Origin of the sequence: Paenibacillus andongensis (assembly GCF_025369935.1) — a bacterium.
In the GTDB taxonomy this organism is placed as follows: Bacteria; Bacillota; Bacilli; order Paenibacillales; family NBRC-103111; genus Paenibacillus_E; species Paenibacillus_E andongensis.
In genome coordinates this window covers 7,200,934-7,316,276 of sequence record NZ_CP104467.1, presented here as the reverse complement: position 1 = coordinate 7,316,276, position 115,343 = coordinate 7,200,934, and the positions used below count along the sequence as shown (strand labels likewise).

The following is a 115,343-nucleotide window of genomic DNA, read 5'->3' as shown; positions in this document are numbered from 1 at the left end:
GATTGACGTTGAAAATGCGCATTTCTGCGGTGCAATATCATTTGCACACGATACATAGTTTCGAAGAGTTCGCCGCCCAAGTGGAGCATTATGTGAAGGTGGCTCAGGAGTTTGAGGCGGAATTTGTGCTGTTTCCTGAACTATTTACGACCCAGTTAATGTCTATAGGCGATGAAAACGGTAAGGCGCTTCCCATCGAAGCATTGCCATCATATACGGAGGCTTATCGAACGCTTTTTCAGGGGTTGGCGAAGCAAACGGGGATGCATTTGATCGGCGGCACACATATTACCTCGGAGGAGGGCAAGCTTTATAACACGGCTCATTTATTTTATCCGGACGGGCGGATTGGGGAGCAGAAGAAGCTGCATATCACCCCGACTGAAGTGAAGGAATGGAATATGGGTGCCGGAGATTCTTTGCAGGTTTTTGATACGGATAAAGGCCGTATTGCGATTCTGGTCTGTTATGATGTGGAGTTTCCGGAAATCGTCAGGATGGCGAGAGCTCGCGGAGCGGATGTGCTGTTCGCCCCATCGTGTACGGATGACCGGCATGGATTCCATCGGGTACGTTATACATGTCATGCTAGAACGATCGAAAATCAAATCTACGTGGTCACGACAGGGACAGTCGGGGCGCTGCCAACGGTTGATTTCATGAGGGCGAATTTCGGACAGGCAGCGGTGATCACGCCGAATGATGTGCCTTTTCCTCCAAAGGGAATACTCGTAGAAGGCGAGATCAACGGTGACATGGTCGTCACGGCCGATTTGGATCTGGAGCTGTTGAACCTCGTTCGGGAAAAAGGCTCCGTCACCACGTGGCGTGACCGCAGAACCGATATGTACACTGATTGGTCCTGATGAAGTGAGATCAAGGGGGCTTACAATGCAATGGAATTAGAAGCTGCCAAGAAAGTTACAGAGCCAGGGAAGTTGTACGTGAAAAAAATATACGTCTTCGACGGAGATAAACCGATTGAGGCTGCGATTCGCAATTATGGGAAAGCCGATTTCGACGCGCTCATCCGCGTTCAGCAGGAGAGCTTTCCACCGCCTTTTCCATCCGAGCTATGGTGGAATGAGGAGCAGCTCACAGAGCATATTACCCGATTTCCTGAAGGGGCGCTTTGTGTGGAGGTGGCTGGTCAGGTTGTAGGGTCCATAACAGGGCTTCGCGTAGAATATGAGGAGCAGCACGTAGCTGACCATAGTTGGTCATCTTTGACGGACGATGGGTACATCCGAACGCATCGTCCTGATGGCGACACCCTCTACATTGTAGACATTTGTATAAAGCCGGCTTACCGCAAATTTGGTCTCGGCAAGTGGATGATGCAGTCTATGTACGAAGTGGTCGTACATCTAGGTTTAAGAAGGTTGCTCGGAGGCGGGCGGATGCCAGGCTACCACAAGCATGCCGCCGCCATGAATGCGGATGACTACGTGAGGGCTGTCATGGCAGGCGCGTTGAAGGATCCGGTTATTACTTTCTTGCTGCGCTGCGGCCGGACGCCTGTGCAGGTTGTCCCGAACTATTTGCAGGATGAGGAGTCGCTTAACCATGCGCTTTTGATGGAGTGGCGGAATCCATTTCAAATCTGACGAAGGAGTGAAGTTTTTATTATGGAGTATATACGAATTACAAGCATAGATAATCCCTTGTTTCGGAGCATGCATGATCTGATGAAAGAGGTATTTCCGCCAGAAGAGGTACTTGAATACGCCTTGTGGAAAGAACCACTCGAGGATCCTGGTATCCGGGTTTTCGTAGCCGTTCATGAAGGGAAAGTCGTTGGTACAACGGAGTATCGCTACTATGACGACTTCCAAGTTGCGATGACGGACTTCACTATAATTGGTCAAGCAGGGCTTGGAATCGGTCGGTTTCTGGCGCGGAAACGCTGGAATGATCTAGAGGCGTTAGCAGCCGAATCTGGTAAGCCGATGCTGGGGATGTTCGCTGAGATTTACGATCCATATCGGATCGAAGGCCATGCTTTCGGCGGCGTGAAGCCGATGGATCCTTACGTACGGCGCGAAGTGTTGTCGCATCTGGGCTATAAGCGGATCGACTTCCCATACGTTCATCCGTCTTGGGAGAACAATGGAGAAGCGGTTGAGGAACTCGACCTTTGTTTCTTGCCGACAGATGAGGATCAAGTGGAGCTAGACGCAGGGATCGTGGTGAAGTTCTTGAAACGCTATTATTCCGTTTTGGCGAATAAGCCGAAGGCGTGGCATGACATGGTTGAGGGGCTTGAGGGGAAAGCGACGTTGGCGCTTAAACCTCTTTAGTAAGGGGCGGAGGAGACTCTAGAGCTTCTGCCATGGCAGCTTCCAATGAAGCGTACGTTATAATAACATTGCTAACAGAGGTGGGGAACGTAGAGACTCTATTTACGTGAATTATGCTCTAAATCAAGCAAAAGAGGAACGTAGAGACGCTAATCCGTTGTTTTTGGCTTTGAATCGCATAAATTTCATCGAATAGCGCTCTCTCGTTCCGCAAATTCAATTTTTGATCATTTCATGCACTTTAGCGGCATATCGTTCCGTTAAAAACAACCCTGCCCTAAAAGGATCTCCCTATTAGCGGAAGTCAAGGTCTATAACCCTTTTGGAACAGCTTGTCCCTACCAACCAAAATCCAACGTCTTTCCAGTCTCCGCAAGTGTCTTGATATTGCTCAGAATCATCCACCAACTAGCCTTGGTAGTTTCGAAGCTTGGGTGGTTAGGCGTCCAATTATCATTGACCAACGTTAGTTTTGTACAGCTCCCAACCGTCTCAAGGGACAGCGTCATTCTAGATTCAAAGTCCGCATGATTCGGGTTATATGATGGACCGGCATGTTCGGTGCAACTGATGAGCTTTTCCGGTTCGTAAGCTAAAATCTTACCGTATACATGAACGGTTTCCTCACCGTCATTACCAGGCCCCACGTATGCATAATCGGATCCAATCTCAAAAGTAGACTGGAGCACACTGCCAAAAAGAATCTTACGCGTCCCCTCCGGAGTCACGAGAATATCCCACACTTCCTTAAGTCCTGCTCCAATGTAAAATTCGTATTTGAGTTCCATATACTTCCACTCCTTTGGTATGTGTTATGATTAAATATAGATGATTGTACAACCTCTGTATTGTAAAAACGCGACAAGGAGTGAGCGCAGTGATTCCCAAAGCCTCCAAGCCCAGCCTAGGCATTATGAATCTGCAGCAAGGCGAGCAGAAATTCCAGCTTTCAAGGCTGGACCCCTCCGAAGATCTGGCCTATTTCATTCGACATTACTGGATAGTTAGGTGGGATTTAACGAACCAAGATCCTTATTTGCAGCATGTTATCCCGAATCCCTGTGTCAATCTTCTCGTTGAACCGGGTCGAACGGCCATATATGGTCCGGGGAAAGAGAAATATGGGCATTATCTGCAAGGCCAAGGATGCGTGTTCGGCGTCAAATTCAAACCTGGCGGTTTTTACCCTTTTTTGAAGCAGCCGATTTCCGGTTTGTTGAACAATCCAATGAGTGTCCAGAGCTTTTTTGACATAGATCCACGTCAACTTGAGACGACTATTTTTGGTCAGGAAGAAGATTGCCTTATGGTCAAGCATATTGAGCAGCTGATCCGGCCCAAGCTTCCCGAACAGGATGAACAGGTCGTTTTTATTAATCAGATCATCGATCATATCAATCAGAAGCCTGATCTCACCAAAGTCGATACCCTCTGCGATGACTTCAATGTGAATAAAAGAACGCTGCAGCGTCTGTTCGACCACTACGTCGGAGTTAGCCCCAAATGGGTGATCAAGCTGGCTCGAATCCAGAACGCAGCGGAGACGACGGATTTAAGCCGGAGGCATAATTGGTCCAAGCTTTCCATGGATCTCGGTTATCATGACCAGTCGCATTTTATCAAGGACTTCAAGTCCATTATCGGCCAAACTCCTGATGAATATGCTCGGCTGACGCTTTGAAGAAAAGGACCGGCACCTTGCTGCCGGTCCTTTCCATTTGAAGGGTTGAAACTTATCGTTGCGCCTTACAATTTAAATCGATGAGCCATGAACTGCATCTCTGAGGACATGATTTCCAACGATTCCGATGAAGATGTCAGCTCCTCCATCGATGCAAGCTGCTCTTCCGTAGCGGAGGAAATCAAATGCGCCAAATCATTGGTCTGGTTCGCCATTCGTTCGATTTCCTGCAAGGAAGCGGCGATTTCCTGCGAGCTGGCAGACATCTCTTCGGCTGCTGCCGAAGCTTCCTGTACTTGATTCACAACGCTCCGCGTTGCGTCGAGAATACGAACAAAAGCTTGACCCGTATGCTGGATTGCATTCACACCCGCAGAAACCTCTTGCTCGCCTTTTTCCATTGCCTCGCCAGCTTGCTTCATATCCAATTGGATGTCTTCAATCAACACGGCAATTTCAGCGGCAGATGCGGAAGAACGCTCAGCCAGTTTTTTCACCTCGCCGGCTACGACGGCAAATCCTTTACCTTCATCACCAGCGCGCGCAGCTTCAATGGATGCGTTCAAAGCGAGTAGATTGGTTTGAGTGGAAATATCCGTGATCACCTGGACGATGTCTCCGATATGCTGAGAACGTTCCGTAAGTTTCTCAACAATCTTCGCAAGATCGCCCACTGTAAGACTTACAGCATTCATCTGCAAGGTTGTCTCGTTAATCAGGTGGTTACCTTGCTCCGCTTCCTTCAGCGTCATCTCTGATGCTTCATAGGCGGCAGACGAGGTTGTCGCGATCCGCTGAATGCCAACAGCCATTTCTTCCATCGCTGTCGAGCTTTCATTGACACTGCGTGCCTGCGTTTCGTTGCTTATGACCATATCTTCGATAGAGGTCGAAATTTGATTACTCGCTGTTGTCGTTTCCCCAATGGACTGGTTTAGTTCATGAGTAGAGTCCGTTAACTTATCTGAATTGGATAAGAGCCCAGAAACAATTTGGCGTAAATGGTTGTGCATCAATTGAAAAGAAACCGCGAGTTCACCAATTTCGTCGTTATTGCTAATTTTTAACTGGGCTGAACGAAGATCTCCCATAGCAAACTGTTCTGCCTGAAGGGCAAGCTGCTTAATTGGTCTGGAAATATGGAAGGCAAACAACGTCATCACCACGCCTCCAATTACCCAGCAGCAAATTAATGTAATGAGGATCGTGTTCAAAATATGAACTTGTCCCGCATTGTAATCCTGCATATAGGAGCCTGCCGAAATAATCCAACCCCAATCCGAGTTCGTGGACTCAACATACGCAATTTTTTTTCCTTCTTTTGTAGAGTTGGGAAGCGGCCAGTTATAGATGGTGAAATCTCCGCCGCTCTTTCCTTTTTGAATCATATCCTTGATGTAATAAAAACCGTCTTTCGTCTGTTTATCTATGATGTTTTGACCTTCCAAAGATGGATGTGCCAGCAAGTCGCCGTTCGCATTCAGAATGAAGAAGTAACCGTTGGCACCGAGATTAATGTTAGCATTAATCGAACGCTTTCCATCCTTCTTTGCTCCAAGCAATATTTCCTTCACTCTTTCTTGAGCATCTTCTTTCGACATCGTTCCCTGCTTCGAAGCTTTTTCAAAAGCCGCCGTCAGCTCCAAAGCCATCTTGACCGAATTTTTCAAATTGCTTTGAATTAATTTGTCGGATTCCTTGGTTGAAACATTATAAGTAATGGCACCCAACACTAATATGGGCGTTAACAGTAGAAGCAGGGAAACCAACATTAGTTTTTTACGTATGGTTACTCGCCATATTTTTTTATTTTTCGACATCTTACCCCTCCTCAGGTCTATGACTATAGTCCTAATTGTAAGATAAGTGTGAATTTTTTGCCATCGGTTTCCTTGCCACTATGACGTCACTTCATGAACTTTTTGTGAAATTTTACCTGATAATGACGTCAGGAGGCCAGCTTGATCCATTTGACTCAAACCGCCCGACATCATGGACATCTGATGTACACATCCTCGCACGATTATTTTTTACGTGACCAGATACGGTGTATTTTACGAACAGCGAATAGGTAGACGATGAAGGGGAACGGTACTTGAATAATCCCCCAGATCCCCCAGAACCATGGGTATTTCGCGCTGCGTTTGCGTGCATCCATGAACAGCCATGTGCTTTGCGCGAGTAAAAGAAGTGGAATAGCGATCCATGCCCAGAGGGGCAGTTGATCCCATTTTGGATCATTCATAATGGTGTTCCTCCTGTTTGCGAACGAGTAGCCAGACCAGCGGCGCTACAACAGCGAGAACTTGAAAAGTGATGAAAACAACAGGCTGCGCATTCATCATTGCATATAAGAGCGAGAGCAGCAGCAGGGCGGCTATCCACAATAGGAGCAAGTCTCTCCAGAGCTTTGAACGCTGTTTGTTTTGCGTTTCAACGATTTGCTGATCGAACCAAGAGGGGCTTGGCGTGAAAGCCGGAAAGAGCTCTTCGAGCCGTTGAAGCCCCTCTTGCAGCTGTTGTTCCGTCATTTCATCCGTACCCTCTAGTCCTCGATAGACGTCACTGCATTTATAGCGTTGGTCATCATCCTGGTTCTTGTTCCCGTCTTCTCTTTTCTTCGGATCTTCCGATTCCATCTACGCCAGCTCCTTTCGTAATTGCTTTATTCCATGATGCACTCTCGATTTCGCAGTACCCTCCGCAATGGAGAGCATCTGCCCAATTTCCTCATACGTATAGCTATAGTAATGCTTGAGAATAACCGGGATGCGGCTCTCCTGGGGCAGCTCTGCCAGGGCATTCAGCACATCAGGCCAAGCCTCATGTTGATGCCCGGCCTGCCACTGCATCTGACGTAAGGATTGCTGCTGTTCTTGCTCCTGCCAATGCTGCTCGCGTTTGCGCCGTCTTCCTTGATCAATGAACAAGTGAGTGGCGATGGTTATGAGCCAAGATGAGAATTTGGACTTCCCGTTGTACAGCTTTATTTTTTCGATACATCGGATCATGGTTTCTTGCGTAATATCCTCAGCCAACGGTGGATTAAGCGTTATTTTCAGCAGATACTTGTAAACAAAAGCATAGTGCTGCTGCAGCAGCTGGGACAGAGCAGTTTTGTCTCCCTGTATAGCCTGACGAATTAATTCGTGCTCTTCCAAGTGAATGAACATCCTCTCTGCCTGAATTCATAGATAGTACGAACAACTCCACTGCATCGTTCAATGACCACGAAAATTTATGTAAAATTATTTATTAGCTTACCACGCCATTGTTGAGACATGTATAATTGACTTCAGGTAAGATTATTAGAATGATGGAGGATAACATTTTGAAACAAGGCATATTACCAAGAGCAGGGCTGTCACCGCAAGAGCTGGAGGAAGTTCGGAAGCTTTGGGAGGTTTGTAATAGCCATGATCATATTGAGATTAAACTGAATTGGAGCACACTATCGGACCGTCCGTCTGGCGTGACGAATGACTTTCTATTTTACCAAAATGACCGAATTGTCGGTTTTTTGGCCATATATTGCTTTATGTCTACGGAAGTAGAGATTAGCGGGATGGTGCATCCTGAGGCGCGGCGCCAAGGTATTTTTAATCAATTGGTTCAACATGCGATAGCCGAGTGTCGGCGAAGGGAAGTTCCGAAGCTGATTTTTATTAATGAGCGCGGGTCGGAGAGCGGCAAAGCTTTCCTAACGAATCTGGGTGCAACATACAGTTTTTCTGAATATGTCATGGAGCTACAAGAGCAAGCGGAATTGACTCCGCAAGCTTTAGATTTAGCTGATCGTATTGCCATTCGTTTGGCGGATGCACAGGATACGGAACTGCTGGTTAAGCTCAATATGACAGGGTTCGGCATGTCGGAGAGCGACACAAGAGAGTATGTTACCCAAACCATTACCGGCGATAAAGAGCGGACGTGGATAGCTGAGCTTGGCGAGCAGAGAGAGCCTATTGGGAAGATTGGGGCCATGGTTGAAGCGGATGCGAGTGGATTTATTTATGGCTTTTGTGTAGTGCCGGAGTTTCGGGCCAAAGGTTATGGGCGGCGAATTCTGAGCCAAACGATTACGGAATTAAAGCAACAGGATCGTGCTAGTTTCATTAAGCTTGAAGTCTCTGCCCAGAACGAGAAAGCGCTAGGCTTATACGAATCATGCGGCTTTAAAACGAAGAATGCGAATGACTATTACGTACTTTTACTTAGCTAAAACGTCCCCCAAACGGATAGAGCGGCAGCCATGTACTGTAGCCCGAAAAAAGGATCCGAGAGAGGGACCGAAAGAAGCACTCGAAAGAAGGACACTTTGAAAAAAGTGACCTCTCTCGGGTCTTTTTGCGTTTATATTCAATGAATAAATTACACATTTGAAATAGTGGAGTCGCGGGGGAATCCATTTTCTCAGCTGAATGATGTTGCAAAAATTACAACATTGCTACCCCCACGATAGCCGATCTACCTTTACTAAGCTGCTGAATGACTCTAAAATCGAATTCTGGAGTATAATGATCAATTTGTTTTCTAATGAAAAATGAGTTCGGATGAACCGCTGATGATCGTACCAGTATTCTGGCCTTCACAAATCTCTTTCATAGAGCCAGGCTTATCAAAGTTGAAAACGTGCATGGGGATTTGATAATCACGCGCTAGAATGAAGGCGGACTGATCCATGACCTTGAGATCATTTTGGATAACGTCGTTATAATGGAGTGATTTGTACTGAAGAGCTTCCTTATGGTGCTTCGGATCTTTATCGAAAACACCGTCAACCCCCTGCTTCGCGACGAGAATCGCCTCACAGTTGACTTCTATGGCTCTTTGGACCGATGGATAGTCGGTGGTGACGAAAGGCTGTCCATTGCCGCCTGCGAAGATAACGATGTACCCTTTTTCCAAGTGATGAATGGCTCTCAGCCGGATAAAAGGCTCCGCCACAGAAGAGAGCGGAATGGCTGTCATGACGCGCACTTCAGCTTCGCTCTTCGCTTTGAGAACACCGCGCAGCATCAAGCTGTTGATGACGGTAGCCAGCGTCCCGATATTATCAGCCTCTGCCTTCTCGATTCCCCAGCTCTCGCCCATATTCCCGCGAAAAATATTGCCTCCGCCTATCACGATGCACACTTCCACACCTAGATTAACAACGGTCATAATCTCATTGGCAATGTGATTAAGCTGCGTTGGATCGAAGCCAAACTCACTATCTCCAGCTACAGCCCCGCCACTAAGTTTAATTAGGACCCTCTTGTACCGCATATCCATCTCTCCTCCCAGATGAGAAAATCTGTATCATAGAGCTTTCGCAATAAGTACACCCTGTACCAAGTCGCTACTTTTCCCCATAAAAAAACACTAAAGCAATGAATGCTTTAGTGTTCCATGAATGAGAAATAGGAAAAGACCACGTTTCTAATATCAACTGGACCCTTCATACGCCTCACACACCTTTCGTCTATAATTAAAAGTTATTGTACACGAATCAAGAGGAGGAATGCAATTTCTGCGGCACACGCATATGAACCAGCAGACCAATCACGACAAGAATCAAGAGAGAGCCTAAGGCTACGCGGCTAGCTAGGTTGCCAGATGACGCTAGCGCCCAGGTAATTGATCCATAAAGAGCGGGACCGACGATTGAGGATACTTTTCCCGAGAAGGCGAACAATCCGAAGAATTGACCGCGTTTCTCTTCCGGCGTTAGCTCAACAATCAGTGTCCGGGATGTGACCCACATTGCGCCCATCGATACGCCATACAAGCTGCCGGCAACCCAGAATACGCTCTGACTAGTTGCAAATGCCGCTAAGGAGATCGCAATAATAAGGATGAAGGCGACGATGGTCACGGCTCTTTTGGGGCCGATACTTCTGGTCACATAGCCGAAAAGGAACGAACCGATGATGCTCGATACCGTTGAAACGAGGTAGAGCAGGATGAATTGCCCTGTGGTGAAACCCATAACGGTATTCGCATAAATGGCCATCACGGCAATGGCCGTGGCAATCGCATCGTTAAAGAAGAAGTAGGCGATCATGAACAAGAAGGCAGCTCGGTACTTTCTTGCTTCTTTGAACGTATCCCAAATCTCACGGTACCCGCTGAGGAGCGACTTTTTCTCACTGACGGGCTTCTGGGGCTTCTCTTTGTAAAAAAACATAATAGGTAAAGAGAAGATCAGGAACATAAGCGCACTAGGGATGAACGTATTTTCAAAATGATTGCCATTGATCAATGGGAACACGACAAGTCCAACTAATGTGCCGACATAACCAACCGCTACGCCAACGCCGGAAATGACGGGAATTTCACGAGCATTACCCAGATCCGAAATCATTGAATCGTAGAAGATTAAGCTTGAATTGTAAAAGAATTTGGCGACCATAAAAAAGAAAATTACGCCAAGTAAGGAGGTGTTGAGTCCCATCCACGACTGGTCTGTGTGCCAAAGGGCCGAAGCGCCCATGAGCAGAGTTGCCACGATAGCAATAAGTGTGAAGGGGACGAGGTAAGCCTTCTTTTTACCCGTCCGGTCAATCCATACCCCGAATAAGGGGGACAACAACACGAGGAAAAAGCTGGATATCGCATTGGAGTAAGTAATGAAAGTACTGGCAATCTGATTCAATTCCTCGCTTTTGCCTAACGTTTCTTTTAAATAAAATGGATAAAACACAGTCACGATATTGGAGGAAAAAATCGTATTCGCGAAATCGTACATCGCCCAAGCGAATATCGGTAAGGAGAAGAACAGGGTCCAGACTTTACGTGCTTGCACCTTGTTGGGAGCGGATTCAAGCTTTGCCAATAGGGTCACACCTTTCCTTCTCGTCAATTGGTATGTCTCTAGTATATTGGCTACAAGGCCGGGAAATCCCTCTGTCTTTACAAATAAAAAAACTCTCCCTCTAATTAAATTGGAAGGAGAGGGAGTAAGTTACTATGGTTGCATGGAATGCCTAATCGAGGGTTCTCTAAGATGCGTTATGCATCCGATTGCGGCTTTTTGATTTCGACCTCGATCATATCCATGCTCTCTTTCATTTCAAGCACGTCGATGCCGTTGCGTTGAAGGGTGGTCGAGAGCTTCTCTTTATTTTGGGCAGGGAAGACGTACGCATTACTTTGCTTATTATCGAGTAGACGCTTCGCCACTTGAACGAGACGTTCCATTGTGAACGGCTTTTTAAGATATTTCTCAATCTCTTTCTCATGATAGTCATGTGGCGGATCGAGTGCTGTTGAAACGATAACGGGCGTCTGATAGTGCACTGGATGACGGTATAATTCAGCGATGAAATCCCAACCGGTCTTGGCGCCCTCCAGATGAATATCGACGATGAACAGTACCGGTCCCTCGCCTTTACAGCGATTAAGCGCGATCATGCCCTCTTCGGCCGAACGAAGCTGCATGGAGGGGAGACCCAACTTGTTCAGCGCAACTTGAATTAATTTGGCTAGATTATCGTCATCTTCGAAAATAACAATTTGACCATCCATATTTGAAATCTCGTATAGATCGAACTCAATTCGGAATATCGTACCTTGCCCCATTTCGGATGTGTAGGAGATATGTCCGCCATGTCCTTCAACAATCTCTTTCACAATAGCGAGACCTAAGCCGGTACCGCCGATTTGACGTCTGTCCGAGTTATCGACACGAAAGAATTTGGAGAACATTTGGTCACGAGCTTCCTCTGGGATACCGAGACCGTAATCTTGAATCGCTATGGTGATTTTACCTTGATCGACAGTTAAGTGGATATCAATGTGATCGGCTTCTGGCGAGTACTTAATCGCATTGCTGATCAGGTTGTCGAAGACTTGACGAATACGATCTGCATCGGCTCTCACATATAGTTCTGGTTCTTGCTGATGAATGTGAATACGATGGCTATGTTTGTCCTGCCACTGCTCGGCGATCTCTTGCAAGGTAGGCAGCAGATTGACAGGAGAGAAATGATAAAGCTGTCGACCTGACTCCATCCGCTGCAAATCAAGGAAATCGTTAATTAAATTCGATAAGCGATGCGCTTCTTTATAAATAGTTTCCATGTATTTCTTTTGTTTCTCTTGTGAAAGATCCCGATGCAGCAAGATCTCTATAAAACCAAGCACGCTGGCAAGAGGAGTTCGCAACTCGTGAGAAACAATACTAATGAATTCATTCTTCATTTCATCAATACGTTCTTCTTCGGTGCGATCACGGAATACGAATAAGTAGCCTTGTTGTTCGGTATCTTCACTGACTACGGTCGCATACAGCTCCGCATGCTGGATCTGATCCTCGATTTCGAAGCTAAAACGTTGGGTTAGATTTGACAAAGAGCCATCAATCAACGCTTCAATGGAGGAAGCGACGCCTATAAAGCTCGGAGAATCGGCAGCTACTTCGTGACTGCTATCAACCAGGTTCTCACCTATACGTTCATTTAAACTGAAATACCGGTTCATTCGATGATTGGAGAAAAGGATGGTACCTTGCGAATCACACATCATCATGCCCTCATGTGCGGATTCCAAAATATTTTGAATCAGATCGCGCTGCGCTTCAATGAACTGCTTCTCTGTTACCAATTGATCATTCAGCTCTGCTAAGCTGGCCGCTTGCTTAAGCCTCTCGTCGTTCATAACCTGCGCGTAGAAGGCGAGTCCGAACTGACGAACTAATCCTTTGGTCAATCGTTGGTTATTTTCTTGAAAGAGGGAGCTTTGATAGCTTGTTAACAGCAAGAAGCCAATGACCTTCTGTTTATCGTCCATGAGAGGGACATATTGATCGACAGCTCGTGTCATTCCGCCGTGGACACCTTGTTCATGACCTAATACATCTCGAGTATGAACAATAGGTATCCCTTCATCGAAAACACGTCTAGCAGGTCCAAAAAGCTCTCTCTGATGCAAATTAATATGTTCTTTCGGATAACCAATGGAATGAATGACTTCATAAGAAGGAGAGTTCTCTGCGTGACGTTCCATGACGACCAAAGCGGCATCCTGAGACAACGAATTGAGCAGTGCAGGCAGCGTATGTTTCAAGAAATCTTTCAACTTCACATAACCTGTAAGCTTTTCCTGATAGGATGAGATGAGTTCCAAATCCCTTTCTCGTTCGGATAGCTTCGCGAGCGTAATCTGCTGCTCTTCCTGCTGGGCCATAATCTCTTCATTCTGGGTCTCCAAGCTTTCCGCCATGTAGCGGTACGTTTCCTCGCTTCTACGAATCTCTTCTTCAGCATGATAGGCTCGGTAAGAAATGAAAATAGACAGACCGCCTGCAATTAAGGCAATAATACTGCCGACCATTGTAATCGTACGGGAGGTTTTACCGGCATTGAGGGAAGCTGTATAGGCATCTGACGTGATTTGCTCTATGGTCTTCTCGATGCTCATATGAACAACTCGGTAGCGATCCATCATCGTTTTACCGGACGCTATACGAGCTTTCGATTCTTCCGTTTTACCAGCACGGACCAACTCCAATTGCGTGTCGAAGTACTTCTGCAAATTATTAATGGCTGGTATGGCTTGCGTGTCCATAATAAGCTGCAAAGTGGGGTACTTCTTATCGTACTTGCGGATCGTGTTCAGATCATCCTCCAGCTGCTTTTTACCCGACGTATAGGGCTCCAGATATTGTTCATTGCCCGATAATTCAAATCCGCGGATACCCGTTTCTTGATTAATTAAATCTTTAAGCAAGCTGTTCGTTGTGTTAGAAATGGGAATGGAATCGTGCACGATCGCATCGCTTTCATTATCCATATTACGAGAAGCGATAAAGTTGGATACACTCACAAATACGAGTAAAACGACGATTAAAATAACGTATAGCATGGAGATCCGAGATCTCGTGAATGACTTCATAGCAAACGGTCACCTAGATTCTAATAGGATGAAAGGATGTACTAAAAATTCGACATAACGCAACAGATTCCTTTTAAAAACGATCATGTTATGTTTTCTTCCATCAATGCATTGCAAGATAGGGGAATGTCGTTTAAAATATGATTCATTACACGATTGATGTTAAATGTTAAGATCATCGAAGTTTGCTTGAGGAGGGCGCACAGTGCAGGTAAAAGACAGCAGGATTCCGCCACTACACGAAGTACGTCCATTCTTCCAACCGATACTTTCACTTCAGAGCCAAGAAATCATCGGCTACGAAACACTGGGAAGACGAATTCGGGAGGGTAGTGTCGAAAGTTTGGGGTCTTTTTTCAAAAATCCTGACATTCCCGAAGACATGCAGCTTCATATTGATCGGCATTTGAGAGAGCGGGCGATCGAACAGCTAGTTTCGGCTCAAGATGAAAGTTCCTTATTCATCAACTTAAAACCTTCATGGATCTATCAAACCTATAAGCGCACAGGCGTGCTGCCAACAATCGAGCTATTAAGGAAATACCAAATAAATCCAGCACGTATCGTGATCGAAATAACCGAAGAGGAATTCACAGGGAAGCTTCATGAGCTGACACAAATTGTAGAATTATATCGAGAATTCGGCTGTACAATTGCCATTGACGATGTGGGCAGCGGATTTAGCAACTTCGACCGAATCGCCAGTCTGCAACCAAAGATATTGAAAATCGATCTTAATATTTTAAAAAAAAGCGCCACCCACGCCGGCTACAAGGCGCTGATGCAATCCTTTTCCATTCTAGCGGCTCAAATGGGTGCCTCCCTGCTCGTCGAAGGAATAGAAACGAAGCAAGAATTACGCAGTGCTCTTCAAATCGGAGCAAGGTATGTCCAAGGCTATCTCTTCTCTAAAGCTGAACCGCAGTTGCAGCGCAAGGATGCCTTCAAAACTATGCTAAAAGAAGAAATGAAACTCTTTGGTCAAGATGAACTTGGGCGCTATAGCCGCCTTTTGACCATTCATCAAAGCCTAGTTTTACTTATCCATTCTTCCGTCTGTATATCAACCGCTGAAGATGCAGATCGTGTCATCGAAAATATCATTAGCAACGTGTCAGAAAATTGTATACGTATGTACATATGTCGCGAGGACGGCTGCCAAATCTCGTCCAACTACAGCCGCAAAGACGAAGCATGGACCAAAGATGAGAGCTATCGCGGGGCAAACTGGACATGGAGACCCTATTTCATCTCCAACATCATGATGATGAACCTGCAAAAGCAAGGGATCCTATCCCAAGCATACACAGACTTAGACACCTCGCATGAGATTCAGACTTATTCCTGTGCATTGGGAGAGGGTTTTTATTTGTTTGGAGATTTGATGATTTGATTTGAGAGATTGCGAGAGAAATAGAGGGAAATAGAGAAGGAGATAGATAGATAGAAAGATAGATAGACAGATAGAGAGAGTGTGTGGCAGAGAGCGCGTATGAGATAGTGCGTGTAAGATAGTGAGTATGAATAAGTACGTGAAGCGAGTTCGTAAGAAGATAGTGTGAGAATGCGAGTGTTTGGTGAGAGGTTACCTCGGGTGGCCTTTTTTGCGTTTCGGGGAAGATCTGAACCATCAGCCAACTGAGAACAGACTCAGCGTCAGAGCCAGATGCTAGACTCGGATCTGGGTGTGGACCCGAACCCGAACCAAACTCAAACTCGAAGCTGAACCCAACCCAACCCAACCCAACCCAACCCAACCCAACCCAACCCAACCCAACCCAACCCGCAGACTCTAACCCAAAGAACTAGCTACTCCAAGTAATCTAAAACTCCGACAACTAGCTAATATCGCTGATTTGGCGGCAAAGGGATGCGAGTAGAAACAACTGGATGCAAAAAGTACATCAAATGAAGGGGGAATCTCCATTTTTGAATGAGAAGATGCATTTTGTGCATCAAATATCTGCGTTTTGACTCAAAATGGGCGGTATGAGTCGAATTTTCTGTAGTTTTGCAGCAAAACTCTTGAAGATGAGAGTTATCTGTTCAAAGAGATGCACAATTTGAATTAAAGTAGGCGGAGTAGCTTTGGTAATTGGTGGTTAAATTCATTCATTCGAGTCGAATAAATGCTAAAAAAGAAATCCTGCACAAAACTATGCAGGATTCTAATAAACGTATATGAGGAAGCAGTCGCATGACTAAACCTGAACTCAGGTCCAAGCTCGAAGCCAGAAGCTTAAGCCCAGGATTGAACTCCAAGCCTCAGAGCCCAAAACTCAAAACTCAAAACTCAAAACCCCTAAGCCTCCACCCACTCGCGGCGCAGCGAGAACAGATCGCGCAGCTCGTCGGTCGACAGCTCGGTGATCCAGTTCTCACCGGAGCCAACGATCTGTTGGCTGAGGCCGAGCTTGCGCTCGATCATCTCATCGATGCGCTCCTCAAGCGTGCCCAGCGTCACGAACTTGTGCACCTGCACATGGCGCGTCTGGCCGATACGGAAGGCGCGATCCGTCGCTTGATTCTCGACGGCGGGGTTCCACCAGCGATCGTAGTGGAACACATGATTCGCCGCCGTCAGGTTGAGCCCGATGCCGCCGGCCTTCAGCGAAAGAATGAACACATTTCGCTGCTCGCTAGCCGGCTGGCTAATGTCTTGGAAGTGCGCGATCATCTCATCGCGCCCATTTTTCGGTGTTCCGCCGTGCAGGAACAACACTTTCTCGCCAAGCTCCTGCTGCAGCACATGCTGGAGCAGGTTGCCTGTCTCCACAAACTGCGTAAAAATCAAGCATTTGTCGCCCTCTTGGCGCAGCTCCTGCACCATCTCGAGCAGGCGCTCCAGCTTGTTGGAGCGTCCGCTCCACGGCGCGTGGATGCCTTCTTTGAGCAGCAAAGCAGGGTGATTACACACCTGCTTCAGCTTCGTCAAAGCGGCGAGAATGAGACCACGCCGCTCCATGGCGGAGAGCTTATCCAGACGATCGAACATGTCTTGGATGTAGTTCTCATACAGCGAGCCTTGCTCGGCAGTAAGCGAAATGAACGTCTTCGACTCGTTCTTCTCCGGCAGATCCAGCTGAATCGCGGGATCTTTCTTCTCGCGGCGCAGCAGGAAAGGGCGGATCAGCTTCTGCACCTTGCCGATCGTCTCACTATCGCGCGTCTTCTCGATGGCATTCACATAGCGGTGTGTGAATTCACGCACCGTGCCGAGATAGCCTGGGTTCGCAAAATCAAAGATCGACCACAGCTCCGTAAGCCGATTCTCAATCGGTGTTCCCGTTAACGCAATGCGATGGTAACCATCGAGTCGGCGAATCGCGGAAGCTTGCTTCGTGTAAGCATTTTTTATATTTTGGGCTTCGTCCAAACAGATGGAGTTCCAAGCAATAGAGCCTAGCTCAACCTCATCCAGATGGGAAAGCGTATAAGATGTCAAAACTAAATCGACCTTGCCCACGACTTCTTCTTTAAAAGCAGGTCCCTTTAAACGTTGAGGACCATAGTGAAGATGAACCTTCAGTGACGGCGCAAAACGCTTAAGCTCCATCTGCCAGTTCCCAAGTACGGACGTCGGGCATACCAGGAGGGAAGGCGTTTCGGGCTGCTCGTTCTCTTTGACGGTGAGCAGATACGTGATCCACTGGATCGTTTTCCCGAGCCCCATGTCATCGGCCAAACAGCCGCCTAGGCCGAAACGGCGCAGGAACAACAGCCAAGAGATACCGTCGACTTGATAGTGGCGCAAAGATCCTTGAAAGCTGGGCGGAGGCTGTATCGTCGGAATCGACTCCGCCTGCGTGAGTTGATCGACCATGTGGCGTAGCTGTTCGTTCAGCTCTACCTCCATCTCGATGTAGCGCACGCTATCTGGGTCATCCTCAGCCGGCAATAGCCCGCCGGCATCGCCCGCGAAGTGAAGCTCCAGCACATCGCGGAAGGAGAGGCCCTGCTTCTTCTGCACCTGCTTCATAATCTGCTCGACCTGCGCCATGAACAGCGGGTCGAGCTGAATCCAGTTGCCGCGAATCTGGATCAGCTTGCGCTTCTCCTCCAGAAGCTGCCGGAATTCCTCTTCCGTCAGCTCCAGATCCCCAACAGCCAGCTTCCAGTCGAACTGCATCAGCTGGGTCAGCCCGAACATCGTCTCCCGCCCAGAACCGACGGAAGACTTGATCTTCGCGCGCAGCTTCGGCTTCATCTTGCGGATGCGCTCCCACCAGGCCGGCAGGAACACACTCGTTCCTGCCTCAACAAGCCGCACGCTTCCCTCTGCGAGGAAGCGCCAAGCCTCTTCCTCCGTCAACGTCTGACGGAGCCCAGCACCCTCACCCGCATCCAGCCACGGCAGGATGCGTACCCACTTCGCCGCGTCACGCTCTACGCGGCCAAGCTCTGGCAGCCACGCCTCCGGCAGCGGCAGCTCACCCACGACCGGCTCGCCGCTGGGCGTCACCGTGCGCAGCACCTCCGGCGCAAGCCGGTCCTGCAGCAGCACGCGCAGCTGCCAGCCCGCGCCATGCGCCAGGTCCGGCTCCACGAGCTGCAGACAGGTACGCATCGGCGACCGGTCTTGGCGCCAACCAATAGCGACGAGCCAATCTTCCTCGTCGAGCCATAGATCCGCGCCGATCTCACCGCGGCGCATCAACGGATGCGCCGCTTCGAGCTTGCGCAGATTGTCTTTCATGAGGCCGTCGGCGTCTACCCACTCGGGAATCAGCGCATGAATCCAGCGTGAAACGGCTGGGGATTCCAAGGCTTGCAGTTCTTCTGGAAGCTGCAGCTTCCAACCAATCTCGCCGGCTTTCCACTTTTCATAATCCGGCATGAAACGACCGGACGCCAAAGCCTCTCGAACAGCCGGAGCAAGACGCATCAAATCCGCACAGTCCTTGTGCCAGCTAAGCTGTAGATGCTGCACAGGCTGCGGATCGCTGAAATAATCGAGCGCATCGAGCGGCAGCAGCTCAATGCCCTCCCGATTTTGCCACTCGCTGGGCTCCATGAACGTGCCGAAAAAAGAGGCGCGATGCCAGGCAAACAGCATATTTTTCAAATCAAGAGCATCCCAAATGCCGCCGTTCTCGCGGGTCCCCCATAGAAACAAAGAACCATTAGGTATGGAGCTAACGTGAACTGTCAGCGCGCTGGTTTCGATCATCGAATCCATTTTCCTTTCTTGAGCTCTTCTTGGAAAGCACGCAAGCGTGAGAACTTATCCGCTAATCGATAGACATAGTGCTCCCAGCGGTCGTCCTGGCCTAATTGCTTATAGATGCCGTGCAGTTTCTTAAGCAGTCGAACAGCCGTCTTATAAGAAGCCCTATTTTTCTCCAGAACAGCCCGTTCGGCCGCTTGGTGATAGAGGGGGAGGAGTAAAGCCGAATCATGCTCTTCAATCGCTTTAAGCTCCATCCCATATAAGCTCAGCGGTGATATACGGTTCGCTAATTGCAAGTCTACCCACTGCCGATACCGTTTTGTTTGCAGCAAATAAGCCGTGTAATAGTAATAGGAACGAGGCAGCAGGGACTCCATCACCTGAACCCATTCGCTATCAGATTCAAGATACTTGGTTGTATCGAGCCAGTATTGGCAAAAGGTCCGGAAATCATCGTGATTGGCATTCGTAATCGATGCGAACAGCCAGCGAAGCCAAACAAGCATGTTGTTCCACTGTTTTTCATTGTAATAATAGTTCAGGTAAAGGAAGTAATCCTTCGCGCTCGGATGCGTGAGCTGCCCAAGACGCTCAAAAGCGCTTGCCGTATCCCCCTGCATAATATCAAAATGCGCTCTAGCCGCCAGAAGCGTATCCTTCTTCCGAGCTAAGAGGTCCTTTTTCGCGAGAAGGGTGTCGAGACGCTGAATTTCCTCTTTCTGTGCCGCAGATTGATTCGCCAGTTTCCACCAAATGAAGCGATAGACAAACAGCCAATCAATCGGACTATCCTTACCCTGCAGAGCGAATTCTCCGAGCATTTTCATGGTGGATTGCCAGTGTTTGGGCTCCGCCTCGAATGAGGTATTCACATCTGTTCGTTCCACGAATTCAACCAGCTTATCCTCACAATTTTTTGCGGCAATTTTGCAGCCGTTCTCGTGATAATAAGACAAGTAGGAGCTTTTCGTTTCTTGATAAAATTGTTCTATTTTCCGCATCATGAACAGCACGATATGGAACATATAGATCTCGCGTGTTGAATTTCTCCAATTGGCCGCATAGCCCGGCAAGGACTCTAGTGCTGAGTCGTAAAAGGTTTCGATCGAGTGCTGATGAGAAATGGAGAATCCATGGAATTTCCCTTCAAAAAAGCGATGCCAATCAACGGGCACAGCCTCTTCAAGAGGCACGTTGGCCTGTGCAGCTGCAGCAGCTTTCCGTTCTTGTATCAAAGTTGCCCCGCGTGCGGGTTTCTTCCTTGTGTGTATTTGTTGTTTTAACTGTTGAAGCAGCAGTTCCGGACGTCCATAGGGCGCATATAGGCTGAAGAAAGTGGCACCGATATGTTTACAAAAGCCTTCATAGGAGCAGCTGCACTCACTAGAGGCGAAATTTTCTAAATTCAGCATGGTGCTCAGTAATTTTTTGCCAGCGACGGTCGCCTGAACGTTCAAGCCTTTCAGATCGACTTCGGTCACACGACCTTTATGGTAATACTCCCAGCCCTGCTCCAGAACGACGGCGTCGAAATGAAGCGGGATTTGCTTGATTAGGTAGTTCATTCGATTTTTGGGAATCTGCAGTTTCAGCATGTGTGCTTTCCTACCCTCCGAGCGGTACATTCCTTCTTCCATAGTAACAGATTTTTTCCGAAATTGCCCATTTCCACAGTTTATGCCAAAGGGGTTTTTTTTACACATCAGAAAATAAGTTCTCATCGGGTTAATAGGTGTTAACCCTGCATTCCTGCCTATAATATGATAAAGTGAAGCTATACGAAATGCTTTAGAAGGGAGACTTCGCGGATGGGTATTAAATTTGGCAGAGAATACAAGGATATTGTCACTGATTTTGTACGTGGCATTGAGATGGTTGATGGATTTTATGAGTTGTTGGAAATGAATGCGGACGACTGGCAGGAGCTTGAAAAGGACGAACAGGAAGAATGCCTGCGAACGCTGGCTGACGATATTTTTTACGGATTAGGAAATGCGCCTGTGATGCACATAGGAGCGGGATCCGTTCGCCATGATCCGAATAATCACGTGCTGAAGGTCCATGACGGGGAGAAGCTGGTTTCCGTCATCTATTTGGTGTGAATCAGGCAGAAGTGTGATATAGAAAGGTGTATGGAAGTTATGTTGGATGGAGCAAGGAAGGTCTTACAACAAGTTTATGGATACCCGGAATTTCGCGAGGGTCAGAAGAATATCATTACGAATCTGCTTGAAGGTCGAGATACGCTAGGCATTATGCCGACGGGCGGAGGTAAATCGATCTGTTATCAAGTTCCTGCCATGCTCATGGAGGGTGTGACGCTGGTTATTTCACCGCTGATCTCCTTGATGAAGGACCAAGTGGATGCGCTCCAAGTGCTTGGTGTTCCGGCAACTTTCATTAACAGTACGCTGGAAGCTAAAGAAGTGGAACAGCGGATGCAAGGCGCCATGCAGGGCAAATATAAACTGCTGTATATCGCGCCAGAGCGGCTGGAGTCGGAACGGTTTCGTGCTCGCATGTCTGCGCTGAACCTTCCGCTAGTGGCCATTGATGAAGCGCACTGCGTGTCGCAATGGGGTCATGATTTTCGCCCGAGCTATGTGTCGATTGCTCCGTTCATTCGGGAGCTGCCCAATCGTCCGATTGTCGCAGCCTTCACAGCGACGGCTACCGCCGAAGTCACAGCAGATATTGCGAGACTGCTTGATTTGGATCAAGCGGGCATATTCGTCAACGGATTTTCACGGGATAATCTGGAATTGACGATTCTTCGCGGTGAGAATAAGCGGGATTACATTCAGAATTATGTGAAGGAACATACGCATCAGCCTGGTATTATTTATGCCGCTACGCGTAAGGATGTTGAAGAGCTATATGAAACGTTGCGCAAAAAAGGCTTCGCCGCAGGGAAGTACCATGCCGGTCTAACCGATGAGGAACGCTCCTACATGCAGGAGGCGTTTCTGTATGATGATATTCGCGTGATGATCGCGACGAACGCTTTTGGGATGGGCATCGATAAGTCTAACGTCCGTTATGTCATTCATTACAATATGCCGAAAAATATGGAGGCGTACTACCAAGAGGCCGGTCGTGCCGGTCGTGATGGAGAGCCGAGTGAGTGCATTCTGCTTTTTAGCGCGCAGGATATTATGACGCAGAAGTTTCTAATCGAGCAGAATCAGCTCTCACCGGAGCGTAAAGCGAATGAGTACAAGAAGCTGCAGACGATGATCGACTTTTGCTATTCACCACGATGCTTGCGCAACGTCATTCTGCACTATTTTGATGAAACCAATATTAAAGATACCTGCGGCAATTGCAGCTCTTGCAAAGATGATCGTGATACGGTGGATATCACCGTCGAAGCTCAGAAGATTTTCTCCTGCATCCGCAGGATGGGGGAACGCTTCGGCATCTCGATGGTCGCCTCCGTGCTCAAAGGCTCGAAAGCAAAGAAGATTGTCGACTATCGCTTCGATCGTCTGCCAACTCATGGCATTATGCGAGACCTGCCGGAGAAAGAAATTTCTGATCTAATCAACGTGCTGATTTCGGAAGGGTATTTGCAGCTGTCGGATGGTCAATATCCGGTTGTGAAGCTGCTGCAGCCTGCAGCAGAAGTGCTTCAAGGGAAGCTGCAAGTATACCAGAAGGTGCGCAAGCAGCAGGTTAAGGCTGCCGCTATCGATAACACCTTGTTCGAGCAGCTTCGTCTGCTTCGTCGGGAAATTGCCGCACGTGAGAAGGTGCCGCCGTATATTATTTTCGCGGACAGCACGCTGCGTGAAATGAGTGAGATTTGTCCGACATCGGAATCCGCCATGCTGCGAATCAAAGGTGTCGGCGAGGTGAAATACCGAAACTACGGGAAGCCGTTCCTGGACCTCCTTCGCACGTATGCGGGAGAAGGCGAATTGGGTGCGGTCGCCTATGATTTTGAATAAATCAGAGGAGTGGTGATAGGTGAAGCTTGAGAACACAGCCATTGATCAGAAACTTGCGGAGGTGACGGGCTGGTCGACAGACGATCACAAATGGATTGTGCGTAAATATCGATTTACGGCATTCATGCAAGGCATAGACTTCGTGAACGAAATCGCCCGTATTTCGGAAGCTCTTAACCATCACCCGATGATCGCCATCGATTATAAGATGGTCACGCTGCGACTTACGTCCTGGCATGCAGGCGGCTTAACCGATTTGGATTTCGAATCCGCTGCTAAATTTGATCAGGCTTTTGCTGACATTACTACTGGTAGTGGATCACCTGATTAAGCTTGGTCCGTTATATACCATGCAGTGAAAGTCAGCCATCCCAGTGGGGGTCCACTTTTCATACGTGTCTGTAATCGTAAAACCAGCTCTTTCGTACGTCCGTATCGCACGCTCGTTCCAGACGAGAACTTCTAGATCAATTTCCTGCTGGGGTGTCCGGCGCACAGCTTCTTGAACAATGATTTGGACGAATTGGGTACCGATTCCGTTCCCTTTCCCGCAAAGATCCGGTCGAAGTCCTAGCCCTAAGCGTGTCACCCCGACAATGGGGAAGAATTGAGCGAACCCAGATAATATGCCGTCTTCATCCACCACAGCTCGATACTGCTCAGCTCGAATTTGCGGGTCGGCGAATTCTGCTTGTTCTTGGAGCATAATCTCCCATGGAGACCAATTGTATAAATCGTATGGAGACGAATACCTCCAAGTGCAAAGTTCAATGCAATTCGCTTCTGTTAGGGGAACGATGCGCCATGGTAAGCTTGTATGTATCTTATCGTTCGTAGTTATCATCCTTTCATCTATTGGTTGGAGGTTCAAATGGATTGGTATAGTCATATTCCCATTAGCACAATAACTATATTTTCTATGCTCGTGTTGGGACTAACCCTATTCCGGATCTCGGTGAAAACAAAATGGCCGCTTGTGCTGCTTGCTTCCTTCGTTACTACTTGCTTATTTAGGTTGTTTTTAACCCAACAGTGGGCGGAGAGCTTGGAACCTATGCTCATTATTGTAACGGAAGCGGTTTTTATTCACTATATATTTCGCGTGCGAAAGCTGCATGCGCTCATGATAGCGTTTCTCGGCTCTCTAGGCTATACGATTTATTTGGCCGTTGTTCTATTCATGATGCCGCTCATTACCCATATTTCAATTGCTGCTTATTTTGAGGGGCTTGATTCCTCTTATCGTGCTTTGAAAATAGTGGCCGCATCGCTGGCATACCTAACCGCTTTGATTCTGGTTAAGAAACGTTTGGGTTTTACCGTTCGAATCGAGATAAGCTCCAAAAGTGCTTGGCTTCCACAGAAGAATATCCTACTGCATGTGTTTCTGTTTGCATTTGTACTGTTCTCATTGACTTATTATGGGGTTACATTGAAAATAACGTCCATATTCTACTTCGCAGCAGGGTTAAGCCTACTCTTAGGGTGGATTATTTATCTCCTGTATCGGAAGGAAATGGAAGATATTTAACCAAGGGTATCTTTCATCATAAAGGCAAGATTTGGGGTACAATGAGTGTATAGACTTAATTGGAATAGGAGGTCATCCTAAATGACCCAAGTTACGATTCGTGAAGCGGTAATGCAAGATATCCCGCAGTTGAAAACGTTAATGCTTGCTTATATTGTGGACTTCTATCAGTATCGACAACCCGAGGATGAGAAGCTGAACGGATTAATTCACCAACTGCTTGAGCAGAAGGAAGGTATTCAATTCGTAGCGGAGACGGAAGAGGGGACGTTAGTTGGCTTTGCGACCTTATATTTTACCTTCAGCACCTTGCGTGCTTCCAAAATAGCGATTATGAACGACCTATTCGTCATCGAGGCTGAACGTGGTCTAGGTGCGGCAGCGAAGCTATTTGCTGCTTGCAAAGGGTATGCGGCTAGAAATGGCTATGCGAATTTAACGTGGACTACGGCCAAAGATAACTTCCGCGCCCAAGCATTTTACGATAAAATGGGTGGAGATCGCAGTGATTGGCAGTCATATTCTGCTAATCCGACAAGTGGGATGGGCGATTAATTGATTGTTGAGGGGAAGGTGGCATGAACCTGTGGAAAATATCGTAAGTCAAACTTGGCTGCTTGGGCAGCTGGGCGATGCAAACATCGTGATCGCGGATTGCCGCTTTGCGCTAGGACAACCAGAATCAGGCAGACAGAATTATGAGAAAGACCATATAACAGGAGCCGTATACGTAGACTTGGAGAAAGACCTCTCCGGTGCCAAAATGGCGCACGGAGGCCGGCATCCGCTCCCTGATCTAGGAGCCTTCTCTATCCTCGTGGGCAACCTCGGGATCGATGGTACGAAGACCGTCGTGGCTTACGACGATCAAGGCGGGGCCATGGCTTCACGGCTATGGTGGATGTTGAAATTCCTCGGTCACTCCGAGGTATACGTTTTAGACCAAGGGTATTCAGCATGGAAAGCGGCTGGCTACCCGGTTACCGATGAAGTGTCCGCTGTGTTCCCGCGGACCTTCTCACCGAAGGTGCATCGCGCTATGTTGGCGAGCATGGACGAGGTCAAGGACAAACTCGGTCGTCCAGGCACCGTGCTCGTTGACTCGCGCGAGGAGCGCCGCTACCTCGGCTTGGAAGAGCCGATCGATGCGGTGGCCGGCCACATCCCGGGCGCTCGCAGCTTCTTCTGGAAAGGCGTTCTCGGTGAGAATGGCGCCTGGTTGTCAGCTGCGGAGCAGGAGCAGCACTTTGCCGCGCTGCGCGACGCTGATGAAATCATCGTCTATTGCGGCTCCGGCGTGACGGCTTGCCCGAACGTGCTGGGCCTTAGCGAAGCGGGCTTTGAGAACGTGAAGCTCTATAGTGGAAGCTGGAGCGACTGGATTTCGTATGAGGATAATCCGATTGCGAAGGGCGAGGAGTAAGAACTGGGAAGCCGCGTCGTACGCGGGTTTGAGGGCTGTGACAGGTTGCCGAAAGGTGGGCTGTTACGGCCTTTTTTCGGTTGTATAGGAAATTATGATTACCGCAGTCTGTGGATAAGATGTGCATAAAGTTGGGGATAAGTAGTTATGCTGCATGATTAAGCACGTTTTCAGCGCTTATTTGTTCGTGTGAAGATTAATGCTCTTCGTTTCCGAGATATCCCCCTGAACCTTTCAGGATGTAATATTACTTCTTGACGAAGAGCCCAATCGCATTCTATTATTCAATTAATAAATTGAATATGAAAGGACGGACGTTCATGGAATCTGTACCTGAGGCAATCCATTCCGCAAAAGAGTTTAAAAATGAACTGTTTCAGCAGTTAGCCCGGGTGGGGAAGTGCCTATCCAGCGACAAGCGGCTTGAAATCTTGAGTTTACTTGCTCAGGGGCCTAAGTCGGTAGAGAAGCTGGCCCAAGTCACGGAGATGAGCGTGGCTAACGTATCCCGACATCTTCAGGTTTTGCTCGATGCCAGATTAGTGAAGTTCAGCAAGAAAGGTACCTATGTCATCTATTCGTTGGCTGACCCTTCTATTGCCGCGTTTTTGTTTGCAATGTGGCGCATTGGCGAGAGTCAGCTTGCGGACGTCGCGCGGATTAAACAGGAATTTTTACACCACTATGAGGATGTGAGGACGTTATCTTTGGAGGAAGCGAAGGAGAAGATAGAGGCCGGAGCGATCATCCTGCTTGATGTACGACCGAGAGACGAATATGAGGCTGGCCATCTCGCTGGAGCCATCTCCGTACCGATGGAGGAATTGGAACCATACCTTCGAAATCTGCCTGGGCTCGTTGAAGTTGCAGTCTATTGCAGAGGCCCCTACTGCATCTGTTCGACACAGGCTGTAGCCAAGTTGCAGCAGGAGGGGATCATGGCATATCGGTTGGAGGGGGGAGAGTATGAATGGCTGAAGGAAACGAATTGATTAAAGAGTTCATTCATTCTCCAGAGAGACAGCAGCAGCTCTATCGGAGATCGCTAATGATCGTGATCATCGCCCAACTATTTGGCGGAGCGGGACTTGCGGCCGGCGTCACGGTCGGAGCGCTGCTTGCTCAGGATATGCTCGGGACGGATAGTTTAGCTGGGATTCCTTCGGCTCTATTGACGCTGGGCGCGGCTTCGTCGGCACTGCTTGTCGGACGGCTTTCTGGGCGTCTTGGCCGTCGGGTAGGCCTGACTGCAGGTTTTCTTGCAGGGGGGATCGGTGCGATCGGAGTCGTATTCGCAGCGATTGTTAATAACCTTCCGCTTTTGTTCGCTTCTATGCTGATCTATGGCGCCGGCACGTCGACTAATCTGCAGGCGCGGTATGCGGGAACTGACTTAGCTCAGCCTAAGCAGCGTGCAAGAGCCGTCAGCTTAGCTATGGTATTCACGACGTTTGGTGCGGTTGCGGGGCCGAACCTGGTGGGGGTCACAGGGCGATTCGCGACATCTGTCGGCGCCCCTGCTCTGGCGGGCCCGTTTATGCTGGGTGCAGTCGCTTTTATTCTTGCGGGTCTGGTGATCTGGACATTTCTCCGCCCAGATCCATATATCGTCTCTAAAGCTATTGCCGAAGCGCATCAAGCGAATCCATCCCAAACGGCGGTTGATGCGGATATCCTGGCGCCAGCAGTCCGTAATCGGGGGATCATCATCGGGACGACCGTGATGGTTTTAACGCAGATCGTGATGGTCGCCATCATGACGATGACGCCGGTCCATATGAAGCATCACGGACATGGATTGAGCGCGGTCGGCATGGTGATCGGCATTCATGTCGCGGCGATGTTTCTGCCTTCCTTGGTAACAGGAGTTCTTGTAGACAAGGTCGGGCGTATGTTCATGTCCTACGCATCGGGGATCACGCTGCTGCTAGCCGGACTGCTTGCCGCTTGGGCGCCGGCCGATTCGATGGTCTGGCTCATCGTTGCTCTGGCGCTGCTCGGACTCGGTTGGAACTTTGGTCTGATCAGCGGCACTGCGCAGATCATCGATGCGACATCCCCGGCCACGCGCGCCAAGACACAAGGAACGGTGGATGTCCTGGTATCATTGGCGGGGGCATCGGGCGGAGTGTTGTCGGGCATGGTCGTCGCCCATTCCAGCTTTGCTGTCCTCTCTCTAGCTGGCGGGTTCTTGTCTTTGCTGCTGATCCCGGTTATGATCTGGTCGCGCAGAGGGATCGGTCGATAGATCAGAACGAGAAGGGCGTTAGCAATGCTATAGCTTGGAAAAAAAGGGCAGGGAAACCACCGTCAAACGGTGTCCCCCAGCCTTTTTTCTATGCACGTTACTTGTTAGGTGTTATTATTTTTGTCCGAAAGTTATAACCACATTCCCCTTCTTGCGTCCCGTTTCAACATACCTATGAGCCTCGGCAATCTGTTCCAATGAATAGCGTCTATCGATGACTGATTTTAACTTCCCTGCCTCAACAAGCTCTTTGAGGAACACTAGATTTTCTTTATTCTGCTGTAAGCCCGAAGCCGTGAATTTAGCTTTTTTGCTGCCGATCTTTGAAGTCCATAACATTTGAAGCATAATTCCCAGTGTAGGGACCGTCGAGAGATAAACCCCTCGTTGCTTTAGCGAGCTTTTACATTGTGAAAACGAACGTTTGCCTACCGCATCGAAAATAATGTCATAGGTCTGACCATTTTTGGCGAAATCCTCCTTGGTATAGTCAATGACCTGATCAGCTCCAAGGGATTTTACTAGTGATGCATTCGTGGTACTGCATACCCCGGTAACTTCTGCTCCAAAGTATTTGGCAAGCTGTACCGCATAAGCGCCTACCGACCCAGAAGCGCCATGGATAAGGACTTTTTGTCCGCTCTGAATATGTGCTGTATCTCTGAGGAAAATCAATGATGTTAATGCCCCATCACAGACTCCGGCTGCTTCTTCATAGGTCATATTGACTGGCTTGGTTGACAAGGGGTTGCTTTCAGGCAGACACATGTACTCGGCATGAGCGCCAAAGCTATGTGGACTTATCCCATAGACGGGGTCACCTACCTCAAATGAAGCCGCAGCTTTGCCCACGGCATCAATTTCCCCTGCGAACTCAACCCCTAGTACCGCGTGTTTGGGTTTGCCCAGGCCATACATTAATCTGACAATGAAGGGGTCAGCCTTTCGAAAGGCGCAGTCCGATGGTGTTACGATTGCCGCATGTAGACGTATGCGTACTTCATTGTCCTTGGGAGTAGGTTTTTCTACCTCTTGGAGATGAAGAACATCCGGAGTTCCGTATTTTGTACATATAATCGCTCTCATATGAATCCCTCCTAAAGTTAACCTTTTACGCAAGTTAAGTATTATGTACATAATGTAATCTAAACTATACATAAAGTCTAGTCATCTTTACACTGCTTGGTGAAATAATTCCCTAACACCCTTGGTGAGCTTTTAAACACAGTGGGGCAATAATTGCCTATGGCTTGTTCGAATATTAGGAGTTTGATTCGGAAATTGGATTAGACTTTGCTATTCTGCATGTTGCCGTCAGTAAAGCAGAGAAAACCCACCCTCAGATGAAGGTGGGTTGGGTTTTGCTTATTTCTTTTTATGAGATTGGTTTCGTGAAAATAATTTCAAAATCCGGTACTGATGAACCATCGCTGGTGTAGGTTAACTTCTCATTTGTTTCGGTTATATACGTGAGGACGACTGGATATGTGGACGTATGTCCGAATGTGATGGCATATGTGTCTCTTTATCATGAGCCTACTCGATTAACGTGCATTGATCTATTCCCAAGCTAACGTACCAACGACCTTCCGTTTGTACGTTTATTTTCACCTATCATAAGCTCAGCTAGCAACAAATTGGGAATCCAAGCAATCCACGCGATGACGAAAAAAGTATCGTTCGTATCGGTCAATCCTAGGAATACCGCAGCCAGCGGGGTATATATCCGGAGAGTGATTGCTGCACAACTAAGCGCGTAATTACGTACCATCCAGCGGCCATGGTCGGCCTTGTCGCGATCGACGATAATGCTTTTTAGACTGCGGAAGAGTGTGTAAAGCCATAGGATTGATAGCGATCCGAAGCCAAGCTGCGCGAACCAACCGCCATTCGAATAGAAAGCTAAGTACAGGCCGGTTAAGCCCCCGATTGTAATCATTGTGGAATATATATAGCCGATCAAACGGTGAATGTTCGGTGCATGATGACGAAGCTTCTTGATAAACTGAAGCCAGCCTATAGCAAGTGCGACTCCAGCAGAGATGGCATGCGCCCAGAGGATGTTGTACCACAAATCGGGCAGATGGCCTTTTCCCGTTACGAACCCCTGCTTATGGAGGTGGTCAGGCGTTCCGTACATGACCAATGCATAAGCTCCAATTGCCAAAGCCAAAAAAGCCAATAGTCCAAATGCCCAAACGCGAATTGTACTTCGTCGTGCTCCCATTGTTCATCCCTCACATTCGGTCTTTTTTATTATTGAGTTGATTCTAACATCAGGGTGGCCACCTTCAAAAGCGACCTCAGACGGAGTGGAGACCCCAACCAAAGTCGAGGATGGAGCTGATGTGAGGCCTTTTCTTAGAGGGGAAATTGCTTTATCTTGACAAAATAACTTAACTAATGTTAATTTATTGACTAAAGTTAACTATTATTTCAGGAGATCACTCATGGATCGTTCATCCTTTTCCTTAAGGGAATTAAAAAAGGCTAGAACCAAAGTAGCATTGTATGAAGCCAGTTTGTCACTAATCGGAGACAAGATGTTTCGAGACATGATGCTCGACGATATTTGCCGGAAAGCAGAAATATCCCGGGTCACCTTCTTTAAATTTTTTCAAAAAAAGGAAGATTTGCTCGTTTATTTTATGCGTGTTTGGTTAACAGAACGTATCATTGAGATCGAAGCGGAGGGTAAACGTGGATTCTCGGTTATCCAGCATATACTCCATAAAGTGGCGGAAGAGGCTGAGGAAAGACCGGGATTGATGCCAAGCTTGATATCTTTTCTGGCAGAAATGAACATGCATCCTTGCATGCCGGAATTGAGTGAAGCAGAGGTTCATTTACTGTTCCCTGCTCATGAGGAAGTTGGCGCGCAGACACCTGACATGTACAAACTTTTTCATCGTTGCATGACTGAGGCGAATACAGATGGAAAGCTAAGAAAAGAATTCACGGTAGAAACAGCGGTAAAGGTTCTGTTTACGGTGTTTTACGGAGCATTTTTGACCGCTCAACTATATGGTTCCAAGGATATTAAGGGCTTTTATAACACCCATCTACAATTGCTTGAAAATAGGTAAGAGGAGCGATGAATGCATGAGTAAAGTAATTCCGGGCAGATTTACGGCGCAAATGGATGGTTCTTTCGTTGTCTTTATCATTGGGATGAGAGTGAATAAATTATGGGCGCTGCATAAGTGGCTGCCTGTGGCCAAGGCAATGAATCCGATGCTTCAAGAATTGTATCGCAACCCTGAATTAGGCTTTATTGATGCCAGTTTTCATCTTTCTTGGCGGGGTGTGACTCTTATCCAGTATTGGAAAACGTTCGAGCAATTAGAGCACTATGCAAGGCATGGTGCAACTCATTTAGAAGCGTGGCGTAATTTTAATAAAAAGGTTGGAACGAGCGGCGCTGTCGGGATCTACCATGAAACCTATTTGATTCCTGAAGGAAATTACGAGTGTGTCTATAACAACATGCCTGTCTCCGGTCTAGCAAAGGCTGGCAGTCACGTCCCCGCTGTCGGAAAACGAGAAACGGCAAGCAGGAGGCTTGGGCGGGATGGAGAGCCTGCCGTTCCGACACCTTCTAATCCGGCATAAGTAATTGCGGTGAAGGATGAATGGAGGTCGCGATTCTCCCAATTAACATTACGGACTGTAATAGGCTGCCTTCGGGTAGGCTGCTGCAGTCTTTTATTTTGCAAAAGTATTGAAATTTTTAAGACTTGCTGAATAGCAAAAGAACCCCATAGAAGGGGCTCGAAGAAGTTCTTTTGGAGTAGATGAATTGAGCATCGGTTAAGCTCTCTTTTTCGGATCAATGGGACGACCCTTCTGTAGCTCTAACTCCTCTTTATGGATCATACGATCTTGTTTGATGAACAGGAATGGGATGAAAATACAGCCGATAATTAGGAGTGCTCGGTTTAAGTTCCAACGTCTTTGAACAAAAGCGTGCACCGCCGTTATGATATAAAGCACGAACATCACACCGTGAAACATACCGCCGACAAACACGAGTTGAGGCTGGTCCAAGAAGTATTTAAACGGCATGGCTATAAACAGTAGAAAAAGATAAGAAATACCTTCAATATAGCTTGTTAGACGCAAACGCCCTAAGGATGTGGATAATATAATAATCGCTCCAATCTCGTTTTCAACGTTTGAATTTACTTTCATTAACTCCAATCGAGCTCCAATACGACAGGACAATGATCGCTGCCCAATATATCGCAGTCAATTTGAGCATCAATGATCTTAGGACCTAGTCTCGTAGATGCCAGGAAATAATCGATTCTCCATCCCACATTACGGGCTCTTACGCCTGGCATATTAGACCACCACGAATAGACATCAGTCCGATCAGGGTAGAGATGTCGGAACGTATCGATAAATCCTGCATCCAACAATTCCGTCATTTTGCCGCGTTCTTGTGGGGTAAAGCCTGAATTATTGAGATTTCCTTTGGCATTCTTGATGTCAATTTCATGGTGGGCAACATTCAAATCACCGCAAACGACAACAGGCTTTTGGGCGTCAAGTTGCAAGAGGTAGCTTCGAAAGCGATCCTCCCACTCCACACGGTAATCCAGCCTAGAGAGATCACGTTTCGCATTGGGTGTATAGACGGTCACGAGATAGAAATTGTCGAATTCCAACGTGAGGATCCGACCCTCCGGCTCTTCATTCTCCTCCATACCATATCTCACCGAGAGCGGTTGAATTCTTGTGAAAACGGCGGTGCCAGAATACCCTTTTTTAACCGCATAATTCCAATATTGTGTATAGGCTTCGCCTAGTTCTAGGTTGATCTGTCCTTCCTGCAGCTTCGTCTCTTGAAGACAGAAGATATCTGCCTCCTTTTGCTCGAAATAATCAATGAACCCTTTATTGACGCATGCTCTCAACCCATTAACGTTCCAGGATACAAGTTTCATCTTCATCATTTCCCCTTGCTGCTTACATATATAGTTCAGTGTATCATAAGTCCGTCCTCGTCGGCGATTTATGAGGATCAGGGAAGCTTGATCCATCTTTGCCTTTGTACAACCTTCTCCTGGGCAAACGCCACTTCTATTTCTCTCACTACTCTACTAACTAGACTTACTAACTACTCAAACTCTTATAAACTACAAACTACTCATAACTCAATTCACAATTCTTACTCACATTGGAAAATATCCAATGAGGCAGCCATTCCCACACTCAATCTTCGAAAACACTGTATCTAATCCAATGGGAATGAGGATTGTGGTGAAAAAGTACATGAAGAGTTGAGGAATGAGTCTGGGAATGAGGACTGTGTTGAAGATTTGCATGAAGAGTTGGGAATGTAGATGGGAATGAGGATCGGAATAAAGATGTGTATAAGGAATTTAGAGATGTATCAGTGTTCGAATAGGTGAGAGATGTAGATTATAGACTGCCCGAACGAAACTCAGACAATAAATCTTCTAACCGTTCATCAGTTCCAGTGTTTTCGATTGGTGTGAATACCCTCATCACGAAGTCACCGCTTTCAGAAACTGTGAAATTATTGTAACGAAATGTCAACAGGCCTGCTTCAGGATGTTGGATCAATTTTTCTCCTTCCGAATTTCCGGAAACCTCATGTCTCCCCCACCACTCCCTGAACTCCTCACTCCCGGCATATAACATGTTAACTAATTCCTGATACCACGAATCATTCATGTATAAGGCATATCGGCTTCTGAAATGAGCTAACAGCATGGTGGCAACGTTTTCCCAATTAACAATGCGAGCTTGCTTATCCTTCATCATGAACACGCGCCAAAGGATATTTCTCTCGATCTCTGTCGCTTGTTTAAAGTCCCCACATACCTTATTCGTCATTTGGTTCCATGCGGAAACGTTCCAGCGCTTATCGATGACATAGGCAGGGTAGGTCCCCATCCTGTCAAGAATCTGTTGAATGGCTGGAGAAATGGATTCATCCACTGTTTCGTGTGGAAGTACAGCATGGTTAGCCAACACAAGTAGATGATTACGTTCGTCGTTGCTAAGTTGAAGGGTACGAACCAAGCTTTCCAGTACTTGTTCCGATACTTGAATATCCCGTCCCTGCTCCAGTGCGGTGTACCACGGTAAGGAAATGCCTGATAGACTTGCCACTTCTTCCCGCCTCAGACCAGGCGTACGACGACGTGAGGTCTCAATCGGTAATCCCGCCTCATGCGGAGATAGACGCGAGCGACGGGTCCGGAGAAAATCAGCTAGTTCTTTTCGTCTTCTTTCAGAATTCATAACAAGGATTCACCCCAATATCCTGATATATTTTATATCAGTATCCGTACGATTAGTATTCGGAATAGTACTACAAACACAGACCTATTTGTGCGTTTATTAACTGATTATAATCGACTTGTCGCCTGTAGTGAAGGAGGAGTCGGCAGTAAAATTTGTTCAAAACCGATCATGAAAACGAGGGAGATTCTATGATAAAAACAGAACAGAGCGAACGAAGCAGTACATTAAGAGGCAAACGCGTTGTCCTCCTTGGAGGAACGTCAGGAGTTGGATTTGCTACAGCCGAAGCCGCTGCGCGGGAAGGGGCATCCGTAGTCATCGTCTCTAGTCGAAAAGAGAGAGTTGACAATGCAATCTCGCGTCTGCCCCAAGGTGCGGAAGGGCATGTGGTTGATCTATCGAATGAAGAGATGGTTTGTACATTCTTCAGCCAAATTGGTGAATTTGATCATTTGGTTTTCACGGCTGGCGAGTCCTTGCATATCGAAAATCTCAGCACAATTGACATGAAGACAGCACGTCGATTTTTTAACCTGCGTTACTGGGGGGCGTTTATGGCCGCTAAATACGGTAGCAAGAACCTCAGAGAGGGCGGGTCAATCATTTTAACTTCTGGCGTTGCCGGAGCTCGGCCGCAGAAGGGTTGGGCGGTCACAGCCAGCATATGCAGCGCTATTGAGGCACTGACCAGGGCATTGGCTGTCGAACTTAGCCCGCTTCGTGTCAACGCGATAAGCTTCGGGTTAATGCGTACCGAGATGTGGAACGACATGCCTGAGGAAAACAGGAACGCTATGTATGAGACTTTTGGAAAAACCCTCCCGGTAGGCCGAGTAGGAGAACCAGAAGATGCGGCCGAGGCCTTTCTTTATTTAATGCGTGAGAAATACTCCACCGGACAGACTATTGTCGTGGATGGCGGTTCTTCACTGGTATAACTAATTGACACGGTGTGTGAATATATGAATAAGGCATTAGCAGCCTCGGATGTGAAAGTCCCAGACTGCCGATGCCTTTATTTAATCTTGTTCTACTGGGTGAAATGATCAGTGTCAGAATCCACCTGTTTAGCACGCCCTTTGGCCACAAGGCTAAAGGGCGTTCTTCGTCTACGGTGATTATTCCAAAAAAGACTAATATAAGAAAATAGCGTACCAATCTATCAGCATTATTGATTTATTTTTTCACTCGCATGCGTGATATACTGTGATTATCCGATTAAGTCCATAGGTTTAATATATAAATGGAAGGCGAGGTTTTCTTATGACGAAAATTTATAGCAATTTGACAGAGTTAATCGGTAATACGCCGCTGCTCGAGCTCTGGAATTATAAAAATCGGCATGGACTTGATGCCAAAATCGTCGCGAAGCTGGAGTATTTTAACCCGGCTGGCAGTGTAAAAGACCGTATCGGTTTCGCGATGATTAAAGAAGCTGAAAAATCCGGCAAGATCAATAAAGAGACTGTCATTATTGAGCCTACTAGCGGAAATACAGGAATCGCTCTGGCTTTTGCAGCGGCTGCGCTAGGGTATCGGTTAATCATTATATTGCCTGATTCTTTTAGTATAGAACGCAGAAAACTATTAAAGGCTCTGGGTGCAGAACTTGTTCTCACTCCAGCCTCTGAAGGCATGTTAGGCGCAATTAAAAAAGCAGAGGAATTAGCTGCAAAGATGCCAAACTCATTTATACCACAGCAATTCAGTAATCCAGCCAATCCGGAGATTCACAGAAATACTACGGCCGAAGAAATATGGAAAGATACAGACGGTAAAGTTGATATTTTCATCGCGGGAGTTGGTACAGGAGGGACGATCACTGGTGTGGGCGAGATACTGAAACAGAGAAATCCATCGATCCAAGTGATAGCCGTCGAGCCAGCCGATTCGCCCGTCTTGTCAGGTGGCAGTCGTGGCGTGCATCATATTCAGGGCATCGGTGCCGGGTTTGTTCCAGATAATTTCAACAGTTCAGTTGTAGACGAAATATTTACTGTGAGCAATGAGGATGCCATAACGACGGCTCGTGAACTGGCCAAAACGGAAGGTTTGCTGGTCGGTATTTCATCCGGCGCGGCAGCTTTCGCAGCAAGTGAAATTGCTAAACGACCTGAGAATAAAGGGAAGACCATCGTCGTTATCCTGCCAGATACCGGTGAGCGGTATTTGTCTACGAATTTATTTGATGAGTAATAAATCGCAAAAGAAAGACCAGGAATCCGCGGTGGACCACTGGTCTTTCTGTGCGTTCTGTGCTTTCTATGCTACACGGTTTATACGAAGCTTGCCTCTTAATGCGATGCGGCTGCGAACGTTTCTTTATCCGCTTCAATCACGAGCTTCTCTTTGCTCATGGCAAAAGCGGCAGCTAAAGCGAGAACTGCAGGGATAAGTCCCCACGCAAATGTGGCCACGATGGAGGAGGAGAGTCCTTCGGATATTTTCCCAAGCACCTGCTCCGGAATTTGAGTACGAGTTGCAGGGTCAAGCAGAGCATGCGGGTCTTTAAAGTCTAGACCCTGAGGCATCGCGGATTGTCCGCTCCCTGTAAAGGCATCCGATAAATGCCGGGTTAACGAATGGCTTTGAATAATACCGAAGATGGTAATTCCGATCGTCATGCCGAGTGAGCGAAGGAAATTCAGCGTAGAGCTCGCTGCCCCTCGTTGACTGGCAGGTACGGAATGTATAGCAGCGTTGCTTAACACGGAAAATGAAGCGCCAATTCCCAAGCCGACTAGTATCATATAGATAGTGATAATCAAACGCGATGAATCTGGTGTCAACGTAATTAACAGTCCCATACCTGCCACAAGAAGGATGAGGGTGGAAATCAGGATGGCTCGATATGAAAATTTACTAATGAGGAAACCACCTGCGGTAGCGGTAACGACAGTGCCGAGCATCATAGGCAGAAGTACGAGCCCTGAGTTCGTTGCAGTTCCTCCGAGAACACCTTGAATGAAGATCGGAATATAAACGGATGCGGTAATGAAGGCTGCTCCACTTAACATCGCGATCGCATTACTTGCCGAATAGAGGCGATCCCGGAACATCCGGAAGGAGATAATCGGTTCCTCTGCCCGTGTCTCCACATAGAGGAATATAACCGCGAGAAGAGCAAATCCAGTGAATAAGCTAATGATCTGAGCGGAGTTCCACGCGAATTGTTTACCGCCAAGCTCCATGGCAAACATTAGGCAGACGATGGCGCCTACAAGCGAGAAAGCGCCGGCCCAGTCGATGCGCTGTTTAGCATGCTGGAGGGATTCCTTATAGAAAATGGCAATCATCAGGAAGGAGATCAGTCCTAGTGGTAAATTAATATAGAAAATCCATTCCCATTTGATATAGTCCGTCATATAAGCGCCAAGGAGCGGCCCGAAGATGCTGGACATACCGAACACGGCTCCGAACAATCCCATTAGCTTGCCTCTGCTTTCAGGTTTAACGGCATCGAACATGATTGTGAAAGCGATAGGAACCAAAGCACCGCCGCCAATGCCTTGTATGGCCCGATACAAGCTTAACTGAACGATCGAGGTGGCTGTTCCACAAAGCGCAGATCCAAGCATAAACACCAAGATACCAAAGATAAAAAACCGTTTGCGGCCATACATATCCGATAATTTACCGAAAATCGGCATCCCTGCCATTTCAGCTACCATATAAGCCGATGTTACCCATACGAACTTATCCAGTCCTCCGAGGTCTGCGATAATGGAGCCCATAGCCGTCGCTACGATGGTATTGTCCATCGAAGCCATTAGGATGGCTAGCAGTAATCCGGCTATGACAATGCCTGTTTGATTCGTTGATTTCGTCATGTGATCATTTCCCTTCTTCAATCCTTAATTTGTATAATTTGATTGTAAACAAACAACCCTGACAAGAGTCTGTCAGGGTTGAAACCATGTGTTGAAAGAATTTTATCTAAAGCGATCTATGAAATCGCCTTACGCTCCGGAAAGAATATTCGGTAAAGTAATAAATGAATAGATTGCAAAGATAAATAAATGGGTATCGAATAAACGAGCTGATACCCATGTTTGTAATGAAAAATACCAACGAGTACGCTAAGCCACTCGACACCTATGCCCATAGAGGTCCAGAGTAAGATGTAGGGTATCGTGTAAAATCCTCGAACACCCCATTTTTTGTAAAAGTAAATAAATATATAACCGAATGGTGCATACATCAAATAGGAGAAAATATCAAACAACTGGTACCGGGATTCGTCACCGACATCGTATAAATCAAAGGGCGGGACAGCAATGGTATGATCAAACATGAGACCAAAAACGATCCCAATCAATAAATTAAACAAGCTCTGTGTTAAGGTAAACATTTTTGGTAATATCCAAATCGCGAGGGTCACTACGACTATCATCGCAATGACAAACCATTCATTTCCGTTAAATCTATTATCGTAAATGGTTACGTCGTTCATAGAGACCTCTCCCTTTGCTCTAGATGAATGAATAAGCGGCCAAAACAATAAGTTAAAATCATTAGTGAAATGATTAATAGGCACTCATAGAAAATGTTCCATTTCTCATAGGTTATCGCACCACCTAATCTTAAGAATTGACTTGTACACAAGATAAAAGAAAATGTATATAGAGAAATGCCTATTTTTGTACTGCGTTTCAATGTGGTCAGGTAGACATTAGCAAATGTGAGAAGTGTTATTGAAAAGGTGAAGTCCCTATGTAAAATAACCGAAAGGAATTCAGGTACCTTTTTGCTAAGATGGAAAACCCCTAGAGTGTCACTTAAGATCGTTAATTTGTTAATGTCTACGATAGCTAAGAGCATGTACAGAAGCACGTTCGTAACGACAGACAACTTATTGGGCAGGAAGGCAAATAAATGGAGACTAAACCAAACAGAAATCAGGCAAATGACTAGAATCAAGGCAAGGCTCCTTTGCAATAAAATAATCGAATAGCTTAAAAAGATGCAAATAAGTATCGACTTCTATTTTTGCCTTTATTAAGTTGTTTAAACCTTCCTCTCAGGGGGAGAGCTGAAAGTAAACAAAATAAAGATTGCCTCCTACCCGGCCACTATAGTCAGGTGGTTGGCAATCTTTTTTAGTAGATAAGAAAGTATAAGTTTTATACTTTTGCTTCGCGTCTACCTTGACAAACGCGCTCGTCCTGAAGGACGACGGAGTCGTTTATCCTTGGCTCGGACAAAATCCCGGAGTCTTGGCGCATAACTGCTGCGTGAAGCGGGGATCCAGCTTGGCAAGTTCAGCAAAATAGTTGCTAATCGCGTGATTAGCGGAGAGGGAGCCCCCTTGATACGTTAATTCAACCCCCTTTTTCACATGCATATAGTGGTAAACCTGATCCGTTCGAGGAGATCGATAGATGAAGGGAGGAAGCAAAGGGACGAAGTCGTTGGTATTATAGATCCTATAGTGAGGCCCGGTCTTGCGGTTGAAAAGAATAGCGAATGCCTGATTTCCAACGCGCGGTGAAGCATAAGTATACACGGATGGATTTTTAAATTTCGTGTTTGTGGAAATATCGGCGGCGCATAAAGCAGCAAGAGCTCCTCCGAGACTGTGCCCTGTAATGTACAGCGTTTTCTCGGTGGAAAGTTTGTTTAGCGCGGTTACAATCGATTTGCGGGCTGAATGGTAGATGTCGAGAAATCCTTCGTGTACGAGGCATTGCTCTTTGGAATAAGGAAACTGGATTTGCCTGGCAATGGCATCAGAGATCCAATCGGATGTCGTATGCGTGCCTCGGAATACAATGACAATTTGACTATCGGATTCGGCAATAAAGCCGAAAAACTCTTTTTCACTCAGAACGGAAGTGGCTTTGAAGGAAGAAACCATCCGGTAATTACGAGGCATAATAACGCTTTCGGGACCATTTTCAAGTTGGATATAACTTTGACTGCACATAGCCGCAAGAAAGATTGCCGTCCGTGTATCTAATGAGTTGCTGAGCATAAGTCCATTCCTCCCATACACACAGGATGCCGTTCTCCTATATATATGAAAATAGTGGACAGCTGTCCTCCGACAATCGCCTATTTTCTAGGAGACTTTCAGCTGGCAGATCCTATCAGGTATAATAGGCGGAGGAAGGTGGGGATACACGTGTTAAAACGCTTTTTTTCGTATTATCGGCCCTATAAGCACTTATTTATTTTGGATTTTACCTGTGCGGTCGTGGCTGGGCTTCTAGAACTGGGTTTCCCGCTTGCTGTTAATCAGGTCGTCGATAAATTGCTTCCTGACGGGAATTGGATTTGGATTCTTTGGGCTTGCGCGGGTTTGCTTGCTGTCTACGGACTCAACACAGTGCTAAATTTCATTGTCACGTATTGGGGGCATAAGCTAGGGATTAATATCGAGACGGATATGCGGAAAAAGATGTTCGATCATCTGCAGAAGCTCTCATTTCGGTTCTATGACAATAACAAAACAGGTCAATTGATGTCGCGTATGGCAAACGACCTACTAGAGATTGGTGAGGTTGCGCATCACGGTCCAGAGGACTTGTTCATTGCGGTAATGACGCTGATCGGTGCACTCCTGCTCATGCTTCATATTAATATGAAGTTAGCGCTCTTAACCTTCGTAATCGTCCCATTCTTGCTATGGATCGCGGTTTATTTTAATCAAAAAATGACGAAGACGTTCCGTCGAATGATGGGGGACCTTGCCGATATTAACGCAAGAGTCGAAGACAATATCGGTGGGATTCGTGTTGTTCAAGCTTTCGCCAATGAGTCCTATGAGAAGAAGCTGTTTGAGGATAACAATGGACGGTTCCGGTTGACGAAGCTGCTTTCCTATAAAATTATGGCGTGGAATGTCTCGCTGAGTTACTTTTTGATGCGTCTCGTGACGGTATTCGTCCTTATTTGCGGCACTTGGTTCGTGATTGACAAGCAGATTAGCTATGGAGAATTTATTGCGTTCGTTCTCTTAACGAATGTTTTTCTGGGTCCCATTCAGAAAATTAATAATGTCATTGAAAGCTATCCCAAGGGAATTGCCGGGTTTAAACGATATGTCGAAGTGATCGATACGGAGCCTGAGGTAGCTGATCTGCCGAATGCCGTGAAAGTTAGTCATCTCGATGGTCAAATTACGTTCGACTCAGTGTCATTCGGCTATGGGGATGAAGCTCGGGTACTGAATGATATCAGCTTATCGATTCGAGCTGGGGAAACCGTTGCTTTCGTGGGTCCATCAGGCGCAGGGAAGACCACGATCTGCAGCTTGCTGCCCCGATTCTACGATGTGAGCGCGGGCAGCATTGCCATTGATGGCTGCGATATTCGCGGCATCCAGCTGGAGTCGCTGCGCCGTCAGATCGGCATCGTGCAGCAGGATGTGTTCCTGTTCTCCGGCACGTTGCGGGAGAACATCGCGTACGGCAAGCTTGGCGCGACGGATGAGGAGATCTGGGAAGCTGCACGGCGCGCGCAGCTGGCGGGTTATATCCAGACGCAGCCGAAGGGGCTGGATACGGTTGTAGGTGAGCGCGGCGTCAAGCTCTCGGGCGGCCAGAAGCAGCGCCTCGCGATCGCGCGGATGTTCTTGAAGAATCCGCCGATTCTCATCCTCGATGAGGCGACGTCGGCGCTCGACACGGAGACAGAGGCGGCGATTCAGCAGTCGCTAACCGAGCTGTCGCGTGGCCGCACGACGTTAGTCATTGCCCACCGTCTGGCGACAATCAAGAATGCCGATCGTATCGTCGTCGTGACGGAGCAAGGCATTACCGAGCAGGGCGGACATGAGGAACTTATCGCAGTAGGCGGTGTGTATAGCCGCCTGCACCATGCGCAGTTCAGCTCTTAAACAGGGTTGTGGCAAGTTAGCTTAGGCTAGATCGCCATAACCTCTTTTTATTCCCAAAGATAGGATAGAACTTCCAAATGAATCGTGATAAACTATGAAAATAGTTATCTACCAGCGGTGAATAATAGAACGAGGTGACGATAGTTGAAGTCGATATTTCGGTGGCTGTTGCTTGGGTTATTTACACTCATGTGCATCTTCTTTCTGAGCAATATCCGTAATGCCTTCTTATCTACGAAGCCGGATCAGATCAGTATCGCAATAGGTCCAGATACGAGCATCCAGAAAATAAGTGAGCAGCTGCCTGGCAGTCAAGTTCTAAATGAAAAAGCAGGCTTATTGTCTGTTCCTTATGGCAAATCGTGGGACTATATCGGAAAGACAACGTCGATTAAAGGCATATTTCGTGCGACCGCTGTTCCACTGGAGCATCCCATTATTTCTTGGCGTTATTACGGCTTTTCGATTAAAGAGCAAATCAAAGGTTTCGCGCATGGTGATTTTGGCAAATTCCGCAATCCTTTCAATAGGAAAGAGGTTGCTGTTCTGGGGGAGCTCCCCAACATGCTTCTTCGCACATGCACTTATTTCATTCCTGGTTTACTGCTCGCGATTGCGATTAGTGTGCTATTTGCGATGACAGCATCCATGTTCCGCCGATTAGGCGCCTTGATGGATGGTACGCATGCCTTTCTTGTTGGCATGCCTGATTTTTTCTTAATTGTTCTCATCCAATTGGGGGCGGTCTATGCGACGAAGTATGTGGGGCACTTTGTGCTGCTTATTGTTCAAGTCGGCGATAAGACGCCGTTCCTCATCCCGTTTCTCACGATCGCGTTGATTCCCTCGGTCACCATTTACAGCACCATCCGCATCGCGATCGCGCGTGAGCTCGGACAGGAATATGTCGTTACCGCACTAGCCAAAGGGTTAACCCGTAGAGAGGTGCTCGTCTCTCACGTAATGCGAAATGTCATGGCTGATTTGCTGGCGATCTTGCCCAAAGCGACCACATTAGCACTTGCCAGTATGGCTGTTGCGGAAGCTATCTGCGGAATCTCCGGTTTGGGAGGCTTTATCGTCTCCCCAGCTTTACAGAGTGTCTCCTCCATGTCGGCTATCTGTATGACACTTGCGCTAGTGGCGATGGCTTTTCATATGTTCTACGCATTGCTGCGTAAGAAGTTTATCGTTCGGACAGGGGAGGCGGTTGGACGATGATGAAACGCTCATCAACTGCTTACTACTGTTCGATTGTACTCATCGTGCTCATCCTGCTTGTGATGATATTCGGCAACTGGCTGATGCCCCATGGGATTACACCGGATGATAAGATTAATATGATCCAATATCAAGAAGACGGTAAAACGAGATACAGCATCCCGCCATATGCGCCGAACAGCACCTTCCTGCTGGGCACCGATCATAGAGGCTTTGATGTGCTGAGTTTATTGCTGAACGGGTTGAAATATACACTGGGCACGGCGCTGGCGTTAACTTTGTTTCGCTTTGTTTTTGCCCTCCCATGGGGATTGTGGAGCGGGACCACGGGCAAAGGATGGGGCATTCTTCGCTCTATGCAGTGGGTCGTTTCCTCAATGCCTGCCTTTGTATTCTTGTTCCCGCCTTTAGCGGGCATGTACTTTGGGCTGCGGCTTGATCAGGGGCTGAAGGCAGACCCGCATTACCAGCTGCTGTTCGCGATTACTTTTGTTAGCCTAGTTACAATCATTGGGATATTCCCATTAGCCCATCAAGTGGCAGATCGGACACGTTATTATAATGAACGATTATTTATTGAAGCCTCTCGTTTGATGGGCGGTTCTTTCTTCCATCGAACGATGCGACATTTGGTTCCCTGTATGAGAAATGAGATGTTGTTCATCTTCCTTAGCGAGTTCATGCAAGTGCTCTTCTTGTTAGGGCAGTTGGCGGTATTTAATATTGTGCTTGGCGGGATTGAGACCATTGGTGATAGCGATGCTGGCTATTCCATTACCATCACAACATCGGGGGAATGGTTATCGCTAATCGCCTATGGCTCCAGATACATTCGACTGCATCCATGGATTATTCTGAGTGCAGGTACCAGCTTCGCAGGACTCTTTCTGGCGCTGCAGTTTTTCTTGAATCAGCTCAAACGCCGTTACGGCAGTGAGCGTCAATTCATGTGAATTAGAAAAAGGTCGGGGTTCCATCTTAAGGATGGGTCCGACCTTTTTCTATGTGAATTATCGTAATGAGCTGAGTTGAATGTCCAATCTAGCTGCTACGCCTGCGGGATTGGCATCACTACGAGGTCCGCCAAAGTTAAAAGCGATGATGACGATGTCATTACGGCCCTGTCTCAAAAACCGGCGTATGTTGAAAGTACGACCTGTGTTATAGAACGAAGGGGTGTTCTGTGGTGCATCATAGACCACCGGCACACCGTTGATGATGACAACGGCATAATTGTCGACCGACAAGAAGAGGGATGCGGCGAGAATGGATCTCCGCTGCGAGAGGGAGAATCGCGTCGAAATGACGGCATTCTCAGCACTCAGATTGCCGGAAAACCACACATAGTTGGCGTTAGTAACCGGTACCCATACTGGATTACGGGGGATAATCTGGGCGTTGAACCAAGAGTTATCGGTACCGATCGAGATGATACGCTGGCTCAGAAAGCGGCCTGCACCTAGTCTATTGTGTTTCTTCAGTTGAGCGTGGTACATCAGCATGGCTTTCGCTCTCGGCATCCCTGCACATCTGGGGAGTCTGACAATCTTAGTTGGTTTACCTGCGATACGTTGCTTCTTAATCATCTCACCATCTCCTATCAAAATATGAATATACTTGCATAATATTCTATGTTTGATAGTGAGATTTGCGAGGGTGAAAGCTGATAGAGTTCTAGAGAAATAGTCCCAAATTTTCAATTTTGGAATAAAAACGTAAATTAAATGTTACTATGACACATAATATGTGTTAAAATAATAAAAAAACATGAGGTGGATACCTAACATGGATGACAAAAATGACAAAACCAAAAGACTCTCTGTCTACTTGCCGGAGAAAGTAAAGTCGGATCTGGAGCAAATGGCTGACGAAACGGGTTTGTCCATGACACAGCTCATTGTGATGGCGACGCATGGCTTGCTAGCCAACTATTCCGCACAGGGCGGCGCTATTTTCGCTGACTTATTGGCAGCCAGGCAACGGATTCTCCACGAAGTGAAGGATAAGCATCAGCTTTTCAACGAGGAAAAAGTGAAAATGCAAGAATACTACGGCGCCCGAGCGGAAGAGTATGAACGGATTTACCATCGGGAGGACGCTGAGTTCCAACAAGAGCTTACACTTTTGGCTGAAATGATTAAGAAGCAGGTGGAAGGCCGTAACGTTCTAGAGGTAGCCTGCGGTACTGGGTATTGGACCGAAATTGCTGCGAAAACTGCAAAGCATATCGTAGGTGTTGATATTCGTCCTGAAGTGCTGCAAATTGCTAAGTCGAAGCCTTGGCCAGCTTCCAATGCAGCATTTGTTCTGGGGGATGCGTACCAGCTCTCCGAAGTGGCAGGGACATTCGACTTTGGTCTTGCCAACTTCTGGTTTTCACATATTCCGAAGAATCGGATCGAGTCATTTCTGCAGAGTTTTCACCAACGTCTAGGCTCGGGTGCTCGCGTCATAATCGCCGATAATGTTTACGTACCCGGAAGAGGCGGAGAGCTGATAACGAATGAACATAGTGAGGACACCTACAAAAGACGCGAGCTAGCTGACGGATCCATGCATGAAATTATTAAAAACTACTACTCGTATGAAGAACTGAACGACATTTTTAAGCCATTATCTCAACATTTGCGGATTTTTGTGGGAAGCAGCTTCTGGTATGTCAGCTACACTGTTGCTTAATCAGGATAGTTAAAATATCTTTTGACCGAGTCGCGGTAAACATTAGAAAAGCTTAGTCAAAGCTCTGCGGCTGCATTCTGACTAAGCTTTTTCCATATGATTATTTATTTTCTTGATTTTCATTTTGTCGCTTTTTCATGACGTTATTCACTAAGTTTTGAGTTGCGTCTTGCGTGGATGCAGTTACGTTTTCAATGGCATTCTGTACATAATTCGTTGCGGATTGAACCCCGTTTTTAAAGATACTCGTTTTGTTTACGTCAACGTTATTCGTATTGTCAGACATCGTTTATACCTCCAATGATACCGAAAGGTTATTCTGCAACCTGAAGTTGCAGTTCGTGCAACATTATCTCCTAGATGCAATATTGGAACTCTCGTTTGAATTACTTATTGATCTTATCGTCTTTCGTAGTCTCGTTTTACTCTTGCTCAGCATCCATCTCAGCGGCGGCATCGAAGACATTCTCTTTTGGTACCTGCGTTATATTTTCCTTCTGCTGCACCCAGTAACCGACGTTTCGGTACCAGTACTGAAATGAATCGTCCAATTGCTGTTCTCGGTTGCGATCCTCATTAACATCGGAGTCAACTTCTAACCCCTCTCTGAGAAATTCGTCATTACGATTCAGTTTTTGATTGATATCATCCGATGTATACACGTTGAATCTCCCTCCTTGTATCGATTAATCTGCATAGATAAGGACCAATTTATTCAAAATCCCTAATGCCCAGATGTGAATTTAAGGCCGAGAACGCCGACTAAGATCAGAATCATGAACAAAATCCTTGTTAAACTAATGGGTTCATCGAGAAAAAGGGTGCCGACTATAATCGCACCGACAGCACCAATTCCGGTCCAAGCCGCGTATGCCGTGCCGATGGGAAGAGTTTTCGTGGCTATCGCTAGAAAATAGAAACTTACAACCATCCCTGCGATCGTTACGCTGGAAGGAACTAAACGTGTAAAACCATTAGAGAATTTCAATGAGATCGCCCATACTACCTCAAATACACCTGCAATGACGAGATATAACCATGCCATGATGAATCACTCCTCTTGATTTTGTTATACGTACCTATTTAGTCGCAAAAAAAGGAAAAAGCCTGGAAGTGATATCGCTAAGCGATATGACTCCCGGGCTTTTTCCCCTCCGTGACCACAGCGTATTCGCTGTGTGTTTCCCCTTGGACCAGTCTGGCGATGAACGCCACGGAACCCTAGAAAACGACATGCCGTTATTATAGAACGCCTAACATGCGATGTCAAGTTACAAGAATTGGCATGCTGGGATATAGGAAATGCCTCCGAAATGAATAAAAGCCCTGAAAGCTGCTCTTTCGAGCGGGCTTGTCTGGGCTTTATTCATGAAGCGTACAAGATTACTTGGATTCAGCAGTTAATTGGTTGTAGATATCATCCCACAGAACACGTCTGGCTGATACATACCGCTTCGCATAATAAGATTGGCTAAGTTTGCTTTTCACTATACCTTCATCGGATGCAGAGTGAATGAATTCACCGTCTCCAAGATAGATACCAACGTGAGAAATACCTTTGCCGCCGCTTGTGTCAAAGAACACAAGATCACCTTTACGAAGATCTTTTTTGTCAATCCAGTAGCCTTCGTTATTTTGAGATGATGAGCTATGAGGAAGATCAATGCCGAATTTGTTGAAAACGTATGCGGTGAAACCAGAGCAATCAAAGCCCTTTGTGGTCGTTCCCGCCGTTCTGTACGGAATTCCTAGCAATCCGTCAACCGTTTCATCCAAAGTGGATTGTGCCGCTGACACGCTTCCTAAACCTACACTCAAAAACAAAACAAGACTAAAAACAAGAGCAACAATCTTTCTCAACTGCTTGTCTCCTTCCGGTGCCTACGAGGTTAGCTGGAGGGTTCGGTTGAAGGTTCCCTATGATCCCTGTCTTGCAAGATCAATTCACCCGGGTAGTGGTTCCCCCGTTTCCCCAAGAAATGAGGAATTCGGCATGAAATATTTGGTTTTTTTGATGCTAGTCCTTGTAATTCGTCATAAACATCGAAATTCCTCCTTTTCTATGCACCTTTTAATTAAAATATGCTAGTTTGATAGGGAAAAAGACAAAAAAAAGCCCCTTTTGCAAGGGGAAGAAGAAAATGTGCTAATTTTAGCTTGTTAATAGGCTATTAGCCGTTCATTTTGGCAGATAGAAGCTGATATTGGGAAGTTATAGCCCACATTTGAAAGAAAATGTGGAATAGTGGGAAGAGCTGATAAATGATTAGCGCTACCAGACCTGCCCATATGTATGTTGCAGTGACAGTGACCCCTGCCAATAGTCCCGAGGCGAGCAGGAGGATAAGCGCAAGCCCGATAATAGGAAGCAAACTGCGAACGAATGTGATGACGGTGGACAAAATGCCAAGTTTGGCAGCAATCGCGAACTGCACGTACATAAAGAGAAGATGTAAGAGAAAGCCATAGACGAGCATGCCCAGAAACCAAGGCAGCAATTGGAGGGCTGCTTGCTCATAAGATGTCGTATGTGCGAATTGTTTTTGCGCTTTGGGAAACAGCCATATGAGCGGCAGCAAAGAGAGAGAAATTCGGACGACATATATGATTAGGAATGGGAGCATGAGCTCCTTGATGCCTCGGAAAAAGCGATAGCCGGCATTTTGCTGCGAATGGGTCAGCGAATAGTAGACGCCGCTATTCAACATTGGGGTGAGCACCATGCGAATAACAAGTAGAGCAGCCAGCCACCAGAGGTAGGAATGGCTAAGATCGGTTTTGACCAGTTGGAACTGTCCTTCAGCTAGAAATAGCTGCAGCGCTTGCTTCGGCTGCTCGCCACCCGGATAGCGGTGCATGAGAGGGACGAGAACACCCTGTACAAGCTTATACAGTAGGATGCCCCAGCCCATCTGATACAGGAACAAGACGATCGTGGCGAAAGGTTGCCGTAAAGCCGCCCTGAAGCCAGACTTGATATAAGTTGCCACAGTTGTCCCTCCTAAGAGTTTTGCTTTAGCAAAACTGGCATCGAAAGCATAATCTGAGTTTTCCGTATGGAAAACTTACTTCGTAAGCATGTACATTGAGTTTTGCTTTAGCCGCTTACCAGGCGACCCAGCCGAATATGGCTTGCAGGAATTGAATGAGACCGAGATTCCAGCGAATTTTCCACTTGGTATCCACTTGCGTTTGCATGAAATTATTAATGTGTTTATTTTCCAACACGAGCGAGTAATTAGGATCAATTCGAACCCAGTCTACTGGAGTCTTGTGGGTAAGTTTGAATTCGATGCTGCTTTCTTTGCCATCCCATGTTTTATCCAGTACGGTGCCATCAGAGAAATGGAACTGGATCGGCACCTCTGGCGAATTGCCGCCTTTTTTGGAGATGAGAACGGTACTTTCGTAGGACTCAGCCCCTTTGGTTCCCACGGATTTGACGCGAATGCTCTCAACGGTGTAATCCATCATCATGGCGCCATATACATATTGATTGAAGAAGTCATCCCACTTCGCTTTGGTCACTTCTTCCACAACGTTCTGGAAGTCCTTCGTAGAAGGGTGTTTAAATTCCCAACGCAGGAAATAAGTACGCATAATTTTGTCCATCGTTTTGGTGCCAACTTGCTTCTCAATGGCTTTAAGTACGAGCTTACCCCGTGTGTACACATTCTCTGCGTATTGATCATGCCCCGCATAGGCCCACGAATTCTGCTTCAGGGTGTGTGGAGATGTAATAAAGCTTGACTCGACAGGTAAATTAGGGGACACCCCATACTCTGCTTCCATGACTTTATCCTCTGCATAGGAGGTAAAGCCCTCATCCAGCCAAGCTTCTTCGAATTCATTGCTAGCTACGAGTCCATAGAAGAATTGATGTCCAATCTCATGAACAACGACGCGCTCTAACTCTAAATCAGGTTTCTTGTCGCTAGCATCCCACGACGTTACCAAAGTCGGATATTCCATACCGCCCACACCATTGCCTCCTGGGGGAGGTACGACAATCGAAAGGGTGGAATAAGGATACGGTCCGTACCATTGGCTGTAGCGGGAAAGCGCCTTTTTGGCAGCGTACATATAACGGTCCTTCAAGTCCTGATGATTGGGATCGAGGTAGAGCTTGATCTTGACCCCGGGTATTTGTGCGGTCGAGTAGGGTTCTTCCACATAAACGAAATGAGGCGATGCCGACCAAGCGAAATCATGCACGTCATCGGCATAAAATTGGTACGTCTTCATCCCGTTGTCGGTCACAGCAGGCTTAACCGGGAAACCAGTAGCCGCTACGATGTAGTTCGCTGGCACTTGGATTTTCACGTCATACATCCCGAAATCGGCATAAAATTCTGAATTTCCATGGTACTGGTGGAGATTCCACCCCGGCTCGGTACGTCCTCTTGTGCCAACACGCTCATAGGCAGCAACTTTAGGGAACCACTGTCCGGCCATGACGAAGTCATCCACATAGCCCATTCTTGCGAAGGCGGCAGGCAGCTTGACGAGGAATTCCGTCTTGATTGTGACTTGCTCCCCAGCCCCAACTGGTTTAGGCAGCGGGATTTTGAGCAGCGTATGATCGTCCTTGTTGCCGTCATCGGGCTGCACGAACGCCATGCGCATACTGAGATCCTCGCCGTCAACCGTTTTCACAGACAGCAACTGCATACTGCCGCTGCTGTCTGCCTTGGCTTCATCTTCACGCAGCTTACCGCCGGATTCACGCATAAACGTCGTTTTCTTTGATGCAAATGCATTGGGATAAAGATGAAGGTAAAGCTCTTGTACAGGAACGGTTCCCGGATTTTCCCAAGTCAACGTTTGCTGCCCATTGAGCTGCCTTGTTTCGGGCGTGTAAGAAACGTTCATGTGATACTCCGCAATTCGATAGCTAAGCGCAGTTGGTGCTTGCTTCTCTAATGGCTTGCCGCTATCTGCAGGCTGCATGTCCGGCGCAGGAGCAGACTTTTCATCCTTAGAGACAACTGGAACGGCCCATTTACTTGCAGATGGGAGCAAATTTTCAGACAGCAGGACAGCGCCTGCTGCAAGGAGCATGACAACGAACCATTGAACCTTGCGGTTTTTGAATAGAACACTCATGATATCCACCCCGCCTAAACAAGCATCTACAGCATGTATATGTAGACAACCTAGGGAATATTTCTGAGCTTGGAAAAGAATTGTTAGAAGGAGGGGAACGAAGTGGCTAAACAAGAAGTCGATAAGGTATTCTACTAGAGGGCAATAACTTGGTTGGGGAGATAAATTGGCCCGGAGGCGGACCGCAGAATGGGGCTGATTCGGCTTTTTCCACAATGATGAGGTTCGATGACTCGGGATTGTGGCGATTGGATGCTTTTATAGATGAAAGACCAGTAGGCAGTATCACGGTGGAAGCGAAGTAGTAAAAGACAGTTACGAGAACCGTCCCCACACTAACATCAACCAGCCCTTGTTCTAGAGGATGACTTTAGCTACAATGAGAGCAAAGCGTCATTTTAACATTACGAAGACTGGAAGGTGCCCTCATGGAAGCGGATAAAAAGAAGCTGGCCTTAAATATAGTAAGTTCCAAAGTGAACCATAAAGGATTCGGTGCCGGAGCGATCGACTTAAGCAACGTGTCTGGTATCATTATTGATGGAGATGAAGCTTACCTAGACGAAGGTACACTTCATGCCAAAAGTAAGATCGAAAAAGGCATCAAATTCTCAACGAACAAAGAAGACGTGCCAAACGGGCGTAAAGCTTGGATCGTTTGGGTAGCAGTAGACCGTACCGAAGAAGGAGCCTACTACGCTGGAATGACCGCTTGCGAAATGTTAATTGATACCGAAGCGCGCAAAGGGTGGAAAATTCTAGCTGAGCACGTGAACAAGATGGATGCTGCTATGAAGCGTAAATTCATCTTCGACGGCTTGGATGACAAGGAGCGGGCGCTGCTCAAAAATCAGCTGATCGGGCACAACGAGGAATGGTGGAATCGCTCGGATCAAGCATTGAAAGATGCACTTTCCTAAGCGACCAAACGCACAAATCGAGATTATGAACATTATGTGTCATCCATTGTTACGTTTGGGTGAACCGAGTATACTAGACCCTAGTGTATGTTACCTCATATACTAGGACAGCAAAAAGGCAGACTAAGACGCGCTTAGTTCTGCCTTTTTGTGTTGTCTGGAAACTGGCGGATCAGTCGTTCCACCAACGTTTGAGATCATTCCACCATGAGCCGTTTTGACCTTTTGGCGTGTCCTTTTTGTCATCGTTCGAAGCTGGCTTCGCGGGTTTGCCTGTGCAGTACGTTGTCGGCTCCGTGCCAACCAGGAAAGCCTCCATATGTGAGTTCGGACAGTCCTCATTGGACAGCTTGCCGCTCACCGGATCAATATAGACACTGGCTACCCCCTCAGGAATCGGGAACAGCTTAGGCGGTATCGCCTCTAACGTTTGTTCCGTGAACTCTGCGAAAATGGGAGAAGCTAAATGAGACTCCACCGTGGAAATATCTCTACTTTTGTCATAGCCGACCCATACGGCGGTTGCGAGCTCCGGTGTGAAGCCTACCAGCCACGCATCGGTGTCGGTCGTTCCCGTTTTGCCGGCGATTGGACGCTTAATCGTACTGGCTACGCGGTTGCCGGTTCCGCCTTCTTCGAACACGCTCTCCATCAGATTCGTCATCACATAGGCGACAGCCGGATCAAGTACAGGCTCCGCTTTCGGGGTCGCTTCATATAAAATTTGGCCGTTCGCATCCTCGATACGCACAATCGCTGTTGTCTCCTGATGAACGCCTTGATTCGCAATCGTACCGAACGCTGACGCCATTTCGAGAGGACTTACTGGGAAGGACCCCAGAGCCAGTGAGGGCAGCGGCTTCATCGGAGAGGCAATGCCCAGCTTGCGGGCCAGATCGATAACCTTTGCAGGACCGACATCCAGAATCGTATGCACTGCATAAATGTTGTCCGACTTGGAAATCGCCTGCCGCATATCAATATTCGCATTCGCATACTGATCGTTGAAGTTTCTGGGTGTGTACCTTTGACGGCCTTCATCGTAAGTGAACACCGTCGGCTCACTTTTTACCTGCGTGACAGGTGTATAGCCATTTTGCAGAGCGACCATATAAACAATTGGTTTAAAAGAGGACCCCGGCTGTCTTGTATTCGAGAGTGCACGATTGAACTGATTCTCCGAATAGTCGCGACCGCCGACCATCGCTTTAATTTCACCTGTTCTCGGGTCAATTGCAACAAGTGCGGCTTGCAGTTCCGCTTTACCCGTTAGCTGCTTGGTAATAACACTTTCAGCGATCTGCTGTGCATTTTTATCAAGAGTCGTGTAAATGCGAATGCCGCCTTCATCGAACTGCTCCTCTGGTATGCCCAACTTTTCCGTTGCCAGTGTTCGTACATAATCACGGAAGTAGGGGGCTGCGGCGGGCTTCTTCTTCGTAAGCGGCTGAATCGTCAGCTTCTCTTTGCCTGCGGCGTCAGCGGCGCTTTGTGTAATGAAGCCACCGCGCACCATCGTCTGGAGCACCACCTTTTGCCGATCCATCGCATTCTTCAGATCATAATACGGCGAGTAGTAGCGAGGCCCTTTAGGGACACCAGCGATCATCGCGCTTTCCGCCAACGTCAATTCACTGGCATGCTTGCCGAAGAAAAGCTCGGAAGCCGTTTCAATCCCATACGTCGAATGACCGTAATAGATCTGATTCAAATAGTTTGTCAGAATTTCATCCTTCGTCAACTGCATTTCCATTTGGATAGCAAACACGGTTTCCTTGATTTTACGCGACCAAGTCCGGTCATGATTTAAATATAAATTCCGAGCTAATTGCTGAGTGATCGTGCCTGCGCCTTGCACCTTAGCCATAGCTTGTACATTGACAACAGCTGCTCTGGCAACGGCCTTCACATCTACACCGAAATGATCATAGAAATGCTGATCCTCCACAGCGAGCGTTGCTTTAATGAGATAAGGCGATATTTCGCTTAGTGAGACGACTTGGCGATTTTGCCCGGAATAGAAGGTGTCGATCAGTTCGCCATGTGTATCGTACATTTGAGAGGTTTGCAGCATTTTGGTGACGGGCAATGTTTGAGCGCGTAAATAAACGAAAAAGCCGGCCGCAAGGATGAGCAAAACAATGCAGGAAGTGAATAGGAATGAGAACATTTTCTTGATACGACGCATCCAGCGCATAGACGCAGGTACCTCTTTATCCCTGGGTGCTTGTGGTGTGCCTGTGGATGGCTGACGTTGGTTCTCGTTCTCGGACATCTCTTCTACCTCCTTTCTCCATACCCTAAGGCATTACTATCCAGTATGGAAAAGCATGGCAGTCCGTATTCAACGAATTGTAAATATTTTTTGTTAAATGTTCAAAAACCCTAGGAAAATATTGCATTTTGGGGGTAATGAACTATAATACAATTTGTGCGTTTGATAAAAGTTGAGTGTGTAACTTAACTTACTTCGCATCAACCTTGATAAACGCACACGTCCAAATGGACGGTGTAATCCGTTATCCTTGGTATGAAGGGACTGGAAATTACAGTGCCGCTTCGCATGACTTTTCCAATTGGTGGAACACTGTTAGAGATAACGAATGTCAGGATTTATTCATCCAAATATAGCAGCGAAAGAAGGTATGAACATGGAACTGTGGTACACAGAGAAACAAACAGATAGCTTCGGAATTACAGCAAAAGTAAAAGAGACATACGTTAGAGAACAAACGGACTTCCAAGACCTTTCAATGATCGAAACCGAAGAGTGGGGAACCATGCTTACCCTGGACGGTATGGTTATGACAACGGTCAGAGACGAATTCGTCTATCATGAAATGGTTGCGCACCCTGCGCTTGTTACCCACCCGAACCCAGAGTACGTGCTTGTAGTAGGCGGCGGCGACGGCGGAGTAATCCGTGAAATCATGAAGCACCCAAAAGTGAAAAAGGCTGTTCTAGTTGATATCGACGGTAAAGTGATCGAGTACTCCAAAAAGTACCTGCCAACCATTGCTGGCGAACTGGACAACCCGCGTGTAGAAGTTATTGTTAACGATGGCTACATGCACATTCACGATCACAAAAACACCTATGACGTTATCATGGTCGATTCCACTGAACCAGTTGGTCCAGCTGTTGAGCTGTTCTCCAAGGGCTTCTACCAAGGTATCTTTGATGCGTTAAAAGAAGACGGAATCTTCGTTGCACAAACGGATAACCCTTGGTTCAAAGCAGACCTGATCCAAACGGTTAACCGTGATGTCAAAGAAATCTTCCCAATCGTACGTGTGTACAGCGCGAACATTCCTACGTACCCAAGCGGTCTCTGGACCTTCACAATGGGCAGCAAAAAGCACGATCCACTGCAAGTTGAAGAAGCAGCAATCCCAGAATTTCCGACCAAGTACTACACACCACGCCTGCATAGAGCGGCTTTCGTACTTCCTAAATTTGTTGAAGATTTGATTAAATAATGGATGGAACCGCCGGTTGTTTCTGTGCTTGTCATGGGAACTCTGGCGGTTTTTGTTTTGGCTACAGAGATAACAGTCTTCGTTTTCGTACCCGGCTTCCTGGTATTTCAAACTCTAAATGACACCGTCGCACGCATTTGGCAGTCTGGTATTTCAACTTACACTGTCACCGTCGCACGAACCTCGTCTGTCTAATATTCCCAACGTTCACTGTCAGTTGCGCACCCGTTATCTGTATTCCCAGCTCTACGCCCCTGGCTTGACCCCTTAGCCAATTTACCTGCATTTTGTGCATCAAATTCGTTCAGAAATCCTTTTTTCTGCCATTTAGCTGCAAAAAGTACATCAAATTTCAGTGAAACTGGCCCAAAACACAAAAATGGCCAAAATTTGATGTAGGAATGCATGTTCGCATATAAATTCCAATCTTTTTATCAGAAAAGCCTGCACAAACTACATCTAAATTCATTCACTCAGGACCTATGTGTGTCCTAATTCCCCAAACTTACACAGAAACCGACACGACGATAACCCGGCAATGCACGCTGATCTCCCGTAATACATTGAATTTAGCGAACCTTTCATATAAACTAATACCTAACTTGCCTTATCTGACATAAGGTGCAAACAGGTATTGCAGAATAGGAGAATGACGGACCATGACGGCTAAGCAGCGCGTGCGGATCCGAATTGAGAGTCGAAGCGGGAGTGAGACTACCGTGCAGAAGGCGCGGGGGGATCTTTATCGTAAAGGCAATCACACGTACATCCGCTATGAGGAAGAGCCGAACGAACTTGGACGTACGGTGACGCTGATCAAATTGGAAGACAATCAAATACGCATCGTCCGACAAGGAGATGTGCAAGCGGAGCAAACATTTCTGCCTGGCGAGAAGCGGATCGGCTTTTATCAAACGCCTCAAGGCAGATTGGAACTCGAAATCGAGACACATGAGCTGACTTCGGAGGCCGTGCATGGCATTGGTATCACAAGGTGGAGCTATGATTTATATGCATCAGGCACTCATGCGGGAACATACAGGATCAAGTTGTTAATTCAGGAGGAGTAAGACGAATGGATGTACTAAACGAAGTTAAAGCCATAGTTAAACAAGCCATAATAGAAGCAGTTACAGCTGCAGGTATCGTGGACGCGGCGCAAATACCGGAGATTATTCTTGAGGTTCCGAAAGAGAAGACGCACGGGGATTTCGCAACGAATATCGCGATGCAGCTAACCCGAATTGCTAAGCAGAACCCAAGACAAATTGCTGAGCAAATTATTGCTAACCTGCAAAAGGATAAAGCCAATATCGCAGAAGCGGAAATTGCGGGGCCTGGTTTTATTAATTTTAAGATGAACAAAGTGTACCTATACCCGGTTATTGAAAATGTTCAAAACATGGGTGATCGGTACGGTGCGACGAACGTCGGTCAAGGCCTTAAAGTGCAAGTGGAATTCGTAAGCGCCAATCCAACGGGTTCTTTGCACTTGGGACATGCTCGTGGAGCGGCAGTGGGCGATGTGCTGTGTAACGTACTCGATCTGGCTGGGTACGACGTATCCCGAGAGTACTACATCAATGATGCTGGGAATCAGGTAATTAATTTGGCCAAATCCATCGAAGCCCGCTATTTGCAGGCGCTCGGACAAGAAGCAGAGATGCCGGAAGACGGGTACTTCGGTGAGGATATCAAAGGCTTTGCAGCTGATCTTGCTGCGGAAGAAGGGGATCGCCTCCTCAGCTTGCCAGAAGATGAGCGTCGTGCTTATTTCCGTACCTATGGGCTCAAAAAAGAACTCGACAAAATCAAACGCGATTTGGGTCGCTTTGGTGTTCATTTCGATAATTGGTTCTCCGAGACGTCGATTTATGAAGATAACCTCATTCCACCCGTTCTCCAAGAGCTGCGGGATAATGGACACATATATGAAGAAGAAGGCGCAACTTGGTTAAACACGACACCACTGGGTGACGACAAGAATCGCGTTCTGATTAAGAATGACGGGTCCTTTACTTACCTTACTCCCGATATTGCCTACCATCGCAATAAATTTGGGCGCGGCTTTGAGCGTTTGATTAATATTTGGGGCGCGGATCACCATGGCTACATTCCACGGATGAAAGCAGCTATGACGGCGCTTGGTTTTGAATCGGATCGACTCGTTGTGTTAATTGCTCAAATGGTGAGCCTTTTCCAAAATGGGGAAAAGGTGAAAATGTCCAAACGGACTGGCAAAGCCGTCACGATGGAAGATCTCATGGACGAAGTCGGTGTTGACCCGATTCGTTATTTCTTTGCGATGCGCAGCATGGACTCGCATCTGGACTTTGACATGGACTTAGCGGTTTCTCAATCCAATGAGAACCCTGTATTCTATGTGCAGTACGCACATGCGCGGATTTGTAGCATCTTCCGTCAGGCGGAAGAGCAGAACATCCAGGTGCTGCCGCTGGAGCAGGTAGACCTTAGCCAACTTACGTCGGAAGCTGAGTTCGACTTGCTGCGCAAGATGGGCGAGCTTCCGGAGGAAATCGTCATTGCGGCCGACCAATATGCGCCGCATCGGCTTATCCGCTATGTCTATGAACTGGCAAGCCAGTTCCATAGCTATTACAGAGGCCACTATGTCATCACGGATGACGCGGCCTTGACCCAGGCACGCCTTGCCTTGCTCGGCGCGCTGCGCATTACCTTAGCCAACACGCTTCGCATGGTTGGCGTATCCGCCCCAGAGCGGATGTAGCATCCGCTCCACAAAACCGAAGGGACGATCCCCATGTCTACGCAGACATGGGAGATCGTCCCTTTTTTTGTTAATGCCAGACGTATAAGTTTGGTGAATGGCAACTTGTGTTTCAGCTACTTTAACGAACTTTCGCATAATGATGACGTTATCCTGCCATGTTAGAGTGTGATGACTTTACAGTGTAAGGAACCCTAGTGCATTTTTCCAATTTGTTGTTTTAAATCCTGGGATGCGAGAGGAGCTGTTGTAAAACGTACAACAATTTCCCTCTTATTTTCGCTCTAAGTAGAGAAATGTTGTATTTTGTGCAACAATCGCAGGAATTACGTAGATTGAGGTGACTAAAGTTGTACTATGTACAACTTTACATCATCTGAGTGAATTCGCCGGTGGGTTTACTTCACTCTCTGCGCTTCGCAGTTGCCCTGCAACAGTCTCAGCCCTGCCGCGCCGCTCGGATCGCACGCCGGGCGTTCAAATGCCCGGGCTTCCAGCGATTGCTCTCTCGCTTGTTAAGACCAATCGCGCAGCGCCGCAGCGCGCTTTTAATCTGCAGCGGCGACAGCGGCTTGATCGATAACATCAAGGCGATGACGCCGCTGACATGGGCAGTGGCCATCGAAGTGCCACTTAGTTCGTTATATTTGCCGTTAAGCCAGGACGAGTAGACCCGTTCGCCTGGTGCGTAGATATCAATTTGCTTCCCGCGGTTGCTGAAGGGAGCGATTTTGCCTAACCGGGTTGTGGCTCCAACGGAAACGACCTGGGGGAAGCGGGCGGGGTAATCGACCGATTTCTTTTTGCCGTCATTGCCGGATGAAGCCACGATAACTTTCCCTCGGTAATACGCGTTCAAGACAGCTTGCTCGAGTGAACGGTTGTATGACTTCATACCGAAGCTCATATTGATAATATCGAGGTCGTTATGAACACACCAATCGATGCCGGCAATAATGTCCGAGACATAGGCGCTTCCAGCGTGGTCAAATGCTTTTACCGGATGAACGATGGCTCGTGGAGCAACACCGACAATCCCTGAATTACGTCCAGCTGCCGCGATAGTACCGGCGATATGCGTGCCATGTCCATTATCATCATAGGGCAGCATACTGCGGTTTAACAAATTGATGCCCCGTGATATCGAATTGTGTAAGTCAGGATGATTGTAATCGATTCCGGTATCGATGACCCCGATCCGAATATTCTGACCTACCGATTTGTTCCAGACTTCAGGCGCGCCTACTTGATCGATTCCCCAAGGTATCGTGTGAGTGCCCGATAAGGCGCTTGATCGTCTGGAGGTGGTTTTGTTGCCCATCGCTTGGTGAACGGATATCTTGGTATCCTCTACGATGTTCAGTACACCGGAGATACCTCTGAGCTTAGTATCGGGACGAAGCGTGCAGGAGAAGGCGTGAATGATACTTAGATCGCGGACCTTCGAGAGGTTTGCGAACTGAGACTTCATTTGTTTCAGCGCTGATTTGCATGCGTAGTAGTCCCTAGTCGATGAGAAATGGATGATATGCTTCTTGTCAGAACGCTTGGTGAGACCGATTTCCTCATGAAGCAAATGAAGAAAGGTGGCTATATCCATCGTGCCATCCCCCCATGACAGCTTAGAATCGAATCTCCCCTATCTTATGTACAGGTCACCCCGTATGACCGTGTTCTCGCCTCTATAGAAATAAATGGGTGCGAAGCCGTGTCAGATGCGTAGGTTTTACATAGGATAAATAGAGAGGCGCGGGCAGGAGTGTCTCTTTCTCAGGTAGTGGAACGGCTGTGATTCATTCACACCGCTTCCTTAGGATACAGTCGCAAGCGGAGGGGGACCTTCGCTTGTATTCATTTCAGAGGGAACGCTTTCTTCCCTGTGAAGGGGTACATAAGGCATCTGGCACGAAAGGTTTGAAAGTATAAATTTTATACGCTTGCTCCGCATCAACCTTGACAAATATGCTCGTCCTCAGGACGACGAAAATAGTTTATCCATGGGATAGTTGCATTTTTAGAAAAAATAGGTTTTACTTAATGAAGATATTGGATAAGGTAGATAGAAGAACTGAAGATGACGATCACGATCGAAAAGGATGTGCCTTAGATGAGTAGCGAATACACACTCAAAATCACCACAGAGCAAGCACGCGAAATGCCCATGGTGGATTTGGCGTTTGAATTACTGAAGTCGGCGAATACGCCGTTTTATTATCGTGACCTGATGGCTGAAATTGCTAAAATAAAAGGGCTGTCCGAGCAGCATGTTATGCAAGTGATTGCCCAACTATATACGGAAATTAATATCGATGGACGTTTTGCTTGCGTGGGTACGAACCTATGGGGTTTGAAACGCTGGTATCCTGTCGAGAAATCAGACGATGCGGTTGGTAACGCGAAGCGTCCAAGAATCATTAACGACGAAGATGACGATCTGGATGAAGACATCTACGCGGAGGAAGAAGATACATACGCAGAAGAAGATGAGTACGATACATTTGGTACCGAAACCGAAGAGGAAGAGGCGGAAGAGGATACTGAATTCTTCGAAGATGAAGAGATCGAAGAGGATCTTGGCGAAGCGGGTATTGAAGAATCAGACGAAGATAGTGAAGACGATTTAGATGAGGATTCCGATGAGGATGACGAAGAAGACGATTTGGATGACGACGCTGACGACGACAAATAACTTGTCTTGACAGTCCCTATCTGTTCAGAGTAAACTATTGCATGGGCTTTAAAAGAATCTTAACAATTCGCTCAAGCGTTCAAAAGTGCCCCGTCACTACGGGTGTCACTTTTTTTGTTTTTTTTAGGTGTTTTTTTGTATTTTTTCACTTTATTTTCATGAAAACCCCTAATTAGCAGAAGCTAATGCTTACAAAGTCATTTTTCTGGCAAAAGATAAGCTTATGCCTTACGACGTAAGTTTCTTATATTTCAAACCATACTAAAACTCTAGGAGGCGTACATAGTGACAAAATACATTTTCGTTACGGGAGGCGTAGTTTCATCCCTTGGCAAAGGAATTACAGCAGCGTCCTTAGGGAGATTGCTCAAAAACAGAGGTTTGAAAGTGACTATTCAAAAGTTTGACCCTTACATTAACGTGGATCCGGGAACGATGAGTCCTTACCAGCACGGTGAAGTGTTCGTAACCGACGATGGGGCAGAAACGGATCTGGACTTAGGTCATTATGAGCGTTTTATTGATATTAATCTTTCCAAAAGTTCCAACGTAACCTCAGGTAAAGTATACTCCTCCGTCATTACCAAAGAGCGCAGAGGCGAATATCTGGGTGGTACAGTACAAGTGATCCCACACATTACGAACGAAATCAAAGAACGTGTGATTCGCGCTGGCCGTGAAGCTGGGTCTGATGTTGTCATTACCGAAATTGGTGGTACGGTAGGAGATATCGAAAGCTTGCCGTTCCTGGAAGCTATTCGTCAAATGAAAAATGATATCGGCCGCGAGAATGTCATGTATATTCACGTTACGCTGATTCCTTATATCAAAGCAGCTGGCGAAGTGAAGACGAAACCTACGCAGCACAGTGTAAAAGAACTGCGCGGGCTAGGGATTCAACCTCACGTTATCGTTTGCCGTACGGAACATTCCCTAACGGAAGATATGAAGCGTAAGTTAGCTTTATTCTGTGATATCGATCCTGCAGCTGTCATTGAGTGTAAGGATGCAGAGACCTTATACGAAGTTCCGATGATGCTTCGCGAGCAAGGGCTTGACGATTATGTTGTCAATCACCTGAAACTACGTACGAACGAGCCGGATATGAAGGAATGGGAAAGCCTTGTTCGTAAAGTGAAGTCATTGACGAAGAAGACGGAGATTGCGATCGTAGGGAAATACGTTGCGCTGCATGACGCTTACTTAAGTATTGTTGAAGCACTAGGCCATGCCGGCATCGATAATGACTCCGAAATTAATATTCGTTGGGTGAATGCAGAAGAAATTTTTGAGCATAACGTCCATCAGCTTCTTTCAGGTGTTCAAGGTATTCTTGTGCCTGGTGGATTCGGTGATCGTGGTATTGAAGGTAAGGTGGAAGCGATCCGCTATGCCCGTGAAAAAGAAATTCCATTCTTCGGTATTTGTTTGGGGATGCAAGTTGCTGTTATTGAATATGCGCGTTCCGTTACAGGCTTGGATGGTGCCAACAGCTCCGAGATTAATCCTACAACGGCTTACCCGGTCATCGATCTATTGCCAGAGCAGAAGGATATCGAGAATTTAGGCGGTACCATGCGTCTTGGTTTATATCCTTGTAAAGTTGCTCCAGGCTCACTTGCGGAGCAGTGCTACAATGATGAGCTCATCTATGAGAGACATCGTCACCGGTATGAATTTAACAATGAATACCGCGAGTTGATTGAATCTGCTGGTTTGCGCATTTCCGGTACATCACCGGACGGTCGATTGGTTGAGATGGTCGAGCTTCCTGGTCACCCTTGGTTCCTAGCTGTTCAATTCCATCCGGAATTTACTTCGCGTCCGAATCGTCCGCAGCCGCTTTTCCGTGAATTCGTGAAAGCCGCTCAGTTGATCGCTCGTTAATTCTTGCTATAACGGTTGTCCCTCCAGATAACCAACTTATTTGTAAAACTTTTCAATTAGTTTTGTCCCTCAGAAGGAAAACGAAAATGAATAGCGAATACCTTTAGAAACATAAACGTGGGAATTTGTTATTCGTTTTCGGGAGGGAAATAGACTGATGAAGAAAAAGGTATTGATTGTCGACGATCAAAATGGAATTCGCGTACTGCTCATGGAGGTATTCAGTAACGAAGGGTACGATACCTATCAAGCTTCAAATGGCAAGTTGGCCTTGGAGATCGTGAAAAATTCTTCGCCTGATCTTATACTACTGGATATGAAAATTCCTGGTATGGATGGTTTGGATATTTTGAAACATGTTAAAGCCATTGATGCATCGATCAAAGTCATTATGATGACAGCGTATGGCGAGCTCGATATGATTAAAGAAGCAACGGATTTGGGTGCGATTATGCACTTTACGAAGCCCTTTGATATTGATGAATTACGTATGGCGGTTAATATGCAGCTTAATAATGAATCAAGCAGCGGTTTTGCAGTGGGATCCTAGTCATAGGGTCTTTTTTGTTGCCGAAAAAACGAGGGCTTGGTTATCATTTGAAAAGTTATGTGCTATAATAACTCAGGTATGACAAAGAGCGGTATGCGCATCTACTATAGGTTCTAGGAGGAAGAGAAACATGGCATTGGTTTCAATGAATGAATTTTTACCTAAAGCAAAAGCGAACAAATTCGCGGTGGGTCAATTTAATATGAACAACCTTGAATTCGCTCAAGCGATTGTGGAAGCTGCAATCGAATTAAAATCCCCGTTCATTTATGGTGTTAGCGAAGGCGCACTGAAGTATATGGGTATTGAGTTTACAGTAGCAATTGCTGAAGCTGCAGCTAAAAAATCCGGTCTGCCGATTGCTCTACACTTAGATCATGGCAGTTCCTTTGAAGTAGCAATGAAATGTATCCGTGCAGGATTCAGCTCCGTTATGTTCGATGGTTCCCACTATTCTTTCGAAGAAAACATTCGTTTGACGAAAGAAGTCGTAAAAGCAGCTCGTGCAATGGGCGTATCCGTTGAGGGTGAGCTTGGAACAATTGGCGGGGTGGAGGATGACATCTCTGTTGATGAAGAGCACGCTAACCTTGCAAAACCAGAAGAAGCAATCCGTTTCTACGAAGAAACAGGTGTTGACTGTCTGGCTATCGCTGTAGGTACTGCACATGGTATGTACGCAGGCGAGCCTAACATTCACTTTGATATTATCGAAGCAGTTTCCAAAGCGATTCCAGTTCCTGTTGTTCTTCACGGTGGATCCGGCGTTCCTGACGAAATGATTCGTAAATCAATCGCAGCAGGCGTTGGCAAAATCAACGTTAACACAGAGAATCAAGTGGCATGCACAGAAAGCATCCGCGCGGCTCTGAATAAAGATGCTAAAATTTATGATCCTCGTAAATATCTCACCCCGGCTCGTAATGCTATGATCGAAGTAGTAAAATCCAAAATTCAATTGTTCGGAAGCAGCAACCAAGCTTAATTCCAATTGTATAGTCAGGGTAGGAAATGCAGTAAGGCACAGACGAAGGATAGACGAAAGAATGTCGTCCGTCTGTGTCATTACGTGCGTTTCCTTCTTCTATTTTTTTGCGCTTATGTTCTCAAGAGAACCTAGCTATTTTTGTTTATGAAGATTCGCTTTTTTTATATGGATTTATAAGGAATTATTAATTTTATACGCTCGTTCGCTTGATTTTTGACGATCGCTAGTCTTAAAGGACGCGGTGGAGTCGAATATCTTTGGGGTTGGGTAGGTTGTATTTGGTTGCTTCGATTTACTGCTTTGTAAGTAGGCACCTGGTTTAGGGGGAGAATCATGTTGGAGAAATTAATGGTGGTCGGGGGACGTCCACTACGGGGAACAGTTCAAATTAGCGGGGCTAAGAATAGTGCGGTTGCACTCATTCCGGCCGCAATACTTGCTGAAACATCGGTTACTTTGGATAATCTGCCTCATCTGAGTGATGTGGCTATATATACAGAAATTTTGACGGATTTAGGGGCTACCATAGACTGGAACGAAGATCGGATGACGATCGACCCAAGTCGAATGAAATCACTTCCTATGCCGAATGGCAAAGTAAAGAAGCTCAGAGCATCCTACTATTTAATGGGAGCGCTGCTCGGGAGATTTGGTGAGGCGACGATTGGTCTGCCGGGTGGTTGTAACTTCGAACCGCGTCCGATTGATTTGCATATTAAAGGTTTTGAAGCTTTGGGTGCCGAGGTTAGCAATGAGAATGGCGCATTAAAGATACGTGCCAAAGAACTGCGCGGTGCCAAAATTTACTTAGATATGGCGAGTGTTGGAGCAACGATCAACATCATGTTGGCTGCCTCTCGCGCTAAAGGCGTTACGATTATCGAAAATGCGGCCAAAGAGCCTGAAATTATAGATGTGGCAACACTTTTAAATTCAATGGGTGCCAAAATTAAGGGCGCTGGAACAGAGACCATTCGTATCGAAGGCGTAACGGAGATGCATGGTTGCCGTCATTCCATTATTCCTGACCGTATTCAAGCAGGTACGTACATGATTGCAGCAGCGGCTACACGCGGCGATGTGACTGTCGACAATGTTATTCCTAAACATATGGAAGCACTGACAGCAAAGCTTCAGGAAATGGGCGTACATATCTACGAAATGGATGAGTCCATTCGTGTTGTCGGTCAGCCTGAATACGAAAGTGTCGATGTGAAAGCATTAATTTACCCAGGGTTTGCGACGGATCTACAGTCTCCGATGGCGAGCTTACTTTGCCAAGCTAGAGGAGTTAGTATATTAACGGACCACGTTTATAGTAATCGATTCAAGCATATTCCTGAGCTAGTACGTATGGGAGCGAAGATGAAGGTCGAAGGACGTTCAGCCATAATTGAGGGCTCACAGCTCAGTTCTGCTAAAGTGAGAGCAACGGATTTGAGAGCAGGAGCTTCTCTTGTGCTTGCGGGCCTTAGTGTAAGAACAGGCGGCATCACAGAAGTATCCGGGGTTGAGTTTATTGATCGTGGTTATGAGAACTTGGTATTCAACTTATCTTCACTAGGTGCAGAGGTTTGGCGCGAGAACGAGGAATAAAGTACCAAACAACAGGCAATGCTAGAATCCAATTGAAAATTTAATAGTTTGGTGGTTGAAACATGAGCATGCAGCTTGCTGAGCTTGAAGTACTCAAGCTTACTGAATTATATAAACTAGCTAAGAAACATCAGATCCAATACTACGGCACGCTGAAGAAAAAAGAACTCATCTTTGCAATTTTACGTGCACAAGCTGCTGAGAGTGGTCTATTGTTCATGCAAGGTGTTCTCGAGATCCTTCAGGAAGGCTTTGGATTCTTACGTCCAATTAATTACCTTCCGAGCTCAGAGGACATTTATATTTCGGCTTCCCAGATTCGCAAATTTGATTTGCGGTCAGGGGACATTGTATCGGGCAAATGCCGTCCGCCCAAAGAGAATGAGCGCTATTTTGGGCTTCTTCAAGTTGAAGCAGTGAATGGAGAGAAACCAGAAACGGCAGCGGAACGACTTCATTTCCCTGCATTGACACCTCTATATCCAGACACCAGGATCACACTCGAAACTGAGCCTAATAAGATTTCCATGCGTATTATGGATTTGCTTGCCCCTGTTGGATTAGGCCAACGCGGCTTGATCGTTGCCCCTCCTAAAGCGGGAAAAACATTGCTGCTGAAAGAAATAGCGAACAGTATTTCCACGAATTATCCTGAAATCGAACTCTTCGTTCTGCTTATCGATGAGCGTCCCGAGGAAGTTACCGATATGCAGCGTTCTGTCAAAGGCGAAGTCGTTGCTTCTACCTTTGATGAGCTTCCTGAAAATCATATTAAAGTCGCAGAACTTGTGCTAGAACGCGCGATGCGTTTGGTTGAACATAAGAAAGACGTTGTCATTCTGATGGACAGTATTACTCGGTTGGCTAGAGCCTATAACCTTGTGGTTCCTGCTTCTGGCCGGACGTTAACGGGTGGTATAGACCCTGCAGCCTTTCATCGGCCAAAACGTTTCTTCGGGGCTGCCCGTAATATTGAAGAAGGCGGCAGCTTAACAATTCTTGCTACTGCACTCGTAGAAACAGGCTCACGTATGGATGACGTCATTTATGAAGAGTTTAAAGGTACAGGTAATTTAGAGCTTCATCTTGATCGGAAAATGGCTGAACGCCGTATCTTCCCTGCGATTGATATTCGCAAGTCAGGCACTCGCCGCGAAGAAGCACTTCTGGGTAAAGATGAACTCGAGAAGGTATGGGCGCTTCGCAGAGGGATGAACGATTCGCATGAATACACAGAATCCTTCATCAAGAAACTTGCCGATACGAAGACCAATCAAGAGTTCTTGGACTCTTTGGCTTCCCCTTCAGCAGGATCTACAGGGGTTAACAAAGGCAAGGTCAAGAACTCAGCATCTTAAGCTTCAAATAATCTGCTTCACATCTATCATGACAAACACGGTCGTCCTTTAGGACGACTTAAGTCGTTTATCCGTGACGAACAAAGAGGAGTACCGTTATGAACTTGGTTTATTCAGACTTACAAGGAAACGTTTTTGACCATCCTGATTTCTTGGCACTTGGTCGAAACGCTGAAATGATAACAGAAATTTTAGAAGAAGAGTTAATTCCACTGCCTGAGGGATCAACGCTAGTCAGTCTTCCGTTTACACGCCCAGTAGGCATTGATGCCGCAACAGGCGATATGAAGCTGGTTGAGGGGGATTATCATGCCGTTGGTGCTTTGCTGCCGCAGGGCTTCACAAGGCTTCTACTCCCTGGCTATGTGAAATCAGACAAGTCTAAGGCACTGCCTCTGTTCGGATATACAGCTGTCGTGTGGAAAGATGATGGTTTCTATGTAGCCGCTCGATTAACGGATAACCCTTATTACTGGAATCCGGTTCATTGTGACCCGACTGAGCTTGAGGTAGAGGTCAAACGGCTGGTTGCTAAGTATCCGGATAATCGGTTATATGCACACTTGTCCAACTGTGCACTTGGTTATGAATGTTTGACAGCCTCGAATACGTTCCTGCAACGTTGGGAGGGTGCCGTTCCGGTCTCCTATTCTTGCAACGCAGGATGCTTCGGCTGTATTTCGGAACAACCGGATGAGAGTGGCTTCGTAGCGCCTCAGACACGTATGAACTTCAAGCCTAAGGTCGAAGAGATCACTCAGATCATGCTCGAGCATCTGCGGACGCCTGAGAGTATCATCTCCTTTGGGCAGGGCTGTGAAGGGGAACCTAGCACGCAGGCCGTGATTATTATCGATGCCATCAAGCAAGTGCGTGAGCAAACAAAGATGGGCTATATTAACATCAACACCAATGCAGGTCTCACAGATCATATCCGCGGCATTGTTGATGCTGGACTAGATCTCATGCGGGTTAGTACGATAAGCGCGCTGGATGATCACTACAACGCATACTATAAGCCAAGAGCTTATACGCTCAAGAATGTAGAGAAGTCACTCCGTTATGCCACGGATAAAGGAGTCATAACTTCAATCAACTATCTTGTATTCCCTGGTGTAACTGATCGAGAAGAAGAGATCGAAGCGATGATCGAATTCGTGCGAAGAACGGGATTGAAATTGATTCAATTGCGCAATCTAAACATTGATCCCGAGAGTTACCTTGGCATTATCCCCAAAGCAAGAGGTGAACTGCTTGGGATGAAGCAAATGATTGAGATTTTCGAGCAAGAGCTTCCGGATGTTGTGCTCGGTTCCTACTCACATACACCAAAGTTTTATACGAGTGACCGAACAGTTACTACGGTGCTCTAAAAGGAAGCCATGTATAGTTTTTTTCGTTGATAAGAAATGTGAGTTTGCATCTTCACTTGCTTCGCACCAACCTTGACAAACGCGTTTGTCCCTAAGGACGACGTAATTCGTTTATCCTGGTTGCATCAAATCTCCCGAATATGATACAATGCATAAGTACGTCCATTAACTCTGTTTCAGCAAATGATTCAGGGCGGAAAGAGGTGAACCATCATGAAAGCAGGTATTCATCCTACTTATCATGCAACCACAGTGACTTGCGCTTGTGGTAACGTGTTCGAAACGGGTTCAATTAAGCAAAATCTACGTGTTGAGATTTGCTCTAATTGCCATCCTTTCTACACTGGTAAACAAAAGTTTATCGATGTAGGCGGCCGTGTCGACAAATTCAAAAAGAAATACGGAATCTAATTGGCATCAATTACTTTGCTGCCAATCAGCATAAGACAACCTCCCTTGGTCATCCTAAGCTTAGGCTTAGAGTCCAATGGGAGGTGTTTTTATGTTTAAGGGTATGCTTAAGTTTGCAGGAGCTATCATGCTCATCATGAGTTTAATCGGCTGTGGCATTAATTCTGGTAATAAGAACCCGCCTCAGACCAATGATGCAAATTATAAAGCCCAGCATTACAAGCAAGACGGTTACTTGGGGATTACCAGCGTGAATCCGAACGATCCGCTTAACCCTACGTATCATCACTACGAGGATGACTCGAATTTAATGAAAGCCGTGCTCTCACAGCTGCAAGGTATTGAGAAAACCAATATCTCCATTAACGGACCGACCGCTAAAGTAAAAATAAAACCAAAACCGTCTTTGACGGCTGCGCAAGTGGAGGAGCTTCGCTCCCAAGCTCAAATGGCTCTGAACACCAACATGCCGCGCTATAATGTGATCGTAAAAATGGTTCAATAACAGGTAGATTTTCCCCTCGGTTGCTATTTGTAATTGAATCAGCTATACTATTTTTACCGTGCTAGATGGGGAGGTAGCGGTGCCCTGTAACTCGCAATCCGCTGTAGCGAGGTTGAATTCCTGTTAGCGGTACTGTGATGTGAGGTCTGGCTTTTACACGTGGTGTTGAGAGTCGGGTCCTTCGCAATGAATGCTCATGAACCCGGTCAGGTCTGGAAGGAAGCAGCCGTAAGTGAGATGTTTCATGTGCCGAGGGGTTGCCTGATTTGAGCCAACGGTAAGAGTTCGCTTGTATCACTTTATCAATAACAGGTGCACGGTTTTAATGAATAAATGAACCATTTCATAATGACACCTAACAAAACGCCAGTAACTAGGGCGTTTTTTCTTTTTTTCAAGGGAAGGAAAATTCTTGCTCTAGAGAGAATGGTTATAACATGTAGATTCATGTGAATGTTTGCACATTGTGCGATTCAATAGAGAGAAAGTGAAGGTGTTGCTGAAATGTCCATTCATGACCCTCAAGATTACATGGTATCCATCGATGAAATGCGAAAGCTATTCAACCATAGCCTACAAACGGGTATGCTAGTTGTGGATGAGGACGGTAAGATCATTTTAGCAACAGATCAAGTATTGAAATACTCGGGTTACTCAGCTGAGGAAATAACACATATCTCATTCCCTCAGCTTTTTAAAGTGAGGGCATCTTTGCGTGAACTGTACGAATTTTACTTTAAGAACGATTCGAGTCCAGGGGAATGGCCGCATGGATTCTTAGTAGGCAAACATGGTGAAACGATGTTTTATCAATTCTCGATATTGAAGCTTATGCGCGGCGATAAGTTTATGTATCTCTTAACCATGAAGCATCAGGATAGCTCGCAATTAAGCTTACTGCAGCGGTTTTCAGATGCTTTTTTGAAAGATATAAATTTAGGTGTTTTATTGATAAGTGTGGATTTCACGCTTGTTGACGTCAGTGATCGAGCATGTCAGATTCTAGGAATGGATCGGGAGCATATTCTTAATAAGTCGTTAGAGGAGATCTTTGCTACGGTTCCGAGTCAGCATAAGCTTGTCCAACGAACAATTTTGAATGGTGCGGTAGTTCGCAATCATGCGGTTTCATGGACGAATAATGAAGAGCGGTTTGAGCTGCTGCTGGATTCGAATGTACTCAAAGATAATCAAGGAAATATTGTAGGGGCTTATGTCATCTTCAAGGATGTCACGAATATGCGCTCGCTGGAAGAAATGGTTCAAAGAAGTGACAGACTTGCTATGATTGGACAAATTGCTGCTGGGACAGCTCATGAAATTCGGAATCCGCTAACTTCAATCAAAGGGTTTCTCCAGGTGCTTCGGCGCACTTTTGAAGTGAAAGGAATGGAGAGAGAGATGAGCTTCACGGTAGTTATGCTGGAGGAAATCAATCGGATCAATGAGTTGGTAAACGAATTTCTGCTGCTGAGTAAGCCAAAGCATGTGTCTTATGAGAGAATCGATGTGACTGAAGTGCTGCGAGGGATTTTGCCTATTATCAATAATGAAGCTATTCTTTACAATGTAAATCTCCAATATGAGGCCTCGTACCACTTACCGGAAGTGATTGCTGATAAAGAGCTGCTCAAGCAGGTATTCTTAAATGTTTGTAAGAATGGCATCGAGGCTATGTCGGATGGAGGGGTTTTAACGATTTCAGAGAAAGTGGACACGGTGGAGCGCAATGTCTGCATTGACATTCATGACACTGGTTCGGGCATACCGATGTTCGTTATTGATAAAATCTTCGATCCCTTTTTTACAACCAAGGATACGGGTACCGGATTAGGACTTTCGGTGTGTCAACGAATTATCCACGATATGGGAGGGACGATACGTGTATCTTCCAAAGGGTTTGGAACAACATTTACGATATCGATTCCTTATACTTGATCCTCTATTTCATCCCTAGGTGCGTTATAGTATAATGGATTCAGTCATTCCATGCAGGGATCATTGGAGAGGAACACTATGGCACATATTGCTCTGTACCGAACGTGGAGGTCTCAGACGTTTCGTGAAGTTGTCGGTCAGAAACATATCACGCAGACGCTGCAGAATTCTTTGCGAGAAAATCGCCTTACTCACGCTTATTTGTTCAACGGACCTCGAGGAACAGGTAAGACCAGTACGGCCAAAATATTAGCCAAGGCAATCAACTGCTTAAACGGTCCGTCGGAAGAGCCGTGCAACGCATGTTCAGCATGTGAACGAATCACCGAAGGGGCTGTCATGGACGTTGTTGAAATCGATGCTGCCTCCAATCGTGGTGTAGAAGAAATTCGGGATATTCGTGATAAAGTGAAGTATGCCCCTACAGAAGTAAGGCAGAAAGTGTACATCATTGATGAAGTGCATATGCTCACGACCGAAGCTTTTAATGCCCTTTTGAAGACGCTTGAGGAGCCCCCGGCCCATGTCATGTTTATTTTGGCAACAACGGAACCGCATAAGATACCGGCTACGATTATTTCCCGCTGTCAACGTTTTGACTTTCGGAGAGTTTCGATGGAAGATCAGGTTCAGCGGCTGCAATATATTTGTGATCAGGAGCAGATCTCGGTTAGCGAGGAAGCTCTCCATTATATAGCGAGACTATCGGATGGCGGGATGCGTGATGCCCTCAGTCTGCTGGATCAGGCCGCGTCCTTTGCGACAGGTGAAGTTCAGCTCTCAGATATTTTGTCCATCACTGGTGGTGTTGCTTCCGATCAATTCAAGAAGCTCGTTCTTTACATCAAAGAGAAGAATCTTGGAGCCGCGCTTGAGCTCATCGATACTTTCATGCAGGAAGGCAAAAGCGCCGACAAATGTATTGAAAATTTGATTAATTACTTCCGCGATTTACTCATGGTTCGCATGGTGCCGAATTCACCTGTGATAACAGAACGTGTCTTTGATATGGGCGACCTAAGGGAAGTAGCGAATCACTTCTCACCGAGTGAAATGATGGCTATGATTGAGACGTTGAATCATTACCAAAGCGAAATGAAATATTCTGTACAACCTCAAACCCTGCTAGAAATATCGATTATGAAAATTAGCGGTGGTCACAGAGGAGCAGAGAGCAGTTCATCTGCCAGCGTCGCTACGGAAGCAGGAGGACGATTGCCTCAGGGCGATCTTTTTGCCCAAATGACTCAGAAACTTCAACAACTTGAAGAACAGATAGCTTCACTGGTAAAATCGGGAGTAACGGGTGCAGCACCTGATCCTAATGCGAGGCAAGCAGCCTCTGCTAAAGCACCGGTGGCCTCAGCCCCTTCGAAGAAATCAGGCATCAAGCTCGATGGTTACTTGAAAGCCGCGGAGAGTTCTGAAACCAAAGCTGCTCTCATGAAATGGAGTCAAGTGTTAGGCGATGTCAAAGAAAAGAAGATTACCGTACATGCTTGGTTCGTTAATGGTGATCTGGTGTCTATGCTAGATGATGTTGTACTCGTGGCTTTCAAGAATGAGATGCATCGCAATACAACGGAAAAGCCAGAAAACAAGGTCATTATCGAGCAAGTGCTTACTTCGGTGTTTGGCAAGCCGTTACGTTTACTTACGATTATGCGTAAGGAATGGGATGACGCCAAGAATGAAGCGGTTAGCAGTGCTCCAGAAGTGATGGAGCTAGTGGCTGATGGCGAAGGCAACGGTGCTGCTGTCAAAGAAGAATGGATTTCGGAAGCGATCCAATTATTTGGAGAAGAGCTAGTTACAATCAAAGAAGACTAAATATGAAGGAGCTACCTGATATGAATAACATGAACCAAATGATGAAACAAGTAAAGAAAATGCAAGAACAAATGATGAAAGCCCAAGAAGAACTGGGTACGAAAATGATCGAAGGCACAGCTGGCGGCGGTGTTGTCACCTGTATCATCAACGGACACAAAAAAGTTCAAAGTATTACAATTAAACCCGAAGCTGTTGATCCGGATGATGTCGAAATGCTGCAAGATCTCGTACTTACGGCAGTAAATGACGCTATGTCCAAAGCTGAGGAAATTGCTAACAAAGATATGGGCAAATTCACAGGCGGTATGAATATCCCTGGATTGTTCTAAGACAAGTAACGATTCTGAATGATGAAGGAGTCTTCCTTTGTATTACCCCGAACCGATAGCTAAGTTAATCGATGCTTTCTCCCGTCTACCGGGGGTAGGTCCCAAAACGGCAGGTCGCCTAGCTTTTCACGTCCTTCGCATGAAAGAAGAAGAAGTGATTGACTTCGCGAAGGCGCTTGTCAATGTGAAACGGAACCTTCACTATTGTTCCGTCTGTTGTAACATTACGGACGTTGATCCCTGCCGCATCTGTCAAGATAAGAGTAGGGACGGTTCCGTCATTTGTGTCGTACAAGAACCTAAGGATTTGGTTGCTTTGGAACGTACCAAAGAATTCGAAGGATACTACCACGTGCTGCATGGAGCGATTTCCCCGATGGAGGGGATTGGACCGGATCAAATTCATATCGCTGAATTACTCAAACGTTTGGGTGATGAAACGGTGCAGGAATTAATTCTGGCCACTAATCCCAATATCGAGGGAGAAGCTACTGCCATGTACTTATCCAGGCTAATCAAACCTTTCGGTCTCCGGGTTACGCGTATCGCGCACGGGCTGCCGGTGGGCGGAGATTTGGAATATGCCGATGAGGTGACTCTGACCAAAGCCATGGAAGGGCGCAGGGAATTATAAATAAGCTGCATCATAATCGGGGAGCTGCAAAGCTCTCTTTTTTGCTGCACAAAAAGTATGCATGAAGTTCTAAAAACACCTTTTTTCCCATATGGATAAATCAATCCGGTTATATGAGGAATGGAGGTTTGCTTGTGCGACCAGCTTTATTAGGAAAGTACGGGCTGAAGAGCCCAAAGACAAAAACCGCTCAAGAAGAACTGAAAAAGGACAAGCAGATGCTGATCCAAGAGATCCGTACAGCTCATGAGACATGGGTAGCGGCTCAAGCACACTTTGAGTTTGCTTTGGACAAGGATCAAATTGATTATGCTATCTATGCGATGGAAGCCGCAGAAAAAAGATTTGAAATGCTCATCAAACAAGCCAAAAAGCTAGGGGTAAGTCTAATTGACAGTGACCGGTTAATGGAGGTGAAGTAGGTGTATCTTAAATATGTCATTTGGGGGGTGCTCATACTCTCATCTCTCATGCTAGTGTTCCTGATATTTCGCAGTCGCGGCGGAGGGAGGGTGTTATCTGCACTAGGGCTGAATGTTGTTGTTGCAGCATTTCTCTTATATTCATTGAACTTATTGAGTACCTATACACAATTTGAACTCCCAATAAATACGGTCACTCTAGGGACGGTTACTATTCTAGGGATTCCTGGGGTCTTACTTCTTGTAGGTTTAAAATTGACTTTGCTCTAGATGGAAGATCATTCAAGTAAATCATGTATTGACTCGGCTGCAGCATCTGTGGTATCTTATAAAAGTTGCCGCTGAGACATGCGGGGATAAACAAGTAACTTGAGAAAAACAAGTTGCAAAAGAAATGTCAGTGTGTTATATTGGTCTTCCGGCTTTCGAAAGAGAGTAGGACGAACTGTATGATTGATCTTTGAAAACTGAACAACGAGTGAGTAAGCGCGAACGAGAAATCGTTCAAAAAAGAGATTGCAAAATCTCGCTAGCAACGCAAATGAGCAATTAAGCTTTCAAATAGTTTTAACTATTATGGAGAGTTTGATCCTGGCTCAGGACGAACGCTGGCGGCGTGCCTAATACATGCAAGTCGAGCGGATTTATCCTTCGGGATAAGTTAGCGGCGGACGGGTGAGTAACACGTAGGTAACCTGCCTATAAGATCGGGATAACTATCGGAAACGATAGCTAAGACCGGATAACTGGTTTTCTCGCATGAGAGAATTATGAAACACGGAGCAATCTGTGGCTTATAGATGGGCCTGCGGCGCATTAGCTAGTTGGTGAGGTAACGGCTCACCAAGGCGACGATGCGTAGCCGACCTGAGAGGGTGAACGGCCACACTGGGACTGAGACACGGCCCAGACTCCTACGGGAGGCAGCAGTAGGGAATCTTCCGCAATGGACGCAAGTCTGACGGAGCAACGCCGCGTGAGTGATGAAGGTTTTCGGATCGTAAAGCTCTGTTGCCCTAGACGAACAGCAAGAGGAGTAACTGCCTTTTGTGTGACGGTATAGGAGAAGAAAGCCCCGGCTAACTACGTGCCAGCAGCCGCGGTAATACGTAGGGGGCAAGCGTTGTCCGGAATTATTGGGCGTAAAGCGCGCGCAGGCGGTCAATTAAGTTGGGTGTTTAAGCCCGGGGCTCAACCCCGGTTCGCATCCAAAACTGGTTGACTTGAGTGTAGGAGAGGAAAGTGGAATTCCACGTGTAGCGGTGAAATGCGTAGAGATGTGGAGGAACACCAGTGGCGAAGGCGACTTTCTGGCCTATAACTGACGCTGAGGCGCGAAAGCGTGGGGAGCAAACAGGATTAGATACCCTGGTAGTCCACGCCGTAAACGATGCATACTAGGTGTTGGGGATTCGATTCCTCGGTGCCGAAGTTAACACAGTAAGTATGCCGCCTGGGGAGTACGCTCGCAAGAGTGAAACTCAAAGGAATTGACGGGGACCCGCACAAGCAGTGGAGTATGTGGTTTAATTCGAAGCAACGCGAAGAACCTTACCAGGTCTTGACATCCCTCTGAATACGGTAGAGATATCGTAGGCCTTCGGGACAGAGGAGACAGGTGGTGCATGGTTGTCGTCAGCTCGTGTCGTGAGATGTTGGGTTAAGTCCCGCAACGAGCGCAACCCTTGATCTTAGTTGCCAGCACTTTGGGTGGGCACTCTAAGATGACTGCCGGTGACAAACCGGAGGAAGGTGGGGATGACGTCAAATCATCATGCCCCTTATGACCTGGGCTACACACGTACTACAATGGTCGGTACAACGGGAAGCGAAGCCGCGAGGTGGAGCCAATCCTTATAAGCCGATCTCAGTTCGGATTGCAGGCTGCAACTCGCCTGCATGAAGTCGGAATTGCTAGTAATCGCGGATCAGCATGCCGCGGTGAATACGTTCCCGGGTCTTGTACACACCGCCCGTCACACCACGAGAGTTTACAACACCCGAAGTCGGTGGGGTAACCCGCAAGGGAGCCAGCCGCCGAAGGTGGGGTAGATGATTGGGGTGAAGTCGTAACAAGGTAGCCGTATCGGAAGGTGCGGCTGGATCACCTCCTTTCTATGGAGACTCGGATCTGATAGATCCAGTCAAGTATCTTCGGATACAACAAGCTTACTCACTCGTGTTCAGTTTTGAAAGAGCAAGCCTCTTTCTGCAGGATGGTTAACACCATGTTGCACTCGTTTGGTGATGATGGCGGAGGGGACCCACGCGTTCCCATCTCGAACACGACCGTTAAGCCCTCCAGCGTCGATGGTACTTGAACCGCAGGGTTCTGGGAGAGTAGAACGTTGCCAAGCGAGCCCACGTCAAGCTTTCGAAGAAAGCTTTCTTCGAAAGCTTGTAGGTGGGTTTTTATTTTGGGAAGTTTCTCATTAAGGGCCCTTAGCTCAGCTGGTTAGAGCGCACCCCTGATAAGGGTGAGGTCGGTGGTTCGAGTCCACTAGGGCCCACCATTTAACTTCATAAGTAAGTATCGGGGCCCCCGGAAAGTACTCGGAATAATCCTCGAAGCCATACTTCACTTTTTGGGGTAAAGTATGGGGCCATAGCTCAGCTGGGAGAGCGCCTGCCTTGCAAGCAGGAGGTCAGCGGTTCGATCCCGCTTGGCTCCACCATTCATCATTTTAAGATAGAAATTTCCAAGAAATTTCGACTTGAAATGAGGCAATAAGATGTGATAAGATAACTTTCGCCGCTGAAATAGGGCAAAGAAATGCGAATCACAGATTACAGTTGTTCCTTGAAAACTAGATAACGAAACAAAACGTAAAGTAAGAACTTAGGTAGCATGATCTTCGGATCTTGCGAAATTTTCAAATGTTTTTTTCTAGGTTAAGCTAGAAAGAGCACACGGAGGATGCCTAGGCACTAGGAGCCGAAGAAGGACGTGGCGAACGACGAAATGCCTCGGGGAGCCGTAAGCAGGCTTTGATCCGGGGATGTCCGAATGGGGGAACCCAGCTGTGGTAATGCGCAGTTACTCTATTGTGAATACATAGCAATAGTAGAGGCATACCCAGGGAACTGAAACATCTAAGTACCTGGAGGAAAAGAAAACAAAAGTGATTCCGTCAGTAGCGGCGAGCGAAAGCGGAATAGCCCAAACCAAGGAGCTTGCTCCTTGGGGTTGTAGGACCTCGATGTGGGGTTAGTTCGGTAGGCGAAGAGATCTGGAAAGGTCCGGCATAGAAGGTAAAAGCCCTGTAGCCAAAATCGAACGAAACCCCTAGAGGTATCCTGAGTACGGCGGGTCACGTGAAACCCCGTCGGAATCCGGCAGGACCATCTGCCAAGGCTAAATACTCCCTAGTGACCGATAGTGAAGCAGTACCGTGAGGGAAAGGTGAAAAGCACCGCGGAAGCGGAGTGAAAAAGAACCTGAAACCGTGTGCTTACAAGAAGTCAGAGCCCTCTATATGGGTGATGGCGTGCCTTTTGTAGAATGAACCGGCGAGTTACGTTCCCGTGCGAGGTTAAGCTGAAAAGGCGGAGCCGCAGCGAAAGCGAGTCTGAATAGGGCGCTTGAGTACGTGGACGTAGACCCGAAACCGTGTGATCTACCCCTGTCCAGGGTGAAGGTGAGGTAACACTCACTGGAGGCCCGAACCCACGCATTTTGAAAAATGCGGGGATGAGGTGGGGGTAGCGGAGAAATTCCAATCGTTCTCGGAGATAGCTGGTTCTCCCCGAAATAGCTTTAGGGCTAGCCTCGGATGTGGAGTTGTGGAGGTAAAGCACTGATTGGGTGCGGGGCCCGCCAAGGGTTACCAAGTCCAGTCAAACTCTGAATGCCACAAACTTAAATCCGGGAGTCAGACAGTGAGTGCTAAGATCCATTGTCAAAAGGGAAACAGCCCAGACCATCAGCTAAGGTCCCCAAGTGTGTGTTAAGTGGGAAAGGATGTGGAGTTGCACAGACAACCAGGATGTTGGCTTAGAAGCAGCCACCATTGAAAGAGTGCGTAATAGCTCACTGGTCGAGTGACTCTGCGCCGAAAATGTAACGGGGCTAAACACGCCACCGAAGCTATGGCTTGCACGTATGTGCATGGGTAGGGGAGCGTTGTATGTACGTTGAATTCTGACCGTAAGGACAGGTGGAGCGCATACAAGTGAGAATGCCGGTATAAGTAACGAAAAGATCAGTGAGAATCTGATCCGCCGAAAACCTAAGGGTTCCTGAGGAAGGCTCGTCCGCTCAGGGTAAGTCGGGACCTAAGGCGAGGCCGAAAGGCGTAGTCGATGGACAACAGGTGGAAATTCCTGTACCACCGTAGCCGTTATGAGCGATGGAGTGACGCAGAAGGATAGTGACGCGAGCTGATGGATGCTCGTCCAAGCAGTGAGGCTGGTTAGTAGGCAAATCCGCTAACCGTAAGGCTGGGCTGTGATGGGGAGGGAAACTTTAAGTACCGAAGGTCATGAGTTCACACTGCCAAGAAAAGCTTCTAGCCAGGCGAAGGTGCCCGTACCGCAAACCGACACAGGTGGGTGAGAAGAGAATTCTAAGGCGCGCGGAAGAACTCTCGTTAAGGAACTCGGCAAAATGACCCCGTAACTTCGGGAGAAGGGGTGCCTCGGTAGGGTGAATAGCCCGAGGGGGCCGCAGTGAAAAGGCCCAAGCGACTGTTTAGCAAAAACACAGGTCTGTGCGAAGCCGCAAGGCGAAGTATACGGGCTGACGCCTGCCCGGTGCTGGAAGGTTAAGAGGAGTGGTTAGGGGTTAAACCCGAAGCTATGAATTGAAGCCCCAGTAAACGGCGGCCGTAACTATAACGGTCCTAAGGTAGCGAAATTCCTTGTCAGGTAAATTCTGACCCGCACGAATGGCGTAACGACTTGGGCGCTGTCTCAACGAGAGATCCGGTGAAATTTTAATACCTGTGAAGATGCAGGTTACCCGCGACAAGACGGAAAGACCCCATGGAGCTTTACTGCAGCTTGATATTGGACTTTGGTACGATCTGTACAGGATAGGTGGGAGCCTTTGAAGCCTGAGCGCCAGCTTGGGTGGAGGCGCCGTTGGGATACCACCCTGATCGTATCGGAGTTCTAACCTGGTACCGTAATCCGGTATGGGGACAGTGTCAGGTGGGCAGTTTGACTGGGGCGGTCGCCTCCTAAAATGTAACGGAGGCGTTTAAAGGTTCCCTCAGAATGGTTGGAAATCATTCGCAGAGTGCAAAGGCATAAGGGAGCTTGACTGCGAGACCTACAAGTCGAGCAGGGACGAAAGTCGGACTTAGTGATCCGGTGGTACCGAATGGAAGGGCCATCGCTCAACGGATAAAAGCTACCCTGGGGATAACAGGCTTATCTCCCCCAAGAGTCCACATCGACGGGGAGGTTTGGCACCTCGATGTCGGCTCATCGCATCCTGGGGCTGAAGTAGGTCCCAAGGGTTGGGCTGTTCGCCCATTAAAGCGGTACGCGAGCTGGGTTCAGAACGTCGTGAGACAGTTCGGTCCCTATCTGTCGCGGGCGTAGGAAATTTGAGAGGAGCTGTCCTTAGTACGAGAGGACCGGGATGGACGTACCGCTGGTGTACCAGTTGTCTCGCCAGAGGCATCGCTGGGTAGCTATGTACGGAGGGGATAAGCGCTGAAAGCATCTAAGCGCGAAGCCCCCCTCAAGATGAGATTTCCCAGTATGTAAGACCCCTTGTAGACGACGAGGTTGATAGGTTCGAGGTGGAAGTGCAGCAATGCATGCAGCTGACGAATACTAATCGGTCGAGGGCTTAACCACAAACCCTAAATGTTCACTTTACGCACGTTTCGTATCTAGTTTTCAAGGCGCAAACCACGCTTTGACTGTTTGGTGATGATGGCGGAGGGGACCCACGCGTTCCCATCTCGAACACGACCGTTAAGCCCTCCAGCGTCGATGGTACTTGAACCGCAGGGTTCTGGGAGAGTAGAACGTTGCCAAGCACAAGATAAAGCCTTTTTGAGAGAAATCTCAAGAAGGCTTTTTTGTTGTGTTGAACTTAATACTGTTGGGGCGATCAAAAGTCAAATTTTTATTAGCGAGACCACTTGACAGATATAGGAAACCATCATAAACTAATAATGAATGAACCATTCATTTAACAATAAAAATAGTAAGGAGATATAAACATGGATAAAATGACAACGAACTCCAATTGGTCGGTAAAAGGTAAATATGTGCTAATCACAGGTGCAACTAGCGGTATTGGTTTTGCCGCGGCTAAAGAACTCGCGGCACGAGGTGCAAATTTGGGGATTCTTGCGCGTAACAACGCAAAGGCGAATGACGCGATTACTCAGATTCAAGCTTATGTTGGCGGAAGCACCAAAATTGATGTGTTTTTAGCTGACATGTCTTCTCAGCAATCGCTCCGTAAGGTGGTTGACGAGATTTTATCAAAATGCCCAAGAATCGATGTCCTTATCAATAATGCGGGCGCCCTTTTCGAAACACGGCAGCTGACTGGCGACGGAATAGAGATGACTTGGGCAGTAAATCACCTAGGGCCTTTCCTGTTAACGACATTACTTCTTGAACGATTGAAGGAATGCGGATCTGCCCGAATCATCACAACGGCATCTCATGGACACAAGATGGCCAAGAAGGGACTTGAGTTCGATGATATAAGTGCCGAACGTCTTTATAAGACGATGAAGAAGTTGATGGGGGGCCCCACTTTGCGATATGCTCAAACCAAGCTTGCTAATATCTTGTTCACCGCTGAGCTGGGGCGTCGTCTAGATGGCACAGGTGTCACTGCCCACTGCTACGATCCTGGATTAGTCGCTACAAATTTTAATCAGAACAATGGACTCATGGCTCGTATGACAATGGCAGTTATGAAGTTATTTTCCCGCACCCCGGAAAAAGGAGCTGAAACCTTAGTTTGGCTGGCAGATTCCTCTAGCATCACTGGCCCTAATGGAAGCTACTACGTAGATAAACAATTGAAGAATCCATCCGAGGCGGCACAGGACCTAAAAGCAGCAAAGCAACTGTGGAAAACTAGTGCAGAACAGATTCAATCCTAAGTGATCAACTCCGATCGCAAAAAAAGAATTAATTGGAACATGCCCTTACGTTAAGTAGGGGTATTTTTGTGAATACTGTGAGTAGGTCGAAAGTCGGTCAGTTCTCTGACGCGTAAAGCAAAAAGTCATATTTATGACGGTAGATTATTTTAAAAAGAGCAGTACTTGTCAAAAAGAAAGGAAATGATTATAATCTAGTTAAGGTCAAAGAAAGTCAAAGTCAATTTACTTCTGGCAATCTGGGAGGACGAATTGATGCGCAACGTATCAGAAATTATTGAACAGTATTTAAAACATGTTCTGCAGCAGAGTTCCGAAGGGGCTATCGAGATTCAACGTAATGATCTGGCTGACCAGTTCCAATGTGTGCCTTCCCAAATCAATTATGTGATAAGTACAAGGTTTACCTTGGAAAAAGGGTACATTGTGGAAAGCAAGCGCGGCGGCGGTGGATACATTCGTATCCAAAAAATCGAGCTTAAAAGTCACGGGTCCATTTTAGACCACATTTTTCGCACGATTCATACGCACATTGATCAAGTTACTTCAGAAGGACTCGTATACCAGCTGCAGGAAGGCCACTATATTTCAACACGAGAAGCTAACCTGATTCGGGCCGCAATTTCGAGAGATGTGTTGACCTTCAAGCTCCCGCTGCGCGATGAAATTCGGGCCAAGATTCTTAAAGCAATGCTGATATCCTTGCTTAGCAGATAAGGAGGCATATGAAATGATTTGTCAGGAATGCGGGAAACGACCGGCGACTCTTCATTTTACCAAGATTGTGAATGGAGACAAGAACGAGTTCCACATTTGTGAGAATTGCGCTCGTGAGAAGGGCGAAATGATTCCCGGAACATCCAACGGATTTTCGATTCACAATCTGTTATCAGGATTACTTGATTTCGAACCGTCATCTCTATCCGCTGCAAAGTCTCAGGCGATCCGTTGTGAGAGCTGTGGCCTTACGTATTCTCAGTTTAGTAAATTAGGACGGTTTGGTTGCGGATCCTGCTATCAAAGCTTTTCAGATAAGTTAGATCCTCTCTTTAAAAGGGTGCATGGCAATATCGTTCACGTTGGAAAAGTGCCCAAACGAAGTGGTGGCATCATCCAATGTAAGCGAGAAATTGATACGCTCAAGAAGGATATGATGACCTGTATCGAACAAGAAGAGTTCGAACAGGCAGCAAAGATTCGTGATCAAATTCGTGAAATTGAGAAGAAAATTGCGGGTATGTGAGTTTGTAAGGAGGTGTGAATCCAGTGACATCACAGCGGTTTACAGCAGATGCATTAAGCGAATGGATGAAAGGCGAAGGGCCTGAGTCGGATATCGTCATTAGTAGTCGGATCCGTATTGCTCGCAACCTTAGGGATTACCCTTATCCAATGCTAGCGACGAATCAACAATCTCAAGAAGTGCTGGATCATTTATCCGGTGTACTTGAAAATGATGAGTTGGAGACGATAAGCAATTTTTCGCTCATACCGCTATCGGATCTAAATGAGCTTGAACGAATGGTTCTGGTAGAAAAGCATTTAATTAGTCCCAATTTAGCTAACGAGTCCAGGAATGGCGCCGTTATTTTAAGCGAAAATGAGTCCATTAGTATTATGATCAACGAAGAGGATCATCTTCGCATACAATGTCTATGTCCAGGTTTTCAGATTAAAGAAGTATGGGATTTGGCGAACCAAATTGATGATATTTTTGAAACACAGCTGGATTACGGGTATGACGAAAAGAGAGGCTACTTAACAAGCTGCCCTACGAATGTCGGTACCGGTATCCGCGCTTCGGTGATGATGCATTTACCGGCGCTAGTGCTAAGCCAACAAATTAATCGGATTTTATCAGCGGTTACACAAGTTGGGTTGACAGTTAGAGGATTATACGGGGAAGGCAGCGAAGCTTTAGGAAATCTGTTTCAAATATCGAATCAAATTACACTTGGCCAGTCCGAAGATGAGATTATTGATAATTTGCACAGTGTAGCAAGGCAAATTATAGAGCATGAACGTGCTGCGAGACATAAGCTGATTCAAGAGTCTCGAATGCGGATAATAGATCGTGTGAACCGTTCATTAGGCATTCTGTCTTATGCGGGAATCATGGATTCGAAAGAGGCCGCGCAGCGTTTATCTGATGTAAGACTTGGCATTGACCTCGGGATTATCAACAACGTCTCATCGAATGTTTTGAATGAATTGTTGGTGATGACACAGCCTGGTTTTCTTCAGCAATATGCCGGGGAGAAATTAAATGCCGAAGAGCGAGACATACGCAGGGCAGAATTGATACGCGAAAGATTTGGTAGGGTTTAAGAAAGAGGAGAGACTTTAACTCCGTTAAAGATCCCTATATTAGATTCATCCTTTAGGATTTCTATAGATATACTAATTTTGGAGGTGTTCTCTATGATGTTTGGAAGATTTACGGAACGTGCGCAGAAGGTGCTTTCTCTTGCTCAAGAAGAAGCTGTTCGTTTAGGGCATAACAATATTGGCACAGAGCACATTTTACTTGGTCTTATTCGCGAAGGGGAAGGCATTGCCGCTAAAGCGCTCGTTGCTTTGGGCTTAGGTCTTGAGAAAATTCAAGACGAAGTTGAATCGCTGATTGGCAGAGGACAAGAACAGCCTACCAACATTGCTTATACACCTAGAGCGAAGAAGGTCATTGAACTTTCGATGGATGAAGCGAGAAAATTAGGTCACACGTATGTGGGGACTGAACATATTTTACTCGGACTTATTCGCGAAGGAGAAGGTGTTGCTGCAAGAGTCCTTAATAACTTAGGTGTCTCTTTGAATAAAGCACGTCAACAAGTCCTTCAATTGCTTGGAAGCAGCGAGACTGTGTCACCAAGTCATGGTAGTAATCCGAATGTAAACACACCTACACTAGATGGTTTAGCGAGAGATTTGACGGCGTATGCCAAAGAGGGTCATCTGGATCCTGTGATTGGACGCAGCAAAGAAATTGAGCGTGTTATTCAAGTGTTAAGCCGCAGAACGAAGAACAATCCGGTACTGATCGGTGAGCCAGGCGTTGGTAAAACAGCGATTGCTGAAGGCCTCGCTCAGAAAATTATTAACAATGAAATTCCGGAAACGTTGAAGGATAAAAGGGTAATGACCCTCGATATGGGCTCTGTTGTAGCAGGGACTAAGTATCGCGGCGAGTTCGAAGACCGTCTCAAAAAAATTATGGACGAAATTCGTCAAGCGGGCAATATCGTACTATTCATTGATGAGCTTCACACCTTGATTGGTGCTGGCGGAGCTGAAGGTGCAATTGATGCCTCCAACATCTTGAAACCGGCACTAGCTAGAGGCGAGCTGCAATGTATTGGTGCTACAACGTTGGATGAATATCGTAAGTATATTGAAAAAGATGCTGCTTTAGAGCGTCGTTTCCAACCTATTACGGTAGATCAACCATCTCCTGAGGAAGCTATTCAAATCCTTTATGGATTGCGTGATCGCTATGAAGCTCATCACCGTGTGAAAATTACGGATGCTGCGATTCAAGAGGCTGTAAAGCTTTCCGATCGTTACATTACGGACCGTTTCTTACCGGATAAAGCGATCGATTTGATCGATGAGGCGAGTTCCAAAGTAAGACTGCGCTCTTACACAACACCGCCTTCATTGAAACAACTTGAAAGCAAGCTGGATAACATTCGTAAGGAGAAAGATGCTGCGGTTCAAAGTCAAGAGTTCGAGAAAGCAGCTGGACTTCGTGATACGGAGCAGAAGCTTCGCGAAGAGCTGGATACAACGAAGAATGATTGGAAAGAGAAGCAAGGTCGCTTAGACACAGAAGTAACGCCAGATGATATCGCGCAAATTGTGGCGAGCTGGACAGGAATTCCGGTAAGTAAACTTGCTGAAGAAGAAACAGAGCGTTTGCTCAAAATGGAAGATATCCTTCATGAGCGTGTCATTGGCCAGGAAGAAGCTGTTAAAGCGGTAAGTCGTGCCATTCGCCGCGCTAGAGCAGGTCTGAAAGATCCGAAGCGTCCAATGGGCTCCTTCATATTCCTAGGACCAACGGGTGTTGGTAAAACCGAATTAGCACGAGCTTTAGCAGAATCTTTATTCGGTGATGATAACGCGGTAGTTCGAATTGATATGTCGGAATACATGGAAAAGCACTCGACTTCTAGATTAGTAGGGGCGCCTCCAGGTTACGTTGGGTACGAAGAAGGCGGTCAACTCACTGAGAAAGTACGCCGTAAGCCATACTCGGTCGTATTGCTCGATGAGATCGAGAAAGCACATCCAGAAGTGTTCAACATTCTATTGCAAGTGCTGGAAGATGGTCGCTTAACAGATTCCAAAGGACGCACGGTTGATTTCCGCAACACATTGATTATCATGACATCCAATGTTGGCGCGGAGATGATTAAGAAGAATTCTTCGCTTGGCTTTACGGCTGCTATCGATGCAGGTAAAGATTACAGCAATATGAAGGATAAAGTAATGGGCGAGCTCAAAAAAAGCTTCCGTCCTGAGTTTCTTAACCGTATCGATGAAATTATCGTGTTCCACTCCTTGGATGAAGCGCATATTGCGCAAATTGTCAGCCTGATGGCCGATGATCTACGCAAACGCCTGAAAGAGCAAGAAGTCGATTTCTTGCTAACAGACAAAGCGAAAACGTTCCTTGCCAAAGAAGGATTCGATCCGACATACGGAGCGAGACCACTGCGCAGAGCGATTCAGAAGCACATCGAAGATCGCTTGTCTGAGGAACTTCTCAGAGGCAATATTGCCAAAGGTGACTCCTTAACCATTGATGAAAAAGACGGCGAACTTGTCGTCTTGAGGGGCGAAGGCGTAGCTACGAAATAATGAAAGCAAAGAAGCATTTTGCTCCATCCTATCTAGGGTGCAGCAAAATGCTTTTTAATTTTGCGGAACCCTTTCATGGACTTCGTAAAAATGATAAAATTTAACGAATATGCAAGTAATGTATAAAAAAATGTATGATAGAACTGTAAATGCTAGGGGAAGTGAGCCGTCAACATGAAAAAGAAAACGATATATAAATGTACCAGTTGCGGTCAAGAGCATCCAAAATGGCAAGGTTCGTGCAGTAGTTGTCGTGAGTGGAATGTACTTGAAGAAGCAGAAGTTGGTGCGGGAAGTAATCAAAAGACGATAACGACAAAGAAAAATATAACCGTCAAACGGTTAACAGATACAGTTTCACAGAATAGTGACCGAATTGCGACAAAATACAATGAGTTTAATCGTGTGATGGGTGGAGGTATTGTGAAAGATTCCATTACCATCATTACAGCCGTTCCAGGTGCGGGGAAATCGACCTTACTTATGCAAATTAGTGATGATGTAGCTAGGCAAGGTCTAAAAGTGCTGTATGCTTCAGGTGAGGAAAGTGACTCTCAAATCAAACGAAGAGCAGAACGAATCTTACCAAGTATTCATGATAATGTTTGGGTATATTCTGATAATAGCTTAAATAATGTATTGGGTTGTATTGAACAAGTCGATCCCGACTTAATCATAATTGATAGTATTCAGACCTTTGTGCTGGACGAATACCCTTCTAGACCTGGTTCACCCACTCAAACGATGGAATGCGCCACAGCGCTATTAAAAATTGCGAAAAATGCAGATAGACCAAGAGCAGTTATCATGGTTGGGCAGATGACCAAAGATAATGAACTAGCTGGTTTGAGAGCATTGGAGCATTTGGTAGATACCGTTCTTATCCTTGAAGGGGAGGAAGGGGAAGAGTTAAAGCAACTATATTCCAGTAAGAACCGCTTTTCTGGTACTGGGGAGCTAGGGTTCTTCATTATGGAGGAGACAGGACTTATTCCTGTTGATAATCCATCTGAATTTTTCATGACACAGCGTGATGACAATGACATTGTTAGCGGTAGTGCTTTAACGGTTATTAAAGAAGGCACAAGAGCGATTATATTAGAAATAGAAAGTCTCGTTTCACAAACTTTTATGCCGTTTCCAAGCCGAATCGCAGAATGCATTAAGAAGGACCACGTAAATACCTTAATAAGCATTTTGGAACAAAGGGCGGGGATTCTCCTGCATGATAAAAATGTTGTTGTAAAAACCACTGGCGGAATACGACTAAAAGAGCAATCGTCCAACTTAGCTGCAATCATGAGCATTGTATCCTCTTTTAAAAATATGGGTATTGCGAACGATACTGTGTTTATTGCTGATATTGGTCTAACAGGGGAGTTGAAAAAAGTCCCTACATTGGAACTGCGGATTAGAGAGCTTGAACGAATGGGCTTTAAGAAGGTCTATGTAGCTCATAATGCTTTAAAAACAACAGCATCCTTCAAAACAATTAAGGTAATCCCATGCAAGACATTGAGCCAAGTCATATTCTCTGTATTTGGTTCTTCTTCCAAAGGTAAAGAGCAGAAAGCACCATGGGATGAGACATAAGACCTGAAATAGCGGGTCTTTTTTGTGTCTGTATAGCCAATTCTTAATAACTTTGTACAAAGTTGAGCAAATCATCTCTTCAGAATAACTATTTGAAAAAGCTGGAAGCATCTTCTTTAAAAGGAATGCATTTTCCGTTATAATTAGTTGTAAGGATTTAGCATCTGGACCTACCCTTAGTCCGGTTAGGATTGAGGGTATTTAAGTTGAAACAAAGCAGCATGAATTTTGAATTTAAAATGTATGATATATGTAGGGATTATTTTTGATGGAAGTAGGATAGAACAGGATTCCTTGGATAGGCTTCAAATGGTTTATATATTTTGGAAATGAAATAAATGTCCTCACCCCTATGATGTGGTGTTCGGTGAAATCGGGTTGACCGGAAAAGTCCGCGGTGTATCTCGGATTGATCAACGTGTGAAGGAAGCGGAAAAGTTTGGATTCCGTAGAGTGATTATGCCGGAGAAAAGTTTGAAGGGATGGACACATCCGTCCGGTATAGAGATTATCGGAGTGAACACGGTAGCAGAGGCATTGTAAAGCGGCACTGGGTTAACTCGTGGTCATTCAACCTGCAAGCCTTCAGGAGGAAAATGATGAGTAAAGAAGAGATGAAGCGAGACGTCATGAGCCAACTGCTGCAAATGGTAGCACCTGGTACACCGTTCCGTGATGGGTTAGAGAATGTCCTACGCGCCAAAACGGGTGGACTTATTGTAGTTGGATACAGTACAGAAGTAACGGAAATCGTGGATGGCGGTTTTTCCATAGATTGTGATTTTTCTCCCAATTATTTATATGAGCTTGCCAAAATGGATGGCGCGATTATCCTCAGTGAGGACATCAAACGCATTCTATATGCGAACACACAATTAATTCCTGATTCCTCTATCTCATCATCGGAGACGGGGATCAGACATCGAACAGCTGAACGTGTTGCGAAGCAAACAAACAAATTGGTTGTTTCAATTTCACAGCGGCGCAATGTCATAACGCTTTATCAAGGCAATTTGCGATACGCATTGAAAGATATTGGTGTCATCCTGACCAAAGCAAATCAAGCGATTCAGACCTTGGAACGCTACAAAGTCGTGCTGGATCAGTCGCTGACCAATTTAAGCGCATCCGAGTTTGAGGAATTGGTTACCCTGCACGATGTTACCAATGTCATTGCTCGGTTTGAGATGGTGCTGCGCATTAAGGCGGAGATTAATCGATATATTAATGAGTTAGGGAATGAAGGCCGCCTCATTAGCATGCAGCTGGAAGAACTTGTTGGGAATGCGGAACTTGAAGCGCGTTTGATCGTAAAAGATTATGTACGTGATTTATCAGAGGACCGCGTCAAAGAAATGCAAGCGGGCTTAAAGCGTTTATCCTCGGATGAACTGCTGGAGCCGCACCAAATTATCCGATTGCTTGGATATCCGCATACGAATTCTATTGCTGAAGAACCGGTTTCCCCTCGGGGGTTCCGAATTTTAGGGAAAATACCGCGGTTACCGTCTATCATTATTGCGAATCTGGTCGAAAAGTTTGGTTATCTGCCTCACATGATGATGGCGACAATTGAAGAATTGGATGAAGTTGACGGAATCGGAGAGGTGAGAGCCCGAGCCATTAAGGAAGGTCTCAAAAGAATTCAAGAACAAGTGTTCATTGACAGACATATTTAAACTAGATACAATCATAAAGTATCATTGTTGAGGTTTTATTAAGTCAAGGCAGTTTTATGTAGTCAAGGTTTTATTAAGTCGAGATTAGGGTATAGTAAATCCAGAGGTGGACAAAAACATATGTTAACGAAATCAATTCCCAGTCTTTTTACAGTAGGGAACTTATTCCTAGGTGTACTGTCAATTATTCTCGCTTTCAGTGGTGAACACGGAGTTGCAGCAGTACTCGTCATTGTCGCTATGTTGCTTGATGGACTTGACGGACGTGTAGCTAGAGCTTTGAACGCGCAGAGTGAGTTTGGTAAAGAGTTAGATTCGCTGTCCGATGTCATTTCATTCGGTGTAGCACCAGCCTTTATCATGTATGTTGTTGCATTTAATGATCCGAATGTGATTAGTCCGGCATTTGCTTGGATTGTAACAGCGATCTTCCCGATTTGTGGAGCGCTCCGTTTAGCTCGGTTCAATGTCGTTGCCGGTACGCCTGGCTATTTCATCGGTCTTCCGATTCCAGCCGCAGGCGGTGTTCTTTGTACACTAGCATTGTTTGTGAACGAAATTAATGTATATGTGTTGTTGGTAAGTACGATCCTGTTATCTTACTTAATGGTAAGTACAGTGAAGTACCCGAACTTCAAGAAAGCCGGTATTCCTAAAGCAGCTATTTGGATAACGCCAATTATTGTTGCCGTAGCTATTTTAATTGCTATTAAATGGCCGGAGTCGATTTCTAAAATGATTTTCGTCCCTCTATTAGCCTACGCGCTATATGGCCTAAAAAAAAACGTTGATGGGTTCTTCATCCGTCTCCGGAGAAAGAACAAAAGACGCGGTATGGACGATACGAATTCAGTGAAATCGGACGTTTAACACAGGTTTCGAAAATAAAAAGCATTTATTTTCTTCTGATGATTCAGAGAGAAAATAAATGCTTTTTTTCATCTTCAAGACATGTTGAAAAGTCCCAGTGTTGTGCATTTCTTCGATTCGTTCTCAACGACTTGCTCCAAATTAACGTCTAGGATGTTACTAAGTGCAGACATATAGAAGAGATTTCTACCCAGTTCCGTACTTACGACCTCGATGCATTGTTCACATAAGTGACCAGATACATGAGTGCCGAGCACATCCTTGGCCTCATCCAAAGTCATCTCAGGATGATACTCTTGCTTGGCTGCATGAACCTGAATACATCCACATTCCGTAATAGATTTCACCACGGAACGATTAGTAGCTGCGCCAGACTGCTGAAATTTGGATAAGACGTCAAGCAGACTTCGGTGACGGAGTAACAATTCGGATACTTGATCCTGAAACTGCTTTAAAGTCAAGGAGCTCATTCCATCCACCTCGGGTGTGTTGGTAACTTCCAATTTCATTATAAAGGAAGCCCTCTAATATTTCAATTTTCCATGTAAAGAAGTGATTAACGTTGGAGAAATTGGAACATAATTGTAATAAGGCTTAAAACAAGTTTGATTTAGGGGGTGAATCTGTGATGAGGAAATGGGTACAAATCATTTTGGCCATCATGGGTGGTAGTTTAGGTTATAGTTGGAGTGATTCGATCCTTCGAAAGACAGCGTTAATGAGTGATGCAGGACAAGTTATTTGGATTAATAGTTTATGCGCAGTAGGTATGTTCTTCCTTTCGTCATGGGTTGCTAGTCAGGGAATGAAGCTGCTTATGAGAGGCGAAAGGAATGTAGCGGATATCCCGGTATCCGATTTACTCTCAGGTACATTAGGTTTAGTCATTGGCCTGCTTATATCGGTATTGGTGTTCCCTGTATTAGAGCAGGCGAAGTGGGCTAGTCCCTTTTTACCGTTCATTGTATCTGCGGTATTAGCTGTAATGGGCTTCCGTATCGGTTACAGCAAGCGGGAAGAGTTGGTTCAGATCATTGCAAAGAGCCGCTCCGCAGGCCCTGAGAAGCAGACACACCGTCCTTATGAGGAGCATAAGATTCTTGATACGAGTGTCATTATTGATGGCAGGATTGCAGATATTTGCAAAACAGGCTTCATTGAGGGAACGCTCGTTATTCCTGAATTTGTCTTGGAAGAGCTGCAGCACATTGCCGATTCATCGGATTTACTCAAGCGGAATCGCGGTCGACGCGGTCTGGACATTTTGAACAAAATCCAAAAGGAACTTGAAGTGAAAGTGCTCATCTATGAAGGAGATTTCGAGGAAATATCTGAAGTTGATAGCAAGCTAGTCCGGCTCGCAAAAGTGCTTCAAGGCAAAGTAATTACGAATGATTTTAATCTAAACAAAGTATGTGAGCTGCAAGGTGTTTCGGTGCTCAATATCAACGACCTCGCGAATGCAGTGAAACCTGTTGTCCTACCGGGTGAAGAAATTATTGTTCAAGTCATTAAGGATGGCAAGGAGCATGGACAAGGTGTAGCTTATCTGGACGACGGTACGATGATCGTGGTGGAAGGTGGGCGCGAATTCATCGGGATGACACTCGAAGTGATGGTCACAAGTGTTCTGCAGACATCGGCGGGACGAATGATTTTCGCTAAACCGAAACTATTGGAAAAAGCACAGTAAAACCAGTATGATAAGGAGATGTAACATAGCTCTTATTAGTTGATAGGAAAGTATAAGTTTTATACTTTTGCTTTGCATCAACCTTGACAAACGTGCTCGTCCCAGTAGGACGACGGAGTCGTTTATCCTTGGGTCTATGCTTACGAAGAATGCTTTCTTCAGAAAGCACTTAGTTGGAGGACTTATGGAGAAGCTAGGAGTTATCATCGTGGCTGCGGGCAAGGGCTCGCGAATGGGTACGGCTGAAAGTAAACAATACTTACAACTGGGACACAAGCCAATTCTGGTACATACCTTGCAATTATTTCAAAACATACATGAAGTGGATGAAATCATTCTCGTTGTTGGGGGAATTGACGTAGATCGCTGTAGAGGCTATGTACAGGACTACGCTCTTTCCAAGGTCTCTCATGTGCTTGCAGGAGGCGCCGAACGTCAAGATTCCGTTAGACAGGGTCTGGGCTCCTTACAGAGGGATACAACGTGGGTACTCGTTCATGACGGTGTTAGGCCTTTTGTAAAAAAAGAACATGTGTTCGATTGCCTTGTGAAAGCGCAAGAACAGGATGCAGCTGTGCTGGCCGTTCCTGTTAAGGATACGATCAAAATCGTAGATACCGAGAAGCGAATTCAATCTACACCCGATAGACGAAGCTTGTGGGCGATCCAAACGCCGCAAGCTTTTCGGCTTTCTCTTCTACGGGAAGCGCACGAACGGGCTCTTCAGGATGATTTTATGGGGACGGACGATGCGATGTTGGTGGAACGGATAGGAACGACGGTGCATGTGGTCGAAGGGGACTATTATAATATTAAGATTACGACACCGGAAGATTTGCCTTGGGCAGAATGGATACTACACAACGTAAGGGGAGAGGGACAGCTATGATTCGCGTAGGACAAGGATTTGATGTTCATCAGTTGGTGGAAGGTCGCAAGTGTATTATTGGGGGCGTGACGATTCCTTATGAAAAAGGGCTGCTCGGTCATTCTGATGCCGATGTGCTGCTGCACGCTATTAGCGATGCTATTCTGGGTGCGCTAGGTTTAGGCGATATCGGGAAGCATTTCCCAGATACGGCTGCAGAGTTCAAGGATGCGGATAGTCTAGTACTGCTGAAGCAGGTTTGGCAGTTAGCTAAGGACAAAGGATATCATCTTGGGAATACGGACTCCACAATCATTGCACAGAAGCCCAAAATGGCGCCTTACATCCCGCAGATGGTAGAAATTATTGCCGAAGCGCTAGATGCTAAGCCAGATCAAGTCAATGTGAAAGCTACGACGACGGAACAGCTTGGTTTCACGGGGCGAGGCGAAGGAATTGCTGCGCAATCGGTTGTTTGTTTAATTCGAGATGTGCTAGAATAGCAGGTATTATTGGGGAGAAGAGGTACACTCATGAATCAGCCTTTACGTGTGCGTTATGCACCTAGTCCGACTGGACATTTACATATTGGCGGTGCTCGTACAGCACTGTTTGATTATTTATTGGCGCGTCGCCATGGCGGTGCGTTCGTTGTTCGTTTTGAAGATACGGATCAAACGCGTCACAAAGAGTCCGGAATTGAAGATCAGTTGAACGGTCTTAGATGGCTTGGTTTAGAGTGGGATGAGAGCGTAGATATCGGAGGTCCATATGGTCCTTATCGTCAGATGGAGCGATTGGATATTTATCAGACGTATCTCGATCAATTGGTTCAGAGCGGCCATGCGTACCATTGTTATTGCTCTGAAGCCGATTTGGAGCAGGAGCGGGCAGAGCAAGAAGCACGCGGCGAAATGGGCGGTTATTCAGGTAAATGCCGTAACTTAACACCGGAGCAGGTTGCTGCTTTTCAAGGTGAAGGCCGTAAGCCTTCCATTCGTTTCCGTGTTCCAGAAGACCGGATAATCGGCTTCGAAGACAAGGTGCGCGAGCATGTTGAATTTGAATCCAATGGGATTGGCGATTTCATCATTGCACGTACCGATGGCATTCCAACCTATAATTTCGCAGTCATTGTTGACGATCATTTGATGAAAATAAATCTGGTTATTCGCGGTGAGGAGCATCTGTCCAATACACCAAGACAAATCCTCATGTACGAAGCACTGGGACTTCCTGTACCTGATTTTGCTCATTTAGCGCTTATTTTGAATCCTGATCGTAAAAAAATGAGTAAACGGGATGAATCCATCATTCAGTTTATCGAACAGTACAAAGAGCTAGGCTACCTGCCTGAAGCTGTCGTTAACTTCATTGCCCTGCTTGGTTGGTCTCCTGGCGGCGAAGAAGAGATGTTCACGAAGGAAGAGCTTATTGCCCAGTTTGACCTGGATCGCGTATCCAAAAGTCCGGCTGTGTTTGATATGGATAAATTGAATTGGATGAACAATGCTTATTTGAAAAAGGCTCCGCTTTCCCGAGTGGTCGAGTTATGTGTGCCTCATCTGCAAAAGGCAGGATACATCCAAGGTGATTTGGATGCCGCAGCTCAAGAGTGGGTAACGGCTCTCGTAGGCCTCAATCAAGAGAGAATGCGCTTCGCAGCTGAGATCGTTGAATTATCAAGCATTTTCTTCAAAGAAGAGTTGGTTATCGATGAGGAAGCTTCGGCTGTTTTGAAAGAGGAGCATGTGCCTGTTGTGCTGTCTAGCTTCCTCATGCAAGTCGAGCAAGCGGAAGCTTTCACCGTAGAAGCCATCCCTGCTTTGCTGAAACAAGTGCAGAAGGATACGGGCTTCAAAGGGAAACAACTCTTCATGTCGATTCGATCTGCACTAACAGGTCAAGTACACGGACCGGACTTAAATGTGTCTCTTTACTTACTTGGCAAAGAAAAAGTCGCCTCACGTCTAAGGAACTTATTGTAATGCGGGTTTCTTTTCGCTATACTTAATTCAATATCGAATGCAATGATCAGGAGAGTACGTTTAATTAGGGATTTATCAGAGAGGATAATCGAAGCCGCGAGGCTTTGGCTGTGAGTTATCCAATTCCTGTAATCGGAAATGCACCTGGGAGCTGCCGCGCCGAATACTCCTAAGAGTAGGGTAGGCGCAGCCGGAATACCCACGTTACGGGAACCTAAGTTGGGAGACTTCCGAGTCACCAAGCAGAGTGGAACCGCGATAATACGCCTCTGCAGCCATATGGCTGCAGGGGCTTTTTTGTTTGAGAAGAATCCTTGTACGATTTCTACGAAGAAGGTGAGAACATGTGGGCAACGATCAAATCTGATATATCCGCCGTATTCGATAACGACCCGGCTGCACGCAGCTGGTTTGAGGTTGTCTTTACGTATTCTGGGCTTCATGCAATTTGGTCCCATCGAATCGGCCATTGGTTTTATAAGCGGGGGATGTATACGATCGCTCGTATTGTTTCGCAGTGGAGCCGGTTCATGACAGGGATTGAGATTCATCCGGGTGCAACGATAGGGAAAAGACTGTTTATTGATCATGGCATGGGTGTTGTTATCGGGGAAACCTGTGAGATCGGTGACGATGTCATCCTATACCAAGGCGTAACCTTAGGTGGGACGGGGAAAGAAAAAGGTAAGAGACATCCAACTATTGGTAATAATGTAGTTATTGGCTCAGGTGCCAAAATTCTCGGTTCTTTCCTTGTAGGCGAAAATTCACGTATTGGTTCTAATGCGGTAGTCATTCAGGAAGTTCCTTCTAATAGCACCGTCGTCACGATCCCTGCTAAACTTGTGAAGCGGGACGGGGTTCGTGTGAATCGCTTGGACCATGGGAACTTACCTGATCCCATTGTGGATATATTTCAAGAATTACAGAATCAGATTAACGATTTAAAACAGCAGCTTGAACAAGAACGCCTTAAGAATGGAGAAACGAGAGAACATGACACTCAGAGTGTATAATACGCTAACACGGAAAAAAGAAGAATTCGTTCCAATTGAACCAGGCAAAGTGAAGATGTACGTTTGTGGGCCAACTGTGTATAACTATATTCATATTGGTAACGGCAGACCGGTCATTTTCTTCGATGTCGTTCGCCGTTATTTAGAGTCTCAGAAGTATGAAGTGACTTATATTACGAATTTTACTGATGTGGATGATAAAATGATTCGTAAAGCCGAGGAACTGGCTGTTACCGTTCCAGAGCTTGCAGAAACATTCATTCAAGCATTTTTGGACGACGTCAAAACGCTTGGCGTTCACGATGCTACCTTGAATCCGCGTGTGACGGAGAACATCCAAGAAATTATCGATTTCATTGCGGCTCTCGTTGAGAAAGATTTCGCGTATGAAGCCCGCGGTGATGTTTATTACCGAACAAGCAAATTTGCGGAGTATGGCAAGTTATCCAATCAAAATCTGGAAGAGCTCCAATACGGCATCCGTATTGAAGTAGACGATCGCAAAGAGAGTCCTCAGGATTTTGTGCTGTGGAAAGCGGCCAAACCGGGAGAGATTTATTGGGATAGTCCATGGGGCCAAGGCCGTCCAGGCTGGCATATCGAATGCTCCGCTATGGTGCGTAAATATTTGGGTGAAACGATTGATATACACGGCGGCGGACAAGACTTGACCTTCCCGCATCATGAGTGTGAAATCGCTCAGACGGAAGCTGTAACGGGGCATCCAATGGCTAATTATTGGCTGCACAATGCTTTCCTTAACATTGACAATGAGAAGATGTCTAAGTCGCTTGGCAACGGAATATTGATTCGTGATCTCGTTAAACAAATCAAGCCGCAAGTATTCCGTTTCTTCATGTTGTCCGCGCATTATCGCAATCCGCTGAATTTCAGCGATGAGAGCTTGAAACAAGCTTCTAATGCGTTAGAACGTATCCAGAATGCTTATGATAACCTGAAGCACCGACTTACTACTGCTTCTGCGACTAGTGAAATAGAATCAGCATTAACAGATCGCTTGGCTGCGATTGCGAGCCAATTTGATGATAAGATGAACGATGATTTCAATACGCCGGATGCGATTACGGCGGTCTTCGACCTAGTTGCTGAAGCAAACCTATACCTGCAACAGGAGCGGGTAAATGCTGGTGCGCTGCAGCTTTTCTTGGATCAGCTGCAAGTATTCGATCAAACCTTAGGGATTCTTTCGCAGCAAACAGATGAGCTGCTGGATGAAGAGATTGAGCAGTTGATTATCGAAAGAACGGAATCGCGTAAGTCGAAGAACTGGGCCCGCGCGGATGAAATTCGCGACCTGCTCACAGAGAAAGGGATATTCCTTGAGGATACACCGCAGGGAATACGCTGGCGCCGTAAATGAGTGAGTCCATCCACGATGCTGCGAACCTTTTTATTTTCCCGCCGTCTAAAAGTCCTCATTTACTGAATCCGCTTGTACTCGCTTATATAGGGGATGCTGTATATGAAGTGTACATCAGGCAATATGTCATTTCTGGAGCTAACCACCGGCCGAACCATTTGCATAAAGCATCAACGGGATATGTCTCAGCCAAAGCGCAATCCAAATTGTTGGAAGCCTTGATGCCAATGCTATCGGAAGAAGAAGTAGACATGGTAAAGCGGGGACGCAATGCCAAATCAGGAACTACAGCCAAAAACGCGGAGGTGCTGGAATATCGGCACAGCACCGCGTTTGAGTGCTTAATCGGATATTTGTACTATAAACAATCTTTTGAGAGATTGAAGGAAATATTAGACTTTGCGATTGCTTACAAGCAGGGCAAGTAGCTTCAGCTAACGGTGATCGTATTGTTCAAGCAAAACTTTTAGGAGGAACAGGAATGGATGAAGAATATATCGGCGGGAAGCACTCCGTCCTGGAGGCGCTTCGTGCAGGTCGTACGATTAATAAAATTTGGATCGCAGAGAGTGCTCAGAAGCAATTCGCAGGTCCTATTGTAGCGGAAGCCAAAAATGTAGGCATTATCGTTCAGTTTACGGACAAGCGCAAGCTGGACCAAATGGCGGAAGGACTTCAACATCAAGGGGTTGTAGCGCAAGTTGCTGCCTATGAGTATGTTGAAGTAGAAGATATTTTAGACAAGGCTAAAGAGCTAGGGCAAGAACCATTTATCCTGATTCTTGATGAGATCGAGGATCCGCATAATCTCGGTTCGATCCTGCGAACAGCAGACTGTACAGGTGTCCATGGCGTCATTATTCCCAAACGGCGTTCCGTCGGACTCACGGCTACTGTTTCCAAGACTTCAGCTGGGGCTGTTGAATATGTTCCCGTTGCACGTGTGACGAATATCGCGCAGACGATAGAAAAATTGAAAGAACAGGGAGTTTGGGTCGCTGGAACGGATGTTTCCGCCGCTCAAGACGTGTATAAAGCCAACTTTAGTATTCCGATAGCGCTTGTTATTGGCAATGAAGGTAAAGGTGTTGGTCGATTAATCAAAGAGAAATGTGACTTCTTAGTTAAGCTTCCGATGGCGGGACATGTGAATTCTTTGAATGCGTCCGTTGCCGCGGGTGTATTGATGTATGAAGTGGTTAGACAGCGTAATAAGAGTTAAATGAAATGGAACAGTTTCTGATTGTTGATGGCTACAATATTATTGGCGCTTGGCCGGAGCTTAGTAAGCTGAAGGACACGGATCTGGAGGGCGCTCGTGATCAGTTGATCCATATGCTGGCGGAGTATCAATCCTACTCTGGTATGAAGGTATACCTTGTTTTTGATGCTTATATGGTACCTGGACTTGGTAAAAAATATGTGCAAAGTAAGCTTACAGTACTCTATACCAAAGAGAAGGAAACGGCAGATGAACGGATCGAACGTCTGGTCACGAATCTGATGGGAAGGCGTAAGCAGATCTATGTAGCCACCTCAGATATGATTGAGCAGCATGTCATTTTCGGTAAGGGAGCTCTTCGGATGCCCGCTGGTGAACTGCTAGTCAAAATCAAACAGAATCGCAAAGAAGTGCGAGAACGTATTCATCCTGAAACTTCATCCAAGCGTAATCCGTTCGAAAGTAAACTGAGCCATGAGCTCAAAGAGCAGTTCGAGCGGTGGCGAAGAGGAGAGTGAATCCTCCAAATGCTAGAAATGGTGCGGTTCCCCGTTGACGGTGTGAGTTTTCTTCATGTATACTTAACCTAAACTTTTATAGTGAATCTGGGTAGTCCTGCAGGCCGGAGGGATTGTTGGTGAGTGTCGACCTCAAAGAACTGAGAATGTATGATTATGACCTCAAGCCAGATGAAGACATCGTCGATGCAGTCCGTGATGGCAGTAGCGAAGCGTTGGAATACCTTATCAATAAATATAAGAATTTCGTACGTGCCAAAGCACGTTCTTATTTTTTGATAGGTGCAGACCGAGAAGACATTGTGCAGGAAGGTATGATAGGTTTATATAAATCTATTCGCGACTTCCGAGGAGACAAGCTTGCTTCATTCAAAGCCTTTGCTGAACTGTGCATCACGCGACAGATCATCACGGCGATTAAAACAGCAACGCGTCAGAAGCACATTCCTCTTAATTCCTACGTGTCACTGGACAAGCCTATTTATGATGAAGATTCTGATCGTACGCTGCTTGACGTTATTAGCGGTTCCCGGGTTACAGATCCTGAGGAGCTTGTAATCAATCAAGAAGAGTTTACGGGCCTTGAAGATAAAATGGGAGAAATATTAAGTGACTTAGAGCGCAGGGTGCTGATGCTCTATCTCGATGGCAGATCGTATCAAGAAATCGCCGTTGATCTCGATCGTCATGTGAAGTCTATTGATAATGCTCTTCAACGTGTTAAACGCAAACTTGAACGTTATTTGGAAGTCCGAGATTTGTAGAAAGTACCCGCGCGGCTTAAGCTGTGCGGGTGTTTTTCTTTGGGAGAATGTTTAACAATGGCTAAGAGAGTCTATACTGATGATACTCTCGCATTTATGAGACTTCTGCCTTGACACCCTATTACGGGTTGTGATAAAGTATTTCAGGTAGCCCTAAAAGTCGCTTTCTTTTTGACGCGCTTAGAAGGGCTTTAATTAGAAAGTGTCTGTAGGAGGTGTACATCATGCGGGTCATCATCACATTAGCGTGCACAAATTGCAAACAAAGAAACTATGCATCCACTAAAAATAAGCGCAACAATCCCGACCGTATTGAGTTGAAGAAATATTGCAAATTTTGCAATGAACATACTGCTCATCGCGAGACTAGGTAGTTCTTTGGAGGTGTAGTTTGTGGCGTTCTTGGCTAGAATGAGACAAAGCTTCGGATCCACTTTTTCCTTCTTCACCGACAGTTGGACAGAACTCAAAAAGGTCAAGTGGCCAAGTCGCAAAGAGATGATTACCTATACGCTAGTCGTAATTGGTACTGTAGCTTTTGTTGCTATTTATTTTTTTGTGCTGGATCTAGGAATTTCTGAGTTGCTGCGCCTTGTTTTTAAATAAACAGGACTATAGGTGAATTTATTCATGGAAAAAAGATGGTACGTCGTACATACCTATTCAGGGTATGAGAACAAAGTAAAAGCCAACCTAGAGAAACGTGTTGAGTCCATGGAAATGACGGACAAGATCTTCCGTGTGCTTGTGCCTATGGAAGAAGAATTGGTAAACAAAGACGGCAAGAAAAAAGTCGTCATGCGTAAAGTTTATCCAGGGTATGTCCTTGTAGAAATGATTCAAACGGATGACTCTTGGTACGTAGTACGTAATACGCCAGGAGTAACTGGATTCGTAGGTTCTACAGGATCCGGCTCTAAACCGACTGCATTATTACCTGAGGAAGTTGAATCTATCCTGAAGCATATGGGTATGGAAGAGCCGAAGGAGAAAATCGACTTCGAACTCAAAGAAACCGTACGCGTCAAGGTGGGACCTTTCGCAAACTTTGTCGGCTCTGTTGAAGAAATTGTTGCTGACAAGGGTAAACTTAAGGTGCATGTCAACATGTTTGGTAGAGAAACCCCGCTTGAGCTCGATTTCGACCAAGTGGAAAAGCTATAAAACAAGAAAACCAAGGGTTTCTACCAGGTCTATTCCTCGGGATAGACCTTCGTTAGTGGGATGGCAATGAGATCCCATATTAAAAGCAAGGAGGTGTCTATCATGGCAAAAAAGGTTATTAAAATCGTGAAGCTTCAAGTTCAAGCTGCGAAAGCAAATCCAGCACCACCGATCGGTCCAGCATTGGGTCAAGCAGGTGTGAACATCATGGCTTTCTGTAAAGAGTTTAACGCTCGTACTGCTGATCAAGTTGGTCTTATCATTCCGGTTGAAATCACAGTGTTCGAGGATCGTTCCTTTACATTCATCACTAAAACGCCTCCGGCTGCAGTTCTTCTTCGCGTCGTTGCTGGTATCGAAAAAGGATCCGGTGAACCAAACAAAAAGAAAGTTGCAACTGTGAAACGCGCTAAAGTTCGCGAAATCGCTGAACAAAAAATGCCTGACCTAAATGCTGCATCCGTTGAGGCTGCAATGCGTATGGTTGAAGGTACTGCTCGCAGCATGGGAATCACTATCGAAGATTAATTCCGCAAGGAATGCGGTTAAACGATAAGCGTATGCTGTCGAAGTGAGTTTTCTTCGCGAAGACTCTTCAGCCGCTCGGTGGGAGGATTATCCGCTAATACCACTAAGGAGGATATTTAAAATGCCTAAACACGGTAAAAAATACCGCGAAGTATCTCAGCTTGTAAATGCTGAAACTTTGTATGATCCGTCAGAAGCAATCGAGCTTGTTAAGAAAACAGCTCCTGCTAAATTTGATGAAACTGTAGATGTTGCAGTTCGTCTGGGTGTTGACCCAAGAAAACAAGATCAGGCTGTTCGTGGTGTCGTTGTACTTCCACACGGTACTGGTAAAACGAAACGTGTACTTGTATTTGCTAAAGGCGAGAAAGCGAAAGAAGCTGAAGCAGCTGGTGCAGATTTTGTTGGTGATGCTGACATGATCAACAAAATTCAACAAGGTTGGTTCGAATTTGACGTTTGCGTAGCTACTCCGGACATGATGAGCGAAGTTGGTAAACTGGGTCGTATCCTCGGGGGTAAAGGTTTAATGCCAAACCCTAAAGCAGGAACAGTTACTTTCGACGTTACCAAAGCTGTTCAAGAGATCAAAGCAGGTAAAATCGAGTACCGTCTTGATAAAGCAGGCCAAATCCATGCTCCACTTGGTAAAGTATCTTTCGATGCTGATAAGTTGAACGAAAACTTCAAAGCATTGGTTGATGCACTTGTAAGAGCGAAACCAGCAGCTGCTAAAGGTGTTTACCTGAAAAACATTGCTGTATCCTCCACAATGGGTCCAAGCGTTCGTGTGAACCTGCAATCCTTCAGATAAGTAAAAGCTACCAGTTGACTTCGGTTGCTGGGCGTGATACTCTATCAAAGGTCATAAAAATGAATATGCAAACCGTAGACAGTAGGTGCCAACGTGCTTAATTTCCTACCGAGGTGTTATGATATATATAGCGATTTCTTTGTACATCAGGGAAAAAGTGAACACATCATGCCTTCGTAGCGTCTACGAAGGCATTTCTTATTTTAGATAAGGAATGCTGATGCTCCTACTGTTTGCGATCTTGAAAGATAAATGCATAAGAAGTGAGGTGTACTATGGCAAACGCGAAAATTCTTGCAGCGAAAGAACAAGCAGTAGCTGAAGTAACTGAAAAGTTTAAAGCTAGTGCTTCTACAATCATAGCGGACTACCGCGGTTTGAACGTAGCTCAAGTAACTCAGCTGCGTAAAAGCTTGCGCGAAGCTGGTATTGAATTCGTAGTTCTCAAGAACTCGTTGGCTAGACGCGCATCGGCGAATGCTGAGCTAAGCGCATTGGATGAGTACCTAACAGGTCCAACTGCCATTGCTTTCAGCAAAGACGATCTAGTTGCTCCAGCGAAAATCTTGACTGAATTTGCGAAAAAGAATGATCAATTGAGCGTAAAAGGTGGCGTGGTCGAAGGCCGCGTAGTTGGATACGATCAAATCAAAGCACTTGCAGAACTTCCATCCAGAGATGGTCTTCTCTCCATGTTGCTTAGCGTTCTTCAAGCTCCAGTTCGTAACTTTGCACTTGCTGTTAAAGCAGTTGCTGAGAAAAAAGAAGCTGAAGGTCAAGCTTAATTTTGTTTTACAACAACAACCACAAAATATATGAATGATAATGGAGGTTTAACCATGAGCAACAATGCAACGATCCTAGAAGCAATCAAAGGCATGACAATCTTGGAATTGAACGACCTGGTTAAAGCAATTGAAGAAGAGTTTGGCGTAACAGCAGCAGCTCCAGTAGCAGCTGGCGGTGGCGCAGCAGTAGCAGTTGAAGAAGCTCAAACTGAGTTTGACGTTATCTTGACTAGCGCTGGCGCATCCAAAATCAACGTAATTAAAGTAGTTCGCGAAATCACAGGTCTTGGCCTGAAAGAAGCGAAAGACTTGGTTGATGGCGCTCCTAAAGCAGTTAAAGAAAAAGTTAGCTCCGAAGAAGCAGAAGCTGTTAAAGCTAAGCTTACAGAAGCTGGCGCTTCCGTAGAAGTTAAGTAATCTTTCAATAGGAAACCTCTTGAAGCTTGACTTCAAGAGGTTTTTTTAACCGTTATAAGATGAGGTTTTTACCCTTAGGAAAGCCTTAGGAACGCTCTCGTTATTTGATTTTCCTAGAGGTAAAAGTGGAGGAGGAATTCATAACGTGTCAGAGCATTACTATACTAAGCAACCGACGGTGAAACGGGATGTTCACACTATGCAAGAAGTGCTGCGTGGCAAAACATATACGTTCCTGACGGATGCCGGAGTCTTTTCGAAAAAAGGTGTCGATTATGGTAGTAAGCATTTAATTGAAACCATACAGCTGCGCGAGGATGCTAAGGTTCTTGATGTAGGTTGTGGGTACGGTCCTATTGGGCTAAGTGCTGCTGTGATGTGTCCGAAAGGACATGTGACAATGGTTGATATCAATGAGAGAGCGATTGAACTTTCTGTTGATAATGCGAAGCGTAATGGAATAACGAATGTGACTATCCTCCAAAGTGATCTCCTGGAACAAGTGAAGGAGCAACGCTTTGACGCGGTTTTAACCAATCCGCCCATTCGAGCTGGCAAGGAAGTTGTTCATCGTATTTTCACAGATGCTTACGATTGCTTAGTTGACGGCGGGTCTATCTGGGTTGTTATTCAAAAAAAACAGGGCGCTCCATCGGCCATGAAAAAACTCGAGTCTTTGTACAGTGAAGTTATTGAGGTATCCAAAGATAAAGGGTACAAAATTCTCAAAGCTACGAAGTAGTTGGAAGTAGATGAAATGTGGATTTCAACTCTTATCTGTCAATCGAGGGAAAATGTTTGACTTGACATTTCACATGTGGTATTATTAAAAAATGTCAGTATTAAGATGGGACACATGTCTTTAGTTAACAAAAATGTCAAGTGTTTTTTTCTTCCGGGATGAATAAAATTTGAATGTGTAACGTATAATGTTTGAATTTTAGGAAATTCTAACAGGATGGGAAGAAATATTTGGAAAAGAGTTATTGATTACAGGGAAAAACCTTCCTTCATACAGTCGCTTAATTCGGACGGGCTCCACTAATGGAGGCGTCCTGAGTGTACGTCGGTAGAAGTTTTTCTTCTTCTTTTTATTTATTGAGTAGAGTTGAGGGGTGAATGAAAGTTGGCGGGACATCTTGTTCAATTTGGACGACGTAAACGCAGGACTTATGCACGAATTAATGAGGTGCTGGGCATTCCAAACCTGATTGAAATCCAGCAAAAATCGTATGAGTGGTTTTTGGAAGAAGGACTTCGCGAGATGTTTCAGGATATCTCTCCGATCCAGGATTTTACAGGTAACCTAGTACTGGAGTTTATTGACTATAGCTTAGGCGATCCTAAGTATTCAGTTGATGAATCCAAAGAACGCGACGTAACCTATGCGGCGCCGTTAAGAGTCAAAGTCCGTTTGATTAATAAGGAAACCGGCGAGGTCAAAGAACAAGAAGTGTTCATGGGGGATTTCCCTATCATGACTGACACGGGAACGTTCATTATTAACGGTGCGGAGCGTGTAATCGTCTCCCAGCTCGTTCGTTCACCCAGTGTTTATTATAGCACGAAAGTGGATAAAAACGGCAAAAAAACATATACCGCAACCGTCATTCCGAACCGTGGAGCTTGGTTAGAGCTTGAGACTGATGCGAAAGATATCATCTATGTTCGTATCGATCGCACGCGCAAAATTCCAGTAACTGTGCTTCTTCGTTCCTTAGGATTTGGTACAGATGCTGAGATTTTGGATTTGCTCGGTGATAATGAATACATCCGTAATACGCTCGATAAAGATAACACGGATTCTACGGAAAAAGCGTTAATCGAAATCTATGAGCGTCTTCGTCCGGGTGAACCACCTACACTAGATAATGCTAGAAGCTTGATCGTTGCTCGTTTCTTTGATCCGAAGCGTTACGATTTGGCTAACGTAGGTCGCTACAAAATCAACAAAAAACTTCACATCAAAAACAGATTGTTCAATCAACGTTTGGCGGAAACACTGGTGGACTCCGAGACTGGAGAAATCATTGCAGAAGCTGGACAATTGCTTGATCGTCGTGTATTAGATGAAATCCTTCCTTTTATTGAAAAAGGTGCAGGATATAAAGAATTTACGATTCCAAAAGGTGTAACGGGCGCGGATACAATTCCAGTTCAGTGCATCAATGTTTATTCACCAACAGAAGAGGGCAAGGTCGTTAAAGTTATCTCTAACGGTGTTATTGATAAAACAGTCAAAAACATCACGCCTGCCGATATTATTTCATCCATTAACTATTTCATCAATTTGCTTCACGGCATCGGAAATACGGATGATATTGACCACTTGGGTAACCGTAGACTTCGTTCTGTAGGTGAATTGCTGCAAAATCAATTCCGTATTGGTCTTTCCCGTATGGAACGTGTTGTTCGTGAACGTATGTCGATTCAAGATGCGAATGTGATTACACCACAAGCGTTAATCAACATTCGACCTGTTATCGCATCGATCAAAGAGTTCTTCGGTAGCTCCCAACTTTCTCAGTTTATGGACCAAACGAATCCGCTTGCTGAATTGACGCACAAAAGACGTCTGTCTGCACTCGGACCCGGCGGTTTGACAAGAGAGCGCGCAGGTATGGAAGTTCGTGACGTGCATCACTCTCACTATGGCCGTATGTGTCCAATTGAGACGCCAGAGGGACCGAACATTGGTTTGATCAACTCCTTATCTACGTTTGCCCGTATTAATGAGTATGGCTTTATTGAGGCGCCATATCGTTGGGTGGATCCGAAGTCAGGACTTGTAACCGATCAAATCGCTTACCTGACAGCAGACGAAGAGGATAACTATGTTATCGCTCAAGCGAATGCACAATTGACCGAAGATAATAAATTCGTTGAAGATGCGATTATCGTTCGTTATAAGGATGACAACTTAACGCTTCCGGTTGAACGTGTCGATTACATGGACGTTTCTCCGAAGCAAGTTGTTTCCGTGGCAACGGCGTTAATTCCGTTCCTTGAAAACGATGACTCCAACCGTGCGCTTATGGGTTCAAACATGCAGCGTCAAGCGGTTCCGCTTTTGATCCCGAAAGCACCTCTTGTAGGTACAGGTATGGAGCATAAGGTGGCCAAAGACTCAGGAGTATGTATTGTCTCCAAATTCGATGGAATTATTGAGAAAGCTGCTGCGAATGAAATTTGGCTGCGTCGCCAAGAATTGGTCGATGGCAAGCTGGTTAGCGGCAACGTTGTGAAATATAAGCTCCACAAATTCATGCGTTCTAACCAAGGTACTTGCATTAACCAACGTCCGATTGTCAAAAAAGGCCAATTGGTTAAAGCGGGTGACATTCTTGCAGACGGACCATCAACAGAGCAAGGTGAATTGGCGCTTGGACGTAACGTGGTCGTTGCCTTCATGACTTGGGAAGGTTACAACTACGAGGATGCGATCTTGCTTAGCCAGAAACTTGTAAAAGAAGATGTGTACACATCGATTCACATTGAGGAGTACGAATCCGAAGCTCGTGATACGAAGCTTGGACCTGAAGAAATCACACGTGACATCCCGAACGTTGGGGAAGATGCATTGAAAAATCTTGACGAGCGCGGTATTATCCGTGTCGGTGCCGAAATCGGCGCAGGCGATATCCTAGTTGGTAAAGTAACACCTAAGGGCGTTACGGAGCTGACAGCGGAAGAAAGATTGCTGCATGCGATCTTCGGTGAGAAGGCTCGTGAGGTTCGTGATACATCCCTACGCGTACCGCATGGTACAGATGGTATCGTTGTTGATGTGAAAGTATTTACTCGTGAGAACGGCGATGAGCTGCCTCCTGGCGTTAACCAACTCGTACGTGTCTATATCGCTCAAAAACGGAAAATTTCCGAAGGCGACAAAATGGCGGGACGTCACGGTAACAAAGGGGTTGTAGCGCGTATTCTTCCGGAAGAAGATATGCCTTTCCTGCCTGATGGTACTCCGGTTGAAGTTGTATTGAATCCACTAGGGGTTCCTTCGCGGATGAACATCGGTCAAGTGCTTGAAGTTCACTTGGGTATGGCTTCCAAGTACCTGGGTATCCATGCTGCAACGCCAGTATTCGATGGAGCGCGTGAGTATGACGTGTTCGATGCGATGGAAGAAGCAGGTATGCAGCGCAGTGGTAAAACGATTCTGTACGATGGTCGTACAGGGGAATCGTTCGAACGCGAAGTAACCGTTGGCGTCATGTACATGATTAAGCTGGCGCACATGGTTGATGATAAAATCCATGCCCGTTCCACAGGACCTTATTCCCTTGTTACTCAGCAGCCGCTGGGTGGTAAAGCGCAGTTCGGTGGACAACGTTTCGGGGAGATGGAGGTATGGGCACTCGAGGCATATGGAGCTGCTTATACACTGCAAGAAATTCTTACTGTGAAATCTGATGACGTTGTAGGCCGTGTGAAAACATACGAGTCCATCGTTAAAGGCGAGAATGTTCCAGAACCGGGTGTTCCGGAATCCTTCAAAGTTTTGATCAAAGAGCTTCAAAGCTTAGGTATGGATGTTAAAATCCTTTCCGGCGACGAAGAAGAGATCGAAATGAGAGAAGCCGATGACGACGATGAAGTCACTAGCGATAAATTAAACCTAAACTTAGAGGGCTCTGAATTGGGAGTCAACGAATAAAGAACACCACAATAGATCGAGAACGATTCACTGCATAGTGGGTTTAAATTCTTAAAGGAGGGTTGCTCCTTGATGGACGTTAACAACTTCGAGTTTATGAAAATCGGCTTGGCATCACCCGATAAAATTCGCTCTTGGTCCCGTGGGGAAGTAAAGAAGCCGGAAACGATTAACTACAGAACCTTAAAGCCTGAGAAAGAAGGTCTTTTCTGTGAAAAGATCTTCGGGCCTACCAAAGATTGGGAATGTCACTGCGGTAAATACAAACGAGTTCGTTATAAAGGCGTGGTTTGTGACCGTTGTGGCGTTGAAGTAACACGTCAAAAGGTACGTCGTGAGCGCATGGGTCATATTGAACTTGCCGCTCCGGTATCTCATATTTGGTACTTCAAAGGCATTCCAAGCCGTATGGGGCTTGCGCTAGATATGTCTCCAAGATCGTTGGAGGAAATTATCTATTTCGCTTCCTATGTGGTGACAGATCCAGGGGATACACCTTTGGAGAAGAAACAACTTCTTTCCGAGAAAGAATACCGCAGCTATCGCGAGAAGTACGGTTATGCTTTCCAAGCGGGAATGGGTGCGGAAGCTGTTAAAAAGCTTCTAATCGACATTGATATCGAACGTGAAGTAGATACACTCAAAGAAGAACTCAAAACAGCGCAAGGTCAACGACGTAACCGCGCGATTAAGCGTCTTGAAGTTATGGAAGCTTTCCGTAACTCGAAGAACTTGCCTGGCTGGATGGTACTGGATGTACTTCCTGTCATCCCTCCGGAGCTTCGTCCGATGGTACAGCTCGATGGTGGCCGCTTTGCGACTTCTGATTTGAATGATCTGTATCGCCGCGTTATCAATCGCAACAACCGTTTGAAAAGATTGCTCGACCTAGGAGCACCGGATATCATTGTTCAAAATGAGAAACGTATGCTGCAAGAAGCGGTAGATGCTCTTATCGACAACGGTCGTCGCGGCCGTCCGGTAACAGGTCCTGGTAACCGTCCTTTGAAATCCCTCAGCCATATGCTGAAAGGTAAACAAGGTCGTTTCCGTCAAAACTTGCTCGGTAAACGTGTTGACTATTCTGGTCGTTCCGTTATCGTTGTAGGTCCTAACCTGAAGATGTACCAATGTGGTCTTCCGAAGGAAATGGCACTTGAGTTGTTCAAGCCTTTCGTGATGAAAGAGCTTGTGAATAAAGGTTTGGCCCATAACATCAAAAGTGCAAAACGTAAAGTTGAGCGCGTAAGTCCAGATGTTTGGGATGTTCTTGAAGAAGTGATTAAGGAGCATCCGGTTCTTCTGAACCGTGCCCCTACGCTGCATAGACTTGGTATTCAAGCTTTTGAACCGATTCTGGTAGAAGGCCGTGCTATTAAGCTTCATCCGCTCGTTTGTACAGCTTACAACGCTGACTTCGACGGTGACCAAATGGCTGTTCACGTACCATTATCTTCTGAAGCTCAAGCGGAAGCTCGCTTGCTCATGCTGGCGTCAGGCAACATCTTGAATCCGAAAGACGGTAAGCCTGTTGTTACGCCTTCACAGGATATGGTTCTGGGAAGCTTCTATTTAACAACAGACAACAAATTCGCTAAAGGCGCTGGTTCTATTATTAGAACAGTTCATGAAGCAGTTTCCTCTTATCAATCGGGCAAAATCGCCCTGCACGCACGGGTTGCAATCCCTGCAAGAGCATTGAACAAAGTTAGTTTCACTGAGAAACAGCAAAATGCAATCTTGATCACGACGATCGGTAAAATCATCATGAATGAGATTTTCCCTAGCGATTTCCCATTCATTAATGAGCCAACCAAAACGAACCTGTTGAGCGGGATTCCCGATTCTCACTTTGTTTTCGAAAAGGGTGCTGATCTTAGAGCTATTATGTTGGAACGTGATGAGAACAAAGCGGTAGGTAAAGAATATCTCGGTTCTATCATTGCTGAGTGTTTCCGTAAATACCACACAACTCAAACGTCCATGATTCTTGATAAAATTAAAGAGCTTGGATTCACGTATTCCACGAAAGCCGGTATTACCGTAGCTGTCTCTGACGTTGTTGTTCCTACTGAAAAAGTAGCCATTCTCAAAGAATGTGAAGAGAAAGTACGTGTAGTTACGAATCAATACCGTCGTGGTTTGATTACGGATGAAGAGCGTTATGACCGTGTTATTGCGATTTGGAGTAAGGCGAAGGACGAAATCACAGATATTTTGATGAAATCCCTTGATAAATACAACTCTATTAGCATGATGGTTGAATCCAAAGCTCGGGGTAATAAATCACAGATTACACAGCTTGGCGGCATGCGTGGTTTGATGGCGAATCCATCCGGTAAAATTATGGAGTTGCCAATTAAATCGAACTTCCGTGAAGGCTTGACTATCTTGGAGTATTTCATTTCCACGCACGGAGCGCGTAAAGGTCTTGCCGATACAGCACTTCGTACAGCGGATTCAGGGTACTTGACTCGTCGTCTCGTTGACGTTGCGCAAGATGTTATCGTACGCGAAGATGATTGTGGAACTGATAAAGGCTTCATGGTTAGCAAAATTCAAGACGGTAAAGAGGTTATTGAAGATCTCTATGACCGTATTGAGGGTCGCTATGCTTATGAAACTCTACGTCATCCGAAAACAGGTGAAGTCATTGTTCAACGCAATGAACTCATCGAATCGGGTATTGCAGATACAATCATTGAAGCAGGTATTGAGAAACTTCAAATTCGTTCCGTTCTTAGCTGCCGCACCAATCATGGCGTTTGTAAGAAATGTTACGGTCGTAACTTAGCTACTGGCCAATTTGTAGAGGTTGGTGAAGCGGTTGGTATTATCGCTGCTCAATCCATTGGTGAGCCAGGAACACAGCTGACGATGCGTACGTTCCATACCGGTGGTGTTGCCGGAGATGATATTACGCAAGGTTTGCCGCGTATTCAAGAGCTCTTTGAAGCTCGGAATCCGAAAGGCCAAGCGATTATTTCCGAAATTGATGGTATTGTCAAAGAAATCCGCGAAGCTAAGGACCGTCGTGAGATTGAAGTCCAAGGTGAAGCGGAATCTAAAGTATATGCGGTTCCTTACGGTTCACGTGTACGTGTTTCATTGAATCAACAAGTGGAAGCTGGAGACGAGTTGACTGACGGTTCTATCGATCCGAAGGAAATGCTCCGTATCAAAGGTATTCGTGGCGTGCAGAACTACATTCTGCAAGAGGTTCAACGCGTTTATCGTAACCAAGGGGTAGAAATTAACGATAAACATATCGAAGTTATGGTTCGCCAAATGTTGCGGAAAATCCGCATCGTTGACGCTGGAGATACAACGCTTCTTCCTGGTTCCTTCGTAGACATTCATGAATATGAAGCAGCCAACAAAGTAGCCTTATTTGCTGGTAGTGAGCCTGCTGTTGCAAGACCTATCTTGCTCGGTATTACTAAAGCGTCCCTAGAGACCGATTCCTTCCTATCTGCAGCGTCTTTCCAAGAAACGACACGTGTCTTGACGGATGCAGCAATTAAAGGTAAGGTTGACCAATTACTTGGTCTTAAGGAGAACGTTATTATCGGTAAACTAATTCCTGCAGGTACGGGTATGCCTCGTTACCGGAACATCCGAATTACAGATCCGAACGAAGTGCTTGTACAAGACGAGGACCTTGAAAAAGAGACTGTCACTGTTGAATAGATTTGTTATGTAATCATGAGGGATAGCCACTTTATAATGAAGTGGGCTGTCCCTTTTGATATACATTTATTAATCTAGCAAGATTAATAAAATATAAGAAGTTATTCCTTGACACCCGAAGTTCAAAATGCTAATATATCGTAGTGTGCCTAAGTCGATATTCTTTCCTTTTCTTTGAAGGGGGTGCCTTATGTCTTATGATAAAGTCAAACAGGCGAAGAATATAAGTGTAGGTACGAAGAAAGTTACAAAAATAGTCGAACAAGGCAAGGCAGTCGAAGTTTTTGTTTCCAAAGATGCAGATCCGCGATTGACGATAAATCTGGTAACTCTCTGTACGCAGAAGGGTGTACCTGTTACCTATGTAGATTCTATGAAGATGCTAGGTAAAGCATGTGGAATTGAAGTTGGAGCTGCGGTAGCAGCTGTTGTAAATGAATAAACGCTTAAGACGTTTTTGTTAGTGGCTATAGTCTACATAAGTTCCAGTAACTTTTTGCGGCTATCCATGGCAAGGACTTTCTCTTTGCTCATTTATGACTCGCCTGGATCTGTGGGCTTGCAAGAAGAACATCATGTTATGAATGTAGGGAGGAGGTGGCGATATGCCAACAATTAACCAACTAGTACGTAAAGGTCGTCAAGCAAAGGTGGATAAGTCTAAATCACCAGCTTTGCAAAAAGGTTTTAACGCTTTGAAAAGAGAAGCAACGGATTTGAGTGCGCCTCAAAAACGTGGTGTCTGCACACGTGTAGGTACTATGACTCCTAAGAAGCCTAACTCCGCACTTCGTAAATATGCACGTGTTCGTTTAACGAACCGCGTAGAGGTGACAGCTTACATTCCAGGTATCGGTCACAACCTGCAAGAGCACAGTGTTGTATTGATCCGTGGAGGTAGAATTAAAGATCTTCCAGGGGTACGTTATCACATCGTACGTGGCGCGTTGGATACTTCCGGTGTTAACAACCGTAAGCAATCCCGTTCCAAATACGGTACAAAACGTCCGAAAGTTAAAAAATAAGAGATAATAATCAGGGATGATTCTTATAAGAAAGGGGGATAACTATGCCTCGTAAAGGTCCAGTTACTCGCAGAGACGTATTGCCAGATCCGATTTATAATAGCAAACTTGTCACTCGTCTTATCAATCGCATCATGATTGATGGAAAAAGAGGGGTAGCACAGTCCATTTTATACAACGCTTTTAACCTCGTGAAAGATCGTACAGGTAAAGAGCCGATGGAAGTGTTCGAAGCAGCTATCAAAAACATTATGCCAGTACTAGAAGTTAAAGCTCGCCGTGTTGGTGGAGCGAACTATCAAGTACCTATCGAAGTAAGACCTGATCGTCGTTCGACATTAGGCTTGCGTTGGTTGGTAAACTACTCACGTCTACGTGGTGAGAAGACGATGGAAGAAAGATTGGCTAATGAAATCATCGATGCTAGCAACAGCACAGGATCTTCCGTTAAAAAACGTGAAGATACACACAAAATGGCTGAAGCTAATAAAGCATTCGCTCACTATCGTTGGTAGAATACTAAATTAATATCAGAAAGGAGACATAACGACCTATGGCTAGAGAGTTCTCCTTAAAAAACACACGTAATATCGGGATCATGGCTCATATCGATGCTGGTAAAACGACAACAACAGAGCGCATTTTGTACTATACTGGTAAAGTTCACAAAATCGGAGAAGTGCATGAAGGTGCAGCTACGATGGACTGGATGGAACAGGAGCAAGAGCGCGGAATCACGATTACTTCCGCCGCTACAACTGCGCAATGGGAAGGTCACCGCATCAATATTATTGATACCCCGGGGCACGTTGACTTTACCGTTGAGGTAGAGCGTTCCCTTCGTGTGTTGGATGGAGCAGTTGGTGTATTTAGTGCGAAAGAGGGCGTTGAGCCTCAATCGGAAACAGTTTGGAGACAAGCTGATAAATACAACGTTCCACGTATTGCTTACGTAAACAAAATGGATATCATCGGTGCAGACTTCTTGCAAGTTGTTGAATCCATGCGTCAAAAACTTGGTGCAAATGCAGTAGCTATTCAACTTCCAATTGGTGCTGAGAATGAATTCAAAGGCATCATCGACTTGGTAGATGAAGTTGCTTATATGTACAAAGACGATCTTGGTAAGGATATCGAGAAAATCGAAATTCCTGCTGAGTTCAAAGATCAAGTCGCAGAACTTCGTTTGGAACTGATCGAGAAAGTTGCTGAGCTTGATGAAGAGCTCACAATGAAATATCTTGAAGGTGAAGAACTTACTGTTGATGAAATCAAAGCAGCTCTGCGCAAAGGTGTCTGCGAAGTGAAAATCTTCCCAGTTATCGTAGGGTCTTCTTACAGAAACAAAGGTGTTCAATTGATGTTGGATGCAGTTATTAATTACCTGCCATCCCCTCTTGATGTACCTGACATTAAAGGTGTACTTGACGATGGTACTGAAGTGGTTCGTAAGTCCGCTGATGATCAACCTTTCTCAGCGCTTGCTTTCAAAATCATGACAGATCCTTTCGTTGGTCGTCTTACGTTCTTCCGTGTTTACTCTGGTACCTTGAACTCCGGTTCCTATGTCGTTAACGCGACTAAAGGTAAACGTGAGCGTGTTGGTCGTATCCTGCAAATGCATGCGAACAGCCGTCAAGAAATCAGCATTGTATACGCTGGTGACATCGCCGCGGCCGTTGGATTGAAAGATACAACGACAGGTGATACACTTTGTGATGAGAAAAATCCAGTTATCCTTGAGAAAAT

104 protein-coding genes, 2 tRNA genes, 4 rRNA genes, 1 other RNA gene, 1 pseudogene, 2 riboswitches and 1 other annotated feature (1 of these 115 running past the window's edge) are annotated in these 115,343 nt (G+C 46.1%); of the genes and pseudogenes, 82 read left to right on the top strand and 30 right to left on the bottom strand.

Annotated elements, in window-relative coordinates; all coding sequences use genetic code 11:
* The first annotated feature begins 8 nt into the window (after positions 1-8).
* From NYR53_RS32850 to NYR53_RS32840, 3 genes are read left to right on the top strand one after another with little or no spacing between them, the layout of a single operon-like run.
* A complete protein-coding gene (locus NYR53_RS32850) occupies positions 9-866 on the top strand; it encodes a carbon-nitrogen hydrolase family protein (protein ID WP_261303150.1) in 858 nt (285 codons plus the stop codon).
* 30 nt (positions 867-896) lie between these two features.
* Complete coding sequence (locus tag NYR53_RS32845; RefSeq protein WP_261303149.1) at positions 897-1,607, top strand: GNAT family N-acetyltransferase; 711 nt, start codon at positions 897-899, stop codon at positions 1,605-1,607.
* A gap of 21 nt (positions 1,608-1,628) precedes the next feature.
* Entirely contained in the window at positions 1,629-2,300 is a 672-nt protein-coding gene (locus NYR53_RS32840) for a GNAT family N-acetyltransferase (RefSeq protein ID WP_261303148.1), read from the top strand.
* Positions 2,301-2,638: 338 nt separating this feature from the next.
* On the opposite strand, the gene NYR53_RS32835 is transcribed toward NYR53_RS32840, so the two are convergent.
* Entirely contained in the window at positions 2,639-3,088 is a 450-nt protein-coding gene (locus NYR53_RS32835; protein ID WP_171649611.1) for an SRPBCC domain-containing protein, read from the bottom strand.
* Positions 3,089-3,177: 89 nt separating this feature from the next.
* Here NYR53_RS32835 and NYR53_RS32830 point away from each other — a divergent pair, with 89 nt between their 5' ends.
* Positions 3,178-3,981: a helix-turn-helix domain-containing protein gene (locus NYR53_RS32830; RefSeq protein ID WP_261303147.1), complete on the top strand. Its 804-nt coding sequence runs from the start codon at positions 3,178-3,180 to the stop codon at positions 3,979-3,981.
* A 65-nt stretch (positions 3,982-4,046) separates the two neighbouring features.
* On the opposite strand, the gene NYR53_RS32825 is transcribed toward NYR53_RS32830, so the two are convergent.
* From NYR53_RS32825 to sigY, 4 genes are all read right to left on the bottom strand, one after another.
* Positions 4,047-5,801 carry a methyl-accepting chemotaxis protein gene (locus tag NYR53_RS32825; RefSeq protein ID WP_261303146.1) on the bottom strand — a complete coding sequence of 585 codons (1,755 nt, stop codon included), beginning with the start codon at positions 5,799-5,801 and terminating at the stop codon, positions 4,047-4,049.
* A gap of 203 nt (positions 5,802-6,004) precedes the next feature.
* Entirely contained in the window at positions 6,005-6,226 is a 222-nt protein-coding gene (locus NYR53_RS32820; protein ID WP_261303145.1) for a sigmaY antisigma factor component, read from the bottom strand.
* A complete protein-coding gene (locus NYR53_RS32815) occupies positions 6,219-6,620 on the bottom strand; it encodes a DUF5345 family protein (RefSeq protein ID WP_261303144.1) in 402 nt (133 codons plus the stop codon). Before NYR53_RS32815 ends, NYR53_RS32820 begins: the two co-directional genes overlap by 8 nt.
* Positions 6,621-7,154 (bottom strand): RNA polymerase sigma factor SigY, encoded by a 534-nt coding sequence (sigY, locus tag NYR53_RS32810; protein WP_261303143.1) that lies wholly within the window; start codon positions 7,152-7,154, stop codon positions 6,621-6,623.
* A gap of 158 nt (positions 7,155-7,312) precedes the next feature.
* Between sigY and NYR53_RS32805 the strand changes: the two genes are divergently transcribed.
* Entirely contained in the window at positions 7,313-8,203 is an 891-nt protein-coding gene (locus tag NYR53_RS32805; protein WP_261303142.1) for a GNAT family N-acetyltransferase, read from the top strand.
* A 311-nt stretch (positions 8,204-8,514) separates the two neighbouring features.
* Here NYR53_RS32805 and pyrH read toward each other — a convergent pair whose 3' ends face one another.
* From pyrH to NYR53_RS32790, 3 genes are all read right to left on the bottom strand, one after another.
* The gene (gene pyrH, locus NYR53_RS32800; RefSeq protein ID WP_261303141.1) at positions 8,515-9,249 is read right to left on the bottom strand and encodes a UMP kinase; all 735 of its coding nucleotides are present in this window, start codon (positions 9,247-9,249) and stop codon (positions 8,515-8,517) included.
* A 223-nt stretch (positions 9,250-9,472) separates the two neighbouring features.
* Entirely contained in the window at positions 9,473-10,798 is a 1,326-nt protein-coding gene (locus NYR53_RS32795) for an MFS transporter (RefSeq protein ID WP_261303140.1), read from the bottom strand.
* 176 nt (positions 10,799-10,974) lie between these two features.
* The gene (locus NYR53_RS32790) at positions 10,975-13,827 is read right to left on the bottom strand and encodes an ATP-binding protein (protein ID WP_261303139.1); all 2,853 of its coding nucleotides are present in this window, start codon (positions 13,825-13,827) and stop codon (positions 10,975-10,977) included.
* A gap of 235 nt (positions 13,828-14,062) precedes the next feature.
* Here NYR53_RS32790 and NYR53_RS32785 point away from each other — a divergent pair, with 235 nt between their 5' ends.
* Positions 14,063-15,250: an EAL domain-containing protein gene (locus NYR53_RS32785; RefSeq protein ID WP_261303138.1), complete on the top strand. Its 1,188-nt coding sequence runs from the start codon at positions 14,063-14,065 to the stop codon at positions 15,248-15,250.
* A gap of 909 nt (positions 15,251-16,159) precedes the next feature.
* Here the strand turns inward: NYR53_RS32785 and NYR53_RS32780 are convergent.
* A complete protein-coding gene (locus NYR53_RS32780) occupies positions 16,160-19,036 on the bottom strand; it encodes a DEAD/DEAH box helicase (protein WP_261303137.1) in 2,877 nt (958 codons plus the stop codon).
* A complete protein-coding gene (locus tag NYR53_RS32775; RefSeq protein ID WP_261303136.1) occupies positions 19,024-20,622 on the bottom strand; it encodes an SWIM zinc finger family protein in 1,599 nt (532 codons plus the stop codon). The genes NYR53_RS32780 and NYR53_RS32775 overlap by 13 nt, the downstream gene beginning before the upstream one ends.
* Positions 20,623-20,835: 213 nt before the next feature.
* Between NYR53_RS32775 and NYR53_RS32770 the strand changes: the two genes are divergently transcribed.
* From NYR53_RS32770 to NYR53_RS32760, 3 genes are read left to right on the top strand one after another with little or no spacing between them, the layout of a single operon-like run.
* Positions 20,836-21,129: a hypothetical protein gene (locus tag NYR53_RS32770; protein WP_261303135.1), complete on the top strand. Its 294-nt coding sequence runs from the start codon at positions 20,836-20,838 to the stop codon at positions 21,127-21,129.
* Between the two features lie 39 nt (positions 21,130-21,168).
* On the top strand, positions 21,169-22,977 hold the full coding sequence (gene recQ, locus NYR53_RS32765; RefSeq protein WP_261306602.1) for a DNA helicase RecQ: 1,809 nt from the start codon (positions 21,169-21,171) through the stop codon (positions 22,975-22,977).
* A 19-nt stretch (positions 22,978-22,996) separates the two neighbouring features.
* Positions 22,997-23,308, top strand: coding sequence for a 4a-hydroxytetrahydrobiopterin dehydratase (locus NYR53_RS32760; RefSeq protein ID WP_261303134.1), 312 nt, complete (start codon positions 22,997-22,999; stop codon positions 23,306-23,308).
* Here NYR53_RS32760 and NYR53_RS32755 read toward each other — a convergent pair.
* Positions 23,297-23,821, bottom strand: a complete 525-nt coding sequence (locus NYR53_RS32755) for a GNAT family N-acetyltransferase (RefSeq protein WP_261303133.1) — start codon at positions 23,819-23,821, stop codon at positions 23,297-23,299. The two genes, NYR53_RS32760 and NYR53_RS32755, sit on opposite strands and share 12 nt — an antisense overlap.
* 27 nt (positions 23,822-23,848) lie before the next feature.
* Between NYR53_RS32755 and NYR53_RS32750 the strand changes: the two genes are divergently transcribed.
* The 5 genes from NYR53_RS32750 to NYR53_RS32730 all read left to right on the top strand — a co-directional run bounded on the left by NYR53_RS32750 (position 23,849) and on the right by NYR53_RS32730 (position 28,179).
* A complete protein-coding gene (locus tag NYR53_RS32750) occupies positions 23,849-24,508 on the top strand; it encodes a hypothetical protein (protein ID WP_261303132.1) in 660 nt (219 codons plus the stop codon).
* Between the two features lie 81 nt (positions 24,509-24,589).
* Positions 24,590-25,063 carry a GNAT family N-acetyltransferase gene (locus NYR53_RS32745; RefSeq protein ID WP_261303131.1) on the top strand — a complete coding sequence of 158 codons (474 nt, stop codon included), beginning with the start codon at positions 24,590-24,592 and terminating at the stop codon, positions 25,061-25,063.
* A gap of 31 nt (positions 25,064-25,094) precedes the next feature.
* On the top strand, positions 25,095-25,931 hold the full coding sequence (locus tag NYR53_RS32740) for a sulfurtransferase (protein ID WP_261306601.1): 837 nt from the start codon (positions 25,095-25,097) through the stop codon (positions 25,929-25,931).
* Between the two features lie 320 nt (positions 25,932-26,251).
* A complete protein-coding gene (locus NYR53_RS32735) occupies positions 26,252-26,923 on the top strand; it encodes an ArsR/SmtB family transcription factor (protein ID WP_261303130.1) in 672 nt (223 codons plus the stop codon).
* Positions 26,902-28,179, top strand: coding sequence for an MFS transporter (locus tag NYR53_RS32730; protein ID WP_261303129.1), 1,278 nt, complete (start codon positions 26,902-26,904; stop codon positions 28,177-28,179). Before NYR53_RS32735 ends, NYR53_RS32730 begins: the two co-directional genes overlap by 22 nt.
* Positions 28,180-28,293: 114 nt before the next feature.
* Here the strand turns inward: NYR53_RS32730 and NYR53_RS32725 are convergent, their stop codons facing one another.
* The gene (locus NYR53_RS32725; protein ID WP_261303128.1) at positions 28,294-29,265 is read right to left on the bottom strand and encodes an NAD(P)-dependent alcohol dehydrogenase; all 972 of its coding nucleotides are present in this window, start codon (positions 29,263-29,265) and stop codon (positions 28,294-28,296) included.
* Positions 29,266-29,749: 484 nt separating this feature from the next.
* On the bottom strand, positions 29,750-30,406 hold the full coding sequence (locus NYR53_RS32720; protein WP_261303127.1) for a DUF2306 domain-containing protein: 657 nt from the start codon (positions 30,404-30,406) through the stop codon (positions 29,750-29,752).
* A 223-nt stretch (positions 30,407-30,629) separates the two neighbouring features.
* On the opposite strand from NYR53_RS32720, the gene NYR53_RS32715 reads away from it, so the two are divergent.
* Positions 30,630-31,265: a TetR/AcrR family transcriptional regulator gene (locus NYR53_RS32715; RefSeq protein WP_261303126.1), complete on the top strand. Its 636-nt coding sequence runs from the start codon at positions 30,630-30,632 to the stop codon at positions 31,263-31,265.
* A 16-nt stretch (positions 31,266-31,281) separates the two neighbouring features.
* Positions 31,282-31,791 carry a DUF4188 domain-containing protein gene (locus NYR53_RS32710; protein WP_261303125.1) on the top strand — a complete coding sequence of 170 codons (510 nt, stop codon included), beginning with the start codon at positions 31,282-31,284 and terminating at the stop codon, positions 31,789-31,791.
* Between the two features lie 198 nt (positions 31,792-31,989).
* On the opposite strand, the gene NYR53_RS32705 is transcribed toward NYR53_RS32710, so the two are convergent.
* From NYR53_RS32705 to NYR53_RS32695, 3 genes are all read right to left on the bottom strand, one after another.
* A complete protein-coding gene (locus NYR53_RS32705; RefSeq protein ID WP_261303124.1) occupies positions 31,990-32,370 on the bottom strand; it encodes a DUF3817 domain-containing protein in 381 nt (126 codons plus the stop codon).
* Positions 32,370-33,128 carry an exodeoxyribonuclease III gene (locus NYR53_RS32700; protein WP_261303123.1) on the bottom strand — a complete coding sequence of 253 codons (759 nt, stop codon included), beginning with the start codon at positions 33,126-33,128 and terminating at the stop codon, positions 32,370-32,372. The genes NYR53_RS32705 and NYR53_RS32700 overlap by 1 nt, the downstream gene beginning before the upstream one ends.
* 478 nt (positions 33,129-33,606) lie before the next feature.
* Positions 33,607-34,455, bottom strand: a complete 849-nt coding sequence (locus NYR53_RS32695; protein ID WP_261303122.1) for a helix-turn-helix transcriptional regulator — start codon at positions 34,453-34,455, stop codon at positions 33,607-33,609.
* A gap of 191 nt (positions 34,456-34,646) precedes the next feature.
* Between NYR53_RS32695 and NYR53_RS32690 the strand changes: the two genes are divergently transcribed.
* Both NYR53_RS32690 and cysK read left to right on the top strand, forming a co-directional pair.
* Positions 34,647-35,396 (top strand): SDR family oxidoreductase, encoded by a 750-nt coding sequence (locus NYR53_RS32690; protein WP_261303121.1) that lies wholly within the window; start codon positions 34,647-34,649, stop codon positions 35,394-35,396.
* 325 nt (positions 35,397-35,721) lie between these two features.
* Complete coding sequence (cysK, locus tag NYR53_RS32685) at positions 35,722-36,654, top strand: cysteine synthase A (protein ID WP_261303120.1); 933 nt, start codon at positions 35,722-35,724, stop codon at positions 36,652-36,654.
* 98 nt (positions 36,655-36,752) lie between these two features.
* On the opposite strand, the gene NYR53_RS32680 is transcribed toward cysK, so the two are convergent.
* From NYR53_RS32680 to NYR53_RS32670, 3 genes are all read right to left on the bottom strand, one after another.
* A complete protein-coding gene (locus NYR53_RS32680) occupies positions 36,753-38,288 on the bottom strand; it encodes an MDR family MFS transporter (protein WP_261303119.1) in 1,536 nt (511 codons plus the stop codon).
* 116 nt (positions 38,289-38,404) lie between these two features.
* Complete coding sequence (locus tag NYR53_RS32675; protein ID WP_261303118.1) at positions 38,405-38,911, bottom strand: hypothetical protein; 507 nt, start codon at positions 38,909-38,911, stop codon at positions 38,405-38,407.
* Positions 38,912-39,643: 732 nt separating this feature from the next.
* On the bottom strand, positions 39,644-40,432 hold the full coding sequence (locus tag NYR53_RS32670; protein ID WP_261303117.1) for a lipase family protein: 789 nt from the start codon (positions 40,430-40,432) through the stop codon (positions 39,644-39,646).
* Between the two features lie 150 nt (positions 40,433-40,582).
* Here NYR53_RS32670 and NYR53_RS32665 point away from each other — a divergent pair, with 150 nt between their 5' ends.
* The 3 genes from NYR53_RS32665 to NYR53_RS32655 all read left to right on the top strand — a co-directional run bounded on the left by NYR53_RS32665 (position 40,583) and on the right by NYR53_RS32655 (position 44,472).
* Positions 40,583-42,298 carry an ABC transporter ATP-binding protein gene (locus NYR53_RS32665; RefSeq protein WP_261303116.1) on the top strand — a complete coding sequence of 572 codons (1,716 nt, stop codon included), beginning with the start codon at positions 40,583-40,585 and terminating at the stop codon, positions 42,296-42,298.
* A gap of 144 nt (positions 42,299-42,442) precedes the next feature.
* Positions 42,443-43,519, top strand: coding sequence for an ABC transporter permease subunit (locus NYR53_RS32660; protein WP_261303115.1), 1,077 nt, complete (start codon positions 42,443-42,445; stop codon positions 43,517-43,519).
* Positions 43,516-44,472 (top strand): hypothetical protein, encoded by a 957-nt coding sequence (locus NYR53_RS32655; RefSeq protein WP_261303114.1) that lies wholly within the window; start codon positions 43,516-43,518, stop codon positions 44,470-44,472. The genes NYR53_RS32660 and NYR53_RS32655 overlap by 4 nt, the downstream gene beginning before the upstream one ends.
* Positions 44,473-44,529: 57 nt before the next feature.
* Here NYR53_RS32655 and NYR53_RS32650 read toward each other — a convergent pair whose 3' ends face one another.
* Positions 44,530-45,105, bottom strand: coding sequence for a hypothetical protein (locus NYR53_RS32650; protein WP_261303113.1), 576 nt, complete (start codon positions 45,103-45,105; stop codon positions 44,530-44,532).
* A 199-nt stretch (positions 45,106-45,304) separates the two neighbouring features.
* On the opposite strand from NYR53_RS32650, the gene NYR53_RS32645 reads away from it, so the two are divergent.
* Positions 45,305-46,198 carry a class I SAM-dependent methyltransferase gene (locus NYR53_RS32645; protein WP_261303112.1) on the top strand — a complete coding sequence of 298 codons (894 nt, stop codon included), beginning with the start codon at positions 45,305-45,307 and terminating at the stop codon, positions 46,196-46,198.
* A gap of 100 nt (positions 46,199-46,298) precedes the next feature.
* Here the strand turns inward: NYR53_RS32645 and NYR53_RS32640 are convergent, their stop codons facing one another.
* From NYR53_RS32640 to NYR53_RS32615, 6 genes are all read right to left on the bottom strand, one after another.
* Positions 46,299-46,484, bottom strand: coding sequence for a hypothetical protein (locus tag NYR53_RS32640; RefSeq protein WP_261303111.1), 186 nt, complete (start codon positions 46,482-46,484; stop codon positions 46,299-46,301).
* A gap of 136 nt (positions 46,485-46,620) precedes the next feature.
* On the bottom strand, positions 46,621-46,860 hold the full coding sequence (locus tag NYR53_RS32635) for a hypothetical protein (RefSeq protein ID WP_261303110.1): 240 nt from the start codon (positions 46,858-46,860) through the stop codon (positions 46,621-46,623).
* A 62-nt stretch (positions 46,861-46,922) separates the two neighbouring features.
* Positions 46,923-47,243 carry a quaternary ammonium compound efflux SMR transporter SugE gene (gene sugE / locus NYR53_RS32630; RefSeq protein WP_261303109.1) on the bottom strand — a complete coding sequence of 107 codons (321 nt, stop codon included), beginning with the start codon at positions 47,241-47,243 and terminating at the stop codon, positions 46,923-46,925.
* Between the two features lie 88 nt (positions 47,244-47,331).
* Positions 47,332-47,434: riboswitch (guanidine-I (ykkC/yxkD leader) on the bottom strand.
* Positions 47,435-47,581: 147 nt separating this feature from the next.
* Positions 47,582-48,058 (bottom strand): C40 family peptidase, encoded by a 477-nt coding sequence (locus tag NYR53_RS32625; RefSeq protein ID WP_261303108.1) that lies wholly within the window; start codon positions 48,056-48,058, stop codon positions 47,582-47,584.
* 3 nt (positions 48,059-48,061) lie between these two features.
* A riboswitch (cyclic di-AMP (ydaO/yuaA leader) is annotated at positions 48,062-48,202 on the bottom strand.
* Between the two features lie 167 nt (positions 48,203-48,369).
* On the bottom strand, positions 48,370-49,188 hold the full coding sequence (locus NYR53_RS32620; RefSeq protein WP_261303107.1) for a hypothetical protein: 819 nt from the start codon (positions 49,186-49,188) through the stop codon (positions 48,370-48,372).
* 115 nt (positions 49,189-49,303) lie between these two features.
* Complete coding sequence (locus NYR53_RS32615; protein ID WP_261303106.1) at positions 49,304-51,304, bottom strand: M1 family metallopeptidase; 2,001 nt, start codon at positions 51,302-51,304, stop codon at positions 49,304-49,306.
* A gap of 149 nt (positions 51,305-51,453) precedes the next feature.
* Here NYR53_RS32615 and NYR53_RS32610 point away from each other — a divergent pair, with 149 nt between their 5' ends.
* Together NYR53_RS32610 and NYR53_RS32605 are read left to right on the top strand one after the other, a co-directional pair.
* On the top strand, positions 51,454-51,609 hold the full coding sequence (locus NYR53_RS32610) for a hypothetical protein (protein ID WP_261303105.1): 156 nt from the start codon (positions 51,454-51,456) through the stop codon (positions 51,607-51,609).
* Positions 51,610-51,732: 123 nt separating this feature from the next.
* A complete protein-coding gene (locus tag NYR53_RS32605; RefSeq protein ID WP_261303104.1) occupies positions 51,733-52,224 on the top strand; it encodes a YwhD family protein in 492 nt (163 codons plus the stop codon).
* A gap of 172 nt (positions 52,225-52,396) precedes the next feature.
* Here the strand turns inward: NYR53_RS32605 and NYR53_RS32600 are convergent, their stop codons facing one another.
* Complete coding sequence (locus NYR53_RS32600; protein WP_437180112.1) at positions 52,397-54,499, bottom strand: transglycosylase domain-containing protein; 2,103 nt, start codon at positions 54,497-54,499, stop codon at positions 52,397-52,399.
* A gap of 376 nt (positions 54,500-54,875) precedes the next feature.
* Between NYR53_RS32600 and speE the strand changes: the two genes are divergently transcribed.
* A complete protein-coding gene (gene speE / locus NYR53_RS32595; protein WP_029197206.1) occupies positions 54,876-55,703 on the top strand; it encodes a polyamine aminopropyltransferase in 828 nt (275 codons plus the stop codon).
* 191 nt (positions 55,704-55,894) lie between these two features.
* On the opposite strand, the gene NYR53_RS32590 is transcribed toward speE, so the two are convergent.
* Positions 55,895-56,110, bottom strand: coding sequence for a hypothetical protein (locus NYR53_RS32590; protein ID WP_261303103.1), 216 nt, complete (start codon positions 56,108-56,110; stop codon positions 55,895-55,897).
* 252 nt (positions 56,111-56,362) lie between these two features.
* Between NYR53_RS32590 and NYR53_RS32585 the strand changes: the two genes are divergently transcribed.
* Positions 56,363-56,773, top strand: coding sequence for a YwiB family protein (locus NYR53_RS32585; protein ID WP_047682791.1), 411 nt, complete (start codon positions 56,363-56,365; stop codon positions 56,771-56,773).
* 5 nt (positions 56,774-56,778) lie between these two features.
* A complete protein-coding gene (gene argS, locus NYR53_RS32580; protein WP_261303102.1) occupies positions 56,779-58,452 on the top strand; it encodes an arginine--tRNA ligase in 1,674 nt (557 codons plus the stop codon).
* Between the two features lie 439 nt (positions 58,453-58,891).
* Here argS and NYR53_RS32575 read toward each other — a convergent pair whose 3' ends face one another.
* On the bottom strand, positions 58,892-60,052 hold the full coding sequence (locus tag NYR53_RS32575; RefSeq protein WP_261303101.1) for a S8 family peptidase: 1,161 nt from the start codon (positions 60,050-60,052) through the stop codon (positions 58,892-58,894).
* 507 nt (positions 60,053-60,559) lie between these two features.
* On the opposite strand from NYR53_RS32575, the gene rpoE reads away from it, so the two are divergent.
* The 31 genes and pseudogenes from rpoE to pssA all read left to right on the top strand — a co-directional run bounded on the left by rpoE (position 60,560) and on the right by pssA (position 91,052).
* A complete protein-coding gene (rpoE, locus tag NYR53_RS32570) occupies positions 60,560-61,141 on the top strand; it encodes a DNA-directed RNA polymerase subunit delta (protein ID WP_261303100.1) in 582 nt (193 codons plus the stop codon).
* A 285-nt stretch (positions 61,142-61,426) separates the two neighbouring features.
* Positions 61,427-63,028, top strand: coding sequence for a CTP synthase (pyrG, locus tag NYR53_RS32565; RefSeq protein ID WP_261303099.1), 1,602 nt, complete (start codon positions 61,427-61,429; stop codon positions 63,026-63,028).
* 157 nt (positions 63,029-63,185) lie between these two features.
* Complete coding sequence (locus tag NYR53_RS32560; protein ID WP_029197213.1) at positions 63,186-63,578, top strand: response regulator; 393 nt, start codon at positions 63,186-63,188, stop codon at positions 63,576-63,578.
* A 130-nt stretch (positions 63,579-63,708) separates the two neighbouring features.
* Positions 63,709-64,563, top strand: a complete 855-nt coding sequence (gene fba / locus NYR53_RS32555) for a class II fructose-1,6-bisphosphate aldolase (RefSeq protein ID WP_029197214.1) — start codon at positions 63,709-63,711, stop codon at positions 64,561-64,563.
* A 339-nt stretch (positions 64,564-64,902) separates the two neighbouring features.
* Positions 64,903-66,162, top strand: coding sequence for a UDP-N-acetylglucosamine 1-carboxyvinyltransferase (gene murA, locus NYR53_RS32550; protein ID WP_261306599.1), 1,260 nt, complete (start codon positions 64,903-64,905; stop codon positions 66,160-66,162).
* 62 nt (positions 66,163-66,224) lie between these two features.
* Positions 66,225-67,520, top strand: coding sequence for a transcription termination factor Rho (gene rho, locus NYR53_RS32545; protein ID WP_261303098.1), 1,296 nt, complete (start codon positions 66,225-66,227; stop codon positions 67,518-67,520).
* Positions 67,521-67,618: 98 nt separating this feature from the next.
* Complete coding sequence (locus NYR53_RS32540; RefSeq protein WP_261303097.1) at positions 67,619-68,893, top strand: radical SAM family protein; 1,275 nt, start codon at positions 67,619-67,621, stop codon at positions 68,891-68,893.
* 213 nt (positions 68,894-69,106) lie between these two features.
* Positions 69,107-69,304 (top strand): 50S ribosomal protein L31, encoded by a 198-nt coding sequence (gene rpmE, locus NYR53_RS32535; RefSeq protein WP_029197218.1) that lies wholly within the window; start codon positions 69,107-69,109, stop codon positions 69,302-69,304.
* Positions 69,305-69,395: 91 nt separating this feature from the next.
* On the top strand, positions 69,396-69,809 hold the full coding sequence (locus NYR53_RS32530; RefSeq protein WP_261303096.1) for a hypothetical protein: 414 nt from the start codon (positions 69,396-69,398) through the stop codon (positions 69,807-69,809).
* Between the two features lie 56 nt (positions 69,810-69,865).
* An RNA gene (gene ffs, locus NYR53_RS32525) (signal recognition particle sRNA large type) lies at positions 69,866-70,129 on the top strand.
* A gap of 184 nt (positions 70,130-70,313) precedes the next feature.
* Positions 70,314-71,747 carry an ATP-binding protein gene (locus NYR53_RS32520; protein ID WP_367618600.1) on the top strand — a complete coding sequence of 478 codons (1,434 nt, stop codon included), beginning with the start codon at positions 70,314-70,316 and terminating at the stop codon, positions 71,745-71,747.
* Between the two features lie 78 nt (positions 71,748-71,825).
* Complete coding sequence (gene dnaX, locus NYR53_RS32515; protein WP_261303095.1) at positions 71,826-73,577, top strand: DNA polymerase III subunit gamma/tau; 1,752 nt, start codon at positions 71,826-71,828, stop codon at positions 73,575-73,577.
* Between the two features lie 20 nt (positions 73,578-73,597).
* Positions 73,598-73,909 carry a YbaB/EbfC family nucleoid-associated protein gene (locus tag NYR53_RS32510; RefSeq protein WP_028555044.1) on the top strand — a complete coding sequence of 104 codons (312 nt, stop codon included), beginning with the start codon at positions 73,598-73,600 and terminating at the stop codon, positions 73,907-73,909.
* 37 nt (positions 73,910-73,946) lie between these two features.
* Positions 73,947-74,543, top strand: coding sequence for a recombination mediator RecR (gene recR / locus NYR53_RS32505; protein WP_029197222.1), 597 nt, complete (start codon positions 73,947-73,949; stop codon positions 74,541-74,543).
* 134 nt (positions 74,544-74,677) lie between these two features.
* Complete coding sequence (locus NYR53_RS32500) at positions 74,678-74,965, top strand: DUF2508 family protein (protein ID WP_261303094.1); 288 nt, start codon at positions 74,678-74,680, stop codon at positions 74,963-74,965.
* Between the two features lie 48 nt (positions 74,966-75,013).
* A complete protein-coding gene (locus NYR53_RS32495; protein WP_261306597.1) occupies positions 75,014-75,235 on the top strand; it encodes a pro-sigmaK processing inhibitor BofA family protein in 222 nt (73 codons plus the stop codon).
* Positions 75,236-75,538: 303 nt separating this feature from the next.
* Positions 75,539-77,080 (top strand): 16S ribosomal RNA (locus NYR53_RS32490).
* A 125-nt stretch (positions 77,081-77,205) separates the two neighbouring features.
* Positions 77,206-77,322 (top strand): 5S ribosomal RNA (gene rrf / locus NYR53_RS32485).
* A 79-nt stretch (positions 77,323-77,401) separates the two neighbouring features.
* Positions 77,402-77,478 (top strand) — tRNA-Ile (locus NYR53_RS32480).
* Positions 77,479-77,564: 86 nt separating this feature from the next.
* Positions 77,565-77,640: transfer RNA gene (locus NYR53_RS32475), tRNA-Ala, on the top strand.
* Positions 77,641-77,855: 215 nt separating this feature from the next.
* Positions 77,856-80,773, top strand: a 23S ribosomal RNA gene (locus NYR53_RS32470).
* 68 nt (positions 80,774-80,841) lie between these two features.
* Positions 80,842-80,958: ribosomal RNA gene (rrf, locus tag NYR53_RS32465) — 5S ribosomal RNA — on the top strand.
* Together the 16S, 23S and 5S rRNA genes with 2 tRNA genes alongside form the textbook arrangement of a ribosomal RNA operon.
* A 186-nt stretch (positions 80,959-81,144) precedes the next feature.
* Positions 81,145-82,047 carry an SDR family oxidoreductase gene (locus tag NYR53_RS32460; RefSeq protein WP_261303093.1) on the top strand — a complete coding sequence of 301 codons (903 nt, stop codon included), beginning with the start codon at positions 81,145-81,147 and terminating at the stop codon, positions 82,045-82,047.
* A gap of 255 nt (positions 82,048-82,302) precedes the next feature.
* Positions 82,303-82,764 (top strand): CtsR family transcriptional regulator, encoded by a 462-nt coding sequence (locus NYR53_RS32455; RefSeq protein ID WP_029196492.1) that lies wholly within the window; start codon positions 82,303-82,305, stop codon positions 82,762-82,764.
* A 13-nt stretch (positions 82,765-82,777) separates the two neighbouring features.
* Positions 82,778-83,290 (top strand): protein-arginine kinase activator protein McsA, encoded by a 513-nt coding sequence (gene mcsA, locus NYR53_RS32450; protein ID WP_056834210.1) that lies wholly within the window; start codon positions 82,778-82,780, stop codon positions 83,288-83,290.
* 65 nt (positions 83,291-83,355) lie between these two features.
* A complete protein-coding gene (gene mcsB / locus NYR53_RS32445; RefSeq protein ID WP_051253568.1) occupies positions 83,356-84,375 on the top strand; it encodes a protein-arginine kinase McsB in 1,020 nt (339 codons plus the stop codon).
* A gap of 93 nt (positions 84,376-84,468) precedes the next feature.
* Positions 84,469-86,910, top strand: coding sequence for an ATP-dependent protease ATP-binding subunit ClpC (gene clpC, locus NYR53_RS32440; RefSeq protein ID WP_261303092.1), 2,442 nt, complete (start codon positions 84,469-84,471; stop codon positions 86,908-86,910).
* A 174-nt stretch (positions 86,911-87,084) separates the two neighbouring features.
* Positions 87,085-88,503, top strand: a complete 1,419-nt coding sequence (gene radA, locus NYR53_RS32435; protein ID WP_261303091.1) for a DNA repair protein RadA — start codon at positions 87,085-87,087, stop codon at positions 88,501-88,503.
* 348 nt (positions 88,504-88,851) lie between these two features.
* Positions 88,852-89,046 (top strand): annotated as a pseudogene (locus NYR53_RS32430) (DNA repair protein RadA); the annotation flags it as partial.
* 56 nt (positions 89,047-89,102) lie between these two features.
* Positions 89,103-90,182 carry a DNA integrity scanning diadenylate cyclase DisA gene (gene disA / locus NYR53_RS32425; RefSeq protein WP_084595350.1) on the top strand — a complete coding sequence of 360 codons (1,080 nt, stop codon included), beginning with the start codon at positions 89,103-89,105 and terminating at the stop codon, positions 90,180-90,182.
* Between the two features lie 120 nt (positions 90,183-90,302).
* Positions 90,303-91,052, top strand: coding sequence for a CDP-diacylglycerol--serine O-phosphatidyltransferase (pssA, locus tag NYR53_RS32420; protein ID WP_057304282.1), 750 nt, complete (start codon positions 90,303-90,305; stop codon positions 91,050-91,052).
* A gap of 74 nt (positions 91,053-91,126) precedes the next feature.
* Here pssA and NYR53_RS32415 read toward each other — a convergent pair whose 3' ends face one another.
* The gene (locus tag NYR53_RS32415) at positions 91,127-91,522 is read right to left on the bottom strand and encodes a hypothetical protein (protein ID WP_047683251.1); all 396 of its coding nucleotides are present in this window, start codon (positions 91,520-91,522) and stop codon (positions 91,127-91,129) included.
* A 155-nt stretch (positions 91,523-91,677) separates the two neighbouring features.
* Here NYR53_RS32415 and NYR53_RS32410 point away from each other — a divergent pair, with 155 nt between their 5' ends.
* The 24 genes from NYR53_RS32410 to fusA all read left to right on the top strand — a co-directional run.
* Positions 91,678-92,745, top strand: a complete 1,068-nt coding sequence (locus NYR53_RS32410) for a PIN/TRAM domain-containing protein (protein ID WP_437180111.1) — start codon at positions 91,678-91,680, stop codon at positions 92,743-92,745.
* A gap of 184 nt (positions 92,746-92,929) precedes the next feature.
* Positions 92,930-93,634: a 2-C-methyl-D-erythritol 4-phosphate cytidylyltransferase gene (ispD, locus tag NYR53_RS32405; protein WP_261303089.1), complete on the top strand. Its 705-nt coding sequence runs from the start codon at positions 92,930-92,932 to the stop codon at positions 93,632-93,634.
* Positions 93,631-94,116 carry a 2-C-methyl-D-erythritol 2,4-cyclodiphosphate synthase gene (gene ispF / locus NYR53_RS32400; protein ID WP_261303088.1) on the top strand — a complete coding sequence of 162 codons (486 nt, stop codon included), beginning with the start codon at positions 93,631-93,633 and terminating at the stop codon, positions 94,114-94,116. Before ispD ends, ispF begins: the two co-directional genes overlap by 4 nt.
* A 30-nt stretch (positions 94,117-94,146) precedes the next feature.
* The gene (gltX, locus tag NYR53_RS32395) at positions 94,147-95,601 is read left to right on the top strand and encodes a glutamate--tRNA ligase (RefSeq protein WP_261303087.1); all 1,455 of its coding nucleotides are present in this window, start codon (positions 94,147-94,149) and stop codon (positions 95,599-95,601) included.
* A 344-nt stretch (positions 95,602-95,945) separates the two neighbouring features.
* Positions 95,946-96,617 (top strand): serine O-acetyltransferase, encoded by a 672-nt coding sequence (gene cysE / locus NYR53_RS32390; RefSeq protein WP_246321031.1) that lies wholly within the window; start codon positions 95,946-95,948, stop codon positions 96,615-96,617.
* Positions 96,598-97,998 (top strand): cysteine--tRNA ligase, encoded by a 1,401-nt coding sequence (gene cysS, locus NYR53_RS32385; protein ID WP_261303085.1) that lies wholly within the window; start codon positions 96,598-96,600, stop codon positions 97,996-97,998. Before cysE ends, cysS begins: the two co-directional genes overlap by 20 nt.
* On the top strand, positions 97,995-98,426 hold the full coding sequence (locus NYR53_RS32380) for a Mini-ribonuclease 3 (RefSeq protein WP_261303084.1): 432 nt from the start codon (positions 97,995-97,997) through the stop codon (positions 98,424-98,426). The genes cysS and NYR53_RS32380 overlap by 4 nt, the downstream gene beginning before the upstream one ends.
* 53 nt (positions 98,427-98,479) lie before the next feature.
* The gene (gene rlmB, locus NYR53_RS32375; RefSeq protein ID WP_047683217.1) at positions 98,480-99,220 is read left to right on the top strand and encodes a 23S rRNA (guanosine(2251)-2'-O)-methyltransferase RlmB; all 741 of its coding nucleotides are present in this window, start codon (positions 98,480-98,482) and stop codon (positions 99,218-99,220) included.
* A gap of 5 nt (positions 99,221-99,225) precedes the next feature.
* Entirely contained in the window at positions 99,226-99,738 is a 513-nt protein-coding gene (locus NYR53_RS32370; protein ID WP_261303083.1) for an NYN domain-containing protein, read from the top strand.
* Between the two features lie 119 nt (positions 99,739-99,857).
* A complete protein-coding gene (gene sigH, locus NYR53_RS32365) occupies positions 99,858-100,502 on the top strand; it encodes an RNA polymerase sporulation sigma factor SigH (RefSeq protein WP_261303082.1) in 645 nt (214 codons plus the stop codon).
* A 224-nt stretch (positions 100,503-100,726) separates the two neighbouring features.
* Positions 100,727-100,876: a 50S ribosomal protein L33 gene (gene rpmG / locus NYR53_RS32360; protein WP_079418041.1), complete on the top strand. Its 150-nt coding sequence runs from the start codon at positions 100,727-100,729 to the stop codon at positions 100,874-100,876.
* A gap of 19 nt (positions 100,877-100,895) precedes the next feature.
* On the top strand, positions 100,896-101,108 hold the full coding sequence (gene secE, locus NYR53_RS32355) for a preprotein translocase subunit SecE (RefSeq protein ID WP_090826726.1): 213 nt from the start codon (positions 100,896-100,898) through the stop codon (positions 101,106-101,108).
* A gap of 24 nt (positions 101,109-101,132) precedes the next feature.
* Positions 101,133-101,666, top strand: coding sequence for a transcription termination/antitermination protein NusG (nusG, locus tag NYR53_RS32350; RefSeq protein ID WP_029196473.1), 534 nt, complete (start codon positions 101,133-101,135; stop codon positions 101,664-101,666).
* 102 nt (positions 101,667-101,768) lie between these two features.
* Positions 101,769-102,194 (top strand): 50S ribosomal protein L11, encoded by a 426-nt coding sequence (gene rplK, locus NYR53_RS32345; RefSeq protein WP_029196472.1) that lies wholly within the window; start codon positions 101,769-101,771, stop codon positions 102,192-102,194.
* 121 nt (positions 102,195-102,315) lie between these two features.
* A complete protein-coding gene (rplA, locus tag NYR53_RS32340; protein WP_029196471.1) occupies positions 102,316-103,008 on the top strand; it encodes a 50S ribosomal protein L1 in 693 nt (230 codons plus the stop codon).
* 54 nt (positions 103,009-103,062) lie between these two features.
* Positions 103,063-103,217, top strand: a sequence feature (ribosomal protein L10 leader region).
* Positions 103,218-103,283: 66 nt separating this feature from the next.
* Entirely contained in the window at positions 103,284-103,793 is a 510-nt protein-coding gene (gene rplJ / locus NYR53_RS32335) for a 50S ribosomal protein L10 (RefSeq protein WP_261303081.1), read from the top strand.
* Positions 103,794-103,847: 54 nt separating this feature from the next.
* Positions 103,848-104,213: a 50S ribosomal protein L7/L12 gene (gene rplL / locus NYR53_RS32330; RefSeq protein ID WP_029196469.1), complete on the top strand. Its 366-nt coding sequence runs from the start codon at positions 103,848-103,850 to the stop codon at positions 104,211-104,213.
* A 145-nt stretch (positions 104,214-104,358) separates the two neighbouring features.
* Positions 104,359-104,955, top strand: coding sequence for a class I SAM-dependent methyltransferase (locus NYR53_RS32325; RefSeq protein ID WP_261303080.1), 597 nt, complete (start codon positions 104,359-104,361; stop codon positions 104,953-104,955).
* Positions 104,956-105,339: 384 nt separating this feature from the next.
* Positions 105,340-108,879, top strand: coding sequence for a DNA-directed RNA polymerase subunit beta (gene rpoB, locus NYR53_RS32320; protein WP_261303079.1), 3,540 nt, complete (start codon positions 105,340-105,342; stop codon positions 108,877-108,879).
* Positions 108,880-108,948: 69 nt separating this feature from the next.
* The gene (gene rpoC, locus NYR53_RS32315) at positions 108,949-112,569 is read left to right on the top strand and encodes a DNA-directed RNA polymerase subunit beta' (RefSeq protein WP_290428973.1); all 3,621 of its coding nucleotides are present in this window, start codon (positions 108,949-108,951) and stop codon (positions 112,567-112,569) included.
* 190 nt (positions 112,570-112,759) lie between these two features.
* A complete protein-coding gene (locus tag NYR53_RS32310; protein ID WP_056834178.1) occupies positions 112,760-113,011 on the top strand; it encodes a ribosomal L7Ae/L30e/S12e/Gadd45 family protein in 252 nt (83 codons plus the stop codon).
* Positions 113,012-113,174: 163 nt separating this feature from the next.
* Complete coding sequence (gene rpsL / locus NYR53_RS32305) at positions 113,175-113,594, top strand: 30S ribosomal protein S12 (RefSeq protein ID WP_028557500.1); 420 nt, start codon at positions 113,175-113,177, stop codon at positions 113,592-113,594.
* Positions 113,595-113,638: 44 nt separating this feature from the next.
* Positions 113,639-114,109, top strand: coding sequence for a 30S ribosomal protein S7 (rpsG, locus tag NYR53_RS32300; protein WP_261303078.1), 471 nt, complete (start codon positions 113,639-113,641; stop codon positions 114,107-114,109).
* Between the two features lie 38 nt (positions 114,110-114,147).
* Positions 114,148-115,343, top strand: partial view of an elongation factor G gene (gene fusA / locus NYR53_RS32295; RefSeq protein ID WP_261303077.1) — the 5' portion only. 880 nt of this gene lie beyond the right edge of the window; only the first 1,196 of its 2,076 coding nucleotides appear in the window; it begins with the start codon at positions 114,148-114,150; its stop codon lies off the right edge, out of view.

Bases quoted from the DNA above. Each gene is read 5' to 3' on its own strand.
- cysK (WP_261303120.1), top strand. From the start codon at position 35,722: ATGACGAAAATTTATAGCAATTTGACAGAGTTAATCGGTAATACGCCG.
- NYR53_RS32755 (WP_261303133.1), bottom strand. From the start codon at position 23,821: ATGATAACTACGAACGATAAGATACATACAAGCTTACCATGGCGCATC.
- NYR53_RS32840 (WP_261303148.1), top strand. From the start codon at position 1,629: ATGGAGTATATACGAATTACAAGCATAGATAATCCCTTGTTTCGGAGC.
- NYR53_RS32645 (WP_261303112.1), top strand. From the start codon at position 45,305: ATGGATGACAAAAATGACAAAACCAAAAGACTCTCTGTCTACTTGCCG.
- argS (WP_261303102.1), top strand. From the start codon at position 56,779: ATGGATGTACTAAACGAAGTTAAAGCCATAGTTAAACAAGCCATAATA.
- fba (WP_029197214.1), top strand. From the start codon at position 63,709: ATGGCATTGGTTTCAATGAATGAATTTTTACCTAAAGCAAAAGCGAAC.
- pssA (WP_057304282.1), top strand. From the start codon at position 90,303: ATGTTAACGAAATCAATTCCCAGTCTTTTTACAGTAGGGAACTTATTC.
- gltX (WP_261303087.1), top strand. From the start codon at position 94,147: ATGAATCAGCCTTTACGTGTGCGTTATGCACCTAGTCCGACTGGACAT.
- recQ (WP_261306602.1), top strand. From the start codon at position 21,169: ATGTTGGATGGAGCAAGGAAGGTCTTACAACAAGTTTATGGATACCCG.
- NYR53_RS32575 (WP_261303101.1), bottom strand. From the start codon at position 60,052: ATGGATATAGCCACCTTTCTTCATTTGCTTCATGAGGAAATCGGTCTC.
- NYR53_RS32585 (WP_047682791.1), top strand. From the start codon at position 56,363: ATGACGGCTAAGCAGCGCGTGCGGATCCGAATTGAGAGTCGAAGCGGG.
- NYR53_RS32690 (WP_261303121.1), top strand. From the start codon at position 34,647: ATGATAAAAACAGAACAGAGCGAACGAAGCAGTACATTAAGAGGCAAA.
- dnaX (WP_261303095.1), top strand. From the start codon at position 71,826: ATGGCACATATTGCTCTGTACCGAACGTGGAGGTCTCAGACGTTTCGT.
- sugE (WP_261303109.1), bottom strand. From the start codon at position 47,243: ATGGCATGGTTATATCTCGTCATTGCAGGTGTATTTGAGGTAGTATGG.
- ispD (WP_261303089.1), top strand. From the start codon at position 92,930: ATGGAGAAGCTAGGAGTTATCATCGTGGCTGCGGGCAAGGGCTCGCGA.
- rlmB (WP_047683217.1), top strand. From the start codon at position 98,480: ATGGATGAAGAATATATCGGCGGGAAGCACTCCGTCCTGGAGGCGCTT.
- cysE (WP_246321031.1), top strand. From the start codon at position 95,946: ATGTGGGCAACGATCAAATCTGATATATCCGCCGTATTCGATAACGAC.
- rplL (WP_029196469.1), top strand. From the start codon at position 103,848: ATGAGCAACAATGCAACGATCCTAGAAGCAATCAAAGGCATGACAATC.
- ispF (WP_261303088.1), top strand. From the start codon at position 93,631: ATGATTCGCGTAGGACAAGGATTTGATGTTCATCAGTTGGTGGAAGGT.
- rpmE (WP_029197218.1), top strand. From the start codon at position 69,107: ATGAAAGCAGGTATTCATCCTACTTATCATGCAACCACAGTGACTTGC.
- NYR53_RS32770 (WP_261303135.1), top strand. From the start codon at position 20,836: ATGGGTATTAAATTTGGCAGAGAATACAAGGATATTGTCACTGATTTT.
- rpsG (WP_261303078.1), top strand. From the start codon at position 113,639: ATGCCTCGTAAAGGTCCAGTTACTCGCAGAGACGTATTGCCAGATCCG.
- NYR53_RS32720 (WP_261303127.1), bottom strand. From the start codon at position 30,406: ATGGGAGCACGACGAAGTACAATTCGCGTTTGGGCATTTGGACTATTG.
- NYR53_RS32640 (WP_261303111.1), bottom strand. From the start codon at position 46,484: ATGTCTGACAATACGAATAACGTTGACGTAAACAAAACGAGTATCTTT.
- rpsL (WP_028557500.1), top strand. From the start codon at position 113,175: ATGCCAACAATTAACCAACTAGTACGTAAAGGTCGTCAAGCAAAGGTG.
- NYR53_RS32700 (WP_261303123.1), bottom strand. From the start codon at position 33,128: ATGAAACTTGTATCCTGGAACGTTAATGGGTTGAGAGCATGCGTCAAT.
- radA (WP_261303091.1), top strand. From the start codon at position 87,085: ATGAAAAAGAAAACGATATATAAATGTACCAGTTGCGGTCAAGAGCAT.
- NYR53_RS32790 (WP_261303139.1), bottom strand. From the start codon at position 13,827: ATGCTATACGTTATTTTAATCGTCGTTTTACTCGTATTTGTGAGTGTA.
- NYR53_RS32415 (WP_047683251.1), bottom strand. From the start codon at position 91,522: ATGAGCTCCTTGACTTTAAAGCAGTTTCAGGATCAAGTATCCGAATTG.
- NYR53_RS32680 (WP_261303119.1), bottom strand. From the start codon at position 38,288: ATGACGAAATCAACGAATCAAACAGGCATTGTCATAGCCGGATTACTG.
- NYR53_RS32735 (WP_261303130.1), top strand. From the start codon at position 26,252: ATGGAATCTGTACCTGAGGCAATCCATTCCGCAAAAGAGTTTAAAAAT.
- mcsA (WP_056834210.1), top strand. From the start codon at position 82,778: ATGATTTGTCAGGAATGCGGGAAACGACCGGCGACTCTTCATTTTACC.
- NYR53_RS32675 (WP_261303118.1), bottom strand. From the start codon at position 38,911: ATGAACGACGTAACCATTTACGATAATAGATTTAACGGAAATGAATGG.
- NYR53_RS32745 (WP_261303131.1), top strand. From the start codon at position 24,590: ATGACCCAAGTTACGATTCGTGAAGCGGTAATGCAAGATATCCCGCAG.
- NYR53_RS32560 (WP_029197213.1), top strand. From the start codon at position 63,186: ATGAAGAAAAAGGTATTGATTGTCGACGATCAAAATGGAATTCGCGTA.
- rplK (WP_029196472.1), top strand. From the start codon at position 101,769: ATGGCAAAAAAGGTTATTAAAATCGTGAAGCTTCAAGTTCAAGCTGCG.
- clpC (WP_261303092.1), top strand. From the start codon at position 84,469: ATGATGTTTGGAAGATTTACGGAACGTGCGCAGAAGGTGCTTTCTCTT.
- NYR53_RS32590 (WP_261303103.1), bottom strand. From the start codon at position 56,110: ATGCATTCCTACATCAAATTTTGGCCATTTTTGTGTTTTGGGCCAGTT.
- NYR53_RS32310 (WP_056834178.1), top strand. From the start codon at position 112,760: ATGTCTTATGATAAAGTCAAACAGGCGAAGAATATAAGTGTAGGTACG.
- pyrH (WP_261303141.1), bottom strand. From the start codon at position 9,249: ATGCGGTACAAGAGGGTCCTAATTAAACTTAGTGGCGGGGCTGTAGCT.
- NYR53_RS32520 (WP_367618600.1), top strand. From the start codon at position 70,314: ATGTCCATTCATGACCCTCAAGATTACATGGTATCCATCGATGAAATG.
- speE (WP_029197206.1), top strand. From the start codon at position 54,876: ATGGAACTGTGGTACACAGAGAAACAAACAGATAGCTTCGGAATTACA.
- rpoE (WP_261303100.1), top strand. From the start codon at position 60,560: ATGAGTAGCGAATACACACTCAAAATCACCACAGAGCAAGCACGCGAA.
- NYR53_RS32655 (WP_261303114.1), top strand. From the start codon at position 43,516: ATGATGAAACGCTCATCAACTGCTTACTACTGTTCGATTGTACTCATC.
- NYR53_RS32650 (WP_261303113.1), bottom strand. From the start codon at position 45,105: ATGATTAAGAAGCAACGTATCGCAGGTAAACCAACTAAGATTGTCAGA.
- NYR53_RS32835 (WP_171649611.1), bottom strand. From the start codon at position 3,088: ATGGAACTCAAATACGAATTTTACATTGGAGCAGGACTTAAGGAAGTG.
- NYR53_RS32370 (WP_261303083.1), top strand. From the start codon at position 99,226: ATGGAACAGTTTCTGATTGTTGATGGCTACAATATTATTGGCGCTTGG.
- mcsB (WP_051253568.1), top strand. From the start codon at position 83,356: ATGAAAGGCGAAGGGCCTGAGTCGGATATCGTCATTAGTAGTCGGATC.
- NYR53_RS32815 (WP_261303144.1), bottom strand. From the start codon at position 6,620: ATGGAATCGGAAGATCCGAAGAAAAGAGAAGACGGGAACAAGAACCAG.
- NYR53_RS32460 (WP_261303093.1), top strand. From the start codon at position 81,145: ATGGATAAAATGACAACGAACTCCAATTGGTCGGTAAAAGGTAAATAT.
- sigY (WP_261303143.1), bottom strand. From the start codon at position 7,154: ATGTTCATTCACTTGGAAGAGCACGAATTAATTCGTCAGGCTATACAG.
- NYR53_RS32495 (WP_261306597.1), top strand. From the start codon at position 75,014: ATGCTAGTGTTCCTGATATTTCGCAGTCGCGGCGGAGGGAGGGTGTTA.
- NYR53_RS32775 (WP_261303136.1), bottom strand. From the start codon at position 20,622: ATGCTGAAACTGCAGATTCCCAAAAATCGAATGAACTACCTAATCAAG.
- NYR53_RS32715 (WP_261303126.1), top strand. From the start codon at position 30,630: ATGGATCGTTCATCCTTTTCCTTAAGGGAATTAAAAAAGGCTAGAACC.
- cysS (WP_261303085.1), top strand. From the start codon at position 96,598: ATGACACTCAGAGTGTATAATACGCTAACACGGAAAAAAGAAGAATTC.
- NYR53_RS32820 (WP_261303145.1), bottom strand. From the start codon at position 6,226: ATGAATGATCCAAAATGGGATCAACTGCCCCTCTGGGCATGGATCGCT.
- NYR53_RS32705 (WP_261303124.1), bottom strand. From the start codon at position 32,370: ATGAAAGTAAATTCAAACGTTGAAAACGAGATTGGAGCGATTATTATA.
- NYR53_RS32725 (WP_261303128.1), bottom strand. From the start codon at position 29,265: ATGAGAGCGATTATATGTACAAAATACGGAACTCCGGATGTTCTTCAT.
- NYR53_RS32710 (WP_261303125.1), top strand. From the start codon at position 31,282: ATGAGTAAAGTAATTCCGGGCAGATTTACGGCGCAAATGGATGGTTCT.
- NYR53_RS32825 (WP_261303146.1), bottom strand. From the start codon at position 5,801: ATGTCGAAAAATAAAAAAATATGGCGAGTAACCATACGTAAAAAACTA.
- NYR53_RS32605 (WP_261303104.1), top strand. From the start codon at position 51,733: ATGGAAGCGGATAAAAAGAAGCTGGCCTTAAATATAGTAAGTTCCAAA.
- NYR53_RS32780 (WP_261303137.1), bottom strand. From the start codon at position 19,036: ATGGATTCGATGATCGAAACCAGCGCGCTGACAGTTCACGTTAGCTCC.
- rho (WP_261303098.1), top strand. From the start codon at position 66,225: ATGAGCATGCAGCTTGCTGAGCTTGAAGTACTCAAGCTTACTGAATTA.
- NYR53_RS32615 (WP_261303106.1), bottom strand. From the start codon at position 51,304: ATGAGTGTTCTATTCAAAAACCGCAAGGTTCAATGGTTCGTTGTCATG.
- NYR53_RS32510 (WP_028555044.1), top strand. From the start codon at position 73,598: ATGAATAACATGAACCAAATGATGAAACAAGTAAAGAAAATGCAAGAA.
- NYR53_RS32845 (WP_261303149.1), top strand. From the start codon at position 897: ATGGAATTAGAAGCTGCCAAGAAAGTTACAGAGCCAGGGAAGTTGTAC.
- NYR53_RS32695 (WP_261303122.1), bottom strand. From the start codon at position 34,455: ATGAATTCTGAAAGAAGACGAAAAGAACTAGCTGATTTTCTCCGGACC.
- rpmG (WP_079418041.1), top strand. From the start codon at position 100,727: ATGCGGGTCATCATCACATTAGCGTGCACAAATTGCAAACAAAGAAAC.
- NYR53_RS32730 (WP_261303129.1), top strand. From the start codon at position 26,902: ATGGCTGAAGGAAACGAATTGATTAAAGAGTTCATTCATTCTCCAGAG.
- rplJ (WP_261303081.1), top strand. From the start codon at position 103,284: ATGGCAAACGCGAAAATTCTTGCAGCGAAAGAACAAGCAGTAGCTGAA.
- nusG (WP_029196473.1), top strand. From the start codon at position 101,133: ATGGAAAAAAGATGGTACGTCGTACATACCTATTCAGGGTATGAGAAC.
- disA (WP_084595350.1), top strand. From the start codon at position 89,103: ATGAGTAAAGAAGAGATGAAGCGAGACGTCATGAGCCAACTGCTGCAA.
- NYR53_RS32600 (WP_437180112.1), bottom strand. From the start codon at position 54,499: ATGTCCGAGAACGAGAACCAACGTCAGCCATCCACAGGCACACCACAA.
- rplA (WP_029196471.1), top strand. From the start codon at position 102,316: ATGCCTAAACACGGTAAAAAATACCGCGAAGTATCTCAGCTTGTAAAT.
- NYR53_RS32750 (WP_261303132.1), top strand. From the start codon at position 23,849: ATGGATTGGTATAGTCATATTCCCATTAGCACAATAACTATATTTTCT.
- NYR53_RS32380 (WP_261303084.1), top strand. From the start codon at position 97,995: ATGAGTGAGTCCATCCACGATGCTGCGAACCTTTTTATTTTCCCGCCG.
- NYR53_RS32455 (WP_029196492.1), top strand. From the start codon at position 82,303: ATGCGCAACGTATCAGAAATTATTGAACAGTATTTAAAACATGTTCTG.
- NYR53_RS32530 (WP_261303096.1), top strand. From the start codon at position 69,396: ATGTTTAAGGGTATGCTTAAGTTTGCAGGAGCTATCATGCTCATCATG.
- NYR53_RS32670 (WP_261303117.1), bottom strand. From the start codon at position 40,432: ATGCTCAGCAACTCATTAGATACACGGACGGCAATCTTTCTTGCGGCT.
- NYR53_RS32540 (WP_261303097.1), top strand. From the start codon at position 67,619: ATGAACTTGGTTTATTCAGACTTACAAGGAAACGTTTTTGACCATCCT.